Source organism: Blastococcus goldschmidtiae (genome assembly GCF_031845325.1).
In the GTDB taxonomy this organism is placed as follows: domain Bacteria; phylum Actinomycetota; class Actinomycetes; order Mycobacteriales; family Geodermatophilaceae; genus Blastococcus; species Blastococcus goldschmidtiae.
The window spans coordinates 1-112,535 of record NZ_JAVREI010000001.1 but is presented as its reverse complement, the minus strand read 5'-3'; the positions used below and the strand labels follow the sequence as shown (position 1 = coordinate 112,535).

General features: G+C 74.9%; 111 protein-coding genes, 1 tRNA gene, 1 pseudogene and 2 riboswitches (1 of these 115 running past the window's edge). Of the genes and pseudogenes, 61 read left to right on the top strand and 52 right to left on the bottom strand.

Features of this window, described 5'->3' with window-relative positions; all coding sequences use genetic code 11:
• A protein-coding gene (locus tag RM425_RS00565) for a PH domain-containing protein (protein WP_311343236.1) crosses the window boundary here: on the bottom strand, nt 1-258 show its 5' portion. The gene continues 159 nt to the left of window position 1, outside the view; only the first 258 of its 417 coding nucleotides appear in the window; it begins with the start codon at nt 256-258; its stop codon lies off the left edge, out of view.
• Nucleotides 259-350: 92 nt separating this feature from the next.
• On the opposite strand from RM425_RS00565, the gene RM425_RS00560 reads away from it, so the two are divergent.
• Nucleotides 351-1,511 carry a thiolase family protein gene (locus tag RM425_RS00560; protein WP_311343235.1) on the top strand — a complete coding sequence of 387 codons (1,161 nt, stop codon included), beginning with the start codon at nt 351-353 and terminating at the stop codon, nt 1,509-1,511.
• 519 nt (nt 1,512-2,030) lie between these two features.
• Here RM425_RS00560 and crgA read toward each other — a convergent pair.
• Nucleotides 2,031-2,306, bottom strand: coding sequence for a cell division protein CrgA (gene crgA, locus RM425_RS00555; RefSeq protein ID WP_311343234.1), 276 nt, complete (start codon nt 2,304-2,306; stop codon nt 2,031-2,033).
• A gap of 144 nt (nt 2,307-2,450) precedes the next feature.
• Between crgA and RM425_RS00550 the strand changes: the two genes are divergently transcribed.
• Both RM425_RS00550 and RM425_RS00545 read left to right on the top strand, forming a co-directional pair.
• Entirely contained in the window at nt 2,451-3,179 is a 729-nt protein-coding gene (locus RM425_RS00550; RefSeq protein ID WP_311343233.1) for a DUF881 domain-containing protein, read from the top strand.
• Nucleotides 3,180-3,216: 37 nt separating this feature from the next.
• A complete protein-coding gene (locus tag RM425_RS00545) occupies nt 3,217-3,900 on the top strand; it encodes an aminodeoxychorismate/anthranilate synthase component II (RefSeq protein ID WP_311343232.1) in 684 nt (227 codons plus the stop codon).
• 74 nt (nt 3,901-3,974) lie between these two features.
• On the opposite strand, the gene pknB is transcribed toward RM425_RS00545, so the two are convergent.
• From pknB to RM425_RS00510, 7 genes are all read right to left on the bottom strand, one after another.
• Nucleotides 3,975-5,960 (bottom strand): Stk1 family PASTA domain-containing Ser/Thr kinase, encoded by a 1,986-nt coding sequence (gene pknB, locus RM425_RS00540; RefSeq protein ID WP_311343231.1) that lies wholly within the window; start codon nt 5,958-5,960, stop codon nt 3,975-3,977.
• Nucleotides 5,961-6,108: 148 nt separating this feature from the next.
• The gene (locus RM425_RS00535) at nt 6,109-7,839 is read right to left on the bottom strand and encodes a serine/threonine-protein kinase (protein WP_311343230.1); all 1,731 of its coding nucleotides are present in this window, start codon (nt 7,837-7,839) and stop codon (nt 6,109-6,111) included.
• The gene (locus tag RM425_RS00530) at nt 7,839-9,278 is read right to left on the bottom strand and encodes a peptidoglycan D,D-transpeptidase FtsI family protein (RefSeq protein ID WP_311343229.1); all 1,440 of its coding nucleotides are present in this window, start codon (nt 9,276-9,278) and stop codon (nt 7,839-7,841) included. Before RM425_RS00530 ends, RM425_RS00535 begins: the two co-directional genes overlap by 1 nt.
• On the bottom strand, nt 9,275-10,669 hold the full coding sequence (locus tag RM425_RS00525) for an FtsW/RodA/SpoVE family cell cycle protein (protein ID WP_311343228.1): 1,395 nt from the start codon (nt 10,667-10,669) through the stop codon (nt 9,275-9,277). The genes RM425_RS00530 and RM425_RS00525 overlap by 4 nt, the downstream gene beginning before the upstream one ends.
• A complete protein-coding gene (locus tag RM425_RS00520; RefSeq protein WP_311343227.1) occupies nt 10,669-12,012 on the bottom strand; it encodes a PP2C family protein-serine/threonine phosphatase in 1,344 nt (447 codons plus the stop codon). The genes RM425_RS00525 and RM425_RS00520 overlap by 1 nt, the downstream gene beginning before the upstream one ends.
• A complete protein-coding gene (locus RM425_RS00515; RefSeq protein ID WP_311343226.1) occupies nt 12,009-12,470 on the bottom strand; it encodes an FHA domain-containing protein FhaB/FipA in 462 nt (153 codons plus the stop codon). The genes RM425_RS00520 and RM425_RS00515 overlap by 4 nt, the downstream gene beginning before the upstream one ends.
• A 76-nt stretch (nt 12,471-12,546) precedes the next feature.
• Entirely contained in the window at nt 12,547-13,359 is an 813-nt protein-coding gene (locus RM425_RS00510; protein WP_311343225.1) for a DUF3662 and FHA domain-containing protein, read from the bottom strand.
• A gap of 173 nt (nt 13,360-13,532) precedes the next feature.
• Here RM425_RS00510 and RM425_RS00505 point away from each other — a divergent pair.
• Nucleotides 13,533-13,615: transfer RNA gene (locus RM425_RS00505), tRNA-Leu, on the top strand.
• 81 nt (nt 13,616-13,696) lie between these two features.
• On the opposite strand, the gene RM425_RS00500 is transcribed toward RM425_RS00505, so the two are convergent.
• The 3 genes from RM425_RS00500 to RM425_RS00490 form a co-directional block, all read right to left on the bottom strand.
• Nucleotides 13,697-15,691: an acetoacetate--CoA ligase gene (locus RM425_RS00500; protein ID WP_311343224.1), complete on the bottom strand. Its 1,995-nt coding sequence runs from the start codon at nt 15,689-15,691 to the stop codon at nt 13,697-13,699.
• Between the two features lie 97 nt (nt 15,692-15,788).
• Nucleotides 15,789-16,241 carry a DUF1707 SHOCT-like domain-containing protein gene (locus RM425_RS00495; RefSeq protein ID WP_311343223.1) on the bottom strand — a complete coding sequence of 151 codons (453 nt, stop codon included), beginning with the start codon at nt 16,239-16,241 and terminating at the stop codon, nt 15,789-15,791.
• Between the two features lie 93 nt (nt 16,242-16,334).
• The gene (locus RM425_RS00490) at nt 16,335-17,498 is read right to left on the bottom strand and encodes an acyl-CoA dehydrogenase family protein (RefSeq protein ID WP_311343222.1); all 1,164 of its coding nucleotides are present in this window, start codon (nt 17,496-17,498) and stop codon (nt 16,335-16,337) included.
• A 78-nt stretch (nt 17,499-17,576) separates the two neighbouring features.
• Between RM425_RS00490 and RM425_RS00485 the strand changes: the two genes are divergently transcribed.
• Nucleotides 17,577-18,032, top strand: coding sequence for a GNAT family N-acetyltransferase (locus RM425_RS00485; protein ID WP_311344013.1), 456 nt, complete (start codon nt 17,577-17,579; stop codon nt 18,030-18,032).
• Nucleotides 18,033-18,138: 106 nt separating this feature from the next.
• On the opposite strand, the gene RM425_RS00480 is transcribed toward RM425_RS00485, so the two are convergent.
• Nucleotides 18,139-19,341, bottom strand: coding sequence for a cytochrome P450 (locus RM425_RS00480; protein ID WP_311343221.1), 1,203 nt, complete (start codon nt 19,339-19,341; stop codon nt 18,139-18,141).
• Complete coding sequence (locus RM425_RS00475) at nt 19,338-21,164, bottom strand: flavin-containing monooxygenase (RefSeq protein WP_311343220.1); 1,827 nt, start codon at nt 21,162-21,164, stop codon at nt 19,338-19,340. Before RM425_RS00475 ends, RM425_RS00480 begins: the two co-directional genes overlap by 4 nt.
• 294 nt (nt 21,165-21,458) lie before the next feature.
• Here RM425_RS00475 and RM425_RS00470 point away from each other — a divergent pair, with 294 nt between their 5' ends.
• The 8 genes from RM425_RS00470 to RM425_RS00435 all read left to right on the top strand — a co-directional run bounded on the left by RM425_RS00470 (nt 21,459) and on the right by RM425_RS00435 (nt 28,587).
• Entirely contained in the window at nt 21,459-22,109 is a 651-nt protein-coding gene (locus RM425_RS00470) for an RNA polymerase sigma factor (protein ID WP_311343219.1), read from the top strand.
• The gene (locus tag RM425_RS00465) at nt 22,106-23,188 is read left to right on the top strand and encodes a hypothetical protein (RefSeq protein ID WP_311343218.1); all 1,083 of its coding nucleotides are present in this window, start codon (nt 22,106-22,108) and stop codon (nt 23,186-23,188) included. The genes RM425_RS00470 and RM425_RS00465 overlap by 4 nt, the downstream gene beginning before the upstream one ends.
• A gap of 90 nt (nt 23,189-23,278) precedes the next feature.
• Nucleotides 23,279-24,193 (top strand): aldose epimerase family protein, encoded by a 915-nt coding sequence (locus tag RM425_RS00460; protein ID WP_311343217.1) that lies wholly within the window; start codon nt 23,279-23,281, stop codon nt 24,191-24,193.
• A 1-nt stretch (nt 24,194) separates the two neighbouring features.
• Complete coding sequence (locus RM425_RS00455; RefSeq protein ID WP_311343216.1) at nt 24,195-24,920, top strand: MOSC domain-containing protein; 726 nt, start codon at nt 24,195-24,197, stop codon at nt 24,918-24,920.
• Between the two features lie 5 nt (nt 24,921-24,925).
• Nucleotides 24,926-25,141, top strand: a complete 216-nt coding sequence (locus tag RM425_RS00450; protein ID WP_311343215.1) for an RNA-binding S4 domain-containing protein — start codon at nt 24,926-24,928, stop codon at nt 25,139-25,141.
• Nucleotides 25,142-25,193: 52 nt separating this feature from the next.
• The gene (locus tag RM425_RS00445; protein ID WP_311343214.1) at nt 25,194-26,624 is read left to right on the top strand and encodes an RNB domain-containing ribonuclease; all 1,431 of its coding nucleotides are present in this window, start codon (nt 25,194-25,196) and stop codon (nt 26,622-26,624) included.
• Nucleotides 26,621-27,829, top strand: a complete 1,209-nt coding sequence (locus RM425_RS00440) for a pyridoxal phosphate-dependent aminotransferase (RefSeq protein ID WP_311343213.1) — start codon at nt 26,621-26,623, stop codon at nt 27,827-27,829. Before RM425_RS00445 ends, RM425_RS00440 begins: the two co-directional genes overlap by 4 nt.
• Before the next feature lie 11 nt (nt 27,830-27,840).
• Nucleotides 27,841-28,587 (top strand): nitrilase-related carbon-nitrogen hydrolase, encoded by a 747-nt coding sequence (locus RM425_RS00435; RefSeq protein WP_311343212.1) that lies wholly within the window; start codon nt 27,841-27,843, stop codon nt 28,585-28,587.
• Between the two features lie 7 nt (nt 28,588-28,594).
• Here RM425_RS00435 and RM425_RS00430 read toward each other — a convergent pair whose 3' ends face one another.
• Complete coding sequence (locus RM425_RS00430; RefSeq protein ID WP_311343211.1) at nt 28,595-29,404, bottom strand: PRC-barrel domain-containing protein; 810 nt, start codon at nt 29,402-29,404, stop codon at nt 28,595-28,597.
• A gap of 145 nt (nt 29,405-29,549) precedes the next feature.
• On the opposite strand from RM425_RS00430, the gene RM425_RS00425 reads away from it, so the two are divergent.
• Nucleotides 29,550-31,094, top strand: coding sequence for a CYTH and CHAD domain-containing protein (locus RM425_RS00425; RefSeq protein ID WP_311343210.1), 1,545 nt, complete (start codon nt 29,550-29,552; stop codon nt 31,092-31,094).
• A 37-nt stretch (nt 31,095-31,131) separates the two neighbouring features.
• Here RM425_RS00425 and RM425_RS00420 read toward each other — a convergent pair whose 3' ends face one another.
• Nucleotides 31,132-31,695, bottom strand: coding sequence for a TetR/AcrR family transcriptional regulator (locus tag RM425_RS00420; protein WP_311343209.1), 564 nt, complete (start codon nt 31,693-31,695; stop codon nt 31,132-31,134).
• A 79-nt stretch (nt 31,696-31,774) separates the two neighbouring features.
• Here RM425_RS00420 and RM425_RS00415 point away from each other — a divergent pair, with 79 nt between their 5' ends.
• The 3 genes from RM425_RS00415 to RM425_RS00405 all read left to right on the top strand — a co-directional run bounded on the left by RM425_RS00415 (nt 31,775) and on the right by RM425_RS00405 (nt 33,041).
• The gene (locus RM425_RS00415) at nt 31,775-32,224 is read left to right on the top strand and encodes an SRPBCC family protein (RefSeq protein ID WP_311343208.1); all 450 of its coding nucleotides are present in this window, start codon (nt 31,775-31,777) and stop codon (nt 32,222-32,224) included.
• 142 nt (nt 32,225-32,366) lie between these two features.
• Nucleotides 32,367-32,639: a GlsB/YeaQ/YmgE family stress response membrane protein gene (locus RM425_RS00410; RefSeq protein WP_311343207.1), complete on the top strand. Its 273-nt coding sequence runs from the start codon at nt 32,367-32,369 to the stop codon at nt 32,637-32,639.
• A 135-nt stretch (nt 32,640-32,774) separates the two neighbouring features.
• Entirely contained in the window at nt 32,775-33,041 is a 267-nt protein-coding gene (locus tag RM425_RS00405; protein ID WP_311343206.1) for a GlsB/YeaQ/YmgE family stress response membrane protein, read from the top strand.
• A 28-nt stretch (nt 33,042-33,069) separates the two neighbouring features.
• Here RM425_RS00405 and RM425_RS00400 read toward each other — a convergent pair whose 3' ends face one another.
• Entirely contained in the window at nt 33,070-33,708 is a 639-nt protein-coding gene (locus RM425_RS00400) for an MBL fold metallo-hydrolase (protein ID WP_311343205.1), read from the bottom strand.
• Between RM425_RS00400 and RM425_RS00395 the strand changes: the two genes are divergently transcribed.
• A complete protein-coding gene (locus RM425_RS00395) occupies nt 33,707-34,042 on the top strand; it encodes a hypothetical protein (protein WP_311343204.1) in 336 nt (111 codons plus the stop codon). The two genes, RM425_RS00400 and RM425_RS00395, sit on opposite strands and share 2 nt — an antisense overlap.
• Before the next feature lie 9 nt (nt 34,043-34,051).
• Here the strand turns inward: RM425_RS00395 and RM425_RS00390 are convergent, their stop codons facing one another.
• Both RM425_RS00390 and RM425_RS00385 read right to left on the bottom strand, forming a co-directional pair.
• Nucleotides 34,052-34,453, bottom strand: a complete 402-nt coding sequence (locus RM425_RS00390; protein ID WP_311343203.1) for a helix-turn-helix transcriptional regulator — start codon at nt 34,451-34,453, stop codon at nt 34,052-34,054.
• A 245-nt stretch (nt 34,454-34,698) separates the two neighbouring features.
• Complete coding sequence (locus RM425_RS00385; RefSeq protein ID WP_311343202.1) at nt 34,699-35,493, bottom strand: enoyl-CoA hydratase-related protein; 795 nt, start codon at nt 35,491-35,493, stop codon at nt 34,699-34,701.
• 322 nt (nt 35,494-35,815) lie between these two features.
• Between RM425_RS00385 and RM425_RS00380 the strand changes: the two genes are divergently transcribed.
• Nucleotides 35,816-37,669, top strand: a complete 1,854-nt coding sequence (locus RM425_RS00380) for a protein kinase domain-containing protein (RefSeq protein ID WP_311343201.1) — start codon at nt 35,816-35,818, stop codon at nt 37,667-37,669.
• Nucleotides 37,670-37,736: 67 nt separating this feature from the next.
• Nucleotides 37,737-39,308 (top strand): protein kinase domain-containing protein, encoded by a 1,572-nt coding sequence (locus RM425_RS00375; protein ID WP_311343200.1) that lies wholly within the window; start codon nt 37,737-37,739, stop codon nt 39,306-39,308.
• Between the two features lie 31 nt (nt 39,309-39,339).
• Here the strand turns inward: RM425_RS00375 and RM425_RS00370 are convergent, their stop codons facing one another.
• A complete protein-coding gene (locus RM425_RS00370) occupies nt 39,340-39,822 on the bottom strand; it encodes a hypothetical protein (protein WP_311343199.1) in 483 nt (160 codons plus the stop codon).
• 404 nt (nt 39,823-40,226) lie between these two features.
• On the opposite strand from RM425_RS00370, the gene RM425_RS00365 reads away from it, so the two are divergent.
• The 6 genes from RM425_RS00365 to RM425_RS00340 all read left to right on the top strand — a co-directional run bounded on the left by RM425_RS00365 (nt 40,227) and on the right by RM425_RS00340 (nt 47,427).
• Nucleotides 40,227-41,510, top strand: coding sequence for a competence/damage-inducible protein A (locus tag RM425_RS00365; RefSeq protein WP_311343198.1), 1,284 nt, complete (start codon nt 40,227-40,229; stop codon nt 41,508-41,510).
• Between the two features lie 41 nt (nt 41,511-41,551).
• Nucleotides 41,552-41,941, top strand: a complete 390-nt coding sequence (locus tag RM425_RS00360; protein ID WP_311343197.1) for an SRPBCC family protein — start codon at nt 41,552-41,554, stop codon at nt 41,939-41,941.
• Between the two features lie 53 nt (nt 41,942-41,994).
• Nucleotides 41,995-43,626: an acyl-CoA dehydrogenase family protein gene (locus RM425_RS00355; RefSeq protein WP_311343196.1), complete on the top strand. Its 1,632-nt coding sequence runs from the start codon at nt 41,995-41,997 to the stop codon at nt 43,624-43,626.
• A gap of 125 nt (nt 43,627-43,751) precedes the next feature.
• Complete coding sequence (locus tag RM425_RS00350) at nt 43,752-45,860, top strand: putative bifunctional diguanylate cyclase/phosphodiesterase (RefSeq protein WP_311343195.1); 2,109 nt, start codon at nt 43,752-43,754, stop codon at nt 45,858-45,860.
• Between the two features lie 113 nt (nt 45,861-45,973).
• Nucleotides 45,974-46,705 carry an NYN domain-containing protein gene (locus RM425_RS00345; protein WP_311343194.1) on the top strand — a complete coding sequence of 244 codons (732 nt, stop codon included), beginning with the start codon at nt 45,974-45,976 and terminating at the stop codon, nt 46,703-46,705.
• Between the two features lie 83 nt (nt 46,706-46,788).
• Nucleotides 46,789-47,427 carry a PilZ domain-containing protein gene (locus RM425_RS00340; protein WP_311343193.1) on the top strand — a complete coding sequence of 213 codons (639 nt, stop codon included), beginning with the start codon at nt 46,789-46,791 and terminating at the stop codon, nt 47,425-47,427.
• A 194-nt stretch (nt 47,428-47,621) separates the two neighbouring features.
• Here RM425_RS00340 and RM425_RS00335 read toward each other — a convergent pair whose 3' ends face one another.
• Nucleotides 47,622-48,137 (bottom strand): ATP-binding protein, encoded by a 516-nt coding sequence (locus tag RM425_RS00335; protein ID WP_311343192.1) that lies wholly within the window; start codon nt 48,135-48,137, stop codon nt 47,622-47,624.
• A 122-nt stretch (nt 48,138-48,259) separates the two neighbouring features.
• Between RM425_RS00335 and RM425_RS00330 the strand changes: the two genes are divergently transcribed.
• Nucleotides 48,260-48,955 (top strand): GAF and ANTAR domain-containing protein, encoded by a 696-nt coding sequence (locus tag RM425_RS00330; protein WP_396137011.1) that lies wholly within the window; start codon nt 48,260-48,262, stop codon nt 48,953-48,955.
• On the opposite strand, the gene RM425_RS00325 is transcribed toward RM425_RS00330, so the two are convergent.
• Together RM425_RS00325 and RM425_RS00320 are read right to left on the bottom strand one after the other, a co-directional pair.
• On the bottom strand, nt 48,952-49,911 hold the full coding sequence (locus RM425_RS00325) for a nucleoside hydrolase (protein ID WP_311343190.1): 960 nt from the start codon (nt 49,909-49,911) through the stop codon (nt 48,952-48,954). The genes RM425_RS00330 and RM425_RS00325 overlap by 4 nt on opposite strands.
• Before the next feature lie 30 nt (nt 49,912-49,941).
• A complete protein-coding gene (locus RM425_RS00320) occupies nt 49,942-51,333 on the bottom strand; it encodes an APC family permease (protein WP_311343189.1) in 1,392 nt (463 codons plus the stop codon).
• 337 nt (nt 51,334-51,670) lie between these two features.
• Between RM425_RS00320 and RM425_RS00315 the strand changes: the two genes are divergently transcribed.
• On the top strand, nt 51,671-52,666 hold the full coding sequence (locus tag RM425_RS00315; protein ID WP_311343188.1) for a hypothetical protein: 996 nt from the start codon (nt 51,671-51,673) through the stop codon (nt 52,664-52,666).
• Nucleotides 52,667-53,308: 642 nt separating this feature from the next.
• On the top strand, nt 53,309-55,882 hold the full coding sequence (locus RM425_RS00310) for a SpoIIE family protein phosphatase (RefSeq protein WP_311343187.1): 2,574 nt from the start codon (nt 53,309-53,311) through the stop codon (nt 55,880-55,882).
• 4 nt (nt 55,883-55,886) lie between these two features.
• Here RM425_RS00310 and RM425_RS00305 read toward each other — a convergent pair whose 3' ends face one another.
• From RM425_RS00305 to RM425_RS00280, 6 genes are all read right to left on the bottom strand, one after another.
• Nucleotides 55,887-56,315 (bottom strand): ATP-binding protein, encoded by a 429-nt coding sequence (locus tag RM425_RS00305; protein WP_311343186.1) that lies wholly within the window; start codon nt 56,313-56,315, stop codon nt 55,887-55,889.
• A gap of 96 nt (nt 56,316-56,411) precedes the next feature.
• A complete protein-coding gene (locus tag RM425_RS00300) occupies nt 56,412-57,011 on the bottom strand; it encodes a thiamine phosphate synthase (protein ID WP_311343185.1) in 600 nt (199 codons plus the stop codon).
• A complete protein-coding gene (locus RM425_RS00295; RefSeq protein WP_311343184.1) occupies nt 57,008-57,835 on the bottom strand; it encodes a thiazole synthase in 828 nt (275 codons plus the stop codon). The genes RM425_RS00300 and RM425_RS00295 overlap by 4 nt, the downstream gene beginning before the upstream one ends.
• Nucleotides 57,836-58,036, bottom strand: coding sequence for a sulfur carrier protein ThiS (thiS, locus tag RM425_RS00290; RefSeq protein WP_311343183.1), 201 nt, complete (start codon nt 58,034-58,036; stop codon nt 57,836-57,838). It lies immediately after the preceding gene.
• Nucleotides 58,027-59,166, bottom strand: coding sequence for a glycine oxidase ThiO (thiO, locus tag RM425_RS00285; RefSeq protein WP_311343182.1), 1,140 nt, complete (start codon nt 59,164-59,166; stop codon nt 58,027-58,029). The genes thiS and thiO overlap by 10 nt, the downstream gene beginning before the upstream one ends.
• Nucleotides 59,163-60,482 carry a purine-cytosine permease family protein gene (locus RM425_RS00280; protein WP_311343181.1) on the bottom strand — a complete coding sequence of 440 codons (1,320 nt, stop codon included), beginning with the start codon at nt 60,480-60,482 and terminating at the stop codon, nt 59,163-59,165. Before RM425_RS00280 ends, thiO begins: the two co-directional genes overlap by 4 nt.
• Nucleotides 60,472-60,584: riboswitch (TPP riboswitch) on the bottom strand. It overlaps the preceding gene by 11 nt.
• A 32-nt stretch (nt 60,585-60,616) precedes the next feature.
• On the opposite strand from RM425_RS00280, the gene RM425_RS00275 reads away from it, so the two are divergent.
• The 5 genes from RM425_RS00275 (at nt 60,617) to thiD (ending at nt 64,215) form a co-directional block, all read left to right on the top strand.
• Nucleotides 60,617-61,210, top strand: coding sequence for a thiaminase II/PqqC family protein (locus RM425_RS00275; RefSeq protein WP_311343180.1), 594 nt, complete (start codon nt 60,617-60,619; stop codon nt 61,208-61,210).
• Nucleotides 61,207-61,836 (top strand): TenA family protein, encoded by a 630-nt coding sequence (locus RM425_RS00270; RefSeq protein ID WP_311343179.1) that lies wholly within the window; start codon nt 61,207-61,209, stop codon nt 61,834-61,836. The genes RM425_RS00275 and RM425_RS00270 overlap by 4 nt, the downstream gene beginning before the upstream one ends.
• A 20-nt stretch (nt 61,837-61,856) precedes the next feature.
• A riboswitch (TPP riboswitch) is annotated at nt 61,857-61,950 on the top strand.
• Nucleotides 61,944-62,741 carry a hydroxyethylthiazole kinase gene (thiM, locus tag RM425_RS00265; protein ID WP_311343178.1) on the top strand — a complete coding sequence of 266 codons (798 nt, stop codon included), beginning with the start codon at nt 61,944-61,946 and terminating at the stop codon, nt 62,739-62,741. It overlaps the preceding riboswitch by 7 nt.
• A complete protein-coding gene (gene thiE, locus RM425_RS00260; RefSeq protein ID WP_311343177.1) occupies nt 62,738-63,394 on the top strand; it encodes a thiamine phosphate synthase in 657 nt (218 codons plus the stop codon). The genes thiM and thiE overlap by 4 nt, the downstream gene beginning before the upstream one ends.
• The gene (gene thiD / locus RM425_RS00255; protein WP_311343176.1) at nt 63,391-64,215 is read left to right on the top strand and encodes a bifunctional hydroxymethylpyrimidine kinase/phosphomethylpyrimidine kinase; all 825 of its coding nucleotides are present in this window, start codon (nt 63,391-63,393) and stop codon (nt 64,213-64,215) included. Before thiE ends, thiD begins: the two co-directional genes overlap by 4 nt.
• Nucleotides 64,216-64,275: 60 nt before the next feature.
• On the opposite strand, the gene RM425_RS00250 is transcribed toward thiD, so the two are convergent.
• Nucleotides 64,276-65,574, bottom strand: coding sequence for an Nramp family divalent metal transporter (locus tag RM425_RS00250; protein WP_311343175.1), 1,299 nt, complete (start codon nt 65,572-65,574; stop codon nt 64,276-64,278).
• A gap of 318 nt (nt 65,575-65,892) precedes the next feature.
• Here RM425_RS00250 and RM425_RS00245 point away from each other — a divergent pair, with 318 nt between their 5' ends.
• The 3 genes from RM425_RS00245 (at nt 65,893) to RM425_RS00235 (ending at nt 67,901) form a co-directional block, all read left to right on the top strand.
• Nucleotides 65,893-66,405, top strand: a complete 513-nt coding sequence (locus RM425_RS00245; protein ID WP_311343174.1) for a VOC family protein — start codon at nt 65,893-65,895, stop codon at nt 66,403-66,405.
• A gap of 75 nt (nt 66,406-66,480) precedes the next feature.
• Nucleotides 66,481-67,281, top strand: coding sequence for an SDR family NAD(P)-dependent oxidoreductase (locus RM425_RS00240; protein ID WP_311343173.1), 801 nt, complete (start codon nt 66,481-66,483; stop codon nt 67,279-67,281).
• Between the two features lie 32 nt (nt 67,282-67,313).
• Nucleotides 67,314-67,901 (top strand): GNAT family N-acetyltransferase, encoded by a 588-nt coding sequence (locus RM425_RS00235; RefSeq protein ID WP_311343172.1) that lies wholly within the window; start codon nt 67,314-67,316, stop codon nt 67,899-67,901.
• On the opposite strand, the gene RM425_RS00230 is transcribed toward RM425_RS00235, so the two are convergent.
• The 5 genes from RM425_RS00230 to RM425_RS00210 all read right to left on the bottom strand — a co-directional run bounded on the left by RM425_RS00230 (nt 67,865) and on the right by RM425_RS00210 (nt 70,636).
• A complete protein-coding gene (locus RM425_RS00230; protein ID WP_311343171.1) occupies nt 67,865-68,170 on the bottom strand; it encodes a hypothetical protein in 306 nt (101 codons plus the stop codon). The two genes, RM425_RS00235 and RM425_RS00230, sit on opposite strands and share 37 nt — an antisense overlap.
• Entirely contained in the window at nt 68,167-68,559 is a 393-nt protein-coding gene (locus tag RM425_RS00225) for a DUF1622 domain-containing protein (RefSeq protein WP_311343170.1), read from the bottom strand. The genes RM425_RS00230 and RM425_RS00225 overlap by 4 nt, the downstream gene beginning before the upstream one ends.
• 63 nt (nt 68,560-68,622) lie before the next feature.
• Nucleotides 68,623-69,342: an alpha/beta hydrolase gene (locus tag RM425_RS00220; RefSeq protein ID WP_311343169.1), complete on the bottom strand. Its 720-nt coding sequence runs from the start codon at nt 69,340-69,342 to the stop codon at nt 68,623-68,625.
• 25 nt (nt 69,343-69,367) lie between these two features.
• A complete protein-coding gene (locus RM425_RS00215; protein WP_311343168.1) occupies nt 69,368-69,568 on the bottom strand; it encodes a hypothetical protein in 201 nt (66 codons plus the stop codon).
• A gap of 45 nt (nt 69,569-69,613) precedes the next feature.
• Complete coding sequence (locus RM425_RS00210; protein ID WP_311343167.1) at nt 69,614-70,636, bottom strand: NADP-dependent oxidoreductase; 1,023 nt, start codon at nt 70,634-70,636, stop codon at nt 69,614-69,616.
• A 92-nt stretch (nt 70,637-70,728) separates the two neighbouring features.
• Here RM425_RS00210 and msrA point away from each other — a divergent pair, with 92 nt between their 5' ends.
• From msrA to RM425_RS00180, 6 genes are all read left to right on the top strand, one after another.
• Nucleotides 70,729-71,382, top strand: a complete 654-nt coding sequence (msrA, locus tag RM425_RS00205) for a peptide-methionine (S)-S-oxide reductase MsrA (protein WP_311343166.1) — start codon at nt 70,729-70,731, stop codon at nt 71,380-71,382.
• A 216-nt stretch (nt 71,383-71,598) separates the two neighbouring features.
• On the top strand, nt 71,599-72,513 hold the full coding sequence (locus RM425_RS00200) for a haloalkane dehalogenase (RefSeq protein WP_311343165.1): 915 nt from the start codon (nt 71,599-71,601) through the stop codon (nt 72,511-72,513).
• Nucleotides 72,510-73,634, top strand: coding sequence for a class I SAM-dependent methyltransferase (locus tag RM425_RS00195; RefSeq protein ID WP_311343164.1), 1,125 nt, complete (start codon nt 72,510-72,512; stop codon nt 73,632-73,634). The genes RM425_RS00200 and RM425_RS00195 overlap by 4 nt, the downstream gene beginning before the upstream one ends.
• 135 nt (nt 73,635-73,769) lie before the next feature.
• On the top strand, nt 73,770-75,356 hold the full coding sequence (locus RM425_RS00190) for a methyl-accepting chemotaxis protein (protein WP_311343163.1): 1,587 nt from the start codon (nt 73,770-73,772) through the stop codon (nt 75,354-75,356).
• A gap of 169 nt (nt 75,357-75,525) precedes the next feature.
• On the top strand, nt 75,526-76,524 hold the full coding sequence (locus tag RM425_RS00185) for a sensor histidine kinase (protein WP_311343162.1): 999 nt from the start codon (nt 75,526-75,528) through the stop codon (nt 76,522-76,524).
• A 67-nt stretch (nt 76,525-76,591) separates the two neighbouring features.
• Nucleotides 76,592-77,440: an SDR family oxidoreductase gene (locus RM425_RS00180; protein ID WP_311343161.1), complete on the top strand. Its 849-nt coding sequence runs from the start codon at nt 76,592-76,594 to the stop codon at nt 77,438-77,440.
• Between the two features lie 34 nt (nt 77,441-77,474).
• On the opposite strand, the gene RM425_RS00175 is transcribed toward RM425_RS00180, so the two are convergent.
• Together RM425_RS00175 and RM425_RS00170 are read right to left on the bottom strand one after the other, a co-directional pair.
• Entirely contained in the window at nt 77,475-79,319 is a 1,845-nt protein-coding gene (locus RM425_RS00175) for a sensor domain-containing diguanylate cyclase (RefSeq protein WP_311343160.1), read from the bottom strand.
• Nucleotides 79,320-79,402: 83 nt separating this feature from the next.
• A complete protein-coding gene (locus RM425_RS00170) occupies nt 79,403-80,416 on the bottom strand; it encodes an ATP-dependent DNA ligase (RefSeq protein ID WP_311343159.1) in 1,014 nt (337 codons plus the stop codon).
• Between the two features lie 158 nt (nt 80,417-80,574).
• On the opposite strand from RM425_RS00170, the gene RM425_RS00165 reads away from it, so the two are divergent.
• Entirely contained in the window at nt 80,575-81,099 is a 525-nt protein-coding gene (locus RM425_RS00165; RefSeq protein WP_311343158.1) for a DnaJ family domain-containing protein, read from the top strand.
• On the opposite strand, the gene RM425_RS00160 is transcribed toward RM425_RS00165, so the two are convergent.
• Together RM425_RS00160 and RM425_RS00155 are read right to left on the bottom strand one after the other, a co-directional pair.
• Complete coding sequence (locus RM425_RS00160; RefSeq protein ID WP_311343157.1) at nt 81,060-81,728, bottom strand: response regulator transcription factor; 669 nt, start codon at nt 81,726-81,728, stop codon at nt 81,060-81,062. The genes RM425_RS00165 and RM425_RS00160 overlap by 40 nt on opposite strands.
• Nucleotides 81,725-82,918, bottom strand: a complete 1,194-nt coding sequence (locus RM425_RS00155) for a sensor histidine kinase (protein ID WP_311343156.1) — start codon at nt 82,916-82,918, stop codon at nt 81,725-81,727. The genes RM425_RS00160 and RM425_RS00155 overlap by 4 nt, the downstream gene beginning before the upstream one ends.
• A gap of 196 nt (nt 82,919-83,114) precedes the next feature.
• Between RM425_RS00155 and RM425_RS00150 the strand changes: the two genes are divergently transcribed.
• Nucleotides 83,115-83,711: a hypothetical protein gene (locus tag RM425_RS00150; protein WP_311343155.1), complete on the top strand. Its 597-nt coding sequence runs from the start codon at nt 83,115-83,117 to the stop codon at nt 83,709-83,711.
• 113 nt (nt 83,712-83,824) lie between these two features.
• On the opposite strand, the gene RM425_RS00145 is transcribed toward RM425_RS00150, so the two are convergent.
• Nucleotides 83,825-84,049 (bottom strand): hypothetical protein, encoded by a 225-nt coding sequence (locus RM425_RS00145; protein ID WP_311343154.1) that lies wholly within the window; start codon nt 84,047-84,049, stop codon nt 83,825-83,827.
• Between the two features lie 278 nt (nt 84,050-84,327).
• Between RM425_RS00145 and RM425_RS00140 the strand changes: the two genes are divergently transcribed.
• Complete coding sequence (locus RM425_RS00140) at nt 84,328-85,227, top strand: helix-turn-helix domain-containing protein (protein WP_311343153.1); 900 nt, start codon at nt 84,328-84,330, stop codon at nt 85,225-85,227.
• A gap of 181 nt (nt 85,228-85,408) precedes the next feature.
• A pseudogene (locus tag RM425_RS00135) lies at nt 85,409-85,975 on the top strand (peroxiredoxin family protein); the annotation flags it as partial.
• A 94-nt stretch (nt 85,976-86,069) separates the two neighbouring features.
• Here the strand turns inward: RM425_RS00135 and RM425_RS00130 are convergent.
• Nucleotides 86,070-86,486, bottom strand: a complete 417-nt coding sequence (locus RM425_RS00130) for a MarR family winged helix-turn-helix transcriptional regulator (RefSeq protein ID WP_311343152.1) — start codon at nt 86,484-86,486, stop codon at nt 86,070-86,072.
• An 83-nt stretch (nt 86,487-86,569) separates the two neighbouring features.
• On the opposite strand from RM425_RS00130, the gene RM425_RS00125 reads away from it, so the two are divergent.
• From RM425_RS00125 to RM425_RS00105, 5 genes are all read left to right on the top strand, one after another.
• Nucleotides 86,570-88,414, top strand: coding sequence for an ABC transporter ATP-binding protein (locus tag RM425_RS00125; protein ID WP_311343151.1), 1,845 nt, complete (start codon nt 86,570-86,572; stop codon nt 88,412-88,414).
• A gap of 239 nt (nt 88,415-88,653) precedes the next feature.
• Nucleotides 88,654-89,541 (top strand): sensor domain-containing diguanylate cyclase, encoded by an 888-nt coding sequence (locus RM425_RS00120; protein WP_311343150.1) that lies wholly within the window; start codon nt 88,654-88,656, stop codon nt 89,539-89,541.
• An 81-nt stretch (nt 89,542-89,622) separates the two neighbouring features.
• Nucleotides 89,623-90,759 (top strand): serine hydrolase domain-containing protein, encoded by a 1,137-nt coding sequence (locus tag RM425_RS00115; protein ID WP_311343149.1) that lies wholly within the window; start codon nt 89,623-89,625, stop codon nt 90,757-90,759.
• A complete protein-coding gene (locus tag RM425_RS00110) occupies nt 90,759-91,313 on the top strand; it encodes a hypothetical protein (RefSeq protein WP_311343148.1) in 555 nt (184 codons plus the stop codon). Before RM425_RS00115 ends, RM425_RS00110 begins: the two co-directional genes overlap by 1 nt.
• 19 nt (nt 91,314-91,332) lie before the next feature.
• Nucleotides 91,333-92,262, top strand: a complete 930-nt coding sequence (locus RM425_RS00105; protein ID WP_311343147.1) for an oxidoreductase — start codon at nt 91,333-91,335, stop codon at nt 92,260-92,262.
• Between the two features lie 244 nt (nt 92,263-92,506).
• On the opposite strand, the gene RM425_RS00100 is transcribed toward RM425_RS00105, so the two are convergent.
• Nucleotides 92,507-92,962 (bottom strand): winged helix-turn-helix transcriptional regulator, encoded by a 456-nt coding sequence (locus tag RM425_RS00100; protein ID WP_311343146.1) that lies wholly within the window; start codon nt 92,960-92,962, stop codon nt 92,507-92,509.
• A gap of 86 nt (nt 92,963-93,048) precedes the next feature.
• Between RM425_RS00100 and RM425_RS00095 the strand changes: the two genes are divergently transcribed.
• Nucleotides 93,049-94,569 carry a DHA2 family efflux MFS transporter permease subunit gene (locus tag RM425_RS00095; protein ID WP_311343145.1) on the top strand — a complete coding sequence of 507 codons (1,521 nt, stop codon included), beginning with the start codon at nt 93,049-93,051 and terminating at the stop codon, nt 94,567-94,569.
• Nucleotides 94,566-95,336, top strand: coding sequence for a thioesterase family protein (locus RM425_RS00090; RefSeq protein WP_311343144.1), 771 nt, complete (start codon nt 94,566-94,568; stop codon nt 95,334-95,336). Before RM425_RS00095 ends, RM425_RS00090 begins: the two co-directional genes overlap by 4 nt.
• 91 nt (nt 95,337-95,427) lie before the next feature.
• Here RM425_RS00090 and RM425_RS00085 read toward each other — a convergent pair whose 3' ends face one another.
• Nucleotides 95,428-96,636 carry an alpha/beta fold hydrolase gene (locus RM425_RS00085; protein WP_311343143.1) on the bottom strand — a complete coding sequence of 403 codons (1,209 nt, stop codon included), beginning with the start codon at nt 96,634-96,636 and terminating at the stop codon, nt 95,428-95,430.
• Nucleotides 96,637-96,713: 77 nt separating this feature from the next.
• On the opposite strand from RM425_RS00085, the gene RM425_RS00080 reads away from it, so the two are divergent.
• Nucleotides 96,714-97,793, top strand: coding sequence for an alkene reductase (locus RM425_RS00080; RefSeq protein ID WP_311343142.1), 1,080 nt, complete (start codon nt 96,714-96,716; stop codon nt 97,791-97,793).
• Nucleotides 97,794-97,857: 64 nt separating this feature from the next.
• On the opposite strand, the gene RM425_RS00075 is transcribed toward RM425_RS00080, so the two are convergent.
• The 7 genes from RM425_RS00075 to RM425_RS00045 all read right to left on the bottom strand — a co-directional run bounded on the left by RM425_RS00075 (nt 97,858) and on the right by RM425_RS00045 (nt 103,576).
• A complete protein-coding gene (locus tag RM425_RS00075; RefSeq protein WP_311343141.1) occupies nt 97,858-98,706 on the bottom strand; it encodes a hypothetical protein in 849 nt (282 codons plus the stop codon).
• Nucleotides 98,707-98,837: 131 nt separating this feature from the next.
• Nucleotides 98,838-98,957: a LuxR C-terminal-related transcriptional regulator gene (locus RM425_RS00070; RefSeq protein WP_311344012.1), complete on the bottom strand. Its 120-nt coding sequence runs from the start codon at nt 98,955-98,957 to the stop codon at nt 98,838-98,840.
• A gap of 117 nt (nt 98,958-99,074) precedes the next feature.
• Nucleotides 99,075-99,713 (bottom strand): hypothetical protein, encoded by a 639-nt coding sequence (locus tag RM425_RS00065; RefSeq protein ID WP_311343140.1) that lies wholly within the window; start codon nt 99,711-99,713, stop codon nt 99,075-99,077.
• A complete protein-coding gene (locus tag RM425_RS00060) occupies nt 99,710-100,147 on the bottom strand; it encodes a MarR family winged helix-turn-helix transcriptional regulator (protein ID WP_311343139.1) in 438 nt (145 codons plus the stop codon). Before RM425_RS00060 ends, RM425_RS00065 begins: the two co-directional genes overlap by 4 nt.
• Before the next feature lie 217 nt (nt 100,148-100,364).
• The gene (locus tag RM425_RS00055) at nt 100,365-101,870 is read right to left on the bottom strand and encodes a uracil-xanthine permease family protein (protein ID WP_311343138.1); all 1,506 of its coding nucleotides are present in this window, start codon (nt 101,868-101,870) and stop codon (nt 100,365-100,367) included.
• 111 nt (nt 101,871-101,981) lie between these two features.
• Nucleotides 101,982-102,701 (bottom strand): DUF998 domain-containing protein, encoded by a 720-nt coding sequence (locus RM425_RS00050; protein WP_311343137.1) that lies wholly within the window; start codon nt 102,699-102,701, stop codon nt 101,982-101,984.
• Nucleotides 102,702-102,784: 83 nt separating this feature from the next.
• The gene (locus RM425_RS00045; RefSeq protein WP_311343136.1) at nt 102,785-103,576 is read right to left on the bottom strand and encodes a DUF2470 domain-containing protein; all 792 of its coding nucleotides are present in this window, start codon (nt 103,574-103,576) and stop codon (nt 102,785-102,787) included.
• A gap of 63 nt (nt 103,577-103,639) precedes the next feature.
• On the opposite strand from RM425_RS00045, the gene rpsD reads away from it, so the two are divergent.
• Together rpsD and RM425_RS00035 are read left to right on the top strand one after the other, a co-directional pair.
• Nucleotides 103,640-104,242 carry a 30S ribosomal protein S4 gene (rpsD, locus tag RM425_RS00040; protein ID WP_311343135.1) on the top strand — a complete coding sequence of 201 codons (603 nt, stop codon included), beginning with the start codon at nt 103,640-103,642 and terminating at the stop codon, nt 104,240-104,242.
• A 44-nt stretch (nt 104,243-104,286) separates the two neighbouring features.
• Nucleotides 104,287-104,889 carry a hypothetical protein gene (locus RM425_RS00035; RefSeq protein WP_311343134.1) on the top strand — a complete coding sequence of 201 codons (603 nt, stop codon included), beginning with the start codon at nt 104,287-104,289 and terminating at the stop codon, nt 104,887-104,889.
• Nucleotide 104,890: 1 nt separating this feature from the next.
• Here the strand turns inward: RM425_RS00035 and RM425_RS00030 are convergent, their stop codons facing one another.
• Nucleotides 104,891-105,949, bottom strand: coding sequence for a PP2C family protein-serine/threonine phosphatase (locus RM425_RS00030; RefSeq protein ID WP_311343133.1), 1,059 nt, complete (start codon nt 105,947-105,949; stop codon nt 104,891-104,893).
• 363 nt (nt 105,950-106,312) lie between these two features.
• Between RM425_RS00030 and RM425_RS00025 the strand changes: the two genes are divergently transcribed.
• Nucleotides 106,313-106,696, top strand: a complete 384-nt coding sequence (locus tag RM425_RS00025; RefSeq protein WP_311343132.1) for a hypothetical protein — start codon at nt 106,313-106,315, stop codon at nt 106,694-106,696.
• Between the two features lie 66 nt (nt 106,697-106,762).
• On the top strand, nt 106,763-108,364 hold the full coding sequence (locus RM425_RS00020) for a signal peptidase I (RefSeq protein ID WP_311343131.1): 1,602 nt from the start codon (nt 106,763-106,765) through the stop codon (nt 108,362-108,364).
• Nucleotides 108,365-108,379: 15 nt separating this feature from the next.
• Here RM425_RS00020 and RM425_RS00015 read toward each other — a convergent pair whose 3' ends face one another.
• Entirely contained in the window at nt 108,380-109,270 is an 891-nt protein-coding gene (locus tag RM425_RS00015) for a PHP domain-containing protein (RefSeq protein WP_311343130.1), read from the bottom strand.
• Nucleotides 109,271-109,292: 22 nt separating this feature from the next.
• Between RM425_RS00015 and RM425_RS00010 the strand changes: the two genes are divergently transcribed.
• On the top strand, nt 109,293-111,521 hold the full coding sequence (locus tag RM425_RS00010; RefSeq protein WP_311343129.1) for a RecQ family ATP-dependent DNA helicase: 2,229 nt from the start codon (nt 109,293-109,295) through the stop codon (nt 111,519-111,521).
• Nucleotides 111,522-111,633: 112 nt separating this feature from the next.
• Nucleotides 111,634-112,263: an alpha-ketoglutarate-dependent dioxygenase AlkB gene (locus RM425_RS00005; RefSeq protein WP_311343128.1), complete on the top strand. Its 630-nt coding sequence runs from the start codon at nt 111,634-111,636 to the stop codon at nt 112,261-112,263.
• Nucleotides 112,264-112,535 lie beyond the last annotated feature (272 nt).

Genomic DNA, 112,535 nt, shown 5'->3' with positions numbered 1-112,535 from the left:
CTCGCGGACGCCGATGCGCAGCCGGTCCCACGGCAGGTGCACCCCTCCGATGAGCCGGCGTACCCGGATCCCGTCCGGGCCGGCCGCGAGCCGCGGGCGCTGCAGCAGGTCCCGCGCCGCCTGCGCCAGGAACAGCGCCGATCCGAGGGTCAGCAGGATCCGGCCGGGGATGTCGGCCACGACGGGGACTCCCGCGGCGAGCAGCACGCCCATCCCGATCGAGAGCGCCGTCTCGGCCGTCCGGGTGGTCCAGGTCACGGGGGGACCTTGCCAGAAGAGGGCTACGTCATACGATGACAGTCAGGGCGGACCGTTTGGCCTCGCCCGAATCGTCGACGAGGAGTAGGTCCATGCGGGATGCCGTCATCTGTGCCGCCGTTCGCACGCCGGTGGGCAAGCGAGGCGGAGGGCTGTCGGGCGTGCACGCCGTCGACCTCTCCGCGCACGTGCTCGAGTCCCTGGTGGAGCGGGCCGGCATCGACCCGGCCGTCATCGAGGACGTCATCTGGGGCTGCGTCAGCCAGGTCGGTGAGCAGACCTTCAACATCGCCCGCAGCGCTGCCCTGGCCGCCGGCTGGCCGGAGTCCGTCCCCGGCACCACCGTCGACCGGCAGTGCGGCTCGTCGCAGCAGTCCGTCGCCTTCGCCGCGGCCACCGTCATCAGCGGCCAGGCCGACGTCGTCGTCGCCGGCGGTGTGGAGATGATGAGCCGCGTTCCCATGGGCTCGGCCAGCAACCCCGCGTCCGGGGCCGGCCGCCCGATGGGCCCGAAGTTCGCGGAGCGCTACGACGGCGTGACCATCAACCAGGGCGTGGGCGCCGAGATGATCGCCGAGCGCTGGGGCTTCTCCCGCACGCAGCTCGACGAGTTCGCCCTCTCCTCGCACGAGAAGGCGGCCAAGGCGCAGGCCGACGGCGCCTTCGAGGAGGAGATCGCCCCGGTCACCACCCCCGAGGGCCTGGTCAGCGCCGACGAGGGCATCCGCCCCGGCGGCACGCTGGAGAAGCTCGGCTCCCTGAAGACGCCCTTCAAGGAGGGCGGCGTGATCAGCGCCGGCAACGCCAGCCAGATCTCCGACGGCTCCGCCGCCCTGCTGGTCACCACCAGCGAGAAGGCCCGCGAGCTCGGCCTGACCCCGCTCGTGCGCATCCACACCACGGTCATGGCCGGCGACGACCCGGTCATCATGCTGACCGCGCCCATCCCGGCCACGAAGAAGCTGCTGGACCGCTCGGGACTGTCGATCGACGACATCGGCGTCTACGAGGTCAACGAGGCGTTCGCGCCCGTGCCCCTGGCGTGGCTGGCCGAGACCGGCGCCAACCCCGACCGCCTCAACCCGCACGGTGGGGCGATCGCCCTCGGGCACCCGCTGGGCGGCTCCGGCGCCCGCCTGATGACCACGCTCATCCACCAGATGCGCGCCACCGGCAGCCGCTACGGCCTGCAGACGATGTGCGAGGGCGGCGGCATGGCCAACGCCACCATCCTGGAGCTCATCGACGCCTGATCGACGGCGGTCCCGTCGGGACCACCGAGCGCAGCCCCCGACGCCACCGCGCGCGTCGGGGGCTGCGGTCGTCTCCGGGCGCCGAGGTGTCGTCGCAGGTCAGAGCGGGTATGGAGGGGCTGCATCCACCGCTCCGCACCGGCGGACATGTCGACTCGTCCACAGCTGCGTACACAGCTGGGGACAGACTCACACAGGTGTAGTTACGCGCGCGGATGATCCGTCACACGCGTCCCAGCCCGGGGAAACGCCCAGGTCAGAGCGATACGGGCCGGTCCCGTCCCTCCACATCCGGTGGACAACCCTGGGGGCGGGGCGCCATGTCGACCTGTGGACGGACGCGATCGGCTGTGCACATGGAAGGACCCCCGTCCTCCCCACCCCTCGCAGGCTCGGGGCGGGACCCGGGACGGGGGCCACAGAACGACGAAGGCCCCCGTCCCGGCAGGGACGAGGGCCTCGGCCCCGTTCAGGGGCCCGCGCTGAGCGAGCGAAGCGTGGGGGGAACGGGGTGCTTCTTCAGCGCCAGCGCATCGACATGACCAGGCCGGCCACCATGGCGCCGAAGCCGATGGCGAAGTTCCACGCCCCCAGCGAGACCATGAACGGGATGTCGTCGCCGGCGATGTAGAAGACGACGATCCACAGCAGGCCGAGCAGCATCAGCCCGATCATGAGCACGACGTACCAGCGGGGGCTGGGCTGCGCGATGCGGGCCTGCTCCGCCGACCGCGCCTGCAGCACACCCTCGGGGGGCGTGTAGACCGATTTCTTGCGCACCTTCGACTTGGGCACGTACCTGCTCCCTCCGGGTGGCCGGGTGCGTCCTCACCGGCCGCGACGGAGTCCAGCCTAAGCTGTGGCGGGAGCACGGCGACGCCGCCACGGTGGCGGCGTGCCCGATGACCGTCGTCCCGCCCCGATACGCCGGAGGTGCCCGTGGCCCGTCTGTCGGCCTGGGGCGCCCTGGTGCCGGTGGTGGCGATGGCTGCCGGCGTGCTCTTCGCGACCTCCGGACGGACCGCACAGGGCACCGACCTGCGCGCCGGCGAGGTCACCGAGCTCTCCGCCCTGATCCGCGAGCGCGACGACGCGATCGCCGATCAGGAGCGGCGCCTGGCCCAGCTGCAGCGGCGCTCCGAGCTGCTCACCGAGCAGGCCGCGGCCCGCGACGGCGCCGTCGCCGAGGCGCGCACCGCGGGCGAGCAGGGCGTCCCCGCCGCCGGGCTCTCCGCCGTCGGAGGCACCGGCCTGCAGATCACCCTCGACGATGCCCCGCGCCGGCCCGACGGCACCCTCCCGGTGGGTGCCCGGCCCGACGACCTGGTCATCCACCAGTCCGACGTGCAGGCGGTCGTCAACGCCATGTGGGCCGCGGGCGCCACCGGGGTCGCGGTCATGGACCAGCGGCTCATCGCCACCAGCGCGGTCCGCTGCGTCGGGAACACCCTGCTGCTGCAGGGGCGCACCTACTCGCCGCCCTTCGTCGTCACCGCCGTGGTCGACGCCGCCGCGGCGCGGGAGGAGCTGGCCGACTCACCGCAGATCGCCGTCTTCCGGCAGGTGGTGGACGCGTTCGGGCTGACCTACGAGGTCCGCGAGCAGCCGCAGGTGGAGCTGCCCGCCTACGATGGGCCGCTCACCCTGCAGCACGCCGTCGCAGGCTGAGCCGCAGCGCCCGACAGAGCCGACATCCGGGAGAACCGTGCCCGCCGAGAGCCACCCCGCCGGGACCGCCGACGGGCGTCCCGTCCTCGTCGTCGACAACTTCGACAGCTTCGTCTACAACCTCGTGCAGTACCTCGGCCAGCTCGGGGTGCGCTGCATCGTGCGGCGCAACGACGCCGTCACCGGCGAGGAGCTCGCCGACCTCGACGTCGCCGGTGTGCTGCTCTCCCCGGGCCCCGGGACCCCTGCGGGGGCCGGCGTGACCGTGCCCATGGTGCGCGCTGCGGCCGGGCAGGGCGTGCCCGTGCTCGGGGTGTGCCTCGGGCACCAGGCGATCGCCGAGGCGTTCGGTGGCGAGGTGGTGCGCGCTCCCGAGCTGCTGCACGGCAAGACCAGCCAGGTCGTGCACGACGGCACGGGCGTGCTCGCGGGGCTGCCCTCGCCCTTCACCGCCACCAGGTACCACTCGCTCGCCGTCGACGCCGCCACGGTGCCTGACGAGCTCGAGGTCACCGGACACACCCCCTCGGGCATCGTGATGGCCCTGCGCCACCGCGAGCTGCCCATCGAGGGCGTCCAATTCCACCCGGAGTCGGTGCTGACCGAGGGCGGTCACCGCATGCTGGCCACGTGGCTGACCTCCTGCGGGCTGGCACCCGATCCCGCGGCCCTGGAGGCGGCCTCCGCGGCCGCGGAGCGGCTCAACGCGGCCACCGCCTGACCGCCCGGCGCGCGGAACGTCGAAGGGCTCCTCCCGGATCGGGAGGAGCCCTTCGTCGTGGTGCGGAGGTCCGGCTATCCGCCGCCGGTGCCGCCGGTGTCGCCCGCGCCGCCGCCGGGACTGTCGGTGCCCCCGGTGCCGTCACCCTCGTCGTCGTCCCCGGTGTCGGCCGGCTCGTCCGGTCCGGCGACCAGCAGCACGATCGTCTCGGTCGCCGGGACGGTGGTGCCGGGTTCGGGGTCGGTGGTCAGCACCGTGCCCTCGCGGACCGAACCGTCGTTCTCCGTGGGCTGCTGCTGGATGTCGGTGAACCCGGCGGCCCGTAGGTTGGCCTCGGCCGCGCTCGGCGACTGACCGCGCACGTTGAGGACGACGATGTCGCCGGGGCCACCCGAGACCTGCAGCACGATCCGGGTGTCGGCCGAGGCGGCGCTGCCACCACCGGGGGTGGTCGCCACGACGGTGCCGGGCGGTTGGTCCGAGTCGACCTGCTCGGTGTTGATCTGGGCCTCGCTGAAGCCGGCCGCGGTCAGCACGCCGCGGGCGTCGGCCTCGCTCCGGTTGCGTAGATCGGGCACCTCGATCGAGCCGGTGGAGATGCCGAGGACGACGGTGCCCTCCGGAGGCACGGCCTGGCCCTCATCCGGGGTCACCTCGGCGACGGAGCCCGGGCGCTCGAGGGACTCGACCTCCTCCACCTGCACGGTCCCGTCGAAACCGGCTGCCTGCAGGGCCGCACGGGCCCGCTGCTCGTCGAGGCCGATGACGCCGGGCACCAGCACGGTGTCGGGCGCGACGCCGACGACCAGGTCCACCGCCGTCCCCCGGGCGACCTGGGCACCGCCGGCCGGGTCGCTGTCGAGCACCGCGCCGAGCTCGGTGTCGACGGTCGTCACCCGCGTCGTGACCTCATCGGCCTCCAGACCGGCGTCGGTGAGCGCGGTCCGCGCCTCGGCCTCGGGGAGGCCCCGCAGCGGCGGCACCTGGACCTGGGTGGCGACCGGGTCGTCGGCGGGGTCGTCCCCGCCCATCGACATCGCGGCAGCGATCGCCCCGCCCAGGAGCAGGACGGCCAGGACGGAGACGACGGCGATGATGATCCGGCGCTTGCGGCGCTGGGCCTGCTCCTCCTCGCCGTCCCAGTCGTCGTAGCCGGCCGGGACGGCGCCGATGATGGCGGTCTTCTCCGCGTCCCCCATGACGGGGGTGGCCTCGACGCGCTGGCCGGCCAGTGCGCGCAGCAGGTCGTTGCGCATCTCCGCGGCGGACTGGTAGCGGTTGGCCGGGTTCTTGCTCATGGCCTTGAGCAGGATCGCGTCGAGCTCGGCCGGGACGGCGGGGTTGATGGACGACGGCAGCCGCGGGTCCTCGCGCACGTGCTGGTAGGCCACCGAGACGGGGGAGTCGCCGGTGAAGGGCGGCGCGCCCGTGGCCAGCTCGTAGAGCAGGCAGCCCAGGGAGTAGACGTCGGACCGGGCGTCGACGCTCTCGCCGCGCGCCTGCTCCGGCGACAGGTACTGGGCGGTCCCTATGACGGCGGCGGTCGACGTCATCGTCGCGGCGGAGTCGGAGACCGCCCGCGCGATGCCGAAGTCCATCACCTTGACGGTGCCCTGGGGGGTGATCATCACGTTCCCGGGCTTCACGTCGCGGTGCACGATGCCGTTGCGGTGGCTGAAGTCCAGGGCGCCGCTGATGTCGGCGGCCAGGGTCATGGCGCGTTCGGGGGAGAGCGCGCCCTCGCGCCGCAGCACGTCGCGCAGCGTCTCGCCCTCGACGTACTCCATGACGATGTAGGGGGTGGCGCCGAGCGCGGTGCGGTCCTCCCCGGTGTCGTACACCGCGACGATGGCCGGGTGGTTCAGCGAGGCCGAGGCCTGCGCCTCCCGGCGGAAGCGGACCTGGAAGGAGGGGTCGCGGGCCAGGTCGCTGCGGAGTACCTTGACCGCCACCTCGCGTCCGAGCCTGAGGTCGCGGCCGAGGTGCACCTCGGCCATACCACCGCGGCCGAGCACCCCGCCGATCTCGTAGCGCTCGCCGAGCACCTGCGGCGTGGTCATCGGAGGTCCTCTCGAACTGGTGCGTGCGTCGTCCGGGAACCGGGCGCGGCACGCGGGCAGCGGGCGGGGCGCGCTGCGGGCAGGATGCCGTCGGCGAGCCTAGCGGCGGGACGCCGCGCTCCCGGGTAACCGGGAAGGGTCAGCCAGATCACCCGGTCACTTCCGCAGCAGCCGCCTCAGGAGGGTCCGCCCCCACGTCGCTGCTGGTCGGCGTGGCCGTCGGGGTCTCCTCGTCGCCGGGCTGGCCGGGCAGCGTGGTGGCCGTGGTGGACGGCTCGGTGCTCGGGGTGGGGCTCGGGGTCGGGGTAGGCGCGTCGGTGGTCGGCTGAGCGGTCGGGGTCGGCTCGACGGTCGGCTCGGGCTCGGGCTCGGGCTCGGGGGCGGGAGCGGGTGCTGACTGCTCCGGCTCCTCCTGCGGCTGCGGCTCCTCCTCCCCCTCGACCGTCCAGCCGTCCTCGGCGACGGTGAGGACCACGGTGCTCCCGGCCGGCACGGTTCTGCCGGCCGGCGTGATGGCGGCGACGGCGTTCTCGTCGAGGTCCATGCCCAGCTCGGCGAGCGTCGCGTCGTCGGCCGACGCCCGCTGCACGACCAGGTCGAGGCCCTCCAGCTCGGCGGCCACGTCGTCGGCGTCCTCACCGATGTAGGCGCTGGCCGGACCGATGACCACGCCGGCCGCGGGCGCCGTGGTGTCGCTCGTCGTCCCCGTCGGGGTGGCGGTGCGGCCGCCATCGGTGCCGCCGCCCTGGTTGATCAGCAGCGCGGTGCCTCCGCCGACCAGCAGGAGCACGACCAGCGCCACCAGCAGCCACGCCCAGCGGCGCCGCCTGGCGGGTGCGGGGCCGTCGTCGTGGGCCCTCCAGTCGTCGTCGTCCGCCGGCCCGTGCAGTGGGGGCATGGCGGCCGGACCGGTCGTGGGGGAGAGGGCACGGGTACCGGTCAGCGCGCCGGTCTGCGCGGCCAGGACCGTGGTCCGGCCGTCGGCGAAGCCGCCGCCGACGACCTGGGTCGGCGCCGTCGCGGGGCCCACCGGCGCGAGGGTGCCGCCGGCGGCGACCCGCCGGACGGCGTCGGCGAAGGCCCCGCCGTCGGGGAACCGGTCGGCCGGGTCCTTCGCCAGCGCCCGCTCGACCAGCAGCCGGACCGCCGGCGGGACCTCGGCCGGGAGCGGCGGCGGGGGGCGGTTGATGTGCGCGAGCGCGATGGCCACCTGGGAGGTGCCGTCGAACGGCCGGCCGCCGGTCAGGCACTCGTAGGCCACGACGCCGAGGGAGTAGACGTCCGAGGAGGCGTTGACCTCCATGCCCTGGGCCTGCTCGGGGGAGAGGTACTGGGCGGTGCCCACCACCATGCCCGTGCGGGTCAGCGGCGTGGCGTCCCGGGCCTGGGCGATGCCGAAGTCGGTCAGCTTCACCACGCCGTCGGGGCGCACCATGAGGTTGCCCGGCTTGATGTCGCGGTGGACGACGCCGGCGCGGTGCGCCGCGGACAGCCCCTCCGCGGACTGCTCGAGCACGTGCAGCGTCCAGTCGACCGGCAGCCGCCCCTCCTCGTGCAGGATCGTCACCAGGGGCTGCCCCTCGACGAACTCCATGACCAGGAAGGCCAGCTTCTTGGTGCCGGTGTCGTCGACGGTCTCCCCGTAGTCGTAGACCGAGGCGATGTTCGGGTGCGACAGCGCCGCGGTGTGCCGCGCCTCGTTGCGGAAGCGGGCCAGGAAGCTCGGGTCGTCGGTGTACTCGCTCTTCAGCACCTTGGCCGCGACGACGCGGTCGAGCACCTGGTCGCGGGCCTTCCAGACCTCGCCCATGCCGCCCACGGCGATCGGGGCGGTGATCTCGTAGCGGCCCGCGAGCAGGCTGCCGGTGGCCAGCGTCATCAGCCCTCCTGCCCGTCGAGGTAGGCCTCGATGACCCGGCGGGCGATGGGCGCGGACACGTCCCCACCCGTCCCTCCACCGTTGCGGACGAACACCGCGACGGCGATCCGGGGCTCGTCGGCCGGCGCGAAGCCGATGAACCAGTTGTGGTCGGGGCCGGCGTTCTCCGCCGTCCCGGTCTTGCCCGCCACCTGGACGCCGGAGATGCGGGCAGCGCGACCGGAACCGTTCGCCACGACGCTGGCCATCATCTCGGTCAGCTGGTCCGCGATCGCCTCCGACACGGGCTCGGCGAACACCTCGGGGTCGGTCTCGTCGATGACCGTGAGGTCCGGGGCGAGCAGCTGGTCGACCAGGTAGGGCTTCATCAGGACGCCGTCGTTGGCCACCGCCGCGGCGATCATCGCCGCCTGCATCGGGGTGACCTGCACGTCCTGCTGGCCGATGGAGCTGACGCCGAGCTCGGCGTCGTTCTCGATGTCCCCGACGGTGCTGCCCTCGACCTCCAGCGGTATCGAGAAGCCCTCGCCGTCGATCCCGAACGCCTCGGCCATGTCGCGGACGGCGTCCTCGCCGAGGTCGATGCCGAGCTGGGCGAAGGCGGTGTTGCAGGAGATCGTGAGCGCGTCGATCAACGGCTGCTCACCGCTTTCGCTGCAGGCCGACCCGTTGAAGTTCTCCAGGTCGGTGGTGGTGCCGGGGAGCTGCAGGATGCGGGGCGCGGGGACGACGGTCTCCGGCGTGTAGCCCTCCTCCAGCGCCGCGGCCGCGACGATCACCTTGAAGATCGAGCCGGGCGAGTAGCGCTCGTCGATCGCCTGGTTGGTCCGCGGGTCGGGGTCGGCCGCCTCGAGCAGGTCCGCTGCGTCGCGCACGGCATCGAGGTCGTGGCCGGCCAGCAGGTTGGGGTCGTAGGTGGGGGTGCTCGCCAGCCCGAGGACGGCGCCGGTGGTGGGGTCCAGGGCCACGACCGCGCCCACCTGGCCCTCGAGGCCGGCCATCGCGGCCTGCTGCACGGCCGGGTCCAGGGTGAGGACGACGTCGCCGCCGGAGGGGTCGCGGCCGGTGAACAGGTCGGAGATCCGCCGCACGAACAGCCGGTCGTCGGTGCCGGCGAGCAGTTCGTTGGCCTCCTGCTCCATGCGGGTGGCGCCGTAGATCACCGAGTAGTAGCCGGTCACCGGCGCGTACAGAGGCCCCTGCGGGTACTGGCGCAGGTACTTGAGCCGGTCGTCGGTGGGCACCGACAGCGCGATCGGCTGGCCGTCGACGACGATCGAGCCGCGCTCGCGGGAGTACTCGTCGGCCAGGACCCGGGTGTTGCGCCGGTCGTCGCGCAGCTCGTCGGAGCGGACGACCTGGATGTAGTTGATGTTCAGGATCAGCAGCGTGAAGAGCACCAGCACGCTGATCGCCACGCGGCGCAGCGGCGCGTTCACGGGGTCACCACCTCGGTCGGCGCATCGGTCAGCCGCTGCGGGGCCACGTGCGGCGCGGCCGGCCGGCGGGCGGCGTCGCTGATCCGCACCAGCAGGGCGACCAGGCCGAAGTTCGCCACCAGCGAGGAACCGCCGTAGGCGAGGAACGGCGTGGTGAGGCCGGTGAGCGGCAGCAGGCCGGTGACCCCGCCCAGGACGACGAACAGCTGCCAGGCCACGGCGAACGAGAGACCGGCCGCCAGCAGCTTGCCGAAGGGGTCCCGCACGATCAGCGAGGTGCGCAGGCCGCGCTCGACGAGGATCAGGTAGACGAGGATCACCGCGGCGAAGCCGAACAGGCCCAGCTCCTCACCGATGGCCGAGCCGATGAAGTCGCTCTTGGCGATGGGCACCGCGTCGGGCCGTCCGCCGCCGAGCCCGGCACCGAACAGCCCGCCGGTGCCCAGGCCGAACAGCGACTGCGCGACCTGGTAGCCCGCGCCGTCGTAGTAGGCGAAGGGGTCCAGCCAGGTGTCCACGCGGGCCTGCACGTGGCCGAAGGCCCGGTAGGCGATCGTCGCGCCACCGGCGAAGAGCACGAGGCCGATGACCACCCAGCTGGCCCGTTCGGTGGCCACGTAGATCATCGCGACGAAGATGCCGAACAGCAGGAGCGAGCTGCCCAGGTCGCGCTCGAAGACCAGGACCAGGATGGAGACGACCCAGACGACGAGAACCGGCCCGAGGTCGCGGCCACGGGGGAACTCCAGCCCCATCACCTTGCGGCTGGCCAGCGCCAGGACGTCGCGCTTGTCCACCAGGTAGGCGGCGAAGAAGACGATCAGGGCGATCTTGGCGAACTCACCGGGCTGGATGGAGAAGCCGGCGACGCGGATCCAGATCTTGGCGCCGTAGACCTCCGACATCGACGCGGGTAGCACGGCGGGGATGGCGAGCAGCACCAGGCCCACCAGCATGAGGATGTAGGCGTAGCGGGACAGGAGCCGGTGGTCACGGACCACCAGGAGCACGGCGATGAACAGCGCCAGCCCGACGGTGGCCCACAGCAGCTGTACGGGGGCGTCGGCGCCGGCCTCGGGGTCGGCGATGTCCAGCCGGTGGATCATCACCAGTCCGAGCCCGGTGAGCACGGCCACGCAGGGCAGCAGGAGGGGGTCGGCGTAGGGCGCGAACTTCCGGACGACGAGGTGCGCGGCGGTCCACAGCGCGGTGAACCAGATGCCGAAGGTGGCCAGCTCCGCGCGCAGCGAGCCGGTGACGGTGAGGTCGACGATGCACTGCGCCGCCAGCGTGACCGCCACGGCGAATGCCAGCAGCAGCGCCTCGGTGCCACGCCGGGTGGGGACGGTCGTGCCGGGGGCGACGCGCGCTTCGGTCGACGGTCCGGCCATCACTCGGCCTCCCGGCAGTCCACCCCCGGCCGCGACGACGACGTCGTCGCGGTCGACGTGCCGGCTGCGGTGGTGCTCTCCGGCGTGCCGGTCGAGCCGGCCCCGTCGGTCGGTTCGTCCTCGTCGGTGGGGCAGAGCTGCAGGCGCTGGTCGCGGAGCGCGGACACGATGCGCTCGGCGTGGTCGGCGTCGTCGGCGGTGATCCCGCCCTGGACCCGGTTGCGCGCCGCCGGCGTCAGGTCCGTGACGGGGAGGCCGGCGGCCTGGTCCACCCGGAAGAGGTCGAGGCCGAGCAGCGAGACGTCGAGCCCGCGGAAGACCGCCACCTGCTCCTGACCCTGCTCCTCGTCGACGCCGACGAACCAGTGCTGCAGGGCCCACACGTAGGTACCGATCGCGGCGGCCGCGAGCACGGCCAGCAGGATCCCCGCCCCGAGGAGGAGTCGCAGCGGGCGGCGGCGGGCGGAGGGGCCACCGCCCGTCGGCGGTGCGGGCTGCGGCGGCGGGGGCGGCGTGGGATCGGCCAGCGCGGCGCGACCGGCCGCGGAGGTGGCGTCGACCTGGCGCTGGCCGATGTGGTCCCCGGCCGCGCCGTCGACGACGGGCTCCATGGGCACGCCGCGGCCGTCGTCGTCCACGACGTCGGCGACGATGACGGTGATGTTGTCGGGGCCGCCGCTGCGCAGCGCCAGCTCGATGAGGCGGTCCGCGGTTGCCTGCGGGTCCGGGTCGGCCAGCGCATCGGCGAGGGTCTCCTCGCTGACGACACCCGACAGGCCGTCGGAGCACAGCAGGTACCGGTCGCCGGCCCGGGCCTCGCGCATGGAGAGGTCGGGTTCGACCTCCTGCCCGTTGAGGGCGCGCAGCAGCAGCGAGCGCTGCGGGTGGCTGTTGGCCTCCTCGGCGGTGATCCGGCCGTCGTCGATCAGCGTCTGCACGAACGTGTCGTCGTGGGTGATCTGGGTGAACTCGCCGTCGCGGAGCAGGTAGGCCCGCGAGTCGCCCACGTGGCACAGCGCCAGCCGTCCGCCGGCGAAGAGGATCGCCGTGAGCGTCGTCCCCATGCCCTCGAGCTGCGGGGAGTCGCGGATGACCTCTCGCAGGTGCTCGCTGCCGTCGAAGACGCCCTGGCGGAGGGCCTGCAGCATGTCACCGGACGGGGTGTCGTCGTCCAGGTGCTGCAGGGCGGCGATCACCACCTTGCTGGCGACGTCGCCGGCGGCGTGGCCGCCCATCCCGTCGGCCACGGCGAGCAGCCGCGGACCGGCGTAGACGGAGTCCTGGTTGTTGCCGCGGATCAGTCCGCGGTCGGATCGCGCTGCGTAGCGCAGGACGAGGCTCATGAGCGCAGCTCCAGCGCGGTCTGGCCGATGCGGATCGGCTGGCCGGGGCTGATCAGCAGCGGCCCCTGGACGCGCTGCTGGTCGAGATAGGTGCCGTTGGTGGAGCCGAGGTCCTCCACGTACCACTGGCCGCCCCGGTTGGTGAGGCGGGCGTGGCGGGAACTCGCGAAGTCGTCGGTGAGCACCAGGGTCGAGTCGTCCGCCCGGCCGATGAGGATCGGCTGCTCGCCGAGGGTGATCTTGGTACCGCTGAGCGGGCCCGCGGTGACCACGAGGGTGCGCGGGCCCTTGCCGCCGCGCTTCTTGCCCGCGGCGGCCGCCCGCGGCGGGACCGACGCCACGCGTCCGGCGCGACCGCCGAACAGGTCGGCCCGCACGACGCGGAACGCGGCGAAGATGAACAGCCACAGCAGGAGGAGGAACCCGAAACGGAACCCCTGCAGCACGATCTCGGCCATCACCCGGTCACCTCGCTCACCATCAGCGACTTCGTGCCCGGTACCGCTGTGCTCATGCGTGACCTCGACGACCCCGTCACGCGCCGTCCCGCCGGTACACCAGCACCGAGTGGCCGATCCGGATGACGTCGCCGTCGGAGAGGGGCTGCCGGGTGATCCGCCGGCCGTTGACCAGGGTGCCGTTGGTCGACCCGAGGTCCTCCGCGGTGGCGACGCCGCCGTCGAGGACGACGTCGACGTGCTTGCGGCTCACGCCGGTGTCGGGGAGCCGGATGTCGGCCTCGGTGCCGCGGCCGATCACGTTGCGCCCGGCGGACAACTCGTGCCGGGTACCGGGGCCGTCGACGACCAGGGCGTGCGTGACCGTCGACCGGCCGCCGGGGCGCAGCGGTGGGGGCCCGACCTTGCCGGTGTCACCCGCGTGACCGCGCAGGGGCGGCAGCGGGGGCAACGGGGGGTGGCCGTTGACCGGCGCGGCACCGGCGGAGGCGAGGTCCGCCCGGGAGCCCGGCGCAGCCGGGTCGGCGACCTCGGAGGACACCTCGAACACCCCGGTGGGGAGGTCGCTGTCGAGCTCGAGGTGCACGCGGACGGCGTCGAAGACCGAGTAGCCCTCGTCGTCGATGTGCTCGGACACCATGTCGGCGAGCTCACCGGCGAGCTGGTCGGACCACTGGCCCAGGTGCTCGTAGTCGGTGTCGCCGAGGCGGACCACGTAGACGTTGGGGGCGAGGATGCGGCCCTCGCCCACGACGGAGCGCTGCTCGTCGGCCTCGCGGGTCAGGGCCTTGGCGATCTCGGCCGGGTGGACCTTGCCCTTGAAGAGGCGGGCGAACGCCAGGCCGACCATGCCCTCGAGGCGCCGCTCGAAGCGCTGGAGCACACCCACGGTCGCTCCCTCGCGCTCGGCCGGACATTCCTGTGCTTCCCGCGATCGTAGCCGGGCGGCGCAGCGGGGTCCGGCCAACGCGCGCCGCCGGACACGTTTGTGCCGGTGGCAGGAGGGTGACCGCACCCCCGGCCCGGCCCGCGGCCCCGGGCTGCTAGTGTCGTCGCTCGCCAGGGCAAGTGGCGGAATGGCAGACGCGCACGGTTCAGGTCCGTGTGTCCGAAAGGACGTGGGGGTTCAACTCCCCCCTTGCCCACCCAGCACGCGACGGGCTCCCCGATCCGGGGAGCCCGTCGTCGTTCCCGGGCAGCGATGACCGGCGCGGGGACCGGACGGCTCAGCGGTCGGCGCGCTGCCGGCGTGCGGCGAGGTCGGCGAACCAGGTGACCGCGGCCGGGTCGTCGACGGCGCCCAGGTTGCACGCCCGCTCCACCGCGACGCCCTGGAAGATCCGCTTGATCGGGACCTCGAGCTTCTTGCCGGTGGTGGTGTGCGGGATCGCCGGCACCTCGAGCACCTCGTCGGGCACGTGCCGGGGCGAGGCCTGGGTCCGCACGGCGGCGCGGATGCGGTCCACGAGGGGCTCGTCCAGCACGGCGCCGTCAGCGAGGCGCACGAACAGCGGCAGCCAGTAGCCGCCGTCGGGCTGCTCGACGCCGAGCACGAGCGCCTCGGCGACCTCCGGCAGCGCCTCGACCGCCTGGTAGATGTCCGAGCTGCCCATCCGCACGCCGTGTCGGTTGAGCGTGGAGTCCGACCGGCCGTGGATGATGCAGCTGCCGCGGCTGGTGACGGTCAGCCAGTCGCCGTGCCGCCACACGCCGGGGTAGGTGTCGAAGTAGGCGTCGTGGTACCGCCGGCCGTCCTCGTCGCCCCAGATCCGCAGCGGCATGGAGGGCATCGGCGACAGGATGACCAGCTCACCCACCTCGTCGACCAGGGGGCGGCCCTCGGCGTCCCAGGACTCGACGTGGCAGCCGAGCTGCCGGCCGGACATCTCCCCCAGGTACACCGGCAGCCAGGGCGAGCCGCCCACCAGCGTGGCGGCGAAGTCGGTGCCCCCGCTGAACACGCGCAGCACGAAGTCGGGCCCCAGCTCGTCGTAGACCCAGCGGAACGAGCCGGCCGGCAGGGGGGAGCCGGTGACCCCCAGGCTGCGCAGCGCGGACAGGTCGTGGTCGCGCGCCGGGTGCAGGCCGGCCTTCTCGCACGCCTGCAGGTAGCCGGGGCTGACCCCGAGGCCGGTCAGCCGGTGCTCCTCGGCCAGCTGCCACAGCCGGTCCACCGAGGGGTACATCGGGTTGCCGTCGTAGAGCACCGCGGTGCCGCCGCCCAGCAGGCCGCTGACCATCCCGTTCCACATGATCCACGTGGTCGAGGTGTAGGACATGCCGCGGTCACCGGGCTGCGGATCGCTCATCAGCCGCTGCGCCGACGCCATGAGCAGGACCCCGCCGTGCCCGTGCACCAGGCCCTTGGGCAGGCCGGTCGTGCCGGAGGAGTAGACGACCCAGAGCGGGTGGTCGAACGGCAGCTGGACCGGCGCGGCCTCGCCCGGCTCGGCCAGCAGGTCCGCCCAGGCCGTCCCGGTGCCGCTCTGCTCCACGCCGGGCACCGGGACGTGCACGACGTCGCGCAGGGTGGGGAGCGCGGCGGCCAGCTCCCCCACCAGCTCGCGGCGGTCGTGGGTCCGGCCACCGAAGCGGTAGCCGTCGACGGCGATCAGCAGCACCGGCTCGAGCTGGGCGAACCGGTCGACCGCGCTCTGCAGGCCGATCTCCGGCCCGCAGGCCGACCACACCGCGCCGATGCTGGCCGCGGCCAGGAAGGCGACGACGGCCTGCGGCACGTTGGGCAGGTAGCCGACGACCCGCTCGCCCTCGCGGACGCCCATCCGCCGCATCGCGGTCGCCACCGCGCCGACCTGCCGCGTGAGCTCGTCCCAGGTCACCTCGGAGGTGGTGCCGTCCTCGGCCACCGCCACCAGCGCGGTCTCCCCGCCGCGGCCCTCGCCGCGCCGGAGGATGTGCTCGGCGTAGTTCAGCCGGGCACCCGGGAACCAGACCGCGCCGGGCATGCTGCGGTCGGTCAGCACCGCGTCGTAGGACGTCCCGGGCGCGATGCCGAAGAAGTCCCACACCTCGGCCCAGAAGTCCTCGAGGTGGTCGACCGACCAGCGCCACAGCGACTCGTGGTCCGGGACCTGCACGCCGTACCGGGATTCGACGCGGCGCGCGAAGGTCGTGAGCTGCGAGCTCTCCCGCCGCTCCGCCGACGGCGCCCACAGCACCTGGCCGGCTTCCGTTGTCCCGAGGTCGATGTCGCCGGTCACGCGGGCCTCCCGGAGTGGGGGTGGGAACGGTTCGGGCCCGGGTGTCCGGGACCGTCGGCGAAGCATCGCACGGGCGCCGCCGCGGTCCGGCGTCCCGTCAGCGGCCGGGCAGCGACCGCGGCCCCGGTTCCTCCTCGTCGTCCTCGCCGTCGCCCGCGAAGGACTGGATGAACAGCACCACGCCCCACGGGCCGATGACCCAGATGGGCCAGAAATAGAGGAACTGCCAGGTGGCCACGGACGTGATCGCCCAGATGGACACCACGATCGCCGCGGTGCTCGCCCAGGAGCGCCAGGCCCACGCGTCCGCCTCCGACCAGTCCGCCCGCCACCGGGCCGGCCCGGCAACGCTCCCGGCCGAGGTCGCCCGGCCGTCCGGCAGGTCCGTGGTCAGCTCGGCCAGCTCGCCGTAGGTCCTGGCCGCATAGGCGCGGGTGAGCCGTTCCTCGTACTCGGCGACGGTGAGCCGGCCGGCGGACATGTGCTCGCCGAGCACGCCGGCGACGGCGGTCCGGTCGGCGTCGGCCGCGCGCAGGTGCGGTTCGGGCATCGGGCTCTCCTGGGACGGGTGGCTCCCAGTATCGGCTCCCGGACGTCCGCCGTCGTCCACCCATCGGTGGGTTCCACGTGGAACCCCGCCGGATCAGCCCGCCGGCGGGACGCTGGCGGCGGTGAGGGAGCGGCCGATGACCATCCGCTGGATCTGGTTGGTGCCCTCGAAGATCTGCATGACCTTGGCCTCGCGCATGTAGCGCTCCGCCGGGTGGTCGCGGGTGTAGCCGGCGCCGCCCAGCACCTGGACGGCGTCGGTGGTCACCTGCATGGCCGCATCGGTGGACACCAGCTTGGCGATGCTGGCCTGCCGGGAGTACGGCTTGCCGGCGTCCTTGCGCCGGGCGGCGACCAGGTAGGTGGCCCGCGCGGACTCCACGGCGGCCGCCATGTCCGCCAGCAGGAAGGAGACGCCCTGGTGCTGGGCGATCGGGCGGCCGAACGCCTCCCGCTCCATCGCGTAGCCGACGGCCAGGTCGAGCGCGGACTGCGCCAGCCCGACGGCGACGGCGCTGATGCCCAGCCGCCCGGAGTCCAGGGCCGCGAGCGCGATCCCCATGCCGCGGCCGCGCTCGCCGACGAGCCGGTCCGCCGGCACGGGGACGTCGTCCAGCCGGATGGCGGCGGTCGTCGAGCCGGTCAGCCCCATCTTCTGCTCGGGGGGCGCGGCGCTGAGCCCGGCCAGGTCGGGCGTGAGGTGGAAGCAGGAGATGGCCCGCTCGCCGTCGTCCGGGGTGCGCAGGAAGGTCGAGTAGAAGTCGGCGTGGCCGCCGTGGGTGACCCAGGCCTTCTCGCCGGAGGCGCGCCACCCCTCGCCGTCGCTCCGGGCGGTGGCCCGCATGGCGGCCGGGTCGGAGCCGGCGTGCGCCTCGGACAGGCAGTAGGCGCCGAGCAGCTGTCCGCCCACCATGTCGGGCAGCAGGTCCCGCCGCTGCGCCTCGCTGCCGAACCGGTCGATCGGGAAGCAGGACAGGGTGTGCACGCTGACGCCCAGCGCGACGCTGGCCCAGCGGGCAGCGAGCTCCTCGACCACCTGCAGGTAGACCTCGTAGGGCTGCCCTCCGCCGCCGACGTCCTCGCCGAACGGCAGGCTCACCAGCCCGGCGTCGCCCAGCAGCCGGAACACCTCGCGCGGGAACCGCTCCTCGCGCTCGTGCGCCGCCGCTTTCGGGGCCAGCTCCGCGTCGGCGATCTCGCGGGTGAGGGCGAGCAGGTCCTCGGCCTCGGGGGTGGGCAGTTCGCGGTCGACGGGCACGGTTCTCCTCGGGTGCGGCTTCCCGCGGACGGTACCTCCGTACGCCGGCCCGGCGCGGTCGCCGAGGATGGGCGGGTGATGATCGAGGCGGCGGTGTGGGACGACCCGGACGTGCAGCGGCTGACCAACGACCAGCAGACCGAGGTCCGGGCCCGCTACGGCGGGAAGCTCGAGCCCGGGCACGCGCCCACCGCCGCCGACGTGGCCGTCGTCCTCCTCGCCCGGGACGACGACGGGACGCCGCTGGGCTGCGGAGCACTGCGGCCGCTCGGCGACGGCGCCGCCGAGGTGAAACGGATGTACGTCGTTCCGGCCGCGCGGGGACGCGGCGTGGCCCGCGCGGTGCTGGCGGGTCTGGAGCAGGCCGCCCGCGGACACGGGTGGACGACGCTGCGGCTGGAGACCGGCCCGCTGCAGCCCGAGGCGGTGACGCTGTACCGCGGGGCCGGCTACGCGCCGACCGGCCCGTTCGGGGACTACGCCGGCGACCCGGACGCGGAGCACTCCCTGTTCTTCGAGCGGACCCTGAGCTAGCCGGCGGGGGCCGCGCCCGCCGGCGTCGAACCCTGCGAACTCGTGGTCATCAGAGGCTCGGGTTCAACCGGTCCATGATCACGAGTTCGCATGGTTCGCGTCGCCCTCAGGGCAGGAGCACCTCGAGCCGGGCGGGCCCGCGCAGGATGCGGTTGGGCTTGTAGGTGAGCTCGCCGAGCCGCGCGCCGGCCGTCCGCCGGGCGAGCGCCTGCAGCGCGACCCGGCCCTCCAGCCGGGCCAGCGGTGCGCCCAGGCAGTAGTGGTGGCCGATGCTGAAGGCCAGGTGCGGGCTGGTGCGGGCCGGGTCCAGCCGGAGCGGGTCGGGGTGCTGCTCGGGGTCCCGCCCGGCGGCGGCCAGCAGGAGGACGACCCTGCCGCCGGCGCGGACCCGGCCGCCGGGCACCTCCAGGTCCTCGCGGGCGATGCGCCCGGTCATCTGCACCGGCGGGTCCAGGCGCAGCACCTCCTCCACGACGCCGGCGGCGCAGACCGGGTCGGTGGCCACCCGGGCGCGCAGGTCGTCGTCCCGGAGCAGGGCGAGCGTGCCGTTGGCGATGAGGTTGACCGTCGTCTCGTGGCCGGCCACGAGCAGCAGCTGCGCGGTGCTCAGCAGCTCGTCGGTGCTGAGCCGGTCGCCCTCGTGCTCGATCTGCACCAGCGCGCTGAGCAGGTCGTCCCGCGGATCGGCGCGGCGCTGCGCGCACAGCTCGGTGAAGTAGGCGCGGAACTCGTCGGCCGCATGCCGCCGAGCACGGGACTCGTCGGTCTCGTCGACGGCCGGCCCGTCGTCGAGGCTCTTGGCCAGCACGTCCGACCACTCGGAGAACCGCAGGTGGTCCTCCTCCGGGACGCCGAGCATCCGGCTGATGACGGTGACCGGCAGCGGGTAGGCGAGGTCGCCGACCACCTCGAGCCGCCCGCGCGCGACGGCGGCGTCCAGCAGGTCCTCGGTGAGCTGCTCCACGAACGGCGCCAGCTCCGCGATCACGCGCGGCGTGAAGGCCTTGCTCACCAGCCGCCGGAGGCGGGTGTGGTCCGGTGGGTCGAGGAACAGGAAGCTGCGCTGCCGCTCCTGGCGCGCGCGGTCCTCGGGCGACAGCGTGGCGACGAGCTCCTGCCACTGGGTGGAGTTGGTGCGGTCGACGCTGACCAGGGGCGAGCGCAGCACCGCGTCGCAGTGGGCGTGCGAGGTCAGCAGGGCGAAGGACTCGTCGGGCGCGACGATCGGCCCGCCCTCGAGCAGCTGCTGCCACAGCGGGTACGGGTCGACGACGTCGATGTTCCGGACCAGGTCCTCGAGATCGCTCACCGGAACGTCAGCCCCTCGAACTCGCCGGACGAGCGCCAGCCGTCCAGGTAGGTGAAGTACGCCGCCGCTCCGGCCGGGTACCCGACGTTGAGCTTGGCCCGCAGGCCGGCGTCCTGGCCCTCGTTGTTGTAGTAGCCGGGCGTGCAGTCGGGCGAGCCGATCACGCCCCTGCCGGGGTGGGTGAGCAGGAGCTCGACCCACGCCTGCTCGGCCTCGGCGGTCACCTCGACCTCGCACGAGCCCGTGTCCAGGACGTGCCGCACGATCGCGGCGATGGTCCGCCCCGACTCGGTGAGGTTGTGCGGGACGTTGCTGATCAGGTTGGCGCCCTGGGTGGGCTGGACCACGAACAGGTTCGGGAAGCCGTGCACGTGGGTGCCGTGCAGCGTGCGCATGCCGTCGGCCCAGCGCTCGGACAGCGTCACGCCGTCCTTCCCGGTCACGTCGTAACCCGCCCGGCGGGTGTACTCCGTGCCCACCTCGAAGCCCGAGGCGTAGATGATGCAGTCGACCTCGTACTCGCGGCCGTCGGCGACGAGGCCGTTCTCGGTGATCCGCTCGACGCCCTTGCCGTCGGTGTGCACCAGGTGCGTCCCCGGCCGGTTGTAGGCGTCGAGGTACTCGTCGTGGAAGCACGGCCGCTTGCACAGCTGGCGGTACCAGGCCTTGAGCCCCTCCGCGGTGGCCGGATCGGCGACCACGGCGTCCACGCGGGCGCGGATCTCCTCCATCTTCTCGAAATCCGCGTCCTCCATCGCCGCCTGCATGCCGGCGAGGGTCTGCTGCTCCGGCGGCAGCGACAGCACCCGCTCGCGCATCCGGCGGGCCAGGTCGGTCCAGCCGTCCATCACCAGGTCCTCGCCGTCGCCGGCGCCGGTCTGGGTGGCGGTGAAGTTCTCCAGCCAGCGCCGCTGCCAGCCGGGGGTGGCGATCGAGGCGAACCACTCGGGGTCCAGCGGGGCGTTGGCGCGGACGTCGACGGAGGATGGCGTGCGCTGGAAGACGTAGAGCTCGGCGCAGGCGCCGGCCAGGTGCGGTACCGCCTGCACGGAGGTGGCACCGGTGCCGATCAGGGCCACGCGCTTGTCGGCCAGGTTCTCCAGCGGTGCGCCCGAGGGGTCGCCACCGGTGTAGGCGTAGTCCCACCGGCTGGTGTGGAAGCTGTGCCCCCGGAACGAGGGGATGCCGGGGATGCCGGGGAGCTTGGGCACGTGCAGCGGCCCGGTGCCCATGGCCAGGAACGTGGCGGTGAAGACGTCGCCACGGTCGGTGCGCACGACCCAGCGCGACCCCTCGGGGTCCCACTCGACGTCCTCGACCTCGGTGTGGAAGAGCGCGTCGTCGTACAGGCCGAAGTGCTTCCCGATGCGCTGGCAGTGCTCGAGGATCTCCGGCGCGTGCGCGTACTTCTCGGTCGGCATGTGGCCGGTCTCCTCGAGGAGCGGCATGTAGATCAGCGACGCCGTGTCGCACTGGGCGCCGGGGTAGCGGTTCCAGTACCAGGTGCCGCCGAAGTCCCCGCCCTTCTCCACGATCCGCACGTCCGCGATGCCCGCCTCCTTGAGGCGGGCGCCGGTGACCAGCCCGGCGAAACCGCCGCCGATGAACGCGACGGTGACGTGGTCGGTCTTCGGCTCGCGCTCGACGCGCGACGTGTAGGGGTCGGCGAGGTAGCCGGCCAGCTCGCCGGTCAGGCGCAGGTACTGGTCGTTGCCGTCCGCGCGCAGGCGCTTGTCGCGCTCCTCGAGGTACTTGCGGCGGACCGCTTCCTTGTCGATCGGCGTTCCGTCCGGACGCACCGGCCCACGGGTGGACGTCGTCATCGCGCTGCTCCCCTCGTCGCGCGGGCGGCGCCGCCCGGCGCGATGCACCGGAGCGCCGGCACCCGACGCCGGTGATTCCCTGGATTGTGCCTTGGACCACAGTTCGGCAGAGACTTCCACAGCAGGCGGCCTCCCGGCCTGTGGTTGTTCTCACCCCTGAACCATTCGGCGGCTGCACCTTCTCCGGGCGGTCCGGATCCTCCGCTCTCGCGGACCGGTCGTGAACCGGTTCCCGCGCTCCGGACATGAAGGGGTGTGACGACTTCACCCCTCGCCACCGGATCATCACCAGTCGTGACGTTCGCGGCGGTGCACCGGTCGGCCGACCCGCCTCCCGACCCCCTCCGGCTCCGGGCCCTCCCGGACGCCGCCCCCACCGACGCCCAGCTGGTCGCCCGCTCCGTGGACGAGCCCGCCGAGTTCGCCGCGCTGTTCGACCGGCACGCCGGCGCGGTCCACCGCTACCTTGGCCGCCGGGTCGGTGACCTGGCCGACGACCTGCTCAGCGAGACCTTCCTGGTGGCGTTCCGCCGGCGGGCCGCCTACCGGGCCGAGCACCTCGAGGTGCGGCCCTGGCTGCTGGGCATCGCCACCAACGTGCTGCGCGGCCACGAGCGCAGCGAGCGGCGGCGGTACCGGGCACTCGCCCGCGAGGCGGGCCGGCCGGAGGAGCACGCGGACGACCCGGCGGACGCCGGCGACCGGCTCGCCGCCCAGGCGCTGCGCGGACCGCTGGCCGCAGCGCTGGCCGGGCTGAAGCCGCGCGACCGCGACGCGCTGCTGCTCCTGGCCTGGGGGCAGCTCGGCTACGGCGAGATCGCCGCCGTCCTCGACGTGCCCGTCGGCACCGTCCGCTCCCGCCTCCACCGTGCGCGCCGGCAGACCCGCGCCGCGCTCGGCGACGTCTCCCCGTTCGACCCCACCTCCGAGGAGGACGACCGATGAACGACCTCACGCTGCTCCGCCAGGCCGGCCCCGACGCCGCGCCGCTGTCCACCGCTGCCCGCTCGGCCGCTCGTGCCGCGCTGCTCGCCGAGATCGAGGGGGCCTCGATGCGCACCCCCGGGCGTCCGGCGATCCGGATCGGACGCCCCGCCGCCGTGCGCACCGGGCTCGCGGTGCTCACCGCAGCGGCCGCCTGGGCCGGTGCCGTGGCGATCACCGGGCCCGGTGCCGCCGATCCCGCGCCGAACGGGTCGGACGGCCTGACGCTGGTGGCCGTCGAGGAGATCACCTTCCCGCTCTCCCTGGACCCCGTGCCGGCCGGGATGACCCCGAGCTTCACCGGGGCGACCGGCGATCCGGAGGCGGTCGCCGGCTACACCGCCCCGGACGGGACGGGGTTCTCGATCTCCCTCTCGCCCACCGAGCCCGCGTGGGGGGACGATCCCTACCTCACCGAGCACGGCACCACGACGGTCACCGGCGTCCCGGCGCGCTTCGCCACCGGCACCATGCCGGACAACACGTGCACGGTGGCCAACGTCTGCTTCGACGACCACCCCGTCGCGGCGCTCGCCTGGGAGCGGGCGCCCGGGCAGTGGCTGAGCCTCCGTGGCGACGGCGCGTTCGGGAACCGGGACGCGCTGGTCGCGGTGGGCGAGTCGCTCGTCGACCGGCCGCAGCCGATCACCCTGCAGGTGGGGCTGGCCCCGGCCGGCTGGTCGGTCGTCGACTGGCACGAGAGCAGCGGTGCCGTCGGCGTCGCCGACGACGCGGACCCGACCCGGCTCATCGGCGTGCAGTGCATGCCGGAGGCGCCGGCGGGCGCCAACGAGATGGACAACGGCTCGGTGGAGCAGCGCATCGCCTCGGTCACCGCGATCGACCCCGTGGTGGCGACGACGGTGGGCGGCCGGCCGGCCCAGGTCGTGCGCGCCCACGACTACATGGATCCGGAGCAGCGCTTCTGGCTGGTCGCCTGGGAGCTGGCCGACGGCACGCTCTGCACGGTCCACGCGCCCGAGGACTTCACCCAGGACGACGTCGTGGCCATCGCCGAGGGAGTCGTCCACACGCCCTGACCTCCCCGAGGTCTGCACACTCGTGGTCCTGAGCGGCCCGACGGGCCCGAGTGTGCAGATCTCGTGGACGGATGTGGTGAGCTGGCTCCCATGCCCGACATCTGGCCGACCGGACCGCTCGAGGTGCAGCTGACCGCGGGCGACGCCTCGCTCGCCATCGACCTCCGGGGCGGGGCGTTGCGCCGGTTGACCGTCGGCGGCTGGGAGGTGTTCGACGGCTATCCGGCCGGTGGCACGCTGCCCGGCCGGCGCGGCGGGGTGCTGCTGCCCTGGCCGAACCGGCTGCGCGGCGGCCGGTGGACGTGGGAGGGCGAGGAGCTCCAGCTGCAGGTCGCCTCACCCGCGTCGCCGAACGCCACCCACGGGCTGGTGTCCTGGCAGCCGTGGTCGGTGCTGGCGGCCACCGGCGACACCGCCACCGTGGGGACGACCCTGCTGCCGCGCCCCGGTTATCCGTTCCGCCTGGTCGCGGCGGTCGACACCGCGCTGACGGAGGACGGCCTGACCGTGGCGCTGCGGGTGCGCAACGACGGCGACCGCCGCGCACCCCTCGGCGCCGGGTTCCACCCGTACCTCTCGGTCGGCGCCACCGAGGACGGCGGCATCTGCGACGCCGAGGTGCAGCTGCCGGCCCGCACCGAGCTGCTGCTCGACGGCGGCCTGCCCAGCGGGGGCCGGCGCCCCTTCGACGGCGCCGTCGGCCGGATCGGCGACCGCGCCTTCGACACCGCGCTCACCGACCTGGTCCGGGACGACGAGGGGTGGGCGCGGGTCCGCCTCGCCGGCGCCGCGGGAGCGCTGGAGCTCGCCGTCGACGAGGCCTGGCCCTGGCTGCAGGTCTACACCGGCGACACCCTCCCGGAGGGACAGCGCCGGCGCAGCCTCGCGGTGGAGCCGATGAGCTGCCCGGCGAACGCGCTGGCCGACGGCGTGGACCTCGTCGTCCTCGGACAGGGGGAGACGTGGACGGGCACCTGGACGCTGTCCTGGACCGCAGAGGGCTGAGATGCGCGTCCTGGAGTTGTGGCGCTACCCGGTCAAGTCGCTGCAGGGCGAGCGGCTGACCGAGGCCTGGGTCGGGCCGCTCGGCATCCCGCGGGACCGCGGCTGGGCGCTGTTCGACCGGGACACCGGGATGGGGCTCACCGCCCGCCGGGTGCCCGAGCTGCTGTTCGGCGCCGCCCGGGTGCGCGCCGACGGGGGCGTCGAGGTCGTGCTGCCCGACGGCACCGTGACCGCCGAGGACGACGTCCTCTCCGACTGGCTCGGCCGGCGGGTGGAGCTGCGGGCCGCGACGGACAACACCGACACCGCGCCGACCTACGAGGACCCGGGGGACGAGGAGGCGGACGGCCCCACCGAGTGGATGCAGTGGGAGGGCGCGACCGGCCCCTTCCACGACAGCCCCCGCATCCGGCTCTCGCTGGTCTCCACCGGCACGCTGGGCAGCTGGGACCGCCGGCGCGTCCGGGCCAACGTGCTGCTCGACGGCGAGGGCGAGGACGGCCTGCGCGGCCGGGAGGCCTACCTCGGGGCGGTGCGCCTGGCCTTCGGTGCGCCGATCTTCCGCTGCGTCATGACCACGCGCCCGCAGCCGGGTGGCATCGCCCGGGACACGTCGGTGCTCAAGACCATCCATCGCGAGCGGGACGGGTTCCTGGCCGTCCGCGCCGCCGTCCTGGACCCCGGGACGGTCCGGGTCGGCGACGCCCTGGAGCCGGCGGCAGACTGAGCGGCATGCGCACCGTCGACCTGCGGCCCGGGGAGGACACCATCCGGCTGGGCCAGCTGCTGAAGCTCGTCGACGCCGTGCCGACCGGCGCCCAGGTCAAGGACGTCCTGGCGACCACCGACATCCGGGTCAACGGCGAGCCCGAGGACCGGCGCGGTCGCCAGCTGCGCTCGGGTGACGTCGTCTCCGTCGAGGGCTTCGGGGACGTCCGGGTCCGCTGATCCGGTTCCACGTGGAACCGCGGTCCGGCCGCACCTCTGCGAGGCTGGCGGCATGGCCCAGGCCCCGCTCCGCGTCCCCCGCTGGCCGGCCGCGGCGTCGGAGGGCCCGGACTTCGCGGCGATCCGCGCCGAGCTCGAGGTGCCGGAGGAGTTCCCGCCCGCGGTGCTGGCGGAGGCCGGGCGGCGGGCGGCACAGCCGCGGCTGCCGGAGCTGGACGCGACGGACGTCCCGCTGGTCACCCTCGACCCCGTCGGCAGCCAGGACCTCGACCAGGCCGTGCACCTCGCCCGGCGGGGCGACGGCTACCGGGTCAGCTACGCGATCGCCGACGTGGGCGCCGTCGTCGAGCTGGGCGGACCGCTGGACGAGGAGGCCCGTCGCCGCGGGCAGACCCTGTACAACCCCGACCGGCGGACACCGCTGCACCCGCCGGTGCTGAGCGAGGGCGCGGCCAGCCTGCTGCCCGGCGAGCTCCGGGCCGCCGCGCTGTGGACGATCGACCTGGACGCCGACGGCGAGCCGGTGCGCGTGGACCTGCGCCGCGCCCGGGTCCGGAGCCGCGCGCAGCTGGACTACCCCGCCGTCCAGGCGCAGGCCGACGCCGGCACCCTGCCCGATCCGCTGGCCCTGCTGCCCGTCCTCGGTGAGCTGCTGCGGCGCCGGGCCGCCGAGCGGGGCGCGATCGAGCTCGGCACGCCCGACCAGGAGGTGACCGCGTCGCCGGACGGGGGCTGGACCCTCGCCTTCCGCGGCGACCTGCCGGTCGAGGGCTGGAACGCCGAGATCTCGCTGCTCACCGGGCGGTGCGCGGCCACGCTCATGCTGGACGGCGGGGTCGGCCTGCTGCGGACCCTGCCACCCGCGCGGCCGGACGACGTCGCGCGGTTGCGCCTGCTCGCGCCTCCCCTGGGCGTGGACTGGCCGGCCGACGCCGGGCCGGGGGAGGTCATCAGGGGTCTCGATCCCGCGCGTCCCGGGCACGTGGCCTTCCTCGAGGAGGCGGTCACCCTGCTGCGCGGCGCGGCCTACACGGCTTTCGACGGAGCACCGCCCGAGCAGCCGGGCCACGGCGGGGTCGGCGCGCCGTACGCGCACGTCACCGCCCCGCTGCGGCGGCTGGTCGACCGGTTCGGCACCGAGGTCTGCCTGGCGCTCGCCGCCGGGCAGGAGCCGCCGCCCGAGCTGCGGGCCGTGCTGCCCGAGCTCCCGGCCCTCATGGCGGCCTCCGACCGGCGCACCCGGGAGGCCGAGCGCGCGGTGCTGGACGCGATGGAGGCGTGGATGCTGCGGGGCAACGAGGGCCGCACCTTCCGGGCCGTCGTCGTCGATGCCGGGCCCGAGTCGGCGACGGTCGTCCTGGACGTGCTCGCCGTCCGCGCGCGGTGCACCGGCCAGGGGCTCGAGCCCGGTACGCGCACCGAGGTGCGGCTGACCGAGGCCGACGTCGCCGCCCGGCGGGTGCGGTTCGAGGCCCTGCCGTGAGCCGCGGCCCCGTGCTCGCCGCCCGGCTGCAGGGCTTCGGGACGACGGTCTTCGCGGAGATGAGCGCCCTCGCCGTCGCCACCGGCTCGATCAACCTCGGCCAGGGCTTTCCCGACTACCCCGGCCCGCCGGAGGTGCTCGACGTCGCGCGGAACGCCATCGGCACCGCCGCCGACCAGTACCCGCCGGGGCCCGGCATCCCGGAGCTGCGCTCCGCGATCGCGGAGCACCAGCAGCGGTTCTCCGGGCTTGCGTACGACCCCGACACCGAGGTGCTGGTCACCGCCGGGGCCACCGAGGCGCTCGCCGCCGTGATGCTGGCGCTGCTCGAGCCCGGCGACGAGGTCGTGCTGCTCGAACCGGTCTACGACAGCTACTCGGCGTCGGTCGCGATGGCCGGCGGCGTCGTCCGCCCGGTCCCCCTGCATCCCCCCGCCGGCGGCGACGGCCACTGGACGTTCGACCCGGCTGATCTGCGGGCGGCGGTGACCCCCCGCACCCGGCTGCTGCTGCTCAACACCCCGCACAACCCGACCGGCACGGTGCTCACCGCCGACGAGCTCGCCGTCCTGGGCAAGCTGGCGGTGGCGCACGATCTGCTGGTGGTCACCGACGAGGTGTACGAGCACCTGGTGTTCGACGGGGCCCGGCACGTCTCGCCGGCCACGGTGCCGGGCCTGCGCGAGCGCACCCTGGTGGTGAGCAGCGCCGGGAAGACGTTCAACGTGACCGGCTGGAAGGTCGGCTGGATCTGCGGTCCGGCGGCGCTGGTCGCGGCGGTGCGCACGGCGAAGCAGTTCCTGACCTACGTCAACGCCGGGCCGTTCCAGCCCGCGGTGGCCGCTGGTCTGCGGCTGCCCGACGGGTACTTCACCGCGCTGGCCCGCGACCTGCAGGGCCGCCGGGACGTGCTCGTGCGGGGACTGCGGGACGCCGGCCTGCCGGTGGTCAGCCCGGAGGCGACGTACTTCGCCACCGTCGACGTCCGTCCGGTGCAGCCCGACGGCGACGGCCTGGCCTTCTGCCGGTCGCTGCCGGCACGGGCGGGCCTCGTGGCCGTGCCGTCCGGGGTCTTCTACACACCGGAGCACGCGCACCTGGGCCGCCACCTGGTCCGGTTCGCGTTCAGCAAGGGCGACGGCGTGCTCGCCGAGGCCGTCCGCCGACTGGTGGGCATGGGTCGGGCGGGAGCGGGGTCGGCGTGAGGATCGCGGCGGTGCAGCACGACATCGTCTGGGAGGACCGGGCGGCGAACTTCGGGCGGCTGGCGCCGCAGGTCGCCCGCGCCGCGGCCGCAGGGGCGGACCTGGTGCTGCTCAGCGAGACGTTCTCCACCGGCTTCTCGATGACGCCGGGCATCGGGGAGCCCGAGGGCGGGCCGTCGGCGCGATTCCTGGGTGAGCAGGCCGCCGAGCACGGCGTGTGGGTGGCCGGCAGCTGCCCGGAGATCGCCGACGACGGCCCGCTCCCGTACAACTCCTTCGTCCTGGCCGGGCCGGACGGCACGGTGCACCGCTACCGCAAGCTGCACCCCTTCACCCACGGCGGCGAGCACGAGCGCTTCCGGGCCGGCGAGGGGCCGGTCACGGTGACCGCCGGCGGTCTGCGGATCACCCCCTTCGTCTGCTACGACCTCCGCTTCGCCGACGTGTTCTGGCGGGCGGCCCCGGACACCGACGTCTACCTGGTCACCGCCAACTGGCCCGCGGCCCGGCGGCTGCACTGGACAGCGCTGCTGCAGGCCCGGGCCATCGAGAACCAGGCGTACGTCGTCGGGTGCAACCGCGTCGGGGTGGCCGGCGACGGCACCGAGCACGCCGGCGACAGCCGGATCGTGAGCCCGACCGGGGAGCTGCTCGCCACTGCCGCGGGCGCCGAGACGCTGGTCCTGCCCGACGTCGACGCCGCGGAGGTGGCGGCCACCCGCGACCGGTTCAGGTTCCTCGCCGACCGGCGCGGCTGACCCCGCGTCAGCGCTCGGGGTGCGCCGGTACGTGGTCGACGGTGACCTGCTCGCGCTCGACGGTCTCGGTCACCGAGGTCTGCCCGGCCACGACCTCGGTGCGCAGCCGGACCCGCTCGACCGGCACCACCTCGACGGTCACCACCGGCCGCTCCGCGTGCAGCACGATCTCCTCGGGCAGCTGGCCCGGCACGGAGCCAGCCGCGGGCCCGTCGTGCAGCGCGTCGCCCTCGGTCACGAGCCCGCCGTCGTCGGGGCCGCCCCCGGGGACCTCCTCGATGCGGATCTCCTCGCGCCGGACCGGCACGGTCACCTGCACCTCCTCGGTGACCACGTACTTCACGACCCGCATGCGACGGTCGACGACGCGTTCGGTGGCCACGCGCAGCTGCTCCTCACTGCGCACCATGGTGCCGTCGCCGGGTCCCGCTACGTCCTGGGACGGGGCCGGCTCGTCCGCCGCGCCGTCGACGCTGGACAGCCGCTCGGCGTCGTCACCCCTGGAGGTCACGCCGCGCGCGTAGTGCCGCCGCAGCGCCTCCTCGTCCTCGGGCGAGAGGTGCTCACCGCCCATCCGGGGAGCGCTGGACACCGCGTCGGCGGGCACCGACAGCTGGAGCCGGCCGTCGACGAACGTGGCGTCCCAGGCCGGCGCGATCACCTGCTTCCGGCCGAGCAGACCGCTGGAGACCGACACCCACGTCGTGGCACCGGTGCGGTCGTCGGTGTAGAAGGTCTCGACGGTGCCGACGGACTCGCCGTCACTGCCGTAGGCGGTGCTGCCGATCGCCGCTGACACGTCTCGTTCGCTGACCATGGACCGACCTCTCCGAGTGCGCGGCGCCGCCGTCCGGGGCGCCAGCTCCCCGAGGCGTGCCCATCACGGCCCCTTCGTGAACATGGCCATGGGAGTCCGGCACAGCGGTTCGCCCGTCATCGGGACCCCGCCGTACGGTGCTCCGGTGCCCGCCGACCACCTCGAGATCGAGACGAAGTTCGACGTCCCGCCGTCCTACGCCGTGCCGGAACTCGCCGGGGTGGACGGGGTGGCGTCCGTCGACGCCCCGGTCGAGCACCGGCTCGAGGCGCAGTACTTCGACACCCCCGACCTGCGGCTGGCCCGGGCGCGGATCACCCTGCGGCGGCGCACCGGCGGTCCCGACGACGGATGGCACGTCAAGCTGCCGGCCTCGGGCGACGCCCGCCGGGAGCTGCACCAGCCGCTGGGGCGGGCGGTCCGGCGGCCCCCCAAGGCCGTCGTCGCGCCGGTCGCAGGCGTGCTCCGCGGCGCGGTCCCGGTACCGGTGGTCCAGCTGCGGACCCGCCGGGTGGTCACCGTGCTGCGCGGTCCCGACGGCCGCCCGCTCGCCGAGGTCGCGGACGACGCCGTGAGCGCCACCCGGCTCTCCGGCCCGGACGGAGCCGCCGAGGTGCGCACCTGGCGGGAGGTCGAGGTCGAGCTCCTGGAGGGGAACCGGGACCTCCTCGAGGTCGTGGGGGAGCAGCTGGTCGCGGCGGGCGCCGAGCGCACCGCCCGGGCCTCCAAGCTCGCCCGGGCGCTCGGGCTCGAGCCCGGGCAGAGCCGCCCACCGGAGGCGGCCCGCGGGAAGAAGGGCGGCAAGCGGCGCACGGCCGCCGGGCCGTCCGCCGGCGAGGCGGTGCTGGCCGCCCTCCGGCAGGAGGTGGCCGCCCTGGAGCTCGCGGACGTCGGGCTGCGCACCGGCGCGGAGGACGGCCTGCGCCGGATGCGGATCGCCTGCCGCCACCTGCGCGGGCTACTGGCCGCCTTCCGGCCGGTGCTCGACCGGGCCGCGACCGAGCCCCTCCGCGACGAGCTCCGCCGACTGGCCGGCCGGCTGTCCGGGTGCCGGGACGACGAGGTGGCCTACGCCGGGCTGCGCGCGGCCGTGGCCGGGCTGCCGGTGGAGCTCGTCCTCGGACCGGTGGTCGCCCGTCTGCAGTCGGGGGAGGTGGCGGCGCAGGAGCGCGGCCGCACCCAGGCGGCGGCCGTCGTCGCCGAGCGCGCGCACCTGGACCTGCTCGAAGCGCTGCACGCCCTGCTCGCCGACCCTCCGCTGACCGGGCGGGCCGCCCGGCCGGCCGACGCGGTGCTGGCCGAGGTGCTGCGCCGGGAGGCGCGGCGGGTGCGGCGCTCCGCGTCGGCCGCCGAGGGGCTGACCGGCGCGGAGCGGACCGAGGCGCTGCACGCGCTGCGCCGCGCGGCCCGGCGCGCCCGCTACACCGCCGAGGTCGTCACGCCGGTCGTCGGCGAGCCGGCCCGTGACGTCGCCCGCGCGGCCAAGAGGACGCAACGGCTGCTGGGCGCCCTGCAGGACCTGGTGGTGGTGGGGGAGCGCTGCCGGCAGCTCGCCGTCAGCGCGCACGCCGCGGGGGAGCCGGGGTTCACCTACGGGCTGCTGCTCGGCCGCGCCGAGGCGCGCGCGCAGGACGCCGAGCGGGCCTTCGCCGAGCGCTGGCCGGCACTGGCCCGGCGGCTCGGCGGCTGACCGCGGGCTGCGGGCTGCGGGCCCGCTGAGCGGCCCGTCAGGCGGACAGGGCGCGGAACGCCTCGTCGAACAACTCCTCGAGCTTCCGCTGGCCGTTGCCGTCGGCCCAGGCCAGCAGTGCGGCGGTGGTCGCGGCGAGGGCGGCGGTGGCCTGGACGATCTGCACGGTGTCCGACGGGGCCGGCAGGTTCGCGAGGATCATCCCGGCTGTCGCGCGCTCGTACTCGGCCACCCGCGTGCGCAGGGCGGGGGTCGTCGCGATGATCCGCCAGCGGGTGGCGAGCTCGTCGTACTCGTCCGGCGGCATCCGGGCGATCCACATCAGGTTCGCCCGCAGCACCCGCTCGCCGACGGCGAGCCCGGGGGGCTGGGTGGCGAGCAGCGCGCCGACCTCCTCGACGGTCGGCGGCGCCATCACCAGGTGTTCCTTGCTCGGGTAGTGCGCGTAGAAGGTCGGCACGGAGACCCCGGAGCGGGCGGCGATCCGGCCCACGCTCACCTGCTCGAACCCGAAGTCCTCGAACAGCTCCAGCGCGGTCGTGAAGATGCATCGGTGCGTGGCCGCCCAGCGGCGGTTCCGCGAGTCCGACGTCCCGGTCACGCCGAGATGGTCACCCGGGGAAGCCTGTTCGGCCAGTCGCCGCTCCGGAGGGTCCGCGTCACGCGGGTACGTTCGGCCCGTGAGTTCGGCGACCGGCAGCCGCGTGGTGCCCGAGCAGCGCGCCGACGTCTGGCGCGCCCTGGCGGTGCTCGGGCCCTACTGCCCGGTCTGCGACGTCTCCTACGTCGTCACCGGATCGGGCCGGCGCACGACGTTCGTGGCGGTGCCGGGCCGGCTCGACGGCGAGCCACCCGAGGGCGCTCCGCAGGGCCGCATCCTGGAGTGGGCGCCGGGCCGGGTCGTCGTCACGCAGGTCGAGCTGACCCCGGAAACCTGGACGACGCGCATCGAGCTCGAGGACGCCTCGGCCGGCGGCACGAGCGTGACCCTGACCGTGAGCCACGAGGCGCGCGGCCGGGGACGGCTGGCCGGCCGGCTGCTGCGCCGGGCGGCCCGGCCGATGGTCCAGCGGACGGTTGAGTCCGAGCTGGACAAGGTGCCCGCGCACATCGCCCTGCTGCACGGCTGAGCCGGACGGTCGGCCCTCGATCGGGGGAAACAGTGCTTGCGGGGTCGGCCCCGGGGTAGGGACTTCTCTCGTGCCCGGCGGCACACCCGGCGCTGGGCCGGGGGATGGACGCACGCCGGTCGACCTACCTCAGGAGTTGGCCATGGAGATCATCGGCTTGATCGTCGCGGGCATCATCATCGGCCTGCTGGGCAAGTTCGTCGCGCCCGGCGCACGGGACAACACCCCCATCTGGCTGACGATCCTGTGCGGCATCGGCGGTGTGCTCATCGGTTACTACGTGGCCGGTGCGCTGGGCGTGGACAGCACCGACGGCATCGACTGGCTGCGCTGGATCATCTCCATCATCGTCGCCGCGGCGCTGGTGGTGGCGGCCTCCACGATCACCGGGCGCAACAACCGCGCCGTCCGCTGACCTCGCGCCCCGGGCGCGCGGCCGAGCACTCGGCCGCGCCCCCGGGGCCGCGTCGTCGCACATCCCGGACCCGCTCGTCGAGCGGGCCGGAGACGACGCCCTCCGTGGGCGTCATCGAGCAGAAGGAGAACAACAGTGATCGGCTTTCTCGTCGCCGGACTCATCATCGGCGCCCTGGCTCGGCTGATCGTGCCGGGCAAGCAGAACCTCGGGATCCTGGCGACCCTCGCCCTGGGCCTGGTGGGCTCGCTGATCGGTGGGCTGATCGCCCAGTTCTTCGGCACCGGGAGCATCTGGGAGCTCAACGTCATCGGTTTCGTCCTGGCCGTCATCGCGGCCGTGCTGCTGATCGGTGTCGCCGAGGGCATCGCCGGCAAGTCCAAGCGCGGCGCCGTCCGCTGACGCTGCGCCCGGGGGGACGCGATCGGGCTCAGAGCTCGACCGTGTCCCCCGGGGCCAGCCGGCTGAACGGCGTGGGGGTCCCCGGGCCTCGCTCGCCGAGCAGCCCCGAGACGACACCCAGACCGGTGTCGTTCAGCAACCCGTCGTGGACGGCGTACGCCTGGTCGGCGTCCACGGCCCGCACGTAGTCGATCACCTCGGCCGTCCTGGACCACGGGGCGTGCAGGGGCAGCAGCAGCGTCGCCACCGGCTGATCGGGCACGGTGAAGGCGTCGCCCGGGTGGAAGACCACCCCGCCGACCAGGAACCCCACGTTGGCGATGCGCGGGATGTCCGGATGGATCTCCGCGTGCAGCTCGCCGTGCACCTGCACCTCGACGCCGGCCACCGTCACGGCGTCACCGTGACCCACCACGTGCACCCGCCCGGCCGGTGCATCGAGCTTCTCCGCCACCGACCGGTTGGTCCAGATCTCCAGCGCGGGGTCGGCGTCCAGCGCCGCCCGTAGCCGCTGCGGCTCGAAGTGGTCGGGGTGTTCGTGCGTGACGAGCACGGCCGACGCGCCGTCCAGCGCCGCCGGATCGGTGAAGGCCCCCGGATCGATCACCAGCCGGTGCTCGCCCTGGCCGAGGACGACGCACGCGTGGCCGTGCTTGGTCAGCTCCATGACCGCATCCTGCCCCGGCGGCTCCCGCGCCGCTCCCGGTGCCGGCCTCACCCGTCCGGGTGGGATCGGCGCGCGGGCCATCACGCCGGCCGCCCGCGCTGCCGACGTGGTCTCCATGATGCTGCAGACGATCGTGCACGCCGCGGCGCAGAGCCGCGCCCACGGCCCGACCGCCGCGCTGTGGCACGCGGTCGAGCTGCACCGGCCCGCGGCGGAGATCGACGGCGCCTGCGAGCTCACCGTCTGCGGCTCGCTGGCCCGGGTGGTCCCCGATGCCCCGTGGCCGCGCACCGGTGATGACGTCTGCCCGGACTGCGCGGCGCTCACGCGCTGAGCGCCGGCGTCAGTCGCTCTGCGCGATCTCGAACCGGAGCCGGGCCAGCAGGTCGGAACGGTTGCTGGCGCCCAGCCGCTGCCGGATCCGGGAGACGTGGTGCTCGACGGTCTTGGCCGAGATGAACAGCCGGCCCCCGATCTCGCGGTAGGTCTGGCCGGCCACCGAGCCGCGCACGAGCCCCGTGGTCGCCGTCACCCCGTCGGCGATCGTGTCCGCCGCGAGACCCGGGTCCGCCTCGGTGGCCTCCGCGGTGAGCTTCCCCCGGAGCGCGTCCCCGTCGGCGAGCGCGGCCAGCACGCCCACCCCGCCGGCGGCCGCGGCCAGGAACGACGAGGCGGTGGAGACCCGGAGCGGCCAGGGCCGTGGGGGCGGCGCGGACCGTCCGGGAGGGGCCAGCTGGGTGGTCACCCCCGGACGCGGGGGCGGGCCGGCGGTGACCCGCGGCCGGGGCGGCGGGACCGCCGGTCGGAGGCCGGGCTGGTGCCGTGCCGTCGTCGGGGTCGGCTCGTTCTCCGCTGCGCCCACGAGCACACTCCGTCCGACTCGACCAGCCCGCAGCGTCGCACCAGCCTCCGGCCGAGGGCACCCTCCCGGCCCGGCCTGCGGGCCCGCCAGGCACGTGTCGATCGCGGGGAGCCCGTGATCGCCTCCGGTCAGTGACCGGTGAACACCGGCGGCCGCTTGGCCAGGAACGCCTCGACCGCCTCGCGGTGGTCCGCCGCCTGTCCCGCGCGCGTCTGCAGCCGCGCCTCCAGCGCGAGCGTCTCCTCCAGCGAGTCGGTCGCCGCGGTCGCCAGCACGGTCTTGATCGCCCGGTAGGCCACCGTCGGGCCGGCCGCCAGCCGCGCGGCCAGCGCCCATGCCTCGGCCAGCACCCGCTCCGGCGGGACGACGCGGTGCACCAGGCCCCACTGCAGGGCGGTCTCGGAGAGGAACGGCTCCGGCAGCAGGAGCAGTTCGGCGGCCCGGGCGCCGCCGACGCAGTGCACGAGCCGCGACGCCACGCCGGAGTCGCTGGACAGCGCCACCCCGGCGAACGCCGTGGTGATCTTCGCGCCGGCCGCGGCCACCCGGAGGTCGCCGGTCAGCGCCAGGCCCAGGCCGGCGCCCGCGCAGGCGCCGTTCAGGCCCACGACCAGCGGCACCCGCAGCCCGGAGAGCGCCAGGACCAGGGGGTTGTACTCCTCGACGAGCACCGGCAGCGGCTGGTCCGGGTCCTCCGCCGGCTCCGCCGCGGCCTCCCGCCGCACGCGGGATTCGTTGAGGTCCTGCCCGACGCAGAACGCCCGGCCGGTGCCGGTGAGCAGCACCGCCCGCACCGACTCGTCGGCGGCCACGTCCTGCACGAGCCCGAGCAGTTCCCGGCGCGAGGCGGACGACAGCCCGGGCCGCAGCATGGTGAGCGTGGCGACCCCGGCGGAGTCCTCCCTGGTCACGGTCTCGGGCATCGGCGTCCGCCTCTCTGGTGGTCGGGGCCGGCCGCCCCTCGGCGCCACCCTGCCACGGCCCGCCGGTCCCGCCACGGGCGCCGGGTTCCCGGGAGCCGTAGGCCGTGGTCGCACAGCGGACACGGAGCGCAGTCGCCGCGCCGGACGCGCGGGGGAGTACGGGGCGTCACGTCCGTCGGCCGGCAGCGGGGGCCGGGCGCGGGACGACCATGGACCCCGCCCCCCATGTGTAGATCCGGCCGGGACTGGACACCGTGGGGGCGGGGAACGCCCAGACCTCCCCTGTGCACAGCCGACGTGACGTTGACGAGGAGTGCCCCCCGTGGTCGAACCAGGACGACGGTGCCTGGGCGACCGCTACGAACTGCACCGGATGATCGCTGCCGGGGGGATGGGCCAGGTCTGGCGCGGCCTGGACCTCGCCCTGCACCGGCCGGTCGCGGTGAAGGTACTGCGCAGCGAGTACACCGGCGACCCCAGCTTCCTCGCCCGCTTCCGGGCCGAGGCCCAGCACGCGGCCTCCCTCAGCCACCCGCACGTGGCGGCGGTCTTCGACTACGGCGAGGACTCCGCCCAGGACGGGACCGGCGAGACGCTGGCCTATCTCGTGATGGAGCTGGTCGAGGGGGAGCCGCTCTCGGCCCTGCTGGCCCGCGAAGGCGCCTTGGGTACCGAGACCACGCTGCACCTGCTGCAGCAGACCGCCTTCGCCCTCGCCGAGGCGCACCGCTCCGGCCTCGTCCACCGGGACGTCAAGCCCGGCAACATCCTGGTGCGGGACGACGGCAGCGTGAAGATCACCGACTTCGGCATCGCCTGGTCGGCCCGCAGCGTCGCCCTCACCCGCACCGGCCAGGTGATCGGCACCCCGCAGTACCTCTCGCCCGAGCAGGCCGAGGGGAAGCTGGCGACCCCGGCCAGCGACGTCTACGCGCTGGGCCTGATCGGCTACGAGTGCCTCACCGGCCACCCCGCCTTCGACGGCGACAACGCCGTGACCATCGCGCTGAAGCAGGTCCAGCAGGAGCCCGAGCCGCTGCCGGGCCGGCTGCCTCCCGGCGTCCGGACGCTCATCACCAGGGCGCTGGTCAAGAACCCGGCCGCACGCATCCCGGACGGCGCGGCCTTCGGTGCCGCCGTCGACGACATCCTCGCCGGACGCGAGCCGGCCCAGCTGCCGGCGCCGCCCACCCAGGACGTCGCCGCCCTGCCCCTCCCGCCCCGCGACACCGCGGCGCCGGCACCCGGGGCCACGGTGCTCGGCCCGCCGGCGCCGCGCCGCGGGCGCCAGGTGGCGCTGGTCCTGCTGCCCCTGCTCGCCCTGCTCGCCGGGGCGGGCATCGCGGCCGGTGTCCTGCAGGCGTTCTCCGACGGGCCACCGGCGTCCACGGCCGTGGCTGCCGAGGAGCGGGACAGCCGGAGCCTGGTGCTCTCCGCGGCTGACCACGTCGGCCGCCCGGTGGACGAGGTCGCCGACGAGCTCACCGCGCTCGGGCTGGTCGTCGAGCTCAAGGCGGAGACCACCGTCGCCGTCCCGCGCGACCGCGTCACCGGCCTGTCCCCCACCGGTCGGCAGCTGCGCGCCGGCGCCGTCGTCGTCGTCCGCTACGCGGTGCCGCCGCCGCGCGCGCGGCAGACCGATGCCGGCGGATCCGGTTCGACGGGCGCTCCCGTGACGGACGCCGTCCCCCGGCCGGCTGCCCCGGTCGAGGAGAGCCCGGTCGTCGAGACCATCGCACCCGAGCCGACGATCCAGTCGGGCACGCCCACCCGCCCGGCGCCGGCGCCGGCGCCGGAACCCGTGACCCCGGAGGAGCCTGCGCCGACGGAGCCGACCGAGCCGGAGCCGACCGAGCCGGAGCCCGAGCCCGAGCCCGAGCCGACCGAGCCCGAGCCGACCGAGCCCGAGCCGACCGAGCCCGAGCCGACCGAGCCGGAGCCGACCGAGCCGGAGCCGACCGAGCCGGAGCCCGAGCCCGAACCCGAACCGGAGCCGACGGCCCCCGCGACGACGCCGTCCACGGCCACGTCGTCGACCACCGCCCCGAGGACGACCGCCCCGAGGACGACCGCCTCGAAGACGACCGCCTCGAAGACGACCGCCTCGAAGACGACCGCCTCGAAGACCACCGCCTCGAGCACGCCCCCGGCCTCGTCCACCGTCCCTCGTCAGTAGGACCGCGGTCGCGGTTCCGGCGCCGGCGGGGTACGACGGAGGGACGACGGAACGGATGGTGAGGTCGGTGGCAGAGCCCGGACGGCGGCTTCTCGGCGGCCGTTACGAGCTGGGCAAGCTCCTCGCCACCGGCGGCCAGGGCCAGGTGTGGTGCGGCCGCGACACGGTGCTGTCGCGGCCGGTCGCCGTGAAGGTGCTGCGCAGCGAGTTCACCGGCGACCCGACCTTCCTGGCCCGCTTCCGGGCCGAGGCCCAGCACGCCGCCCTGGTCGCGCACCGGCACATCGCCGCCCTCTACGACTACGGGGAGCTCCAGGACCCGGTCACCGGCGAGCGGCTGGCCTTCCTCGTCATGGAGCTGGTCGACGGCGAGTCGCTGGCCGATCTGCTCGCGCGCGAGCAGCGGCTGGACGCGCCGCGCACCCTCGGCATCCTCCGGCAGGCCGCCGACGCGCTGGCCGCGGCGCACGCGGCCGGTCTGGTGCACCGCGACGTCAAGCCGGGCAACGTCCTCGTGGCCGCGGACGGCTCGGTGAAGCTCACCGACTTCGGCATCGCCGTGTCGGCCACGAGCGCGCCGCTGACCCAGACGGGACAGGTCGTGGGCACTGCGCACTACCTGTCCCCCGAGCAGGCCGCCGGGGGCCGTGCCGGTCCGGCCAGCGACGTCTACGCCCTCGGCCTGGTGGGCTACGAGTGCCTGACCGGACGACGGGCCTTCGAGGGCGAGAACTCCGTGCAGATCGCCCTGCGCCATCTGCGGGAGACCCCCGAGCCGCTTCCCGACGACGTCCCGGAACAGGTGCGGGTGCTGGTGGGGCACGCCATCGCCCAGGACCCCGCTCGCCGGCTGCCGGACGGCGCGGCGTTCCGGGACGCCGTCGACGACGTGCTCGCGGGCCGCCGGCTGGCGCCGCTGCCGGCCGACACCAGCCCGCTGCCGACCGGCCCGCTGCTCCGTCGGGTCCGCCGGCGGGCGCGTGTGCTGGCGCCCCTGGCCGCGCTCCTCGTCGGCGCGGGCATCGGCGTCGGGGCACTCGGCCTGGCCCTCGACCCCTCTCCACCCCCGGCCGCGGGCGCGGGAGCGACCGAAGCCGCCGACACCGTACTGCTGGTCGCGGCCGAGTACCTGGGCCGGCCGGTCGCCGAGGTGGAGGCCGAGCTCGGCCGGCTGGGCCTGCGCGTCGAGCAGGTCCCCGACCCGACCGCCGAGGACGTCGCCGGCGCCGTCACCGCCATCGGCCCCACCGGTGCGGTCGACCGCGGGACCCTCGTCACGCTCGCCGTCGCCGTCGGCCGGCCGGACATCCCCGCCGACGACGACCCCGTCGTCACGGACGTGACCGCGCCCGACCTCGCGACCGTCGGCGACGCACCGGCACCTGCCCCCGTGACCGCCTCGTCCCCCGAGCCGGTCGTGGTGCCGCCCCCGGCCGCCGTGGGCGAGGCGCCTGGCGCGGGGAAGCCCGCCGAGGCGCCGACGAGCAACGGCAACGGAGGCGGTAACGGCAACGGTCAGGGACCCGGCGGGCCCCCGACGGGGGCGGGCAACAACAACGGCAACGGAGGCGGCAACGGAGGCGGCAACGGAGGCGGCAACGGGGCCGCCCGCGGGAACGCGGGCCGCGGCAACGGCTGACCGCTGCCCCGGATCCGCCGGGCCGGCCGGGTCAGCCCTTCCGGGCCGGGCCCGTCCAGAGGGCAGCGCCCAGGCAGGCCAGCGCCGCGGTGAGCAGGAAGCCGCGGTCGCTGGCGACGACGGGCAGCACGACCAGCACCCAGAACGCGGCGAGCCCGACGAGCCCACCCGCGGCGATCCGCCAGGCGGTCCCCGCCCCCGGACGCCGGCCGGAGGGGAGCAACGAGGCCGACGCCGCCAGACCCAGCGCCGTGCAGGCGGTGGCGAAGGCCGACCACAGCGGGATGTCCGACCAGAATGGCTCGCCACCGAACCGCAGACCCAGACCGAGCTCGAGCAGGACCAGCGACACCACGACCAGTCCCAGCGCCAGCACGGAGGAGCGGTCGGCCGGCACCCGTTCGCGCGGCGAGTCGTCCACGTCTCCCGGCACGGGGACCGGCCCGGTCGCCAGCGAGTCGGGCCAGGCCGCCGAGGCGCCGGAGGCGGACGGCGTCGGTTCCGCCGCGGACATCCCTGGCTGTTCCGCTGTCGGGGCCGGGGCCGGGGCCGGGGCCGGGGCCGGGGCCGGGGTCGGGGCCGGCGGGGGTGGTCCCGGCGGGGGTGGTCCCGGCGGGCCCGGGACGAAGGTCACCGGACCGGTCGGCTGGACGGTCGCCTGGACCGGCGCGGGGGTGGTCGCCCCGGGATGCGGCGGCAGCTGCGGCGCGGGGGCAGCCGGTGCCACGACCGGGATCTCCTGCGTGCCCGGCGCCGCCTGGCCCGAGGGCTCGGCGGGCCGAGGGTCGCTCGGTGACGTCACGGGACCCTCCTCCGGGCGGATCGGTCGGCCGCTCGGGCCTCGTCCGAGCACCGTATCCAGGTCGGAGCGGCCGGGAGTCCGGGCACGCCGGGAGCCGCGGTCCTAGGGTCGGTCGGGTGAGCATCCGCGCCGGCATCGTCGTCACCGGGACCGAAGTCCTGACCGGCCGGGTCGCCGACGCCAACGGGCCGTGGCTGGCGGAGCGGCTGCGCGAGCTGGGCGTCGACGTCGGCCACGTGGTGGTCGTCGGCGACCGGCCCGCCGACCTGCGCGCCGCGCTGGGCTTCCTGGCCGGCACCGGCGTCCCGCTGGTCGTCACCACCGGCGGCCTCGGCCCCACGGCCGACGACCTGACCGCCGACGTCGTGGCGGAGTACCAGGGGCGCCCGCCGTCGGTCGACCCGGCGCTCGAGCAGCGGATCGCGGCCGTCGTGGAGCGGCTCATGGCGATGCGCGGCTGGCAGGCCGACCCGGCGTCCACCGCCGTCGGCGTCCGCAAGCAGGCGCGGGTCCCCGAGGGCGCGACCGTCCTGGAGCCGGTCGGCACCGCCCCGGGGCTCGTCGTCCCGCCGGGGCAGGAGGGGGCCGGGCCGGTCGTGCTCGTCCTGCCCGGCCCGCCGGGGGAGCTGCGCGGCATGTGGCCGGCCGCGGTGGCCAGCGCACCCGTGGCGGCGCTGCTGACCGGCGCGCCGGAGCTGCGCCAGGAGACCGTCCGCATGTGGGGCACGCTCGAGGCGCAGCTGGCCGCCACGCTGCGCGACGCCGAGCCCGAGCTGGACGGCCTGGAGATCACCACCTGCCTGCGCGAGGGCGAGCTGGAGATCGTCACCCGGTTCGCGCCGGACGCACAGCCGGCCTACGACCGGCTGGTGGAGGTGCTCACCGAGCGGCACGGGAGCACCGTGTTCTCCACCGGGCCCGACCTGGACGCCGTCGTGGCCGACGCCCTGTCCGGCCGGGGTCTCACCGTCGCGACGGCCGAGTCCTGCACCGGCGGGCTGCTCGCCGGCCGGCTGAGCGCCCGTCCCGGGTCGTCGGCCTACCTGCTCGGCGGGGTGACCGCCTACGCGAACGGCGCCAAGGAGGCGCTGCTCGACGTTCCCGCCGACCTGCTCGCGCAGCAGGGGGCGGTCAGCGCCGAGGTCGCCGCGGCCATGGCCGAGGGCGCGCGCGCTCGCTTCGGCGCCGACGTCGGGGTGGGCATCACCGGCGTCGCGGGTCCCGGCGGGGGCACGGCCGACAAGCCGGTCGGGACGGTGCACGTGTGCGTCGTCGAGCCCGACACCCGGGTGACGCGGGCTCTGCGGCTGCGGGGGTCGCGGACGGCCGTGCGGGAACGCTCCGTCACGATGGCCATGCACCTGCTGCGCGAGCTGCTGCTCGGGGGGCCGCCGGCCTGAGGGCAGGTGTCCGGCGCGCACGGGCGGGGCACCTCCCGGCGGTGACGACGCTGACCCTGCACGCGACCGGCACCGCCCCGCCCGCCGAGGTCTGGGAGCGGTATGCCGTTCCCGCGCGCTGGCCGGGGTGGTCGCCGCAGATCACCGGTGTGGAGTTCCCGGCCGACCGGCTGACTGCCGGTGTCCCCGGCCGCGTCCTCGGCCCCCTCGGGGTGGCGGCGCCCTTCACCGTGGAGGACGTCGACGAGGCCACCCGGCGGTGGTCGTGGCGGGTGGCGGTCGGGCCGCTGCGCGTGCGACTGCTGCACTGGGTGGCCGAGGGGCCCGACGGCGGGACGACGACCGGGCTGCGGCTGTCCGGGCCGGCTCCGCTCGTCCTTGCCTACGCCCCCGCCGCCCGCCTGGCCCTGGCCCGCCTCGTGCGCGCCTGATCGGCGGGCGGGACGGGAGCCGCGACCGGGCGCGGCTGGATTACCGTGCCGTCATGCCGGCCACCCACGAGGTCACCAACCAGGTCCCGCCGCTGACCGGGCACGATCCGATCGCGGGGGACGCGGCCCTCGCCGAGGCCTGCCTCCGCCACGCCGACCGGGCGACGCTGGAGTCCCTCGCCGGGCTGGGTCGTCTCCCCGGCAGCGAGCAGGCGCAGGAGTGGGGCCGCCTGGCCAACGAGAACCCACCACGGCTGCGCACGCACGACCGCTACGGCCACCGGATCGACGAGGTCGAGTTTCACCCGGCCTGGCACGAGCTCATGCGGACCGCGGTCGCGAACGGTCTGGCGGGGACGCCCTGGCGCGCGGCTGCCGAGGGCGACGGGCACGCCCACGTGCGGCGGGCCGTCGGCTACCTGGGGTGGACGCAGGTGGAGATGGGCCACGGCTGCCCCACGACCATGACCTACGCCGTCGTCCCCGCCCTGCGCCGCACGCCCGCGCTGGCCACCCGCTTCGAGCCGGGGTTGACGGCCACCGCCTACGAGTTCGGGCTCACCGAGCCTGCGGGCAAGCGCGGGCTGATCGCCGGCATGGGCATGACCGAGAAGCAGGGCGGATCGGACGTCCGGGCGAACACCACGCGTGCCGTCCCGCAGCCCGACGGCACCTACCTGCTGACCGGGCACAAGTGGTTCACCTCCGCGCCGATGAGCGACCTGTTCCTCGTGCTCGCCCAGCTCGAGGAGGGGGTGTCCTGCTTCCTCGTGCCGCGGGTGCTGCCCGACGGCACGCGCAACGTGTTCCACGTGCAACGTCTCAAGGACAAGCTCGGCGACCGGTCCAACGCCTCCAGCGAGGTCGAGTTCGACGGCACCACCTGCTGGCTGGTGGGCGAGCCCGGGCGCGGGGTGCCGGCCATCATCGAGATGGTCAACATGACCCGGCTGGACTGCGTCCTGGGCTCCGCGGCGACGGTGCGCGCCGCCCTCACCCAGGCGAGCCACCACGCGCGGCACCGCTCGGCCTTCGGGGCGCTCCTGGCCGACCAGCCGCTCATGCAGAACGTGCTCGCCGACCTGGCCGTCGAGAGCGAGGCGGCCACGGCGCTGGCCGTCCGCCTGGCCGCGGCCGTGGACGACGGCGAGGGGGCGTTCCTGCGGCTCGCGGGGGCGGCGGCGAAGTTCTGGGTGTGCAAGCGGACGCCGGGGGTCGTGGCCGAGGCGATGGAGGTGCTCGGCGGCAACGGCTACGTCGAGGACTCCGGCCTGCCACGGCTCTACCGGCAGTCGCCGCTGAACTCCATCTGGGAAGGCTCGGGCAACGTCATCGCGCTGGACGTCCTGCGCGCCATGGGGCGCTCCTCCGAGTCGCTGGCCGCCGTCACCGCCGAGATCGAGCTCGCCCGGGGCGTCGACCCGCGGTTCGACGACGCCGTCAAGCGTCTCGCCGACGAGCTCGGGAACACCGACCAGCTGCCCCTGCGGGCCCGCCGGATCGCCGGTCTGCTCGCCCTGTGCCTGCAGGGCTCGCTGCTCCTCCGGCACGCGCCGGCGCCGGTCGCCGACGCCTTCTGCGCCTCCCGGCTGGGAGGGGACTGGGGAGCCGTGCTGGGCACCCTCCCGGCGTCGGTCGACGTGGCTTCGCTGGTCAGACGCTCGGCGGTCGGACCGCCCGGCTGACCGTCCCGGGGCAGTAGTCTCGGGGGGCCGGTGGACGTGCTTTCCTCAGCAAGGCGGAGACGATCCGGTGGAACGATCTCCGCGCACGCGGACGACCGAGGGCCAGCGGACGGAGAGCGGGGAGCGTGGCTGCAGACGACGGGGCGCGACCGGTCCGGCCGGACATGGCCGCGGTCCCCGACGCCGTCTTCCGGCTGGACGCCGAGGGCCGTTTCACGTCCGTGAACGCCGCCGCCGAACGGCTCCTGGAGCATCGCGCCGACGAGTTGCTCGGTCGCCGGGCGCGGGACGTCTTCCCGGCCGCCGTGGACACCCTGGCCGCGGAGCGCTACCAGCAGGTGTTCGCGGACGGCCGGGCGCGCGAGTTCGACTACTTCTACGAGCCGCGGTCGCGCTGGTTCGAGATCCGGATGGTCCCCGACCCGCTCGGGATCGGCGTGTACTTCCGGGACGTCGACTCCAGCCAGCAGGCGGACGCCGAGCGGGACGCGGAGCTGCGGCGGCTCACCTCCGTGCTGGAGGCCCTGCCCTCGGCGACGGTGCTGCTCGACCAGGACCGGCGCATCCTCACGGCGAACCGGGCGTGGACCGAGGTGCGGTCCCAGTCCGGGCTGTCCGGTGGCGTCGTCGGGAGCGACTACCTCGCGGCGATCCGGCCGGGGCTCGCTCCCGCCGACGCCGAGACGATCGCGGCCGGGATCCGCGGGGTGCTCGAGGCGCCGTCCGGGACCGCGCCGGCCCCGTTCGAGCACGAGTACTCCCGGTCGACGCCGACCACGACCGGCTGGTTCCGGGTGCAGGCGGCCCGGGTGGAGCGGTCCCCCCGGATCGTGGTCACCCACACCGACATCACCGAGCGGGTGCGCGGCGAGCAGGCCCTGGCCTGGCGGGCCCGGCACGATGACCTCACCGGACTGCCCAACCGCGGCACGCTGCTCGACCTGACGGCCGAGGCGCTCGCCGCCGGATCGGGGGCCGACGGCGCCGGTGCGGCGCTGATCGTGCTCGACCTGGACGGTTTCAAGACCATCAACGACTCGCTGGGCCACGGGATCGGCGACCAGCTCCTGCGCCAGGTGGGGCACCGGCTGGCCGGCGCCCTGCGCCCCGGGGACGCGGTCGGCCGGCTGGGCAGCGACCAGTTCGTCGCCCTGGCCCACGGGTGCCATGCCTCGGACGCCGCCGACCTCGCCTTCCGGCTGCAGGGCACCTTCACCCGGCCCTTCCCCGCCTCCGGCATCTCCGTGCCCCTCTCGGCGAGCGTCGGGGTGGCGGTCGCCCAGCCCGGGGCGCGGGATCCCCACGAGCTGCTCAGCGACGCCGATGCGGCGATGTTCGCGGCCAAGAGCATGGGGCGGGACCGCGTACGGCTGTTCTCCCCCGGACTGCGGGAGGCGGCGCGCTGGCGGCTGGAGGTCGCGACCAGGCTCCGGGACGAGGCGATCGACCAACTGGTCGTGTACTACCAACCCGTCGTGCGGCTCGACACGGGAGCGGTGGAGGGGGTGGAGGCCCTCGTCCGGTGGCAGCACCCCGAGCGCGGGCTCCTGGGGCCGGACACCTTCCTCGCCGTCGCCGAGGAAACCGGCCAGATCATCCCGATCACCCGGTGGCTGCTGCGCGAGACGACCCGGCGCGCCGCCGCGTGGGCGGCCGAGGGGCTACCACTGCGCATGTCGGTGAACATCAGTGCCCGGCACTTCTCGGCCGAGACCCTGGTCCGCGACGTCCGGCTGGCGCTGCGCGAGTCCGGGCTGGCACCCGACCAGCTCGTCCTCGAGCTGACCGAGACGAGCATCGCCGAGGACCCGACCCGCGCCGAGGACCAGCTCACCGTGCTGCGCCGGGCCGGCGTCCGCGTCGCCATCGACGACTTCGGCACCGGCTGGTCCTCGCTGGCACAGCTGTTCTCGCTGCCCATCGGCACGCTGAAGATCGACCGGTCGCTGCTTATCGCCGCCGAGCAGGTCACCGGTGGAGAGGGCGGCGCCGTCCTCGCCGCGATCGTCGCGCTCACGCGGACGCTCGGCATCCGCTCCGTGGCCGAGGGGGTCGAGACCGTCGACCACCTGCGGATGGTGCGCGAGGCGGGCTGCGACATGGTGCAGGGGTGGCTGCTCGCGCATCCCATGCCGGGCGACGACCTGCCGGACTGGGTCCGCCGGGTGCACGAGGCCGGGGGCGACGCCTGCGCGATCGCTGCCGCGCGCACGCCCGTGCCCAGCGCTCCGTGAGCGTCCGCCGGATCACCCGCCGGGCGACGGCGCCCGCGGGACCACCGGCCGTCCGGACGTCCTCACCCCCACCGCCGACGACGGACCGGCTCCCGTCGGGGCAGACTGCTCCCGTGCTGGACAGCCCTGCCGCCCCCTTCCCCTCCGACGCCGTCCGGGAGTCATCGCCCGCCGGCGGCGCCGGTTCCGACGGTGGTCGCCCGCGGCCACCCCTGGACCTGCTCATCTGGGACGCCCCGAACATCGACATGACCCTGTCCACGGTCATCGGTGCCCGGCCCACGGCGGCGTCCCGCCCCCGCTTCGACGCCATCGCCGCCTGGTTCGTGGCCGCCGCCGGTGAGCCGGGCGGTGCGGGACGGCCGGGCGACGACGCGCCGGAGGTGGAGGCGTGCGTCTTCGCGAACATCCCCCCGGTGCCGGGGACCCTGCAGCGCTGGGTGGAGGCGCTGCGCGGCTTCGGGTACGCCGTCTTCGCCCGGCCCAAGGCTTCTCCCGACGACGACATCGACCAGGACATGCTCGACCACATCGCGGTGCGCGCGCACAGCCACACGCTGCGCCGGCTCGTGGTCTTCTCCGGCGACGGCCGGAACTTCGCCGAGCCGCTGGAGGACCTGGTCCGCGCCGGCACCCAGGTGGTCGTCGTCGCCTTCAGCGAGGTGGCCGGCTACGCGATCAGCTCCGACCTGCTGGAGTTCATCGACATCGAGGACGTCCCCGGGGCTTTCGTCGAACCGCTGGACCGGGTGCGGCTGGATGCCCTGCCCGCCGACGGTGCGTGGCTGCGCCCGACGCGCAGCCTGCGGGACTTCGTCAGCTCCTACACGGCACGCCGCACCTGAGACCTCGCAGCTGCGGATCGGCGGTTACCGTTCCCCAGCGCGGGACCGGTCCCTGCGGTTCGCGGCGATGAACGGAGATTCCGATGACCAGCGTTCCCGGCGTCGACCACCCCGAGGAGCAGAGCGACGCCGACGTCACGCTGGCGGAGCGAGGGATCTCGATCAACAGCCGGGTGGAGTTCGTCGGTGACGGCGTCATCGTCGTCCGGCCCTCGGCAGGCGAGTTCGTGGACCAGTCCGTCGTCGTGCCCGGCGACTCGGTCGAGGTCTACTGGAAGGGCACCGACACCCGGCGGGCGTTGCCGGCCGACGTCGTCGAGGTCGAGTCCGGCGCCGTCGTCCGCTGGCGGCTGCGGATCGCCGGTCCGTCGGAGGAGAGCCAGCGCCGCACGGCCGTCCGCGGCCGTGTCGTCCTGCCGGTGACCGCCGGTCACGGCGCCGTGGAGCTCACCGGGGAGAGCGTCGACCTGAGCGAGAACGGCGTCAGGGCGCAGTTCGAGGGCTTCGGCGTGCTGCCGGAGTCCGGCGCGTTCCTGGACCTGACCGTCGGGCTCGAGGACGGCGAGCTGCGCGCCAAGGCCGAGGTCGTGCGTGCTCAGGCCCGGGGGGCCCGGTGGCTGATGTCCATCCGCTTCGTCGGCATCCAGGAGAAGGACCAGGACCGGGTGCGCCGGCGGGTGTTCCAGGCTCTGCGCGAGGAGCGCGCCAAGAGCATGGAGTGAGGAGGTGGCCCCGGAGGGGTCGCCGAGGAGCGACGGACGGGCTCAGCGCAGCTGGGGGACGGCTCCTGGCCGCGGTGCGGTCCGGAGGACCGCCATGTAATGGCCCCGGAGGGGTCGCCGAGGAGCGACGGACGGGCTCAGCGCAGCTGGGGGACGGCTCCTGGCCGCGGTGCGGTCCGGAGGACCCCGATGTCTCAGTCCCTCCGGAGCTCACCGGAGCGGGGCTCGGGCAGGCGGTCGCGCTGCTGCTGGTCGGGCGAGTCGGCGCGGCCGGAGGGCAGCCGGGCCCACACGTGCTTGCGGCCCGGTCGCCGCTCCCACCCGTAGCTGGTGGACAGCTGGGTGACCAGGTGCAGCCCCATGCCGCCGAGCGCCGGGTCGCGGTCGATGGCCGGCACGGGTGGCCGATCGGGGGCCTCGTCGCTGAGGTCGAGCAGCCAGCCCTCCGGACCGGCCACGACGAGGGCGCGGACGTCGCCGCCGCCGTGCCGCAGCGCGTTGGAGGCCAGCTCCTCGAAGACCAGGAGCAGCCCGTCCCGGGCATCCTCGGTCGAGGCCGACGCCACCGAGGGGTGGGCGATCCGGGCACGGAGGTCCGACCGCACACGGGAGACGACGTGCATCGCCTCCAGCTGCCAGTGCCAGACGTCGCCGGGGACGGAGGGGACGTGGGCACAGGGCCACGCGTCCCGGGCCGGCTCGTCGGCCATCGATTCTCCCTCGCGGTCTGCTTCGCAGGGTGGGCCGGGGTGGTCCACGGCCGCGCCCCATCCTGACCGATCCGTCCCCAGTACGCGAAGGGGGGCATCGGTGCGGGTGGCTGCCGGGCACAATGCCCTACGTGGACGACCTCCTGCGGGACCTCAGCCGGGTGGTGCTGGCCGACCGCGCGCTCGAGGAGGTCCTCACCGACCTCACCCTGATCGCGGCGCGGGGTATCCCTGGCGCGGAGTCGGCGTCCACGACGCTGCTGCGCGGTGAGAAACCGTTCACCGCCGCCTACTCCGGCGAGATGGCGCTGCTGGCCGACGAGCTGCAGTACGCCGAGGGATACGGACCATGCATGGACGCCGGTCGCGGTGGCGTCGTCCTGCGGATCGACGACACGGTCACCGAGGAGCGCTGGCCCGCCTACGTCAGCCGGGTGCGCGAGCAGGGCGTGCGCAGCTCGCTGTCGGTGCCCCTGCCCTACCAGGGCAACGTCGTGGGCGCGCTGAACGTGTACTCGTCGAAGCCGGAGGCGTTCGTCTCCCCCGAGTCGCTGAGCGCGGGCCGCGACGTCGCGGAGGCGATCGCCGTCGCCGTGGTCAACGCCGTGGCGCACCACCGGCTGAGCGAGCAGGCCCGCAACATGCAGCTCGCCATGGAGTCCCGGGCGGTGATCGAGCAGGCCAAGGGGGTCCTGATGGCGCAGCGGCGGGTGAACGCGGAGGAGGCGTTCGAGATCCTCCGCGACGCCTCGCAGCGCTACAACCGCAAGCTGCGCGACATCGCGGTCGGCATCGTGGGGTCCACGCAGGAGGACTAGTCCAGCGGCTCCGTGCCGTCCAGGCGGGCCAGCCGCGACACCAGGAACTCCAGCGCCGCATCGCTGTCGACGCCTTCGGCGACCTCCACCGCCGTCTGCGCGGACGAGGCGGCCCTGCGGTCGACCAGCGTCTGGCCGCGGCCGGCGCCGAGGGTCGTGTCGACGACGACGTCGCGGCGCACCGTGTCGAGCGAGCCCGGAGCGATCGCCTCGGTGAGCGCCAGCGCGTCGTGCACGACGACCCCGGGGACGCCGTAGGCGTCGCGGGCGTGGTCCAGGTACTGCTGCAGGATCGCCGCGGCGGTGGCCCCGATCGGTCCCGCGGCGGCGAACCGCGCGATGCCCTCGACGGTGAGCACCGTGGGCAGCGTGACGTCGAGCCCGACCATGACCGTGGGGATGGTCGAGCCGAACACCGCCGCGGCGGCCTCCGGGTCGGACCAGATGTTGAACTCCGCCGCGGCGGTGACGTTGCCGCCGCGCGTCGCGGAGCCCCCCATGACGACCAGCCGGCCGATGCGGGTGGCCGCCTCGGGGTAGACGGCGAGCAGCAGCGCGATGTTGGTCAGCGGTCCGATCGGTGCGACGGTGACCGGGTCAGGGGAACTCATCAGCAGCTCGGCCAGGGCGACGACCGCCGGTCGCGGGTCCAGCCGGGCGGGCGACGGCGGGAGCTGCACGCCGCCCAGCCCCGCGGCGCCGTGCACGTGGCCGGCCCGCTGGGGCTGCGGGTGGATCAGCGAGGCACGTGCGCCGGCGGCGACCGGTACGTCGGACCGGCCCGCCAGGTGCAGCACCCGCAGCGCGTTCTCCGTGGTGAGGTCGAGGTTGACGTTCCCGTGCACGGTCGTGACCAGCCGCAGGTCCACCTCCGGGCTGGCCAGTGCCAGCAGGATCGCCAGTGCGTCGTCGATGCCGGGGTCGGTGTCGATCACCAGGGGGATGCGCGGAGCCACCGCTGCATCCTCGCAGCGGCCCCGCGCCCGTCAGGACGCGGTCGGGGTCCGGTCGCCGTCGGCGGCGGCCGGGACGGCCGTGCTGCGCCACCAGGGCGCCTGGGCCAGCAGGTACAGCACTGCCCCGACGGCGAGCAGGATGCCGGCGCGCAGCCAGATGCCCGCCTCCTGCTGCCAGAGCAGCAGCAGGCAGGACCCGATGGCCAGGACCGGGACCACGGCCCACACGCGGAAGTGGTCGGCCTCGATGCGGTCGTTCCGCAGCACCAGGACGGCGATGTTGGTGCTCAGGAAGACGACGAGCAGGAGCAGGACGACGGTGTTGGCGAGGTCGCCGAGGTCGCCGGTGAGCGTGAGGGCGATCGCCACGAGGGTGGTGACGACGATCGCCACCCACGGCGTGCGGCGCTCGGGCAGCACCCTGGCCAACGGGCGGGGGAGCAGGCCCTGCTCGGCCATGCCGAACACCAGCCGGCTGGCCATGATCATGGTCAGCAGCGCCCCGTTGGCCACCGCGATGAGGGCGACGGCGCTGAAGAGCCGGTCCGGGACGCCGACGTCGGCGGCCCGGACGACCTCCAGCAGCGGGCCGGACGAGCCGGCGAGCTCGTCGGGCGCCAGGACGGTCGTGGCGGCCAGCCCCACCAGCAGGTAGACCACGCCGGCGACCAGCAGCGCCCCGAACAGCGCGCGGGGATAGACCCGGCGCACGTCGCGGACCTCCTCGGCCACGTTCGCGGAGACCTCGAAGCCGACGAAGGAGTAGTAGGCGAACAGCGCGGCGGCCAGCACGCCGGAGGTGACCGACACGCCCTCGGGGAACTCGGTGACCCGGCCGATCTCGCCGTCCCCACGGCCGAGCACCAGCGCCCCCAGGACGACCACGAGGACGAGCCCGGACACCTCGATGACGGTCATCACGACGTTGGCCTGCACCGACTCCTTGATGCCGCGGGCGTTCAGCAGCGCCACGAGCACCAGGAAGACGATCGCGGCGGGCGCGGCGGGCACGTCGAGGAAGACGCCGAGGTAGTCACCACCGAAGGCCAGCGAGAGGCCGGCGGCGCTGGTGACGCCGGCGGCGAGCATGCAGTAGCCGACCAGGAACGAGATCAGCGGGCTGCGGAACGCGCGCTGCGCGAACACGGCGGAGCCGCCGGCCCGGGGGTACTTGGTCACCAGCTCCGCGTAGGACGCCGCGGTGAGCATGGCGAGCACGAGGGCGACCAGCATCGGCAGCCACACCGCACCTCCGACCTCGCCGGCGATCTCGCCCACCAGCGCGTACACCCCGGCGCCCAGGACGTCACCGAGGATGAAGAGGAAGAGCAGTCGGCCGGTCACCGACCGCTTCAGGCGCGTGTCCCCGCCGCCGTCGTCCCGGTGGTCGGTTCCCGTCGCGTCCTGCTCCTGATCACGCACCCGCAGAGTCTCGGAGCGGGTCGCTCCCCTGGCAATTCGGCGGATCCCCGGAACGGGCGACGGGCGCGCTCCCGGGCGGCGACACGCGGGCGCGTCCGCGGTCGGCCGGGGGTGACCGACCGGGGAATGCCGCATTTCCACGCTCGTTCGTCGCCTCTTGTCGACAAGGAAATGGTGTGGAGAACGGGTCACCGGCCGCTCCGGAATGGTCGGGCAACGGTTCGGTCACGCGCGTCGGAGGACGTGTCCGGAATGGCCGGTGGAACTGCCCGGACTGCCTACTTTTCTCCTTGTCCGCGACACCTTCCCCGGTCGCGGACGACGACCTGGAGGCGAGATGAGCAGCAGCGAGGCGACCGTGATCCCGCCCGCACGCAGGAGCGCCTCCGCCGCCACGCCCGGCGCGTCCCTCGCCGGCCTGATCGGCGTGCTGGACCGGGCCGACGGCGTAGCGGTCCCGCAGCGCAGCCGTCCGGTCCACACCAGCGCGCTGCGCTCCTCGGTGCGGGCCGTTCCGCTCCGGTCGGTGCCGATGGCGCCGCCGGCCCGCCCGGCCCGCACCGCGGCCGTCGCCGGGACGCGGGGACCGACCGTGACCGTCGTGCCGGACCGCGAGCGCCGCCCCCTCACCGGCCTGCGCGACCTCACGCGCCGCGTCGCCCTGTGGGGTGCCGGTGCGCAGGGCGAGTACCTCGCCTGGCGCACGCCGGAGCCCGCACCGGGGCTGCCGCTGCGCCCGCGCCTGCGGGCGCTCACCCGGCGCATCGCCCTGTGGGGAGCCGGTCCCCGCGGCGAGTACCTCGCCTGGGGTGGCCCCACCCCGTCCCCGTCCCCGACCCCGGTCCCGGTCCCGCGGCAGGTCCCGCGGCGGGTCGACCCGCCCGTCGTCCTGCGTGAGCTGCCCAGCACCCCCACGATCCGGCCCGCGGCGTCTTCCCCCGCCGTGGCGCTGATTCCCGCACCGACGGTGCCGGCCCCCCGCCCGGGGCCGACCGTCCTGCGGGCAGCCACGACCGTCCCGGTCGCGGCAGCACGGCTCCCGATGCCGGCGCGGCCGGTGCCGGCGGCCGGGCCCGAGCCGGCGGGGCCCGTCCGTGCCGGCTGGGCGCCGCCGCCTCCCGGCTGGCCGCAGCCCCCGGCGTGGCACACCCGGCGGCGGGTCACCGCCCCGGTGGCCCGGACGACGGTGATCCCGCCGCTGCCGGCAGGTCCCCGCCGGACCGCGCCCCCGGTCCGGGCGCCCTCCGCCGGAGCGCGCGCCGGCCCGGCCCGGGCGCGCGGGGACCCGACGACCTCGGCCTCCCCGCGCGCGGCGTTCGCCGCGTCCGGCTGATCCTCCCGCGACCACGGCGATCCAGCCGTGAGCGCCGTCCTCCGCTCCACCCGAGCACGCCGCGACCGTCCCCCTCATGGCGGGGACCGGGACCGCGCCTCGGTCGTCCGAGTGCGACCCTCCCGGGCCGACCTCGGCACCCACCTGGCCCACCCCGACGGTGCCCCTCCGGGCGCCGGCAGGCAGCTCCGCTCGACGACACCCGCCTCGCCCTCCCGCCGACTGCAGCACGCAGCGAGCGGCCCCTCCCGGGAGGCGTGGTGCGCGAGCGGCGCCGGCTGCCGGGAACCCGGATCCGCCGGAGTGAGAACAACAGGCCTGCCGGTACCCGGTGCGACACGACGCCCCTCGTGACCACCACCGGGTCTCTGACCGACAGCACCTGGCCGGCTGGACGCCGATGCAGCCCGCGACGGCGGACGCACCACGACCGGCGCGATCCCGCGAGCGGCCCATCCGGGCGCTGGAGCTGGACGGTGGTCCACGGCCCTCGGGCCCGTGGCCGCGCGATGGGCGAGCACCCCTCGCCCGCACCACCCCGCCGTTCCCGGTGCCCGTTCCCCGGCCCGAGCGGCTACCAGGGAGAATGAGCGGGCGGACCGCTTCCGGTTCCGCGGGACACCGGCCGGGAGGGGGAGACGCGTGACCTCCGACGACCTCTCCTCCGTCGATCCCGCCGCCGGCGAGCGGGTGGCGGCCGTGGCCCGCCTCCAGGCGACGGCCGTGGGATCACCGGCCCTGCAGCGGCTCACCGCGGTGGCCGTGCAGCTGCTGGGCGCCGAGGCGGCCCAGGTCTCCCTCTTCGGCGTCGACGAGCTGGTACTCGGCGGCACGGGGCTCCCGCAGGGCACCGTCGGCATCCGGGTGCCCCTCGAGGAGTCCCTGTGCGCCGTCACCGCCGCGGCCGCACCGCACCCGGTCGTGGCCCCCGACGCACGGCTGGACCCCCGCCTGGCCGGCCTGCCACCGGTGGTCGGCGGCGACGTCGCCAGCTACCTGGGCCTTCCGCTCGCCGTGTTCGACGGGCAGGTGGTCGGGGCGCTGTCGGCCTTCTGCCGCGATCCGCGGACCTGGTCCGACGCCGACGTCGCCCTGCTCCGCCAGCTCGGGGACTCCGTCGAGATCGAGCTGGAGCTGGCCGCCCAGGTGCGCGAGCTGGAGTCCAGCCGGCTGGCCTTCGAGCTGGCCATCGACGCGGCGGGGATCGGGAGCTTCGACTGGGACCTCGTCACCGGCCGCCTGGTGTGGGACGACCGCCTCACGGAGCTGATGGGCTTCGAGCGCGGCGGCTTCGACGAGACGATCGAGGCCTTCGCCGGCCGCTGCCACCCCGATGACCGGGCGCGGACGATCGAGGCGCTGCAGCACGCCATCGACACGGTCGGTGAGTACGACGCCGAGTTCCGCGTGGTCCTGCCGTCGGGCGACACCCGCTGGATCCAGGGGCGAGGCCGGGTCCTGGCGGACGACACCGGTGTCGCCGTCCGCCTGGTCGGCGCCGGGTACGACACGACCGCCCAGCGGCAGGCCGACGCGCGCGTCGCCCGCGTCATGGAGTCGGTCAAGTCCGCCTTCTTCACCCTGGACCGGGACTGGCGGTTCACCTACCTGAACGCCGAGGGCGAGCGGGTGCTGCAGACGTCCCGGGACGATGTCCTCGGCCGCGTGGTCTGGGACGCCTTCCCGGACGCCGCAGAGGCCGGGTTCGGGATCCGCTACCGGGAGGCGATGGCGACCGGGCGCGAGCAGATATTCGAGGCCTACTACCCGGCGCCCCTGGAGGCCTGGTTCGAGGTCCGCGCGTGGCCCGGACCCGACGGGCTCTCGGTGTCCTTCATCGACGTGACCGAGCGCCGTGCAGCGGAGGAACGGGCGCAGCGCAGCGCGGCACGGATGCGGCTGGTCGCGGACACCACGGCTGCGATGGCCGAGCGGTTGGCCGGCGGAGCCGGCGAGGAGGAGGCGCTGCAGCGGGTCGCCGAGGCGCTCGTCCCGGAGAGCGGCGACTGGGTGATCGCCAGTCTGGTGGACGAGGACGGGCGGATGCGCGACGTCGCCGCCTCGCACCGGGACCCCGGGTCGGTCGCCCTGGTGGAGCAGTACGCGGCGCTGCGCCTGGCCGCCCTCCCCCCGACGGCCCCGATCCTGCGGGCACTCGCGTCCGGGGTGCTGCGGGAGGTGCCGGACGTCATGGCCGCCGTCGGCCGCCTGCTCCCGCCCGGAGACGCCCGGGAGACCCTGCGGGCGCTGGCCCCGCAGTCGGCCGTCACGCTGCCGATGGTGGCCCGGGGGCGCACCCTCGGCGCGCTCAGCGTCTACCGGTCGGCCGACCGCGACCGGGCCGACGCGCAGGACGTCGCCACGCTCCTCGACGTCGCCGACCGCGTCGCCCTGGCGCTGGACAACTCACGCCTCTACGAGCAGCAGCGCCGGCTGGCCGAGGGCCTGCAGCGCAGCATGCTCACCGAACCGCCGGAGCCCGACCACGCCGAGATCGTGGTGCGCTACCTCCCGGCCGTCGAGGCCGCCGAGGTGGGCGGCGACTGGTACGACGCCTTCCTGCAGCCCAGCGGGGCCACGATGCTGGTCATCGGCGACGTCGTCGGCCACGACACCGCGGCCGCGGCGGCCATGGGTCAGCTGCGCGGGATGCTGCGCGGCATCGGCTACCGCGACGGCATCGGCCCGGCCGCCGTCCTCGCCGACCTCGACGCCGCCATCGAGGGCCTCGACATGGGGACGATGGCCACCGCCGCGATCGCCCGGGTGGAGCAGAGCCCCGAGGAGCGGGCGCGTGGGCTCAGCCGGTTGCGCTGGTCCAACGCGGGTCACCCGCCGCCGCTGCTCCTGCACGTGGACGGCCGGATCGAGGAGCTCGCCACCGAGCGGGCCGAGCTGATGCTGGGGGTCGACCCGACTGCCCGGCGCACGGAATCGGTGGTCACCGTCAAGCGTGGGGCAACGCTGCTGCTCTACACCGACGGCCTGGTCGAGGGGCGGGACCTGCCGCTGGACGAGGGCATCGCGCGGCTGCGTGCGGCGCTCGCCGAGCTGGCCGCCCGCCCGCTGGGCGAGCTGTGCGACGAGGTGATCGAGCGCCTGCGGCCCGAGGGGCTGCAGGACGACGTCGCACTCGTCGCGATCCGGTTGCACCCGGAGGACCGGCCACGCCCCCGCGAGGCGGGCCCGGAGAAGCTGCCGCCGCGTCGCGCCTGATCCCTCAGGACCGGGGGAGCAGCGCCCAGACGTGCTTGGCCCGCGCGCTGGCGTACCAGCCATGGCGCAGCGCCATCCGCGCGATGAGGTACAGGCCGAGGCCGCCCTCGCTCGGGTCCCGATCGACCGCCGGCATCGGTGGCCGCGCCGCCGCGGCGTCGGACACCTCGATGAGGTAGCCGGTGTCGGTGGAGCGGACGGACGCCTCCACGCGGCCGCCACCGCCGTGCCGCAGCGCGTTCGACGCCATCTCGTCCAGCGCGAGGATCAGCTGGTCCAAGGCGTCGGGGTCGATCGACGGGCCCATCGCCCTGCGCACCTGGGCGCGCATCGCCGGCAGCTCGGCGACCCCGCTGAGCTGCCAGTGGAGGAGACGCTCCGCGGCCGGGGGGGACGCGGACGGCCACGCGCCGTTCGCCGCCTGCCCTGTCACGTGCCGAACCCCGCATCCCCGGACTGCCGCCCGATGGCGGCCCAAACACTGTCTATCGGTTCGGCAGGCAGTCGCCAAACCTGGATGCGATGCAGATCACGTTCGTGGCGCTCCGGCCGGAACTCCCAGCGCGGCGAGGTGGGCCCCCACGACGGTGGGATCCCGCATGACCGCCCCCATGACGGCGACCCCGTGGGCCCCCGCAGCCAGGCAGCCGGGCACGTCCTCCGGTCGCACGCCGCCCAGCGCGAGCACCGGCGGCGCACCCGGCACGAGTGCCGCCAGCCCGTCGAGCCCGAGCGCCGGGCCGTAACCGGGCTTCGACGACGTGGGGAAGACCGGCGACAGGAAGACCCAGTCGCAGCCCTCGGCCGCTGCCCGGGCCAGCTCCGCGGCCGAGTGGCAGGAACGGCCCACCAGTGGAGGGCGCTCTGCTGGGAACGCGTCGGTGGCCGAGAGGTGCACCGCGGTGCCTTCCGGTGCTCCGGTCGCGCCGCCCCAGATCAGCAGGCCGCCCACCGGGTCGAGCCGCGTGCGGAGCTCCCCGGCGAGCGCACGCCGCTCGGGCAGGGGCAGGTCCTTGTCCCGCAGCAGCACCGCCCGGGCGCCCGCCGTCACGGCCGCCGCCACCACGTCCGGCAGCGGCCGGGACGTCTGGGTGTGATCGGTGACGACGACCAGCCGCGGAACGGTCACAGCTCCGGCATGCCGTCGAACGACGTCGACGCCTCGGCGTGCCAGCGGCGCGGGATCCGGCCGGCGAGCAGCGCCTGCCGGCCGCCCTCGACCGCCTGGCGCATCGCCAGCGCCATGCGCTCGGGGTCGCGGGCGCGGGTGACGGCCGAGGCCAGCAGCACCGCGTCGCAGCCGAGCTCCATGGCCAGCGCCGCGTCGGAGGCGGTGCCGATGCCGGCGTCGAGGACGACGGGGACCGCGACCGCCTCGCGCAGCAGCGCGATGTTGTGCGGGTTCCGGATCCCCAGGCCGCTGCCGATGGGGGAGCCCAGGGGCATGACCGCGGCGCAGCCGACGTCGGCCAGCCGGCGCCCGAGTACCGGGTCGTCGGTTGTGTAGGCGAGCACGGTGAACCCGTCGGCGACCAGGTGCTCGGCGGCGTCGAGCAGCTCGACGGCATCGGGCAGCAGCGTGCGGTCGTCGCCGATGACCTCGAGCTTGACCCACGGGGTGCCGAACGCCTCGCGGGCCAGCTGGGCGGTGCGCACCGCCTCCCGGGCGGTTCGGCAGCCGGCGGTGTTCGGGAGCAGCCGGACCCCGGCGCGCTCCAGGACCTGCATCATCGAACCGCTCGCCGAGGCCTCCACCCGCCGCAGCGCCACGGTGACCAGCTGGGTGCCCGACGCCCGCACCGCGGCCTCGAGCGTCTCGAGGCTCGGGACGCCGCCGGTGCCCAGCAGCAGCCGCGAGCGGAACGTTTCGCCGCCCAGAACGAACGGGTCGGTCGCCTCCTCCCGCTCCAGCGCGGGCGCGAGGTCGTCGGTGCGCAGGTCCTCGGTCGTCATCTAGCCTCCTGCGGTCGGGGCCAGCACCTCGACGGCGTCGCCGGGTGCCAGCGGGGTCTGCGCCCAGCTGCTGCGCGGGACGACGTCGCCGTTGCGGGCCACGGCGACGCGGTCGTGCCCGACGGCCCGGGCCGCGACCAGGTCGGCCACGGTCGCGCCGTCGCCCAGCTCGACCATCGCCCCGTTGACGGTCACCTGCATCTCGGATCTCCCTCCGACGTGCCGACGGCGAACCGGTCGGCGGTGAACGGCGCGGCCACCTCGGGCAGGGAGCCGCTGACCAGCAGCTCGGCCGTCGCCTCGGCCGTGACCGGGGTGAGCAGCACACCGTTGCGGTGGTGCCCGGTGGCCAGCACCAGGCCGGGCAGGGACGACGGACCGAGCAGCGGGGCGTTGTCCGGGGTGCCCGGGCGCCAGCGGGCCAGGGTCTCGGCCAGCTCGAGTTCCTCCACCTCGGGCACGACCTCGATCGCGTCGTGCAGCAGGTCGTGCACCCCGCCGGCGGTCACCCGTGCGTCGAAGCCGCGGTCCTCCACCGTCGCGCCCACGATCACGCCGCCGTCGCCGTAGGGCACGAGGTAGACGTGCCGGCCGCGCACCAGGGCACGGACGGTGCCCTGCAGCAGCCCGTCGGCGCCGGCCAGCCGCAGGATCTGCCCCTTCACCGGCCGGACAGGCAGGGCGGGGAGGCCGGGCAGACCACCGCTGTGCGCGCCCAGCGCCAGCACGGTGGTGCCGGCCCGGACGACGCTCCCGGAGGTCAGCCGCAGGCCGACGGCGCGGTCCCGCTCGACCACCACCTCGGCCACCCGCTCGCGCACCAGCTGCACGCCCGCCGCCGCGGCCGCGGCCAGCAGCGCGGCGTGCACCGCGCGCCCGTCCACCGAGTGGTCGCCTTCCACCAGCAGCCCGCCGCGGACGCGCGGGGTGAGCGCGGGTTCCCGGCGGCGCGCCTCCCGGGGTGTCAGCCGCTCGGCGGTCAGCCCCAGCTCGCGCTGGAAGCGCAGCAGGGCGTCGAGCTCGCGGACGTCGTCCTCGTCGAAGCCGAGCACCAGGGTTCCGGTGGTGCGCAGCCCCACGGGCATGCCGGATGCCGCCTCCAGCTCCGCGGCGAACGCCGGCCAGCTCGCCAGCGAGGCCAGGCCCAGGCGGAGCAGGTCCTCCTCGCGGTAGCCGGCCTCGGCCACCGGCGCCAGCATCCCGGCCGCGGCCAGCGACGCGCCCGCCCCCGGGGCGTCGTCGACGACGGTCACCGACAGCCCCCGGCGGGCGGCGCGCCAGGCGACCGACAGCCCGACCAGGCCGCCGCCCGCGACGACGGCGTCGGTCATCCCCGTCGGCGGGTGGCCAGCACGACGGGCACGGTCAGGGCGACGGCCACCGCCAGGCCGACCAGGGACGCCGACCAGCCGTTGGCCGGATCGATGCCGAGATCGGCCTGCCGCGCGCTCCACCACGCCGTCCAGCCGGCGCCCGGGCCGGGGAAGAACGTGGGCAGGGTCAGCTGGTAGGCGACGAACCCGGTAACCCACGGCAGGAGGTACAGCGGTCGGGCCGGGGCGGTGTCCGAGGTGTCCCAGCGCCCGCGCGGGGTGAGCCAGTACGCCACCAGCAGCACGCCGGCCAGCGGCACGAACACCGCGCCGATGAGGAAGAGGAACGGCTCGTAGGCGACCACGTCGAGGCTGAAGGCCAGCAGCGTCGCGACGCCGCCGACGGCCACCGCCAGCACCCGCCGGTCCAGCCGGCCGACGACGTTCTGCGCGGACACCGCGGTCGAGTACACGTTGGCGAAGGCCTCGTCGAGCTCCACGGTGACCAGCACGAGCACCGCCAGCGCGCCGAGCGGCACGGCCAGCAGCGCGTCGATCACGTCGAGCCCGCCGCTGCCGTAGGCGGCCAGCGCCAGCACGCCGAGGGTGAACATGGCGACGGTGGCCAGCCCGTAGCCCACGCCCGCGCCCACACCGGCAGCCCGCGCGCTGCGCGCGTGGCGGGTGTAGTCGGCGGCCAGCGGCAGCCACGAGACCGGCAGCGCGATGACGATGTCGGCCGCCGTCCAGAACGACGTCGCCCCGCCGCCCTCGAGCGGGGGCAGCGGCTCGGACAGCACCTGCACGAACAGGTAGACGACGGCGGCCAGCGCGGCCCAGATCGCGTAGCGGGCGAGCACGCGCACGACGCCGAGCGGACGCAGCGCCATCGCCGTCGCCAGCACTCCCGCGGCGAGGACGAACGGCCAGCGCGGTGCATCGAGCACCCGCGACGCCGCCTCGGCGATGATGACGATCTCGAACGTCGCCCAGCCGACGCACTGGACCAGGTTGAACGCGGTCGGCAGCCAGGAGGTGCGCCGGCCGAGCAGACCGCGCAACAGCACCATCCCCGGCACGCGCTCCCGTGCGCCCGCTGCCGCGACCAGCCCCAGCAGGATCGAGCCGATGACCGCGCCCACGACGATGGCGGTGAGGGTCACCGACAGCGGCCTGCCCGGCAGCACGACGAACACCGCCGCGACCGGGAGCAGCAGGCTGACGCCGAGGTTGGCCCAGAGGCCGAACGTGTCCCGGAGGCCGAGGGTGGGCGGTGGTGCCTCACCGAGGGTGAGGGGTGCTTCAGTGGTCCGGACGTCGTCCGACGTACTCATGATCGCTCCCTACGCCGGCATTACCCGGTCAGGTTCCAGCGGTCGGCGACGCGTCCAGTCGCCCTCTCAGCCCGGTGTGCCCGAGCTCCCGCACATGTGCGAGGGAACTGTAGCCCCGCCGCTACTGTCGCGCCGTGCCGACGTCCGACCTGCTCCGCGACCACTCCACCGCCTGGGAACGGGCCACCCGCCATCCCTTCCTGCTCGGCGTCCGCGACGGCACCCTGCCGGCCGGGGCTTTCGACACCTGGCTCGTGCAGGACCACCACTACGTCGGTGACCTGCTGCGCTTCCAGGCCCGGCTGCTGGCGCGCGTCCCCCGCCCGGCGCAGGCGGTCCTCGCCGGCGGGGCGGTCGCCCTCGTGGAGGAGCTGGCCTGGTTCGAGGAGCTGGCCGGCCGCCGTGGCCTCGACCTCGAGGCGCCGCGACTGCCGGCCACCGCGGCCTACGCCGCGCTGCTGGAGCGCCTGGACGCCGCCGCCGTCCCCGCGGCCGTGACCGCGCTGTGGGCGATCGAGCGGGTCTACCTCGACGCGTGGACCGTGGCCGCCCCGGGGGCGCAGGAGTACGCCTCGTACGTCGCGCACTGGACCGCGCCGGGCTTCGCCGGGTACGTGGACGGGCTGGCGGCCGCGGCCGACGCCCTCGGTGGCCGGCACGACGACGTGGTGCGCGAGGTGCTCGACGCCGAGGTCGCCTTCTGGGACACCGCGTGGGACGCCGCATGAGCCTGGCCCGCCGCCTCTGGGCGGACTCGGCCGACCTCGCGGCGGCCACGCTGGACCACCCGTTCGTGCAGGGCCTGGCCGACGGTTCGCTGCCGCGGGAGCGGTTCGCCGGCTACGTCGCCCAGGACGCGTTCTTCCTGCAGGCCTTCGCCCGCGCCTACGCCATGGCGGTCGTCCGCAGCCCCGACCGGGCCGGCCTGGAGGCGTTCGCCGATCTGCTGGCCGGCGTCCGGGAGGAGCTCCGGCTGCACGACGGATACGCCGCCCGCTGGGGGATCGACCTGGCCGGCGTCGAGCCGGCTCCGGCGACCTCGGCCTACACCGACTTCCTGCTGGCCACCGCCGCGACGGGCGGGCTGGGGGAGATCTGCGCGGCGATGACGCCGTGCATGCGGCTGTACGCCCACCTCGGGCAGTCGCTGGCCGCCCGTCCCGCGGGCACCTACGCCGAGTGGGTCACCACCTACGCCGACCCCGGGTTCGAGGAGCTGGCGGCCACGCTGGAACAGCTGCTCGACCGGTACGCCGACGACACCGCCGACGTGGCACGGGCCTACCGGCGGGCCATGGAGCTGGAGCTGGGGTTCTTCGCGGCGGCCTGGTCCCCGGGGGACGGGGAGTCCTGAGGCGCGGGCGAGCTAGGCTCGTCCGTGACACGGGGTGCCCGCTCGCCGGGCTGAGAAGACACCCGTCGAACCTGCCCAGGTCATGCTGGCGAAGGGATGTCACCGGCGTGGACGTCGACGCACTCGCGGCCGCTCGTGCCGCACTGACCACGGGCAGCCCGCTCGTGCACTGCCTGACCAACACCGTCGTGCAGACCCTCACCGCGAACGTGCTGCTCGCGGTGGGTGCCGCGCCGGCCATGGTCGAGGCGCCCGAGGAGGCCGGCGACTTCGCCGCGATCGCCTCGGCCCTGCTGGTCAACGTGGGCACGGTGCACGGCCGCTCGGCCGAGGCCATGCGCGTCGCCGTCCGCTCCGCCGCCGCGGCCGGCACGCCGTGGGTGCTCGACCCGGTGGCCGTGGGCGGGCTGCGGTTCCGCACCGACCTCGCCGTCGAGCTGGCGGGCAGCGGGCCGGCCGTGGTGCGGGGCAACGCCTCGGAGGTCATGGCGCTGGCCGGCGCCGGCTCGGGCGGGCGCGGAGTGGACTCCACGGCCACCGCCGACGACGCCCTGGAGGCCGCGGTCGCGCTCAGCGGGCGCACCGGCGGCGTCGTGGCGGTCAGCGGCCCGGTCGACGTCGTCACCGACGGCGCGCGGGTGGTGCGGGTCGGGGGCGGGCACCCGCTGCTCACCCGCACGACGGGAGCCGGCTGCGCGCTCGGTGCGCTGGTCGCCGCCTACGTGTCCGTGGCCGGCGACCGGCTGACCGGCACGGTCGCCGCGCACGCCCACGTGGCGCTGGCGGCCGAGGCCGCCGCCGCGGTCTGCTCGGGCCCGGGCACCTTCGCGGCCGCCTGGGTGGACGCCCTCGACGCGGTGACCCCCGGCGACCTCCTCCGCGCCGACGTCCGGGACGAGTCGTGAGGCCGGCCCTCGACCCGACGCTCTACCTGGTCACCGACACGGCGCTGGCCGGGGCCCGGGGCGTCCCCGACATCGTCCGGGCCGCGGTGGCGGGCGGCGTCACGGCGGTGCAGGTCCGGGACAAGACGGCGTCGCGGCGGGAGCTGTACGCGCTCACGCTCGCCGTCCGCGAGGTGCTGGCCGGCACGTCCGGCGTGGCGCTGTTCGTCAACGACGCCGTGGACGTCGCCCTGCTCGCCGGCGCCGACGGCGTGCACATCGGCCAGGACGACCTGCCGCCGGCCGAGGTCCGCGCGCTCCTGGGCCCGGACCGGCTGCTGGGACTCTCCGCGGGCAGCGACGCCGAGATGGCCGCCACGTTGGCGCTGCCGCCGGGGACCGTCGACGTCGTCGGCGTCGGGCCGGTCTGGTCGACCCCCACCAAGCCCGACGCCGGCACCGGCCTGGGCCCCGAGGGCGTCGCGGCGCTGGCGGCGCAGGCCCGGGCCGCTGGGCTGTCGACGGTGGCGATCGGCGGCATCGACGCGGCGCGGGCGGCCGCGGTGACCGGCGTGGACGGCGTCTGCGTGGTCTCGGCGATCTGCGCGGCCCCCGATCCCGGGGCGGCGGCGCGTGCGCTGCGGTCGGCGCTGGGCACGGCGGCCGTCCGGTGAGCGGGGTCGCGCCGACCGCCGTCGCGCTCACCGTCGCCGGCAGCGATCCCAGCGGCGGGGCCGGGATCCAGGCCGACCTGAAGACCTTCAGCGCGCTCGGCGTCTACGGCACCGCGGTGCTCACGGCCCTGACCGCGCAGAACACCCGCGGCGTCACCGGGGTGCACGCCGTCCCCGCCGCCTTCGTGGGCGACCAGCTGCGCACCCTCCTGGACGACGTGCCCGTGGGCGCCACCAAGCTCGGCATGCTCGGCACCGCCGACGTCGTCCGGGAGGTGGCCACGGTCCTCGCCGAGCGCCGGTCCGGGCCCGTGGTCTGCGACCCGGTCATGGTGGCGACCAGCGGCGACCGGCTGGTCGGGCAGGACGCCGTCGACGCGATCCGCGCCGACCTGCTGCCGCTGACCGCGCTGGTCACGCCCAACGTGCCGGAGGCGGCGGCGCTGCTCGACCGGCCGCCGGCGGAGTCGGTGGACGGGATGGTCGAGCAGGCGCACGCCCTCCTCCGGCTCGGCCCGGCCGCCGTGCTGCTCAAGGGCGGGCACCTGGGCGGGGAGGAGAGCGTCGACGTCCTGGTCGACGCCGACGGGATCGTGGTCACCCGGCGGCCACGGGTCGCGACGTCGGCCACGCACGGCACCGGGTGCACGCTCTCCTCGGCGATCGCCGCTCTCGTCGCGCGCGGGGTGGGCGGACCGGGTGAGTGGGAGCCCGTCGTCGAGCAGGCCCGCGACTACCTGCACGAGGCGCTGGCCGCGGGGGAGTCCCTCGGCATCGGCTCCGGGCACGGACCGGTGCACCACTTCGTCCGCTGGTGGTGAAAGGACCCCGCTGCCCCCCATCGCTCGCAGGCTCGCGACGGGCCCCTGCAGCGGGGCCGCTCAGCTGACGAACCCCAGGAGCAGGTGGCCGTTGAGGCCGATGACCAGTGCGGCGACGACGACCCCGACGGCGGTGGTGATCCGCCGGTTCACCCAGCCGCCCATGAGGTCCCGGCGGCTGGTCAGCCACAGCAGCGGCACGAGGGCGAACGGGATGCCGAAGGAGAGCACCACCTGCGACCACACCAGCGCGGTGGTCGGGTCCCCGCCGAAGACCAGCACCGCGAGCGCCGGGGCCAGCGTGATCAGCCGGCGGGCCAGCACGGGGATGTGCCGGCGCAGGAAGCCGGCCATCACCACCTGCCCGGCGTGCGTGCCCACCGAGGACGACGCGAAGCCCGAGGCCAGCAGGGCCAGGGCGAAGGCCAGCGCCGCGCCGGTGCCGAGCTGGTCGCCGAGGCCGGCGTGGATGCCCTCGAGGGTGTCGGCGTCGTCCCCGCCGGTGAACAGCTGGGCGGCGATGATCAGCATCGCGGCGTTCACCAGCCCGGCCAGCCCCATGGCCACGGCGATGTCGATGCGCTGGGCACGGAGCAGCCGGCGTCGTCCGCCGGCGGTGCGGCCGGCGGTGACGACGTCGCCGTAGCGGCCGGGCGTGAGCGCGGAGTGCACGTAGATGACGTGCGGCATGACCGTCGCGCCCAGGATGCCGGTGGCCAGCACGATGCTCTCCGATCCGGAGAACGACGGCACCATGCCCCCGGCCACACCGCCGGGGTCCACACCCGAACCGAGCAGCGTGTAGCCGAAGCCCAGCCCGATGACCAGCAGCAGCCCGGTGATGACCCGCTCGAAGGGACGGTGCCCGCGGGACTGCGCCGCCAGCAGGATGAAGGCGACGACGGCGGTGATCAGCCCGCCGATGGGCAGCGGCACCCCGAACAGCAGGTTGAGCGCCACGGCGCCGCCGACGATCTCGGCGAGGTCGGTCGCGATCGCCACCGCCTCGGCCTGCAGCCACAGCCCCCGGGTGACGGGCTTGGGGAGCCGTTCCCGGCACAGCGTGGCCAGGTCGCGGCCGGTGGCCATGCCGAGCTTGGCGGTCAGCGACTGGATGAGCATCGCCATGAGGTTGGCCGCGACGATCACCCACAGCAGCGTGTAGCCGAAGGCCGCGCCACCGGAGAAGTTGGTCGCGAAGTTGCCCGGGTCGACGTAGGCCACCGCCGCCACGAACGCGGGCCCCAGCAGCGGCCAGATGCGGCGGCGTCCCGTCGGGGCGGGCGCCACCGGGGCCGGCCGCGGGCCGGCGACCAGCGTGGTGGGGAGGACGGCGGCCTCGGTCTTCGACAGGTACACGGCGGCCTCCAGGGGCGGGTCGGGCGGGTCGGTCGGGTCGGGCGGGGGGATCCGGCAGTCGGGCGGGGGGATCCGGCAGTCGGGCGGGGGAGTTCAGGCGGTCGGGCGGGCGGTCGCTCCTGTGCTGCCCGGCGGAGGTGACACGTCGGGGCCGACCCGTGGCCCGGAAGGGCCAAGCAAGGCTTGCCGAAGATCAGCCCTGGTCCGCGGGGCTCTCCTGGCCGCGGAGGCCCAGTGCTCGTCCCGCCCGGCATCTACTTGAACCTTCATACAGATGGAGCAACACTGGGAGGTCGCCCGCCAGTGCAAGGAGCTCCCGTGCCCGTCCAGCGCCTCAACCACGCCGTCCTCTACGTCCGCGACGTCGAGCGCAGCCTCGCCTTCTACCGCGACGTCCTCGGTTTCCGGGTCCGGGTCGAGATCCCCGGGCGCGCGGTGTTCCTGCAGGCCGAGGGGTCGACCAACGACCACGACCTCGGGTTGTTCGCCGTCGGCGCCGGCGCCGGCCCGTCGCAGGCCGGGCGCGCCACCGTCGGGCTCTACCACCTGGCGTGGGAGGTGGACACGCTCGCGGAGCTGTCCCGCATCCGGGGCGGCCTCCTGCTCGCCGGCGCCCTGGTCGGCGAGTCCGACCACGCCACCACCAAGGCGCTCTACGCCCAGGACCCCGACGGCCTGGAGTTCGAGGTCTCCTGGCTGCTGCCGGCCGACCTGATCACCGACGAGGTCCGGGCCCAGGGTGCGACGACCCGCCCGCTCGACCTGGCCCGCGAGATCGAGCGGTACGGAGCGAGCACCCCCGGGGGCGTCGGCGTCTCCGTGCCCGTCTGAACGGTCGCCGGCGCGAATGAGGAGGCCGTCACCTGGGCAGGGACGGACCGTTCCCCACCGTTCCCGGAGGTCACCGTGCCCGAGTCCGCCCGCCCCCTCGCCCTCGTCACCGGTGCCTCCAGCGGCATCGGCCTGGAGCTGGCCAGGCAGTTCGCCCAGAACGGGTTCGACCTGATCGTCGTCGCCGAGGACGACGAGCTCGCACCCGCGTCCGCCGAGCTGCGCGGCCTGGGGGTCGACGTCTCCGACGTCCGCGCCGACCTGACCCGGAGGGCCGAGGTGGAGAAGGTGATCGCCGCCTATCGCGGCGGATCCGGCCGCCCGCTGGCCGCCGCAGCGCTCAACGCCGGCGTCGGCGTCGCCGGCCGTTTCGCCGAGACCGACCTCGACGCCGAGCTGGGCATGGTGGAGCTGAACTGCGCGTCCACCGTCCAGCTGGCCAAGGCCGTCGTCCAGGACATGGTCGCCCGCGGCGAAGGCCGGATCCTGTTCACCTCGTCGGTCGCCTCCCAGGCGCCGGAGCCCTTCCAGGCCGTGTACTCCGCGACCAAGGCGTTCGTGCAGTTCCTCGCCCTCGGCATCCGGGAGGAGCTCACGGACACCGGCGTCACGGTGACCGCGCTGCTGCCCGGGCCGACGGACACCGAGTTCTTCGACCGGGCCGACGCCACGGACACCAAGCTCGGTGCCTCCGACGCCAAGGACGACCCCGCCCAGGTCGCCCGCCAGGGCTTCGAGGGGCTGATGAAGGGCGAGGCGTCGGTCTTCGCGGGCTCGGTGACCAGCAAGCTGATGGGCAAGCTGTCCGCGGTCCTGCCCGACGCGGTCGCCGGCAAGTCGCACAAGCCGATGACCCGTCCCGGCTCCGCCGAGTAGCTGTCCTGCGGGGGCGCGGCGACGATCGGACCGTGCCCGCGCTCCCGCCGCCCTCGCCGCTCGTGCCCTGCACCGTGCAGGCCGGGCCGTGGTGCCTGCGCCCGTGGCGCGAGGCCGACGTCGACCAGCTGTGGGCGGCGTTCCAGGACCCCGGCATCCGGCTCTGGAACGGCGGCGGCGTCGGCTCGCGCACGGACGCGCTGGTGCTGCTGGGCCGCCGGCTGGACTGGAGCACCGGGGACCACGCGTCCTGGGCGGTGGTGGGCCGCGACGACGACGGCGCCGTCCTCGCCTCGGTGTCGCTGCACTCCATCGACCGGCTGCAGGGCGACGCCGAAGTGGGCTACTGGACCGTGCCGTCCGCCCGCGGGCGGGGACTGGCGGGGGTCGTCGTCGACACGGTGTGCCGGTGGGCGTTCGCCACCCTGCCGGTCGACCGGATCGAGCTCTGCCACGCGGTCGAGAACGTCGCGTCGGGCGTGGTGGCCCGGAAGGCCGGCTTCACGCACGAGGGGCGGCTGCGGCGTTCCTACCGGTACGCCGACGGCGAGAAGCACGACGAGCACCTCTGGTCGCGCCTCGCTCAGGACCCGGGGCCGGCGCTCCCCCGGCCCGCCTGAGCGGTGCGCGGAAACAGGCTCCGGTCGCCGGCGCGCAGCCCCGCACCGATCAGCCGCCGCAGCAGCACGAGCGCGGCGACGGTGGCGATCGTGCCCCAGGACGGGTCCCCGGCGAGACGGAGCAGACCCGCGGCCAGCAGCAGCTCCAGCAGGACCGGGAGCGCCACGGAGGGCCGGCGCGTCCGGACGAGGACCAGTGCGCCGGCGACCAGGGCGCCCACGCCGACAGCCAGGGCGGCGAGCCGGGTCAGCTCCTCGAGCGCGCTCACCCCGGGTGCCCCGGGCGGTCGGTCGAGGAGGCCGATCGCCGTTCCTGCTCGGCCTCGATCTCGCGGCGCTCCGAGTCGATCTCCTTCTCGAGGAAGTAGTTCAGCGCCGTCCGGATGGCGGCCACGGCGGCGAGCTTGCCGAGTTCCTCCCAGCTGGGCGCGACCGCCGTCCGCAGGACGTCGCTGGCCAGCTGGAACTCCAGCCCGAGCGCGAGGAAGCGGCCCAGGGTCAGCCGGACCGGGACGAAGGCCGCGGTGGTGCGCTGGGTGAAACCGACCCAGACGAAGCGGGCGAAGGCCCAGACCGCCCCGATGATGATCACGGCGGCGCCACAGGCCTCGACGATGACGACCAGGACGTTGACGACCCCGGCGAGGAGCTCTTCCATGCCGCCGCCCCTACCCAGGGGCTGCACGGGCAGTCCGCCGCCGCCCTTCCCGGTGCGACCGGGTCAGAGCGGGACGGCGAGGCCCTCGGGGCTCGTTCGGCCGAGGGCGGAGGCGATCTCCTCGCGCATCGGCTCGAGCCCGGCCCCGGCCAGGACCACGTCCCTGGCGAAGCGGTGCCAGCGAGCGGACCGCCGCACCATGCCGTGCCCGCCGGCGATGGTGAAGCGGGCCACCCGGGCGTGCGCCCGGCGGGCACGGACGGCGAAATCGGCCGACAGCCGGGCCGGCACCCAGCGATCGCCCAGTCCGTGCAGGATCACCACGGTCTGCCCGCCCAGGTGCATGACCGGCTCGCCGGGCGGGGTCCACGGTGCGAGGGCGCAGACAGCGGTGACCGACGGCTCCCCGCCGGCACGGAGCACGGCCCGGCCACCCATGGAGTGGCCGACCAGCACGATCGGGACGTCGGTGCCGTACCGGGTGCGCAGCCGGTCGACGGCCCAGCGCACGTCGTGGAAGGCGTCGGCGGCCTCGCCGTTCCAGCCGGCGACCCGGTAGCGGAGCAGGGCGGTGGCGATTCCCCGGTCGGCCGTGCTGCGGTGCACGAACTGCTCGACGGCCCGCATCCGGAGCACGGAGAGGGCTCGCTCCCGGGGCGGCTCGACGCCGGCGACGGTGCCGCCGTGGCAGAACAGCGCGATGCCCCGGGTCTCCCCGACCGCCGGCCGCTGCTCCAGCTGAGGGGAGCGGCGGCCGGCGTCCGGGTCGAGCGGGGTGGTCACGGGGTCCTCGTGAGCTCGGGAACGGTCAACGACGGGGCTTGCCGCCCAGCTTCACCCGCGCGCGTTCGCCCAGTTCCCCGACCCTGAGCAGTGCGTTGCTGACCGCGGAGGGGCCGGTCCGCCGCTCCAGCGCCCGGCCGAGCCCGCTCAGCACCTTGGTGGCGAGCGGGGCGAGGACGGTGAGGACGACCCACATGCGGAGCCGGCGGGTGAGGAAGAGCCACATGGACGCCCACTCTGCCCTGATCCGGCGGAGGTCGCTCCGGCGAGGTCAGGCCGGGTCGTCCGCCAGCTTGACGATCATCTTGCCGGTGTTGCCGCCGCGCAGGAGGTCGAGGAAGGCGGGCACGGCCTCGTCGAGCCCCTCGCGCACCGTCTCCCGGACGACCAGCTCCCCGGACGTCACCATCGGCGTGACCTTCTGGATGAATTCCTCACGCAGGTCGGCGTGGTCGCTGACGATGAAGCCCCGCAGGCTCAGCTTCCGGCCGACCATCAGCCCCATGTTGCGCGGGCCGGGCTGCGGCTCCGTGGCGTTGTAGCTGGAGATGGCGCCGCACAGGGCGCCGCGGCCGAACTCGTTGAAGGCGCCGATCGCGGCCTCCAGGTGCTCGCCGCCGACGTTGTCGAAGTAGACGTCGATGCCGTCGGGGGCGGCCTGGGCGAGCAGCTTGGCGACCGGACCGTCGTGGTAGTCGAAGGCGGTGGTGAAGCCGAGCTCCTCGGTGAGCCAGCGGACCTTCTCGGAGCTGCCGGCACTGCCGATGACGGCGGCCGCGCCGTTGATCCGGGCGAGCTGCCCGACGATGCTGCCCACGGCACCCGCGGCACCGGAGACGAAGACGACGTCGCCGGGGCGGAACTCCGCCAGGCGGAACAGCCCGGCCCACGCCGTCAGCCCGGGCATCCCGAGGACGCCGAGGTGGTAGCTGGGCGGGACGCCGGGGAGCTCGGGCAGGACCTGCACCGCGCGGGCGTCCAGGACGGCGATGTCCCGCCAGCCGGCGTTGGTCGACACCAGGGCGCCCTCGGCGACGTCGGGGGAGCGGGAGTCGACGACACGGCCGACCGCGCCGCCCTGCATCGTCTCGTCCACCTCCCACGCGGCCGCGTAGGACTTCCCGGCGTTCATCCGGCCGCGCATGTACGGGTCGACGGACATCGCCAGCATGCGGACGACGACCTGGCCGTCGGCCGGGTCGGGGTGCTCGACCTCGACCAGGCGGAAGTCCTCGGGCTTCGGCTCGCCGTGCGGACGAGCCGCCAGCTGCCACTCACGTGTGGTTAGGGACACATGGCCGATCATGCCCGCGTCGCGTTACGGGCCCGGGGCGGGGTCGTCGGTCGTGCACGACGCAGGTGCGGCAACCGGCCTACGCTCGGAGCATGATCTTCTCCCGGACCAAGACGCAGCCCGTCTCGGCCGAGGACGCGCTGCCCGGCCGTCCCGGCCCGCTCCCCGGCGTGCCGCAGGTGCACGCGGTGAACGGCAACCGCATCCAGCCGCCGTTCCCGAACGGCATGCAGACCGCCGTGTTCGGTGCGGGCTGCTTCTGGGGCGTCGAGAAGGTCTTCTGGCAGGTGCCGGGCGTCTACGCCACCGCCGCGGGCTACGCGGGCGGCTCCACGCCCAACCCGACCTACGAGGAGACCTGCTCGGGTCGCACCGGGCACACCGAGGTCGTCCTCGTGGTCTTCGACCCCGCGGTGACCTCCTACGAGCAGCTGCTCAAGGTGTTCTGGGAGGACCACGACCCCACGCAGGGCATGCGCCAGGGCAACGACGTCGGCACCCAGTACCGCTCGGCGATCTACTACGCCTCGCCCGAGCAGGAGGCCGCCGCCCGCGCGACCCGCGACGCCTACCAGGAGCGGCTGAAGGCGGCCGGCTACGGCGAGATCACCACGGAGATCGGGCCGCTGGGCGAGTTCTTCTACGCCGAGGACTACCACCAGCAGTACCTGTACAAGGTGCCGAACGGCTACTGCCCGGTGCACTCCACCGGCGTCTCCTGCCCGGTGGGGCTCCCCGGCGTCTGACGGTGCCGGGAGCATCGACCGAGCTCCGGCGAGGGAGGAGCGGACCGGGGCCGGAAGGCGCCGCATGGCGGGGCGTCTGACGGTGCCGGGAGCATCGACCGAGCTCCGGCGAGGGAGGAGCGGACCGGGGCCGGAAGGCGCCGCATGGCGGGGCGTCTGACGGTGCCGGGGGCCGCCGCATGGCCGGGTGTCCCAGCCGGCTGGTTTGCTGGGGGTATGGAGACCCTGCGCACGCCTGACGAGCGGTTCGCCGATCTGCCCGACTTCCCCTACGAGCCCCGCTACGTCGAGGTCGACGACGGCGAGGGCGGGCGGCTCCGCGTCGCCTACGTGGAGGATGGCCCCGCCGACGGCGAGACGGTGCTGCTCCTGCACGGCGAGCCGTCCTGGTCGTTCCTGTACCGGAGGATGATCCCGGTGCTGGCCGGCGCGGGCCTGCGGGTGGTGGCGCCCGACCTGGTCGGGTTCGGCCGGTCGGACAAGCCGGTGAGCCGGGAGGACTACAGCTACGCACGGCACGTGGCGTGGATGCGCCAGGCCCTTCTGGAGGAGCTGGACCTCTCCGGCGTCACGCTGGTCTGCCAGGACTGGGGCGGCCTGATCGGGCTGCGCCTGGTCGCGGAGAACCCCGACCGGTTCGCACGCGTCGTCGTCGCCAACACCGGGCTGCCCACCGGCGACCAGCCGATGAGCGATGCGTTCCTCGCCTGGCAGCGGTTCTCGCAGGAGAGCCCCGACTTCCAGATCGGCCGGATCGTCGGCAACGGCACCGCCCAGGGCGCCGCTCCCGAGGTGGTCGCCGCCTACGACGCGCCGTTCCCGGACGACCGCTACACCGCCGGGGCACGCATCTTCCCGACGCTGGTCCCCACGTCGCCGGACGACCCGGCCGCCGCGGACAACCGCGCCGCCTGGGAGGTCCTGTCCCGCTGGGAGAAGCCCTTCCTGACCGCGTTCTCCGACAGCGACGCCATCACTCGGGGCGGCGAGCGGGTGTTCCAGAAGCGCGTCCCCGGCGCACAGGGGATGGCGCACACCACCCTGGCCGGCGGCGGGCACTTCCTGCAGGAGGACGTCGGGCCGGAGCTCGCCCGCGTCGTCGTCGACCTGATCGCAGCCACCCCTCGGTGACCGCTGCCGCGGACTTCTTCGCCCAGTTGCGCCGGGCGCCGGACATCGAGGCGCCCGAGCTGGTCGCCGTCGATGCGACCGACCGGCTGCTGCTGGACGAGGCCGCGGCTGCTCTCGCGCTGTGCGGCCCCGGGGAGGTCGCCGTCGTCGACGACTCGCACGGGGCGCTGACCCTGGGCGCGGTCGCCCTGCACGGTGCCCGCGACGTCCGGGTGGCGCAGGACCTGCTGGTGGGGGAGCGGGCGCTGACCCGCAACGCCGAGCGCACCGGCCTGGCCGGCACCTACCGCTCCGTGCCACTGGCCGAGGTCGCCGCCGGCGCCCGTGTCGTCCTCGTGCAGGCACCCCGGGCGCTGGACGCCCTGCGGGAGATCGCCGAGCTGGTGGCGGCCGTGGCCCCGCCGGACGTCACCGTGCTCGTCGGCGGCCGGGTCAAGCACATGACCCGCGCGATGAACGACGTCCTGGGCGACTCGTTCACCGACGTGTCGGCCACGCTGGCCCGGCAGAAGTCCCGGGTGCTGGTGGCCCGCGGTCCGCGCCCGGGGCCGTCGTCCTTCCCGCGCTGCCAGCCGCACCCGGAGCTGGGGCTGACCGTCTGCGCGCACGGTGCCGCGTTCGCCGGGACCAAGATCGACATCGGGACGCGGGCGCTGCTCGGCCGGCTCGGGGCCATGGCCCCGGAGGCCGGGACCGCCCTCGACCTGGGCTGCGGTACGGGGGTCCTCGCGGCCGCCCTGGCCGCGGCGCGGCCCGGGCTCGGCGTGCTCGCCGTGGACCAGTCGGTGGCGGCGGTGGCCTCCACCCGCGCGACGGCCGCCGGGAGCGGGCTCGAGGGCCGGCTCCAGGTGATCCGGGACGACGCCGCGGAGTCGGTGCCCGCCGGGAGCGTCGACCTCGTGGTGTGCAACCCGCCCTTCCACGTGGGCGCGGCGGTCGTCACCACGGCGGCCGACCGGCTGTTCGGCGCCGCCGCGCGGGTGCTGCGCCCGGGCGGCGAGCTGTGGACGGTCTACAACAGCGCGCTGCGCTACAAGCCGGCGCTGACCCGCCTCGTCGGTCCGACCCGGGTGGCCGAGCAGTCGCCCAAGTTCACCGTCACGGTCTCCACCCGGCGCTGACCCGCGGGGGGCCGCCCGACCGCGGGACGGGAAAGTACCGCAGCCGGTCTGCATTCCGCTGTAGTCGCTCCAGCCCGAGCCGATGTAGAGCGCACGGTGGAGAACCATCGGTCAGCTCGGCGATGGAGATGCACGATGCCGCGTTCCCTCTGGTCCGACCGCCCGCTCGGCGTGAAGCTCGCGGCGCTGGTCGCCGCAGGCGCGGCCGCGCTCGGCGTCTTCGCCGTCGTCACCGTCGGCGCGCTGCAGGACACCGGCGAGCGCACCGAGGAGGTGCTGGCCAGCGCCGAGGTGACCGGGGACGTCCTGCTCGCCGACATGATGCACGACGCCGTGCGGGCCGACGTGCTCCAGGCGCTGCTCAGCGACGGCACCGGCGAGCTCTACGCCGGTGCGGTCAGCGACCTGGCCGACCACGCCGACACCTTCCGCGCGATCATGGCCGAGGCGCTGTCCGACGACCTCAGCCCGGCCGTGACCGCGGCCGTCGAGACCGTGACGCCTGCCGTCGAGGCCTACCTGACCTCGGCGGACGCGATCGTCACCACCGCCGGCAGGGACCCGGTGGCCGCCGCGGCCGCCTACCCGGAGTTCTCCCTGGCCTTCGCCGCGCTCGAGGAGGAGCTGCCCGCGATGGGCGACGCCGTGACCGCCTTCGCCGAGTCCGCCGCCGCCAGGAGCAGCGACGAGCGCGGGACGGCGATCACGCAGTCGATCGCCGTCGCCGCCGTCGGCGTGCTGGTGCTCGGCCTGCTCGGGTGGGTGGTGACCCGGTCGGTGGTCCGTCCGCTGAACAAGGTGCGCGCCATCCTGGTGGGGCTCGCGGACGGCGACCTGCGGGGCTCCACCGACGTCACCAGCCGGGACGAGGTCGGGCAGATGGCCGCCTCGCTGGAGAGGTCCATGGCGAACGTGCGCGAGGTGATGACGGCGATCGGTGACAGCTCCACGACGCTGGCGTCGGCCACCGAGCAGCTCACCGCCAGCGCCCGCGACATGGCCCGGCTCGCCGAGGAGTCCTCGCAGCAGAGCAGCGTCGTGGCCGGTGCCGCCGGTCAGGTGTCGACCAACGTGCAGACGGTGTCGGCCGGCTCCGAGCAGATGGGCGCCTCGATCCGCGAGATCGCCCAGAACGCCAGCGAGGTGTCCCGGGTCGCCGGGCGGGCGGTGGCCGCGGCCGACGACACGACGGCGACCGTCGCGAAGCTGGGGGAGTCCTCCCTCGAGATCGCCGGCGTCGTGAAGGTGATCACCAGCATCGCCGAGCAGACCAACCTGCTGGCGCTCAACGCCACGATCGAGGCCGCGCGCGCGGGCGAGGCGGGCAAGGGCTTCGCCGTCGTCGCCAACGAGGTGAAGGAGCTGGCACAGGAGACGGCGAAGGCGACGCAGGACATCACCGCACGGGTCGAGGCGATCCAGGCGGACACGGAAGGCGCGGTCCGCGCCATCGGGGAGATCTCCTCGATCATCGCGCTGATCAACGACTCGCAGGGCACCATCGCCGCCGCCGTCGAGGAGCAGACCGCCACGACGACGGAGATGAACCGCAACGTGGCCGAGGCCGCGCTCTCGGCCGACCGGATCGCGGCCAACATCGACGCCGTCGCCACGGCCACGACGTCCACGACCCGCGCGATGACCGACGCGCAGGCGGCCATCGACGAGGTCGCCCGCATGGCGACCTCCCTGCACGGCTCGGTGGCCCGCTTCCGCTACTGAGGCGCCGCCGGGGGGCGGGGCTACACTCGCCCGCGGCCACCGGCGCGTCCGGTGACCCATCGCCGCTCCACCCGTTCGGGTACCCCTGTGTCCGCGGAAGTGATCGGTATGTCCGAGACTGGATGGGTGCGGCCGGGAACCTCCGGCCGACGTACAGGACGAGGGGCCGGTGGATAGAGCGGCGGGCGAGTACGCGGAGCAGTCCTCGCTGCCCGCGCAGCGCGGCCCGTCCGGCCCGCCGCCGCATGCCGCGGGAGTGGTCGCGTCCGACGCCGAGGTGCTCGCCGTCGCCGTCCCGTACCTCGAGGAAGGCCTGCGCGAGGGCGACCTGATCGCCCTGACCTGTCGGCCGGAGATCGCCCACCTGCTGAGCGACGCCCTGGACGGGCTCCTGCACCCCGTCCCCAACGATCCACGGCTGTCCCTGCTCGGCAGCCGCGCGCCCGACGTCCTGGTCTCCTGCAACGCCTACCTCGAGCGAGCGGGCGAGACCCGCAATGGCCGGTTGCGTGTGCTCTCGGCGGTGGACTTCGGGGACGATCCGGCCGACTGGCGCGAGGGCCAGCGATTCGAGTCCGTCGTCAACCGGCTGCTGGACGGCGACCTGGTGTCGACGCTCTGCCTGTACGACCGCCGGTACCTGCCCGAACCCGTGATCGCCAGCGCCGCCGCGACGCATCCCCTGCTGGTCGACGGCGGTACCTGGGCGGCCAGCCGGCACTTCCAGGAGCCCGGCGACTACGTGCGCTCGCTGCCGGTCCCGCGAGAGTCGGCCGAGGACGTGCCGCCCGCCCTCGTCGTCGAGGGCGCCACCAGCCTGGCCGGGCTGCGGCACACCATGGGAGCGGTCTTCGAGCGGGTGGTGCCCGATCGCGACCAGCGGCAGGACACGCTCCTCGCCGGGGCCGAGATCGCGGCCAACGCCTTCCGGCACGGGCGTCCTCCGGTGTCCGCGCGGGTGTGGGCTGACGCCCGCACGCTGGTCGTGACCATCAGCGACCGCGGCTCCGGCTTCGCCGACCCGCTCGCCGGGTTCCAGCCCGCGCACGGGCCGGATCTCGGCCGCGGGGGCATGGGCCTGTGGCTCGCCCGCAAGCTCTTCGACCACGTCGATCTGCTGCCGGGACCGGACGGGCTCACCGTCCGCCTCGCCACCCGCCTGCGCTGAACCATCGGCGCGCGCGACGGACCTGGGGGTCCTTGCTTCCCCTCCGCCGCACTGCTGAGCTGTCGTCGTGATCGTGGTGACGGCAGCGGGCGGGCAGACCGGCATCGCCGTCGTCCGGGCGCTGCGTGCCCGCGGTGAGCAGGTGCACGCCGTGGTCGCCCGGCGCGGTCCCCGCCCCCAGCTGGCCGCACTCGGCGCCGAGGTCGTCGTCGCCGAGCTCACCCAGCCCCTGCCCTGGGCCGACGTGCTCGACGGCGCCGACGCTTTCCACCTGATCTGGCCGCAGTTCGATCCCGACGAGGCCGAGGGCGCGGCCGCGCTGTTCGCCGAGGCGCGCCGAGCAGGGGTGGGCCGGATCGTCTACCACTCGGTGCTGCGCCCGCAGACCCGCGTCCTGCCGCACCACGCGGCCAAGGACCGGGCGGAGGAGGCGCTGGAGAGCTCCGGCGTGGCCTGGCGGGTGCTGCAGCCGTGCAGCTACGCGCAGAACCTCGACGCCGTGCTGCCGGAGGTGGCACGCACCGGGGTGCTGCGGTCCTACTGGGGCCTGCGGACGGCGCAGTCGCTGGTCGACGTTGAGGACGTCGCCGAGGCCGCGGCGGTGCTGCTGACCGAGGACGGGCTGGACGGCGGCACGTTCGAGGCGGCCGGCCCGGAGCCGCTGGCGGCGCCGCGGATGGCCGAGCTCATCGGCGAACGGCTGGGGCGGGACGTGGTCGCCGACGACGTCATCCCGGCCGGTGAGCAGCCGAGTGCGTACGCCGCACGCTGCCGCCGGGCGATGCTGGACCACCAGCGCGCCCACGGGTTCGTCGGCAGCCCGCGGGTGCTCACCGCGCTGCTGGGACGGCCGCCCCGGAGTTTCGCCGAGCACCTGGCCGGGCTCGACCTCGAGGAGCTGCTCGGCCGGGCCTGAGCGGACCCGGGCCGGGAGCCGGCGTGCGGGCCGGTCAGACGGGCTGGACCGCGCCGCTGCCGATCAGCGACGAGGAGTCCTTGCCGGACCGCTTCGCCTCGTACATCGCCGTGTCGGCGCGGTGCAGCAGCCGGTCCGCGGTGTCCCCGGGGGCGCCCAGCGCACCGCCGAGGCTCGCGGTCACCGACAGCGACGTCCCGTCGAGCACCATCGGGGCCCGCAACGCGCCCAGCAGCCGGTCCGCGACGTCCCGGAGCCGGTCGTCGTCCGCGTCGGCGAGCAGAACGGCGAACTCGTCGCCGCCCAGCCGGGCGACCACGTCGTCGGCGCGGACGTCGGCGGTGAGCCGGGCGGCGACGGTGACGAGCAGGCCGTCGCCGGCCGCGTGGCCCAGCGAGTCGTTCACGTCCTTGAAGTCGTCGATGTCGACGAAGATGACAGCGGGCGGCGAGCCGGGGTCGATCGAGGCGGTGGCGGCGACCAGGCGCTCGGAGAACGCGGCGCGGTTGAGCAGGCCGGTCAGCGGGTCGGTCAGGGCCTGGCGGCGGAGCTCGTCCTCGAGGCCCTTGCGGTCGGTGACCTCGCGGAAGTTGACCACCCAGCCCTTGATGCCGGCGGCGTTCACCCGGCCGCTGATCCGCATCTCCACCCACCGGGTGCCCCCGGAGCTGTGCTCGACCCGGATGTCGGTGTCGACCGCGCCGGCATGGACGTCGGCGGCGTCGTCCGCGGCGGCCACCGCCGCGCGCAGGCGCGGCTGGTCCCGCGGGTCGGCCAGCTCGATGGCCTCCCGTCCCACGTAGTAGGCGGGCGGGCGGCCGAGCAGCGACTGGACGGCGGGGCTGATGTACGTGATGGTGCCGGACCGCGCCTCGACGATCGCGATGACGTCGGCGGCGTTCTCCAGCAGCAGCTGGAGACGGGCCTCGCTGGCGGTCAGCGCGGCGCGGGTCCGCTCCCGGTCGGCGTCGAGGCCGGCCAGCCGCCACAGCGCCAGGCCGGTGAGGACCGCGGTACCGAGGCCGAGGACGTAGCCGATGCCGCCGCGGCCGATGGTCCACAGGACCAGCAGGGCCGGGCTGATGAGGAGGGTGGTGCCGACGCCCAGGACCCGGGAGACGTCGGCCTCCTCGTCCGCGTCCGGCTCCCGCCCCATGTCGGCGACGGACGGATGCCGCGCGGCGACGGTCAGCGCGGCGACGGCCAGGAGCGGCAGCGGGTCGAGCAGTGCGATCTCGCGCAGCGGCGCCCCGACGATCAGGCGGCCGCCGTAGCCGATGACGGTGAGGGCGGCCGCGGCCAGCAGCCCGGTCGTGGCGACCGACCGCTGGCGCCGGGACATGGCCAGCGGCACGCAGACCATGAGCAGCACGACGGAGAGCACCGGCGTGCCGATGCTCAGTTCCAGCACCTCGCCGGCCGTCGTCCGCCCGTCGCTGGTGACGGCGACCAGCGCCAGCCCGGCGGCCAGCACCACGGTCGCGGTGTCCAGCCACGATCCCCGCTCCCGGCGCCGGCGAGGACCGCGGACCATGCTCAGCGCGCCGATGCCCATGGCGACGTAGGCGGCGACGTCGAGTACGGATTCCGCGGCGCCGGTGGCACCCGGGTGGATGCCGGCCAGCGCGAGGACCTCGGCGAGGCAGCTCAGGCCGAAGAGGACCAGGCCGGCGCCCAGTGCCCACCAGGCGACCGCCGAGGGCGTCCGGTGGCGGACCAGCGCGATGCGGACGGCGGCGATGCCGAGGGCGAAGAGCGCGACCTCCGCCGCCGGCCGCCATGGGCCCATGGGCACGGAGACGACCCCGGGCACCATCAGCACGACCAGTGCCCCGTGCAGCCAGGCGGCACGGGCGGTGGGGACGACGGAGGCGCTCACGCTTCTCCCATCGACATGGGTGGTGCCGACCTTGCGGGTGTTCACCCGTGTGGGGGAGGGGCCGCCGGACGCGTCTGCGCAGCTCAGGGCAGGGGTGGGAGGTCCTCGACGCGCAGATCGGCGCGGATCCGCAGGAAGCGCAGCGGATGCCGGAAGACCCCCGCCTGCAGGGCGGCGTCGGCGCTCACCTCGACGACCACCTCGGGACGCACGCGGGTGAGCGGCACCGAGAGCCGTCCGCCGCCGAACCGGCCGGTGCCGATGCGATCGGGCCACGGGTGGTCGTCGCCGCCCGGGCGGAGGACGGCGGCCAGTTCCCCGGCCTGAGGGGGCGACAGGGGGCTGGTGCGGCCCACGACCACCAGCTCGCCCGCGCGGTAGCGGCCGGCCACCAGCTGGCTGGGCCGGTCGAGGGAGCCGATCACCCCGCCGGCCACCACCTCGGTGCTCTCCCAGCTCTTCACCTTGAGCCACTCCCGGCGGCCCGGCGCGTACCGCGTGCCGGCTCCCTTCGCGACCAGCCCTTCGACGCCCGCGACCCGGAAGTCCTCGAACCACTGCTGGGCCAGGGCGGGGTCGGCGGTGCTCGGGGACAGCTGCAGCGGCGGCGCCCAGCGGGCCGACAGGGTCTCGAGCTCGGCGCGGCGGCGGCCCAGGGTCTTGTCCCGCAGGTCGGTCCCGCCGAGGGCCAGCAGGTCGAAGGCGACGAAGGACGCCGGGTGGGCCGCGACCTGGGCGCCGATCCGGCCGGGAGAGGCAACCATGCGCTTCTGGAGCAGCCCGAAGTCCAGCCGGTCGTCGTGCCAGATCACGACCTCGCCGTCGACCACCGTGCCGGCCGGCACCTGTGCCAGCGCGGCCGCGGCGATGTCGGGGAACCGGTCGGTGAGGTCACGCCCCTGCTTGCTCCACAGCCGCGTCGAGCCGGCGTCCCGGACGATCACCAGGCGGTAGCCGTCCCACTTCGGCTCGTACCGGCAGCCACCCGGCAGGGCGTTGACCTGCGGGATCTCGCGGACGGGCTTGGCCAGCTGCACGCCCACGGGGCCGGTCAGCCCGGGTGGGAGCTCCGGGAGGCCCGGAGCGGTCAGCGGCACCGCACCAGCCTGGCCCGGGGGGGATCCCCGCGCACCCCGGGAGGGCCGGGGTCACACCCGATCGGGCGGCCCGTCGGGCCGAGGTGGCCGTGCGGGTCCGCGGCGAACCCTCGGCGACGGCCGGTGCTGCAGCCTCCGTTCCTCGTACCCTGGCGGACGTGACCGAGCGGAAGCCGCCGGGCGTCTCCTACGAGACGTGGGTCGACCGGCAGATCACCCAGGCGCAGGAGCGCGGCGAGTTCGCCGCGCTGCCGGGCGCGGGCCGGCCGCTGCGGAACCTCGACCGCGAGGAGACCGCCTACGACTGGGCGCTGGCCAAGGCCAGGCGGGAGGGCGTGGACACCGCGGCGATGCTGCCGCCGGGGCTGCGGCTGCGTCGCGAGCGCGACGAGCTCCCGGACCGGGCCGCGCGCCTCGCCACCGAGGCCGAGGTGCGTGCGCTCGCCGAGGACTACAACGCCCGGGTGGAGGAGTTCTGGCGCCGGCCGGCCGAGAGCCGCTGGGCCGCGGTCCCGGGGCTGGCCGACGTCGAGGCGCTCGTCGAGGGGTGGCTGCGCGGCCGGCCTCCTCCGCCGCCGTCGCTCCCCGCGCCTCCGCCCGCACCGCCGCGCCGTCGATTCCGGTTCCGGTGGCCCGTCCGGCGTCAGCCCGGCGTCCCCGGCCGGACGAGACCGCACTCGTAGCCGAGGACGACGGCCTGCACCCGGTCGCGCAGGTCCAACTTCGCCAGGACATGGGCGACGTGGCTCTTCACCGTCGTCTCCGACAGCACCAGGTCGGCGGCGATCTCGGCGTTCGACCGGCCGCGTGCCAGGGCGGTGAACACCTCCAGCTCGCGGGGAGTCAGCGCCCGCAGGACCTCGGGCACGCCCGTGCCCGGCGGTGGCCGGCGTACCCAGTCCTCGATCAGGCGGCGGGTGAGTGCGGAGTCCAGCAGCGCTGAACCGTCGGCCACGGTGCGTACCGCGTGCAGCAGCGCCGACCGGGGCGAGTCCTTCAGCAGGAAGCCGCTGGCGCCGGCCAGCATCGCGGCGTACAGGTGCTCGTCGTCGCCGAAGGTGGTGAGGATCAGGACGCGCGGCCCGGGCCGGCCGCCCCGGAGGAGTCGCTCGGTGGCCTGCAGACCGTCCATGCCCGGCATCCGGATGTCCATGAGGACGACGTCGGGCCGGTGCTCGGCCGCCGCACGCAGTGCCATCTGGCCGTCACCGGCTTCCGCCACGACCTCGATGTCGTCCTGCAGGTCGAGGATCATGCGGAGGCCCTCGCGCACCATCGCCTGGTCGTCGGCGAGCAGCACCCGGATCGTCACCGGGCCGCCGTCGGGAAGGGCAGGACGGCAGCGACGCAGAACCCGCCACCGGGTGCCGGACCGGCGTGCAGCGTGCCGCCGTAGAGCAGGGCACGCTCGCGCATGCCGATCAGCCCGTGCCCGGCCCGGATTCCCGGCTCCTGACGGCCGTCATCGGTGACCTCGACGCACAGGGCGCCGACGTCGTAGGTCAGGCGGACGCGCGCCCGGGTCGCCCCCGCGTGCCGGCGCGTGTTGGTCAGCGCCTCCTGCACGATGCGGTAGGCCGCCAGCTCCAGGCCCAGCGGCAGCTCGGCCGGCTCCCCCCTGATCTCGACGTCCGTCGGGAGTCCGGCCTCGGCGGCCTCCTGCACCAGTTCCGGCATGCGCCGGAGGGACGGCTGGGGCGCCGTCGACGGCGGTCCGGCGTCGGCCACGCGCAGCACGCCCAGCAGGCGCCGCATCTCGCCCAACGCCTGGCGACCGGTCTCCTGGACCCGCTGCATCGGCACGGCGGCGGCCTCGGGTGAGCGGGAGAGCATCTCCTCGGCGGCCTCCGCCTGCACCACCATGAGGCTCACTCCGTGGGCGACGATGTCGTGCAGCTCCCGCGCGATCCGGGCCCGCTCCTCCGCCGCGGCGAGCTCGGCCTCCCGTTCGAGCTCGTGCTCCAGCGCCGTGGCGCGGTCCTCGACGGCGGTCAGCCGCAGCGACCGCTGACGGACGAAGGCCCCGAGCCCTCCGGCCAGGCCGAAGTAGACGAGCGGATACACCACTTCGAACGGCTCCATGGGCACGATGCGCGACTGGAGGACGGCGGTGACCGTGACCGCGACGGCCACGACGAGCAGGCCGCTGGCGATCACGGCCGGGCTGCCGAGCCGGGTGAGCGTGTAGACGCAGATCATCGTGGCGACGAAGGAGGCGAAGGTCGCGGGGGCGAAGTCGGTCGTCGCCACGGTCTGTCCCACGACGCCGGCCGCGACGACGACGGTGACCGCCAGCGGGGCGCGCCGCAGGGCCACCAGCGGGAGGACGGCGGCCAGCGCGCACACGGTCACGGCCGCGACGCTGCCGCTCGGTTCGTCCGAGAGCAGCTGGGCGAGGGTGAGGACGCCGAGCAGCGCGGGGACACCGACGTCGATCAGCGGCCGGGCCGAGGTCGAACGCAGGGTGAGCACCGCCACGCCACCTCCCGCCGTCCCGGCCACGGACCCTCCGCGCGGAAAGTCCGGTACGGCGTCAGCTTCCCGTCCCGCGGGCGGTCGGCACCACCTCCACGGGCACCGGGTCCCTCCTCCGCGCGGAGGAGACGGTCGCCTCCGGCGGCCGACGACGCCGACACGGGAGCCGCGGGAGCGTTCGCCGTGTCGGTCCGCGTGGGCCGCAGGACATCGAGGAGAAGTCATGGACCTGGCATTCCTGGTGCGGCCGCTGGCCGGTGCCGCGGGGCCGGCCGCCGCCCTGGCGCTCGGATCGTTCGTCGCGGCGATGGTCACCGCGGGGGAGGACGACCTCGACACCTCACCGTTGGCGACCGCGTCGTCGGCGCTGCTGCTGGTCGCGTTGTTCGGCATCGCTGGTACGGCGATGGCGGCGCTGGCGCGGATGCGGGAGGGCGGCCGGGGGATCGGAGGTGTGGCGGTCGCCGTGGTGGGGACGGTGCTCGTCGCCGGTGGGACGTGGACCGCGCTGTTCGTCATGCCGGCCCTCGCCGCCGAGGCTCCGGAGGTGCTCGACGGCGAGTTGGCCGGGATCGTCGTCGGCTACGTCGCCTCGTACCTGGTCTTCACCGTGGGCTGGGTCTGGACGGGTGTGGCGCTGACGCGGGCGGGCATCGTCCCGCGGTGGCTGGGCGTGCTCGTCGCCGTCGGCGGGGTGCTGGCCTTCGTGCCCTCGCCGGAGCCGGTACGACTCCTGGTCATCGGTGTCGCGGCGAGCCTGCTGGCCCGGCACCTGACCGCGCCCGCCACCACGCGCACGCCGGAGCCGGCTGTCGTCTGACCCGAAGACCGGCCGGTCCGCGTCGGTCTCTGCCCCGCCTGGCGGGGCAGAGACCGATCCGTGCGCGAGGAGGGCCGGGCCGGGCGGCGGCCGGCAGGGGCCCGTCGTGGGGTTCAGCGCCGGCGGAGGCCCACGAGCTGGACGGCGGCGAAGGCGGCGACGACGGCTGCCTGCAGGACCAGCCATCCGGCGCCGAGCCCGGTGAGCGAGCCGATCCCGACGACGGCGGCGGCGACGCTGCCGGCGGCCCAGAGCACGTTGGCGCCGACGACCGCCTCGACCGCGGCGCCGGAGATCCGACGACGGGTCGCGACGAGCCAGACGGCCCCGGCGTACACCAGCAGGAAGGCTGTCCGACGCCGCGGAGCAGGGCGGGGGACAGGCCGAGCGGTCCGTCGAGCAACGTGGCGCCCAGCAGGTAGGCGGCCCCGTTCGCGCCGGTGACGACGGCGTCGAGCCCGAGGGCCAGGCGGAGCAGTCCGCCGGCGCGGGAGAGCGGGGAGGCAGCGGGTGCGGTGTGCGTGGTCATGCCGGCAACCGTGGCTCCCGGAGGTAGCCGCGTCGATTACCTCCGAGGTAGGCGACAGGCCCCCCGGTCGCCGCTAGCGTCGGTCCCGTGACCAGCGCGGTAGCAGCGCCAGCCGTCGGTGAGCTGCTGCGCCAGTGGCGGCAGCGCCGCCGGCTGAGCCAGCTGGACCTCGCCGGCGAGGCGGGCGTCTCCGCGCGGCACCTCAGCTTCGTGGAGACCGGCCGCGCCCGGCCGAGCCGCGAGATGGTGCTGCGCCTCGCCGATCAGCTGGAGGTGCCGCTGGGCGCGCGCAACGAGCTCCTGGCGGCGGCCGGGTTCGCTCCCGCCTACCGCCGGCGCGATCTGGGCGATCCCGACATGGCCGCGGTCCGCACGGCGCTCGACCTCGTCCTCGCCGCCTACGAGCCCTTCCCGGCGCTGGCCGTCGACCGGTCGTGGAGCCTGATCGCGGCGAACAGGGCGGTGGCGCTGCTCCTCGAAGGGACGGCGCCCGCCCTGCTCGAGCCGCCGGTCAACGTGCTGCGGCTGAGCCTGCGCCCCGACGGGCTGGCGCCCCGAATTCTCAACCTCGCCCAGTGGCGGCGGCATGTCCTGCACCGGCTCGGTCGCGAGGCGCACCTGAGCGGCGACCTCGGGCTGGCGGCGCTGCACCGGGAGCTGCTCGCCCTGCCCGGCGGGCTCGACCGGAGCCCGCCGAACGGCATCGCTGTGCCGCTGCTCCTCCGCTCCGGCGACGAGGTGCTGAGCTTCCTGAGCACGGTGACCACGTTCGGCACGGCCGTCGACCTCACCGCGGCCGAGCTCAGCGTCGAGGCGTTCCTGCCCGCCGACGCCGCGACCGCCGCCGCGCTCCGCCGGGCGGGGGAGACCCCGCTGGTTCCCGAGGACGTCGAGGACGCCGGTGAGGAGGCCCGCACCCGGGGGGACGATGGCGTGACCGGCGACGACGTCGAGCCGACGCCGGGCGGTACCGGGCTCGGCGCCTGACCAGCCGACGGTCGGTCCGCGCTCCGGCGGTCGGGCACCCCCGGCGCCGTCGGGAGCGGGGCTTCGCGGACCCCCCTAAGGTGGCTGCATGAACACTGGCGACCTGCTCCAGCTGCGGTCCGACGACCGCGCGGCCCTGCTCTTCGTGGGCCTGCGCGGCGACTGGTAGCCCTACTGCTGCGCCCAGGCGGTCCGTCTGGCCCAGTCACTGCCCCGGCTCGCCGCCGCCGGTACCGAGGTCGTGCTCGCCTCGGTCGACCGACCGGAGGTGCAGTTGGCCTTCGACCGCACCTGGCACGTCCCGTTCCCGTGGGTGAGCGATCCCGACGGCTCCGGGCTGGCCAAGCCCCTGGATGCCTGGGACGAGGACGCGTCGATCTTCCGGCCGGTCGTCGTCGCGGTGGCCCCCGACGGCAGTGAGGTGTTCCGGGAGCTCTCCCGCGACTTCACCGACCGGCCGGACGACGAGCCGATCCTGGCGGCCGTCGAGGCGCTCGGCCTCCCCGCTCTCCCCGAGCCGGCGCCGTGGGCGCCGGACGGGGTCGAGCCGCACCCGTCCCGGCGAGCCTTCACGCCGGCCTCGTTCATCCCCTACTTCCGCGCGATCAAGTTCAACACCGCGGCGCTGAGCGAGCGGATGGTCGACGAGAGGGACCGCGCCGAGGTGCTGACCGAGAACGCGATGGCGATCTCGTTCCTCGATGCGTTCGACGCGTGGCGCGCCGAGCACCCGCCGGGCCAGCAGTAGTCAGGTCGGCGGGCGGGCGGGGGGCCGGGCTCGTCCCGGACGGCGACGGTCGGGTCGGCCATTGCCGGGGTCGGCGCAGCTCCCGGCGGTGTGCTCAGTCGGTGAGCGTGCGCAGGATGCGGCCGAGCGCCGTCCGGTCGCCGGGGTCCAGCCGGGCGAACAGCTCCGCGGAGTCCGCAGCCCGCGCCAGGCCGACCTCCGCCCGGACGCGACGGCCCTCCGCGGTCGGACGCAGGATGACCGCGCGGCGGTCACCCGGATCGGGAGTGCGCTCGACGAGGCCCCGGCCCTGCAGTCCGTCGGCGACCTCGGTGGCCGACCGGGGGGCGATGTGCAGCGCCTCGGCGAGGTCCGAGAGCCGCACGCCGTCCCGCTCGACGACCACCCGCAGCGCGCGAGCCTGGTGGGGGGAGAGATCCCAGGGGGCCAGCGCGTCCCGCCAGCGGCGGCGCTGGGTGCGCGCCACCCGCAGGAGCAGCTCCCCCAGCTCGGCGGTCGGTTCGTCGGCCACGGGGGAACAGTAGCGAAGACGCAGAGGTTACCGGATCATGAGGTAACCTCAGCACCGGAGCCCGGAGGTGGCGTATCAGCGAGATGATGTCGGGTGGCCGTGGTGGCGGCCCCGGCGGTGGCGGCGGATCGGGCCGCCGACCTGATCCCGCCGACCGCGCGCAGCTCGAACGGTCCCCGGTCCGCTGGAGCCGGGTCGCCGCGCTGTTCCGGCCCTACCGCGGCCGGCTGGCCGTCGTCATGGCCCTGATCGTGGCCTCCTCCGCCGTCGCCCTGGCGACCCCGTTCCTGATCCGGCTCGTCATCGACGAGGCGATCCCTCAGCAGGACGTCCCCCTGCTGCTCTGGGCGGTCGGCGGCATGCTCGCCGTCACCGTGGTGACGGCGGTCTTCGGCGTCGCCCAGACCTGGCTGTCCACCACCGTCGGGCAGCGCGTCATGCACGGTCTGCGGACGGCGGTCTTCGCCCACCTGCAGCGCCAGTCGCTGGGCTTCTTCACCCGCACCAAGGGCGGTGAGGTGCAGTCGCGGCTGATGAACGACATCGGCAGCATGCAGTCGGTCGTCACCTCCACCGCCACCTCGTTCGCCTCGAGCGCCACCACGGTCATCGGCACCGTCGTCGCCATGGCGGTGCTGAGCTGGCGGCTGTCCCTGCTGTCCCTCGTGGTGCTGCCGCCGGCCATCTGGCTGACCCGCCGGGTGGCCCGCATGCGCCGGGCGATCACCGCGCAGCGCCAGCGGCACCTCGCCGACCTGCACTCGCAGGTGGAGGAGGGCCTGTCGGTCAGCGGCGTCCTGCTGGGCAAGACGCTGGGTGCGGGCCCGGCGCAGTCGGAGCGGTTCGCCGGCACCTCGGAGTACCTCGTCGACCTCGAGGTGCGCTCGCAGCTCGCCGGCCGCTGGCGCATGGCCTCGATGAGCATCGTCTTCGCCGGCATCCCGGCGCTGATCTACCTGGCCGCAGGGCTGCCGGCGACCTCGGGCGGCATGACCATCGGCACGCTGGTCGCGTTCACGACGCTGCAGGGGGCGCTGTTCCGCCCCTTGGTGCAGCTGCTCGACATCGGCGTCTCGCTCACCGCGTCGATGGCGCTGTTCAGCCGCGTCTTCGAGTACCTCGACCTGCCGGTCGACATCGACGACCCGGAGCACCCGGTCGCCGTCGACCCGGCCGCGGTGCGCGGCGAGGTGCGCTTCGAGCGGGTGGGCTTCCGCTATCCCGACGGCGCCCGTCCGGCGCTGAGCGACGTCGACATCAGCGTGCCCGCGGGCTCCGCGCTGGCGCTGGTCGGCGAGACCGGCTCGGGCAAGAGCACGCTGGCCTCGCTCGTCGCGCGGCTCAACGACCCCACCACCGGCCGCGTGCTCGTCGACGCCATCGACGTCCGCGACCTGGCGCTCGCCGACCTGGCACGGATCGTCGGCGTCGTCTCGCAGGAGACCTACCTGCTGCACGGCACGGTGCGGCAGAACCTCCGGCACGCCAAGCCGCAGGCGACCGACGAGGAGATGGTCGCCGCGGCCCGCCGGGCGCAGGTGCACGAGGTCATCACCGCGCTGCCGGACGGCTACGACACCGTCGTCGGCGCCCGGGGGTACCGGTTCTCGGGCGGGGAGAAGCAGCGCCTGGCGATCGCCCGCACGCTGCTGCGCGACCCGGCGGTGCTGGTGCTCGACGAGGCCACCAGCGCGCTGGACAACGGGACGGAGCGGGCGGTCCAGGCCGCCCTGGACGAGGCGAGCCGGGGCCGCACCACGATCACCATCGCCCACCGGCTCTCGACCGTGCGCGACGCCGACCGCATCGTCGTCCTGGATGCCGGGCACGTGGCGGAGCAGGGCACCCACGAGGAGCTCATGGCGCTGGGTGGTCGCTACGCCCGCCTGGTCGGGCTCGCCCAGCGGGACTCCGTCCTCGCCGGCTGAGCACACCTCACCGCTGTCCCATCGCCACCTGCGGGGGAGAAGGCCCCTGGCGGCGTCGTCGGAGACCTTCTTCTCCGCAGCCGGGCGATCCCGTCCTGCTTCCCACGCCAGGGACGATCGGCGGAGCCACCAGGACGAGGAGCGCGGCGCGCCCCCGTCCTCCACGGCCGGCCGCCGCGGGCGACGGCGTGTCGCGGACCCGGCGTGTCGAGCAGGGCTGCCGTGGGAAGGGGAGACAGGTGACCGGGCGGGACGTCGAGACGGCCGGCGCCCTGGCGTTGGTGGCCGCCTTCATCGACGCCACCGAGGCGCTGGTCTGCATCGTGGACGCCGACAGCCGGATCCTGTTCGCCAATCCCGCCCTGCAGCGATTCACCGCACGCAGCGCGGACCGCCTGCTCGGCGAGCGGTTCTGGGAGGTCTACGTCGTCCCTGAGCACGTCGAGCCGGCGCAGGACGCCGTCGCGCAGGCGATGGCCACCGGCCAGGCGCATCCGCAGGAGGGCGACTGGCTCACCGGAGACGGCGTCCGTCGACGGGTGGCGATGCGCAACACCGTGCTGGAGGACGGCGCCGGCCGGCCGTTCGCGATCGCCTGCGTGGGCATCGACGTGACCGCCGACCGGGAGCGCGAGGCGGGGCTGCACCAGCAGGCGCAGACCGACCTGCTCACCGGCATCGCCAACCGCGCCGCGCTGTTCGACGCGCTGCACCGGCACCTCGACGTCGTCGTCGGCCCCGACGTGGGCGTGCTGTTCTGCGACCTCGACCGGTTCAAGCAGATCAACGACGAGTACGGGCACCAGGTGGGCGACCGGGTGCTCGTCGAGGTCGCCCGGCGGTTGTCGGCGCTCGCCTCGTCCGGCGACCTGGTGGCCCGGCTCGGCGGCGACGAGTTCGTCCTGCTGCGGCCGGGTGGGGACGAGTCGAGCCTCGCCGTGCTGGCCCGGCGCGTGGCGACGACGGTGCTGGCCCCGTTCGGCGGGCTGCCGGACCAGCCGGTGGGCATCAGCGTGGGCGTCGCCGTGGGCCGGCCGGGTGAGGCGCCCGACGAGGTGATCGCCCGTGCCGACCTCGCCATGTACGGCGCGAAGAGCCACCACCGGCGTCGCACGCCCCGCGACTGACGCGTCTCGCGGTACCGCGGGCAGCGTGGTCGGATGGGTCAGCGGACGGCACGGGCGCCGTTCCCTAGACCGGGGGGTGGAATGGCCGAGGTCCACGGCCGGTGCGACGAGAGGTTCGCCGGTGTCCGCGAGGCGCTGAGCGAGCAGCTGGACGGCGGCGAGGAGCTCGGCGCCTCGGTGGCCGTCGATCTGGACGGCGAGACCGTCGTCGACCTCTGGGGCGGGTACCGCGACGAGTCCCGCACCCAGGCCTGGTCCGAGCACACGATCGTCAACGTCTGGTCGACGACGAAGTGCGTCCTGGCGCTGGCCGCGCTGATGCTGGCCGACCGCGGCGAGCTGGACCTCGATGCGCCGGTGGCCGTCTACTGGCCGGAGTTCGCGGCCAAGGGCAAGAAGGACGTGCGGGTCCGGCACCTGCTGTCGCACACCTCCGGCGTCTCGGGCTGGGAGCAGCCGTTCACCATCCGCGACATGTACGACTGGACCTCGGCCACCGAGCGGCTGGCGCAGCAGCGGCCGTGGTGGGACCCGGGCACGGCCTCGGGCTACCACGCCAACAACCAGGGGCACCTGGTCGGCGAGCTCGTCCGGCGGATCACGAACACCACGTTCAAGAAGTTCGTCGCCGACCGGATCGCCGACCCGCTGGGCGCGGACTTCCAGATCGGGGCGCGGGAATCCGAGGTCTCCCGCATCGCGCCCGTCGTGGTTCCGCCCCGGCCCGAGGTGGGCGGCCCCGCGCCGGACCCGGAGTCGGTCGCCGCCAAGACGTTCACCGGGCCCCAGGCCTCGGCCACGGCGGCGAACACGCCGGAGTGGCGGGCCGCCGACCTGGGCGCGCTCAACGGGCACTCCAACGCTCGCGGGGTGATGCGCGTGCTGCGCACCCTGAGCCTGGGCGGCGAGGCCGGCGGCGTCCGGTTGCTCTCGCCGGAGACGGTGGAGCGGGTCTTCGACCAGCAGTCCGACGGGGTGGACCTGGTCCTCGGCGTGCCGATCCGGTGGGGCACCGGCTTTTGCCTGGGCACTCCTGCGGTGCCCTACGTACCCGAGGGCCGGACGTTCTTCTGGGGCGGCTGGGGTGGCTCGCTGGCGATCATGGACCTCGACCGGCGGCTGACGATCACCTACATGATGAACCGGATGGCCGGCGGGGTGCTCGGCTCGCCGCGCAGCGAGGCCTACGTGCGGGCCGTCTACGCCGCGATGGGCTGATGGAGCTCGACGAGGTCGTCCCGCGGGCGGACCACGTCACCCGGCAGTCGCGGTGGATCGCGGCGGAGCCGGCTGCCGCGTGGGACGCGCTGCACGGCGTGCGGCTGTCGGGGTTGCCCGTGACGCTCGCGCTGTCGGCCGCACGCTTCCTGCCGGTGGTGCTGTCCGGCCGGGGGCTCGGGCAGCTGCACGACCGGCCGTTCCTCGACGCCCTGCCGGTGCCGCTGCTGGCCTCCGACCCGCCGTCGTCAGTGGTGTTCGGCGGGCTGCTGCAGCCCTGGCGGCTGACCGGCGGGGAGCCGGCTCCGGAGCTCGACGCCGCGGCCCTGCGCGCTTGGGACGCCCCGGGCTGGGTGGCGGTCGCGATGGACTTCCGGCTCACGCCCGGCGGCGGCGGGACCCGGCTGAGCTCGCAGACCCGGGTGGCGGCGACCGACGACGCCAGCAGGAGGCGGTTCGCCCGCTACTGGCGGGTGGTCCGTCCCGGCAGCAGCGCCGTCCGCTGGGAGGTGCTGACGGCGGCCGAGCTGCGCGCGACGGGCCGCCTGCGCTGACCTGCGGGAGGATCGGGCCGTGGCCTGGACCGAGAAGGACATCCCCGACCTCACCGGCCGCACCGCGGTGATCACCGGCGCCAACGGCGGACTGGGCTTCCAGACGGCGCTGGCGCTGGCGGCAGCGGGCGCGCACGTCGTCCTCGCCGCCCGTGATCCGCAGAAGACGACGGCGGCGGTGGCGCGGATCGCCGAGCGGTACCCCGGGGCGTCGCTGGAGGTCGTGCCGCTGGACCTGGGCGAGCTGGCGGTCGTGGCGACGGCGGCGGAGACCGTGCTGGACCGGCACGAACGGGTCGACCTGCTGGTCAACAACGCCGGCGTGATGGCGATGCCGCAGCGGACCACCGTCGACGGGTTCGAGATGCAGCTCGGCGTCGACCACCTCGGCCACTGGGCGTTGACCGCGCACCTGCTCCCCGCCCTGCTGCGGGCCCCGGCCGCCCGGGTGGTGACCGTGACGAGCACCGCCCGCTTCATGGGCGGACCGCTGGACCCGGCCGATCCGCACATGACGCGGAGGTACCGGGCGTGGGGCTCCTACGCGCGGGCGAAGATGGCCAACTACCACTTCGGCCTGGGCCTGCAGCTGCAGTTCGAGCGGGCCGGGGTCACTGCGGCGTCGCTGATCGCGCACCCGGGGCTGTCGAACACCGACCTGCAGGCGCGCACGGTGCGCGAGGGCGGTGGCGGCTGGGTCGGGGCGGCGGCGCATGCGCTCACCGCCCGGTCGGGCATGACGCCGCTCGAGGGGGCGCGGCCGCAGCTGCGCGCGGCCGCCGATCCGGCCGCGTCCGGCGGTGAGCTGTACGCGCCCCGGTTCGGCTCGCACGGCCCGCCGGTGCGGCGGCCGATCCTGCGCCGGTACGACCTCCAGAAGCAGATCGACGTCCTGTGGAGGGTCTCCGAGCAGGAGACCGGGGTGCCCCTGGTGGTGCCGTCGGCCTGAGCCGGCGCGTACCTGCGGGTACATGGCCCCGAGCGGCGTGATCGGGAGCCCGGTTCGCCCGCGGGTGGGGAGGGCGCCGGTCCACCGGTCGGTGGACGGCGGACCAGCGCTTCGAGGGTTCCGGTGCGGCGCGGCACCGGACAGGCTGGCGCCCATGACGACGACCCGGCCGGGCCCCTCGTGCGGGGAACGCGGCCTCCGGGCGCGCCGATGGGGCCCTCCTTCCCCGCAGGAGGGCGCGGGTTCAGCGCGGCGCCGGGTCGTGCCGCTCGCGCACGTGCCGCTCCAGGCCACGGCCGACCGGCTCGCCGCAGACGTCGCACACCCACGACGCCGAGATCCGGTGCCCGGCGTGGTGGAACTCGACCGGCGGCTCGTCGGCGACGTAACGGTCGCCCCACTGCATGAGCGCCTGGAGCACCGGCAGCAGATCTCGGCCGGCCCGGGTCAGGTGGTAGTCCGAGCGCGGCGGGCTGTCGCTGTACGGCCGCCGCTCGAGCACGCCGGCGTCGACCAGGGCGCCCAGGCGCGCGGTCAGCTGCTCCCGCGGCGCGCCGGTGCCGCGCCGGATCTCGCTGAACCGGTGCGCGCCCAGGGACACCTCGCGGACGACGAGCAGCGCCCAGCGGTCACCGACCACGTCCAGCGCGCCCGCGATGGAGCAGCGCCGCCCCGGGAGCTCGTCCAATCGATCCGCCATGCTTTCAAGGTTCGCATACCGAACCAAGTCGTGTACGGTCCGGCAGAGTCGGTTCGGCAGGCGAACCGAGGACGAGGCGGGATGCCATGAGCGCCAGCACCGAGCAGCCGTCCACGCCGTCGCCGGCATCCCCGCCGTCCACACCGCCGCCGGCCGACCGGCCGGGCCTGGTGCTCCTGGTGGTCTCGGCGGCGGTCTTCCTCTCCGCGCTGGACCTGCTCATCGTCAACATCGCGTTCCCGACGCTCAGTGCCGAGTTCGACGCGTCGACCGTCGCCCTCTCCTGGGTGCTGAACGGCTACACGATCGTCTTCGCCGCACTGCTGGCGCCGGCCGGCCGGATGGCCGACCGGATCGGGCGGCGGCGGGTCTTCCTCACCGGCCTGGCCACGTTCCTCGCCGGATCGCTGGGCTGCGCGCTCGCCTGGGACGTGCACAGCCTGGTCGCCTTCCGCGTGGTGCAGGCGACCGGTGGCGCCATGGTGACGGCGACGTCCCTGGCCCTGCTGCTGGCCGCGTTCCCCCCGGCGCGCCGGGCGCAGGCGATCGGCGTGTGGTCCGCCGTCGGTGGCGTGGCCGCCGCCCTCGGCCCGCCCATCGGGGGGCTGCTGGTCGAGGTGTCGTGGCGCTGGATCTTCCTGGTCAACATCCCGGTCGGCATCGCGGCCCTGGTCGTCGGCCTGCGCGTGCTGCCCGAGTCGCGCGACGAGTCCGAGACCCGCCGTCCCGACGTCGTGGGCACCGTGCTGCTCGTCCTCGCCGTCGGCCTGCTGGCCTACGGGCTGGTCGCCGCGCCGGACCGCGGCTGGGACAGCGCCGTGGTCCTGGGCGCGTTCACCGGCGCCGTCGTCGCGGGTGCGCTGGTGGGCCTGCGGGCGGCCCGTGCCCCGCGGGGCACCGTGCCCGTCCTGCCGCTGGCGCTGTTCCGGGTGCGCTCCTTCACGCTCGCCAGCCTGTCGATGGCGATCTTCATGGCCGGCTTCGCCGGCATGCTGCTGGGCAACGTCCTGTGGCTCACCGGCGGCTGGGGCTTCACGCCGACGCAGGCCGGCTTCGCCCTGATCCCCGGCCCCGCGCTGGCCGCCCTGACCGCCGTGCCCGCCGGGCGGCTCGGCGCCCGGGTGGGATGCGGGCTGGTCGGCGCGACGGGGATGACGCTGTTCGCGCTCGGCACGCTGTTCTGGTTCTTCCAGGTCGGTTCCGACCCCGCGTTCGTCACCGATTTCCTGCCCGGCCAGATCCTCACCGGGATCGGCGTGGGGCTCACCCTCACGAACCTGTCGGCTGCGGCCTCGTCGTCGCTCCCCCCGCCGGCGCTCGCCACCGGGACGGCCACGTTCGGCGCGGCCCGGCAGATCGGCGCGACGCTCGGTGTCGCCCTGCTGCTGGCCTCGGTCGCCGGCGCCGGGGGAGAGCTCGTCGGCGCCGAGCGCGGGTGGCTGCTGATCGTCTGCCTCGCCGGCGCGGCCGCCGTGGTCGCCCTCGCCGTCGGCCGCGGGCAGCACGCCGACCTGCGGGTGGTGCCCGCCCCCGTCCCGGTGCCCGCCCCCGTGTCCGTCCCCGCCCCCCTGCCCGCACCCGTCGACCGAGCGGAGCACATCCGATGACCCTCACCACCGACCCCGCGGCACCGGTCGCCGAGCCCCGCCGGCTGGTCTTCGACCCCACCTGGCGGACGTTCACCGGCACGCAGGGCGGGCTGCTCGTCGGCCACCTGCTGTCCGCCGCGGCCGAGCTGACCGGAACCGCTCCGCGGGCGGTCACCGCGCACCTGCTGGGCGGGGTCGCACCCGAGGTGGATGCCGTGGTCACCGCCGCCGCCGACCGCGCCGGCCGGACCGGCAGCGTGCGGGGCGAGCTGCGGCAGGGCGGCGTGCTGCGCGCGGTCGCCCAGGTGCTCACCTCCGCCGGGTCCGCGGCGCCGGTGGCCGAGCAGTACCCGAGGGCCGGCGGGCCGGGGCTCGAGGACGGCGAGCCGTTCGAGCTGCCCCGCGACTACGTCCCGATCGCCGAGCACCTGGAGATCCGGGCCCTGGGCGCCTCGCGGCCGATGGGCGGTGGCGACGAGCCGCGGCTGCACGCCTGGGTGCGCGTCCGCGGCGGCGAGCTGTCCCCGCTGGTGCAGCTCGGCGTGCTGCTCGATGCCCTACCGCCGTCGCTGTTCGCCGTGCGCACCGTGCCGGCGCCGATGCCGACGGTCGAGCTGACCGCCCACCTGGCCGGTCCGCCGCCGCCGACCGGCGCGTGGGTGCGGGTGGACCAGCGCACCGTGTGGGCCGACGCCGACATCGCGGTCGACGACGTCGAGCTGCGCGGTCTCGACGGGTCCCTGGTGGCGCGCGGCCGACAGACGCGGCGGCTGCTCGCGGGCTGAGCCGGGATCAGGTGACCTGATCATGGCGCGTCCTCCCTCACGGCCCACGGTGAGGGAGGACGCGCTCCGGTGAGGGAGGACGCCCGCGAGGTCAGGCCCCGTCGACCGCCCGGTCGGCGAACACGAGGCTCACGGTGTGCCCGCTCGAGGGCCAGTTGGGCACGTTGAGGGTCTGCGGCCGGCCGGCGTCGCCACGGGGCAGGTTCCGGGCGGTGACGGTGCCGTCGGCGTCCGGCGAGGCAGGGAGGAACACGTCGATGCCGCTCTGGAAGGGCTGCTCGCCGAAGTAGGGCAGCTTCGCCAGCGTCGTCTCGCCGGGGGTGGCGACGTCGTCGTGCACGTGCAGCCCGATCGTGCCGTCGGGCGCCGAGGACAGCAGCCGGACGAAGTCGCTGCTGCGGACGTAGGGCTGCAGGTAGAGGTGGTGGACCACCGGCGAGGCGTCGGAGCTGAGGGCGTACTCGTAGTGGGCGCCGTTCTCGAGCTCCACGGGGCCGAACTCGCCGTCCGGGCCCAGCTCGACGGTGGCGTGCGGCTCGTCGCCGGTGCGGGCGCCGGTACCGGAGTCGATGGCCCAGATGTCCAGCGTCGCCTCGCGGCCTGTGTTGGCCGGGAAGTTGACCGCGCGGCCGGAGATCTCGACGGGCGCGCGCTGCGGCACGATGTCGACCACCTCGGGCTCCTCCCCGACGAGGAACTCGTACTGCGCGGCGAAGGACTCCTTCGACGTGGCCACCTCGACGTGCGTCTGGCCGGGGAACTGCGCCTGGACCGGCGCGGTGCAGGGGACGACCTGCGGCTCGGGGCACGGGCGCCCGTCGATGGCGACGTACTTGGCCACCTTCGCCGCCTGCGCGGGGTCCTCGAGGTAGAGGTTGGCGACGCCGGTGCCCCGGGAGTGCCCGATCAGGTAGACCTGCTCGGCGTCGAACTCGGCCAGGGTCTCGTCGACGACCTCGGTCAGGCCGGCGGCGTAGGCCTCGATGTCCAGGCCGGCGCCGTCGTGGTCGTAGGCGACGATGCGGTCCTCGGGGTAGCCGTTGGCCACGAACCGCATCGCGTTGGACTCGATCTGCTGGGCCGACCCGGCGAAGCCGTGCACGAAGACGATCGGCAGGGCGACGTCGTCGGGCAGGGGCGGGAGCGGATCGGTGCCCTCGACCGCGGCCTCCGTCGGCTCCGCCGCCGAGCCGCCGCTGCTGCCGCCGTCGTCGTCCGCATCGGAGGAGCAGGCGGTCAGTGCCAGGGCGGCCGCGAGGGCGACGGCGTACAGCGGACGGCGGATCCCGGTGTCGGTCACGGCGACACCTTAGGGGCTCGAAGTGACCTGGGTCGCACCTCGGAATGCGCCTCGTGCCGCCCCGGCTTCGTCCATCCGTGGACCTGTTCTCCCCGATCGCCCTGGGCGACCTGCAGTTGGCCAACCGCGTCGTCATGGCACCGCTCACCCGGCTGCGCTCCGGCGCCACCGGGGTGCCCGGTGACCTCGTCGTCGAGCACTACCGGCAGCGCGCGGGCCTCGGGCTGATCATCACCGAGGGCACCTGGCCCAACCCGCAGTCGAAGGCCTATCCCGGGCAGCCCGGCATCGTCACCGACGAGCAGGTCGCCGGCTGGGGACGGGTCGCCGACGCCGTCTACGAGCGCGGCGGCCGCATCGTCCTGCAGCTGATGCACGGTGGCCGCGTGACGCACCCGGAGATCAACGGCGGGCTGGAGGCCGAGGCGCCGTCGGCCATCGCGATCCAGGGCGTGGCCCGCACGCCGGCCGGCAAGCTGTCCTACCCGGTGCCGCACGCGCTGACGACCGACGAGCTCGCCCGCGTCCGGGACGACTTCGTGCAGGCCGCGCGCAACGCGATCGCCGCCGGGCTGGACGGCGTGGAGCTGCACGGCGCCAACGGCTACCTGCTGCACGAGTTCCTGTCCCCGGCGTCCAACGAGCGCACCGACTCCTACGGCGGCACGCCCGCGAACCGCGCCCGCTTCGTCGTCGAGGTGGCGACGGCGGTGGCCGAGGCGATCGGCGCGGGCAGGGTCGGCCTGCGCATCTCGCCGGAGCACAACATCCAGGACGCGTTCGAGACCGACGCCGCCGACGTGCTGCTCACCTACGGCTCGCTGCTCGACCAGCTCCGCCCGCTCGGCCTGGCCTACCTGTCGGTGCTGCACAACGAGCCCGCCGGCGAGCTGGTGCAGGAGCTGCGCCGGCGCTTCGGTGGCCCGCTCGTGGCCAACAGCGGCTTCGGCACGGTCACCACCCGCGAGGAGGCGGTGAGCCTGATCGAGAACGCGCACGCCGAGGCCGTCGCCGTCGGGCGCGCCGTCATCGCCAACCCGGACCTGGTCGAGCGCTGGGCCGGCGAGCACCCGGAGAACGACCCGCAGCCGCACCTCTTCTACGCCGCCGGCGCCGAGGGCTACACCGACTACCCCACGCTGGAGCACGCCGGCTGAGCCCGGCTCGACGCGCATGATCACCGCACGCTGAGGGTCGCCCCGATCGAGATGCGGACGACCCTCAGCGCGTGCTGATCGAGGTCGCGCCCGGCTCCTTGCGCAGCCCCTGGTCCCACAGCTCCCAGGTCTGGAAGCCCCAGAAGACGGCGAAGCAGCCGATCAGGCTTGCCTCGATGAGCAGCAGCCAGTGCTGGACGCCGGCCGCCCCGAGCAGCACGCTGCCGACGACGGAGGCGACCATCGCCAGCGCGATCCAGGTGTAGCGGTTGAGCCGCCGGACGGGTGCGTCGGTGCCCCTGCGCTCGTAGTAGATGTTCACCGCGTTGACGACGACGTTGGCGAAGACGAAGACGAACATCGCGATGGCCGCCACCGGGTGGCCGTACCGGTCGAACCACTCCGGCTGCAGCCGGAAGACGGCGACCGCCGCGCCGAACAGCAGGACCGACTCCGCGTAGCCCAGGATCTCGATCCGGGTGGGGGCGGGTTCACCGTTCGGCGTCCGGCGGTTGTGCCACCAGAGCACCGCGAGCGCGGCCAGGGCGGCGCCGATGACGGCGAGCAGCGCGACCACGTTGTTGGCGATGTTGAGGTCCCGGTTGAGGTCGTCGGTCACGACCCCGCACGCGCTCGGGTCGTGGATGGGCACCAGGGCCACGAACGGTGCGCACATGCCGGCGAAGTTCAGCAGCACGTCCTCGGAGTCGGTGTTCCCCTTGAGCGACACCAGGCAGACGCCGATGGCGATCAGCGCGCCGACGAAGAGGTTCTGGACCGGGGTGTAGTAGTAGCCGCTCAGCGAGGTCTGCCAGCAGTTGCCGTCGACCCGGAGCACCTCGTGGACCACGGCGACAGCCAGGCCGAGCACCATGGCGACCATCGCCAGGCGCAGGTACCGGTACGTCTTCACGGCGGCGACCGCCGGATCCGGCCCAGGCGTCTGCCCGGTCGCGACCTGCTCCAACCACCTCATGACCGCCCCCGTCCCCGTGCCCGAATCGTCGGGTCGGCGCGCGCCGGTCGCAAGGCCGGCGCGCCCGTTCAGCCCTCCAGCAGCCCCGCCTCGTGGGCGAGGATCGCGGCCTGGGTGCGTTTGGTGAGGTGCAGCTTGGTGAGCAGCCGGGAGACGTAGGTCTTGACGGTCGCCTCGCTGACGAACAGCCGGCGCTGGGACCGGCCTGCTGTCCTCGGACCTGCTGGGGGTTCGCCCTCGACCTGCTGTTGGACGGCTTCGAGCGCCTCCGCGAGCAGGGGTGGGCGTCCCGCCGCCGCTGACGCTCAGGCGGCCGGCACCTGCGCGCGCACCGCGGCCAGGAACGCCGTCGGGTCGTCGGCGAAGAGGCTGATCCGCCGCACCGTCGCCGAACCCTCGGGCAGCCGGACGTGCACGGGCACGTCCAGGTCGATGTCGACGTTCGTCCGGTCCTGCATCCAGAGGTTCAGGACGTCGTCACCGGGTGCGAGCCGCGGCGCCTTGTCCTCCCGGATCCGGGTTCGCCGCACCACGGCGTCCACGGCGTCCCACGGCAGCGCGAGGTCCACGTCGGTCGCGTAGCGGGCGCGGATGCCGTCCGGCCCCACCGCGTGCGGTCGGGTGACCATCGCGGCGAGCATCCCGAGCATCCAGGCGACGCCCCAGACGCCGACCACCAGTAGAGGGGCGCGGACGTAGGGCCAGCGCTGGACGAGCACGTCCACGACCACCAGCTCGAGCACCGAGACGGCGGTGATGGTGATGTGTACGGCCAGCACTGCGCGGTGGTAGCTGAACCCCGCAGCGCCCGCCGGCACGCGCGGGCGCCGGAGGACGAAGCGGGAGAGGCTCTGCCAGACCCCGATCTCCATCTGGACGGCGCGCCGGGCCAGGTAGGCCGCCCACTCGCCGGTCGTCCGGGAAACGGGCACCGGTGCCGTCACGACGGGTCCATGAGCTCGTGCAGGCGCGCCGTCACGGCGTCCAGGTCGGCACGGAAGTGTTGGAGCCGGTCGACGTCGAAGTCCGAGACCACGTGCGCCGCGATGCGGCGGCGGCCCTCCTCCATCTCCGTCACGGCCTGCGTGCCCTGCTCGGTGAGCGACACCAGGGTGGCGCGCCGATCGGTGGGGTGCGGTGAGCGGCGGACGAAGCCGCGGGCCTCCAGCGCGTCGACCAGCCCGGTCACGTTGCGGGGGCTGACCTGGAGGGCGTGGGCCAGCGCCTGCTGCGTCGACGGCCCGGAGGAGTGGGCGACCCAGAGCAGATGGGTCCGGGCAGCGGTGAGCCCGGCCGGTTCGAGCTCGCGCGCCATGTCGGCCTGGATCAGCAGCGCGATCTCCAGCAGCCGGTCGAAGACGTCGATGTCGTCGGGCATATCGTGAACGTACTACACGATGTATGTCATACCCGACCTTGAGAGCCAACGGACACCGGGCCCGCCCGCGGGTGCAGGCGGGCCCGGTGCGGTCGTACCGGGCGTCAGCCGGCCGTCTCGATGAGCTGCGCCATGCGCTCCTGCTATATCCGCAGGCCGCGTTCCGAGACGCACCCCGGCTGCGTCTCGATTCGATAGCGGACAACCCGATGGCGCCTCAGGCCGTCGTGCGGTCGGCGTCCCCGGTGCCCTGACCTGCGCCGAGCTCCTCACCGTGCACGTGCCCGAAGGTCGATCCGGCCGCGGGATGGGGCCCCTCGCGCAGCAGCGACGCTTTCATCTCCGCCGGCGCCAGCGCCCGCGCGACGTGCCACCCGACCACCGCGACGATCGTCCCGAGCGCGATCCCGCCCAGGGAGAAGTCGTCGGTGATCTGCAGCAGCGGCGCGTCGTTGCCCGAGTTGCCGACGGCGATGACGATCCCGGCGGCCAGCGGCACCAGGTTGATCGGGTTGGCGAAGTCGACGCGGTTCTCCTTCCAGATCTTCGCGCCGAGCAGCCCGATCATCCCGTAGAGCACGACGGTGATCCCGCCGAGCACGCCACCGGGGATCGCGTTGATCAGCGCCCCGAACTTGGGCACCAGGCCCAGCACGATCGCCACGACGGCCGCCACGTAGTACGCGGCCGTCGAGTACACGCGGGTCGCGGCCATCACGCCGATGTTCTCCGCGTACGTGGTCGTCGGGGCGCCGCCGACCGAGGTGGCGACCACGGTGGCCACGCCGTCGGCGAAGATCGTCCGGCCGATCATCGGGTCGAGGTCGCGGCGGGTCATCTCGGCCACCGCCTTGACGTGCCCGGCGTTCTCCGCGACCAGCGCGATGACCGCGGGCAGTACCAGCAGTGCGAAGTTGGCCGAGAACGACGGCGCCGTGAACTCCGGCAGTCCGAACCAGGGGGCGTCGCCGACGGCGCCGAAGCTGACCCGGTCGTGGGCGAACGGTGTCGCCAGGCAGTAGGGGCCCTCGCTGTCGCACGCCTCCCCGGCGGCGCCGCGCAGGTTCTGCCCGGGGAGCGCCGAGGTGAGCGGCCCCGCGGTGACGTCGAGCAGGATCGAGAGCAGGTAGCCGAAGACCAGCCCCAGCAGGATCGAGATGCGGGCCAGGAACCCGCGCAGCAGCAGCGAGGCCACGATGACGAACGTCATGGTCGCCAGCGCCACCCACTGGTCCTGCAGCCAGTAGGTCGCCGTCGCCACCGGCGCGAGGTTGAACCCGATGAGCATGACCACGGCGCCGGTCACCGCCGGGGGCAGCACGCGGTTGACCACGCGCACGCCTACCAGGTGGATGACCAGGCCGGCCAGCGCGAGGACGACGCCGGAGACCAGCAGTGCACCGAGGACGTCGGCGTCCGAGCCACCCGCGGCCCGCACGGCGACGACGCCGCCGACGAACGAGGCGGAGCTGCCCAGGTAGCTGGGCACCTTTCCCTGCACGACGAGCAGGAACAGGATCGTGGCGATCCCGCTCATCATGATCGCCAGGTTGGCGTCCAGGCCCATGAGCAGCGGGAAGACGAACGTCGCCCCGAACATGGCGACGACGTGCTGCGCGCCGATCCCGGCGGTGCGCGGCCAGGAGAGCCGCTCGTCCGGGGCCACCGCCTCGCCCAGCGGCGGGGTCTTCCCGTCGCCGTAGAGCTTCCAGCCGAACGCCATCGGTGCCTCCTCGACCCGCACGCACGCCCGCGCAACCGGCGGCGGGCGACGCGCATCGTCCCACCGCCCGGCGGCGCACCCGGTCAGGGGCGCCGCCGACTCGGTGGACGATCAGTCGCGGGGGCGCGCCGGGTGCGGGGTGCGCCGGTACAGGTGCACCGACACCGCCGCGAGCCACGCCCAGCCGACGACGACGCCGGCCCACAGCCCCAGCACGGCGACCGGCGACGTCGACCCGCTGGCCACCCCGGCGAAGCCGGCCAGCACGACCGCGCCGGTGAGCACCGAGGCCCCCGCCCAGGTGTGCCGCGACTCCGCAGCGAACCGGCGGGCCAGCACGACGGTGGCCGCGATCAGGCACGCGAAGCCCACCCCGCCCGACACCAGGTGCAGGATTCCGCCCAGCGTCGCCTCCGCGGGCGGGCCGTCGGGCGTGCCGAGGGGGAAGCCGTCCATGGGGTCGGCCACGAAGATCCCGCTCAGGACCAGCGCTGCGCCGTAGCCGCCGAGCAGCGCGCCTGCGGCGGTCGCACCGGGTCCGCCGCGGAGCGCCCGGTGCACCCCGAGGGCCGCGGCTCCCGTCATCAGCCCCGTCACGACCAACGTCGTCACGTGGATCCAGCCCCACGGCCCGTTGCTGAGCAGGCTGAGGCTGTGCCGGGTGAACCCGAAACCGTCCCGGGCGTGGCCCTGGACCGCGCCGGCCAGCAGGTACACCGCGCCCGCCAGTGGCCCGTAGCCCAGCAGTGAGCGGGTGATGACCGCCGGTCGGTCCCAGCACTCCGCCTCGAGCGTCCGCGTGCCCGCCACCGGACCTGCTTCCACGGTCATGACCCCACCTCTCGCTCGGCTGTACTCGTCGGTTCCTGGACCGACGGGTCCCCGAGAAGTCATCGGTCGTCCGGAGCGAAGTCTCAGTCGAGGGCGCAGCTGAGCAGGCCGCTGACGGCGCCGGCGAACTCCTCGCTCCGGGTCAGCGGCTCCGGGAACGCCACCCGCACGTCGTAGCCACCCCTCGGTGACTCGACCCGGTACCGCACGCCGAACCGGTCCAGCCCGAGCAGGCGGACGTCGTCCCGCCGCCCGGCCCAGGCCTGCACCCGCACGCGCAGCCGGGCCAGCGCGTCGGCGTCCGCGGTCAGCAGGTCGGCCTCGGCCAGGGTGACCGGGTCGGGCGCCGCGGCGACGAAGTCCTCCGGCTCGACGTGCTCGACCGCCTGCGCCTCGTGGAGGACGACGTCGGCGATGTCGAGCTCCAGCAGCGTGGCGGTGAGCCCGACGTCGAACAGGGCGTCGCACGGGCACGCGTCGGCGAACGCCAGCACGGCGGCCGGCACCTCGGCGGGGGGCAGCGGCGTCAGCCAGCCGGCGAGCTCCACGAGGGCCCGGACCGGCTGGCGCGGCAGTGCGGGCGCCCGGTCGGTCACGGTCAGCCGGGCCGGGAGATCACCGACCGGGGAGCCGGCCAGCGCGGGCAGCAGCGGTCCGGAGTTCGGGACGACGACGAGCGTGCGGCCGTCGGCCGTCGTCGCCGCTGCCAGCGCGGGGGTCGTCCCCGTGCCGAGGACGTGCAGCGCCGCCGAGGGACGCGCAGCCACCGTGCGGGCCCGCTCGGCCGGCGACGGCTGGCCGCCCGCTGCCGCGGGAGCGGTGACCGGAGCCGGGGTGCCGGCACCGAGCCGGCTCGGCCTGCGACCACTCGTCATGGGACCACCTCGAAGCTCTCCGTCGGACTAGTAAGGTGAGCCTAACCAAAGATGGAGGTTCCCGTGAACACACCTCGCCCCAAGATCCGGATCAGCCGTGCGCTCGGCATCGCGCTCACCCCCAAGGCGGTCGCCTACTTCGAGCGCCGGCCGTACCCGCCCGGTGAGCACGGCCGGAAGCGCCGCAAGGACAGCGACTACTCGACCCGGCTCAAGGAGAAGCAGCGGCTGCGGGCGCAGTACGACGTCAGCGAGAGCCAGCTGCGGGCGGCGTTCGACCGCGCCAGGCGCTCGGGAGGCAAGACCGGCGAGGCGCTGATCCAGGACCTCGAGTCACGCCTGGACGCCACCGTCCTGCGCGCCGGCTTCGCCCGCACGATCTACCAGGCGCGCCAGTTCGTCACCCACCAGCACGTGCTGGTCAACGGCACGCGCGTCGACCGCCCCTCCTACCGCCTGAAGCCCGGCGATTTCGTGCAGGTCGCCGAGAAGTCCCGGTCCAAGGAGCCGTTCGTCGTCGCCGCGTCCGGCGCGCACGCCGAGCCGCCGACGTACCTCGCGGTGAGCCTGGCCGACCTGGTCGCGCGGTACGAGCGGACGCCGGCCCGCGACGAGGTCCCGGTGATCTGCGAGGAGCAGCTGGTCGTGGAGTACTACTCCCGCTGATCCCCCCTTGCCGCGCGGTCGTGCAGCCGACAGGCTCTGCGCCCATGTGGACCCACGCCTTCGGGGACGGGGACCCCGACGTCGAGCGACGGATGAACAGACCGGAGAACGAGCTGCCGACGGCGCTGCCGGTCAACCGGCTGCTCGCCCGGACGCCGGAGGTGGCCGTCGCGCTCGTGGGGCTGCAGGCCTACACGACCGGGGTCGCCTTCCTGCTGGCCGCGCGCGCTCGGGGAGTCGCGGGCCCGGAGGGCGAGAGCCGGCTGAACGACCTCTTCTGGGGGCACCGGTCCGGGCCGCGCTTCCTCCTCGGCGTGGAGTTCGCCGACGGCCGGCGGGCCAGCAGCCTGGGACTGCACGGGAGCGCGGGCGACCTCGTGTTCCACCCGGGCGCCGGCAGCGGCGGGGAGGCTTCGGTGGACCAGGAATGGTGGCTGAGCCCGCTGCCGCCCGACGGGCCGTTGCGCGTCATCGCCCGCTGCCCGGAGCTCGGCCTGGCGGAGACAGCGGTCGAGCTCGACGGCGCGGCCATCCGCCGGGCCGGGGAGGCGGCGACCGAGCTGTGGCCCTACGAGCCGCGGCAGGACCCGCCGCTCGAGCCGCCCCTCCCGCCCGACGTGCCGTCGGACAGCTGGTTCGCGCGCTAGGTCAGCGACGGAGGTCGACCGGAACCCGGACGGCCAGGACGGCGACGTCGTCGTCCGTGCGCCCGCCCAGCTCGGTGAGCAGCCCGTCGCAGAGCTCGTCGAGCGGCTGGCGCCCTCGCCGCTCGAGCTCTGCGATCAGCCAGTCGGTGCCCTCGTCGAGCGTGGAGCCGCGCCGCTCGACCAGTCCGTCGGTGTAGAAGAACACGGTGTCGCCGGGGCGCAGGCTCAACTGGTGATCGAGCCGTGGGGCCGCCGGATCGATGCCGAGCAGCAGCTCCGGTGCCCGGGCCAGCAGCTCGGTGCTGCCGTCGCGGCGGACCAGGATCGGTGCAGGGTGGCCGGCGTTCGACCACCGCAGCGTCGCCGTCCCGTCCCCGCCGTCCACGGCCGCGACGACCACGGTGATCAGCGTCGGGCGGCGCCGGGTGGTGAGCACCCGGTCCAGCCCGGTGAGCACGGCCGCGGGCGACCCGGAGCTGGTCTGGGCGATGGCGCGGAGCATGCCCCGCACCTCCGCCATGGTCGCCGCGGCCTTCCCGTCGTGGCCGGCGACGTCCCCGATGACCAGCACCGTCCCGCCGTCCGGGACGCCGAAGCCGTCGTACCAGTCGCCGCCCACCTGTGCGTGCCGGCCGGCCGGGACGTAGCGGACCGCGGACTGCAGCCCGGGGAGGGACGGCGGGTCGCCGAGCAGGTGCCGCTGCAGCGTCTCGGCGGTCTCGAGCACCGCACGCGCGGCCGCGGCCTCCTGGCCGAGGCGGGCCATCTCCGCCTCCCGGCGCAGTCGCAGGGTGCTCGCGACGACGGCGGCGGCCGTGCCCGCCGCGATGCCGGCCAGCCGGATCAGCTGCGCCGCGAACTGGTTGCCGGTGTACAGCTGGTCGTAGATGCCGAGAAGTGCGGCGACGACGACGGCCAGCGCCCCGTACGCCAGGGTCGCCCGCCGGCCCAGGGCGGTGGCGGCGACGAGCGGCGCGATGACGACCAGGGTGAGGATGGCGCGGTCGCGGCCCATGAGGATGTCGATGAGCGCGACGATCGTCAGGACGGCGAACGGCAACGCTCGTTGGATGCGGGCCAGCCTGCCCAATGATCGCTCCCGTCCGACGCGGCCCCGGGCCGCTGCTGGGCCCTGCGCGCGAACCGTAGAGGACGAGTCCGGTGCGGGAGGAGAGGAGCGGTGCGGCCGGGCCCCGTGGCGGCCGTGCGGTGCGGCAGCGGGAGCCGGAACACCGGTGCGACGGCGGGCGGTCGTCGCCTTCGCCGTATCGACGTGGAGCAACTCCAGATTCTTCTGTGACAGGAGTCAACAACGCCCCGCTGCTGCCGAAAGCTGCTCCGTCAAGGATGACGGCGCAGCCATCGCGGACGGGCTTCGAGCCTCCGGCGGGTCTGGGCCACCGAGAGAACGGAAACTCCTCCCATGCGCATGTCGCGCGTTCTGCTCGCCGGCGCCGCGGTCGCCGCAGCCGGTATCGCCACCTCCGCCTTCACCGCGAGCAACTCGGTCAACAACAGCGTGGCCGGCTACGACGAGGCCACCGTGACCGGGGCGACCGTCACGGACATCGACTACAACGTGAACGCGACGGACTCGTCCGTCCTCGACTCCATCGACTTCCTCGCGACCGAGAACGTGTCGGGCATGCAGGCCATCCTGCAGCTGCAGCTCGCCGACGGCACCGCCGTGGGCAGCCCGATCACGTGCACGGTCGGCGCCTTCACGACCGCCACGCCGATCAACTGCCCCACGCCGGGGCGGGAAATCACCGCCTTCCAGGGCATCGGTCTCACGGTGGCCCAGTAACCCCACTCGCCCCGAGCGTCGCGGGCGGCCGAGCGGCCGTCCTGCGCGCCCGAGCCGGAAGCGACCATGAACGCCGCCACCAGAGCCGCCAGCATCAGCGTGATCGCCGCGCTGGTGCTGGCGGCTGCCTGGTTGTTCTGGCCGACGCAGCTCGGCGGCGCCACGACCTACGTCACGACGCACGGCGTGAGCATGGAGCCGGGCTTCTCCACCGGCGACCTCGCGGTGCTCCGGCCCGCCGGCTCCTACGAGGTCGGCGACGTGGTGGCCTATCACTCGGAGTCGCTGAACACCGTCGTCATGCACCGGATCGTCGCCGTCGAGGGTGACCGGTTCGTGCTGCAGGGAGACAACAACGACTGGCTCGACGAGGACCGCCCGACCACCGACGAGCTGCTCGGCAAGCTGTTCCGCCAGGTGCCGCAGGGCGGCAGGGCGCTGGCCGCGGTCGCCTCGCCCTGGTCGCTCGCGCTCATCTTCGCCGTCGTGTTCGGGCTGTTCGGCACCAGCCGGCGCGGCCGGCCGACGGGCCGGCACGCCGCCGGTCCGCGTGCCTCGGCCGCCGCACCGCTGCCCACGACCTTCTCCATGCCCACGCGTGCCCAGGCCCGGCAGATCGCGATCGCCTCGGGCGCCGTCGCGATCCTCGCCGCCGTCGGCGGCGCCGTGCTGCTCGCGATGCCCGAGACCGAGACCGAGACCCGCACGCAGCCGGTCACGCAGGAGGGCCGGTACGGCTACGCCGGCGTCGCCGAAGCCGGGACGACGTACCCGACCGGTGCCATCTCGACCGGCGACCCGATCTACACCAGGCTCGCCGACGCGCTCACCGTCTCCCTCCAGCACACCGTGGACGCTCCCGGGCTCGACGAGGTCACCGGCACGCTGCGGCTGGACCTGGCGGTGGCGACCGCCGACGGCTGGAGCGCTCCCGTCGGCAGCAGCGCCGCCGTTCCGGTGGAGGACGGGACGGCCACCGCCACGGCCGACCTGGACCCGGACCTCGCCGCCGCGCTGGTCGGCCGGCACAACGCGGAGATCGGCGGGAGCGCGGGGTCGGCCACCATCGTGGTCACCCCCGTCGTCGACGTGACCGGCACCCTCGGGGGCCGGCCCTTCACCGCGGCCGGGCTGGAGCCGCTCACCTTCACCATGGACGCCGTCGCGCTGCGCCCGCCGGTCGCCGAGGCCGTCTTCGCGCCCACCACCTCCGTCCCCGTGTCCGTCGACGAGCAGGTGACCCGGTCGTTCACCGTGCTCGGCGTGGACCTGCCCATCGACGTCGCCCGGGTGGCCGCGGTCGTCGTCCTCGTCGCCGCCGTGCTGGTAGGGGCCGTCGCAGGTGGGATCGGCCGCCCGCGGTCGGGGGACGCGGCCGACGAGTTCGCCGTCCGCAACGCCGCGCGCATCCTCCCGGTCGCCGGGCTCACCCCCGGGCGCAGCGTCGTCGACGTCTCCGACGCCCAGGCGCTGCGGCGCGTCGCGGAGCGGATGGACGGACTGCTGCTGCACCACGCCGGTCCCGACGGGCAGACCTTCGCCGTCCAGGACAACGAGACCACCTACCGCTTCGTCTTCCCCGACACCGCGGTCACCCGGACGCCGCCGCCCCCGCCGCCGCGGGTCACTCTGGCCCCGGTCACCGCGCCGCTGCCGCGCGTCGCCTGAGCGCGACGGCCGCGGTCAGCGGCGCCAGAAGTCGAAGCGGTCCCGGCCGGGACGGAATCCCGCCGCCTTCACGACGTCGACGGCGAGGTCGAACTTCTGCCCGACCGCGGACGGCGTGTGCGCATCGCTGCCGAAGCTGACCGCCTCACCGCCCTCCTCGTGGAACCAGCGCATCTGGTCGGCCGAGGCCAGCGGGCTGGTCGTGTTGATCTCCAGTGCCCGGCCGGAGCGGGCCAGTGCGCGGAACACGGCCCGGTACTCCTCCTCGTAGTCCTTCTCGACGTACCGGTGCGTGCCGCCGGGCCAGTAGCGACGCGGGAAGTCCGCGTGCGCCAGCACCTGGAAGACCGCGCTGCTCTCGATCATGTCCACCAGCTCGCCGAGGTAGCGGCGCATGGTGCCGTCCGCGTCGTCCCACAGCAGATGACCGACGCCGTACAGCCGGCCGCCCTTGGCCAGCGAGTGCAGCGAGCCGAGGATGCGGTCGACCGGGGCGTCCCGCAGGTAGGCGGCCACGCTGCTGCCGAACAGGTGCGGCTCGCCGGTCTCGACTCCGGACAGGATGCGCAGCTCCGGGAACCGGCCCCGCACGTCCTCCAGCTCGGCGAAGTAGCCCTCGACGTCGATCTCCGCGTGCCGGGACGCGTGCCGTTCGACCAGGCCCTCGTCGGTCGCCCGGTCGTCGGGATCCCAGACGGTGAAATCCAGGTGCTCGGTGAAGGCGATCGCCGGGAGCCCGAGCTGGACGGCCTTCTCGCAGGCCCGGCGCATCGTCGAGGAGTCGGCGGTGTCCCAGGACCAGTGCGTGTGGACGTGGTTGTCCGGCGGTCGCTGCCCCTCGTGTGCCATCGCCTGTGGATTCTCCACCGTCGTCCACCGGTCCTGCGCGCTGGCCGGTGCTGTCACCGGCGGTGCCTACTGTCGGGGCATGACCACCGCCGCGCCGTCGTCCGAGGTCGCCAGCTCCGTGCACGCCGAGGCGCTGGCCGTGCTCCGCGAGCTCACCGGCCGGCCGGACGCCGTCTTCCGCGAGGGGCAGGACGCCGCGGTCTCGGCGCTGGTCGAGCGCTCCCAGCGGGCGCTGGTCGTGCAGCGCACCGGCTGGGGCAAGTCCGCCGTCTACTTCGTCTCCACCGCGCTGCTGCGCCGCCGAGGCAAGGGCCCCACCTTGCTGGTGAGCCCCCTGCTGGCGCTGATGCGCGACCAGGTGGCGGCCGCGGCCCGCGCCGGCATCCGCGCGGTCGAGATCTCCAGCGCCAACATGACCGAGTGGGACGACATCGCCGCCCGCCTCGCGGCCGACGACGTCGACGTCCTGCTCGTCTCGCCCGAGCGGCTGACCAACCCGCGGTTCCGCGAGGAGCAGCTGCCCGGCCTGGTCGCCCGGTGCGGCCTGGTGGTCGTCGACGAGGCGCACTGCGTCTCCGACTGGGGCCACGACTTCCGGCCCGACTACCGCCGCATCCGCGACCTGCTGGGCACGCTGCCGGCCGGGACGCCGGTGCTCGCGACGACCGCCACCGCCAACGAGCGCGTGGTGGAGGACGTCGCGGAGCAGCTGGGCGCCGGCGGCGTCGAGGTGACGACCGTCCGGGGCCCGCTGTCCCGCGACTCCCTCCGGCTGGGCGTGCTGCGGCTGCCGTCGGACCGCGCCCGGCTGGCCTGGCTGGCCGCGCGCATCGGGGACCTCCCGGGCAGCGGCATCGTCTACGCGCTCACCGTCGCCGCGGCGGAGGAGACCGCCGCCCTGCTCCGGGACGCCGGGCACGAGGTGCGCGCCTACACCGGCCGGCTGGACGACGCCGACCGCAAGGACGCCGAGGAAGCGCTGCGGGAGAACCGCGTCAAGGCCCTCGTGGCCACCTCCGCGCTCGGAATGGGCTTCGACAAGCCCGACCTCGGCTTCGTGGTCCACCTCGGGGCCCCGTCGTCGCCGGTGAGCTACTACCAGCAGGTGGGCCGTGCCGGCCGTGCCGTCGAGCACGCCGACGTGCTGCTCCTCCCCGGCCCCGAGGACATCGCGATCTGGCAGTGGTTCGCCACCTCCTCCATGCCGCGCGAGGACCATGCGGCCGCGGTGCTCACCGCCATGGCCGACGGCAAGGCCTGGTCGGTGGCCCGGCTGGAGACGGTCGCCGACGTGCGCCGCTCGCGGCTGGAACTGCTGCTCAAGGTCCTGGCGGTCGACGGCGCGGTCGAGCGGGTGCAGGGCGGCTGGCGCTCCACGGGACGCCCCTGGGTCTACGACGCCGAGCGGTACGGGCGGGTGACCCGCACCCGGGAGGCCGAGCAGCGAGCGATGATCGCCTACGCCAAGCCGGTCGACGAGGCCGAGTGCCGGATGGCCTTCCTGCAGTCCGCGCTCGACGACCCGACGGCTGCGCCCTGCGGGCGGTGCGACGTCTGCGCCGGGCCCTGGTACTCCACCGACGTCCCCGAGGCCGCCGCGCAGGCAGCCTCGGCGGCGCTGGACCGTCCCGGCGTGGAGCTCGCTCCGCGCGCGCAGTGGCCGACGGGTGCCGATCGGCTCGGCGTCGACGTGAAGGGCAAGATCGCCGCCGGCGACCAGCTCGAGCCCGGTCGCGCCGTCGCCCGGCTCACCGACCTCGGCTGGGGTCAGCGGCTGCGCTCCCTGCTCGGTGACGACGGGGTGGGCGGTGTCGTGGACCTCGAGGCGCCCGGCATCGAGGAGGACCCCGACGCCGCGTTCGACGTGCCGGTGCAGCGCTCGATCTCCGACCTCCCACCGGACGACGAGCTCCTCCGCGCGTGCGCGCGGGTGCTGGCCGCCTGGGACTGGTCGCAGCGGCCGGTCGCCGTCGTGGCTGTCCCCTCGCGCCGCCGTCCCCGTCTGGTGACCGGCGTGGCCCAGGGGCTGGCCCGCATGGGGCGGCTGGACTACCTGGGAGAGATGTCGCTGGCACACGGCGGACCGACCGGCCAGCCCGGTGGGAACAGCGCCTTCCGGCTGGCGGGGGTGTGGGACCGCATCGTCGTGGGCCCGGAGCTCCGCGAGCGGCTGGCGTCGCTGGCCGGACCGGTCCTGCTGGTCGACGACCTCGCCGACTCACGCTGGACGATGACGGTGGCCGGTCGCGAGCTGCGGCGGGCAGGTGCCCCGGCCGTGCTTCCCTTCGCCCTCGCGCTCACCGCCTGAAGAAGGACCCCGCTGCCCCCCACGCCTCGCACGCTCGGCGCGGACCCTGCACAGGGGCCGTGTCCACAGCTTTTCGCACACATGTGCGAAAAGTCGGAGTAGCGTCCGGGTCATGACGCTCGCCCATCAGCCCTCGATGTGGGACGTGGCCGAGGAGGCCACCCTGACCCCGCTGGCCGGCCGCGTGCAGCGGCACGTGCTGAGCGCCGGCGCCTGGGTGGACCACCTGCCCGGCTGGGTGTCCGGATCCGACGAGGTGCTCGAGGTGCTGCTCGGGGACATCGGCTGGCGGGAGGACCGGCGCCAGATGTACGACCGTGAGGTGGCGGTCCCGCGGCTGCTGCGCTGGTACGGCGGGAACGAGACGCTGCCGCACCCGCTGCTGACCGAGGCGCGTGCGGCCCTGAACACCCGCTACGGGCCCGAGCTGGGCGGGCCGTTCGTGAGCGCGGGCATGTGCCTGTACCGCGACGGCCGGGACAGCGTGGCCTGGCACGGCGACCGCCTGGGCCGCGGACGGTCCGGCGACACGATGGTCGCCATCGTCTCGTTCGGCTCCCCGCGCCCGCTCCTGCTGCGCCCGGTCGCCGGCGGGCCGAGCCTGCGCTTCCCTGTGGGCCACGGCGACCTCGTGGTCATGGGTGGCTCGTGCCAGCGCACCTGGGAGCACTGCATCCCCAAGACCAGCAAGCCGGTCGGGCCGAGGGTGAGCGTGCAGTTCCGCCCCCGCGGTGTGGCCTGAACCCACCGTCGAACCGCGGGGTGACACTCCTCCGCACCGCGTGAAACCCAGGCGATCCGCGGGTTCTGTCCCCTGGATCGACGGCTGCGGACCCCCTCACGGGACCCCCCTGCAGAGGCCCCTGGATGTCGTGTAACGTTCTCCATGCGCCGCGCGGCCCTGAGGGGCCGCCGGACCGGGACCCGCCGCTGGCGGGGGCAACGGAAACCGGCGTAGTGTTGGACATCCAGCCAGGTGCGGAGCCCGTGAGGGTCGAGTGTCTGCGCGTCCGC

Bases quoted from the DNA above. Each gene is read 5' to 3' on its own strand.
- RM425_RS00560 (WP_311343235.1), top strand. From the start codon at position 351: ATGCGGGATGCCGTCATCTGTGCCGCCGTTCGCACGCCGGTGGGCAAG.
- pknB (WP_311343231.1), bottom strand. From the start codon at position 5,960: ATGACCACGCCGCAGGTGCTCGGCGAGCGCTACGAGATCGGCGGGGTG.
- RM425_RS00535 (WP_311343230.1), bottom strand. From the start codon at position 7,839: ATGACGCTGGCCACCGGCAGCCTGCTCGCGGGCCGCTACGAGATCACC.
- RM425_RS00525 (WP_311343228.1), bottom strand. From the start codon at position 10,669: ATGGCCGGACCGTCGACCGAAGCGCGCGTCGCCCCCGGCACGACCGTC.
- RM425_RS00520 (WP_311343227.1), bottom strand. From the start codon at position 12,012: ATGAGCCTCGTCCTGCGCTACGCAGCGCGATCCGACCGCGGACTGATC.
- RM425_RS00515 (WP_311343226.1), bottom strand. From the start codon at position 12,470: ATGGCCGAGATCGTGCTGCAGGGGTTCCGTTTCGGGTTCCTCCTCCTG.
- RM425_RS00495 (WP_311343223.1), bottom strand. From the start codon at position 16,241: ATGCCCGAACCGCACCTGCGCGCGGCCGACGCCGACCGGACCGCCGTC.
- RM425_RS00485 (WP_311344013.1), top strand. From the start codon at position 17,577: ATGATCGAGGCGGCGGTGTGGGACGACCCGGACGTGCAGCGGCTGACC.
- RM425_RS00475 (WP_311343220.1), bottom strand. From the start codon at position 21,164: ATGACGACGTCCACCCGTGGGCCGGTGCGTCCGGACGGAACGCCGATC.
- RM425_RS00465 (WP_311343218.1), top strand. From the start codon at position 22,106: ATGAACGACCTCACGCTGCTCCGCCAGGCCGGCCCCGACGCCGCGCCG.
- RM425_RS00460 (WP_311343217.1), top strand. From the start codon at position 23,279: ATGCCCGACATCTGGCCGACCGGACCGCTCGAGGTGCAGCTGACCGCG.
- RM425_RS00455 (WP_311343216.1), top strand. From the start codon at position 24,195: ATGCGCGTCCTGGAGTTGTGGCGCTACCCGGTCAAGTCGCTGCAGGGC.
- RM425_RS00450 (WP_311343215.1), top strand. From the start codon at position 24,926: ATGCGCACCGTCGACCTGCGGCCCGGGGAGGACACCATCCGGCTGGGC.
- RM425_RS00445 (WP_311343214.1), top strand. From the start codon at position 25,194: ATGGCCCAGGCCCCGCTCCGCGTCCCCCGCTGGCCGGCCGCGGCGTCG.
- RM425_RS00430 (WP_311343211.1), bottom strand. From the start codon at position 29,404: ATGGTCAGCGAACGAGACGTGTCAGCGGCGATCGGCAGCACCGCCTAC.
- RM425_RS00410 (WP_311343207.1), top strand. From the start codon at position 32,367: ATGGAGATCATCGGCTTGATCGTCGCGGGCATCATCATCGGCCTGCTG.
- RM425_RS00395 (WP_311343204.1), top strand. From the start codon at position 33,707: ATGACCGCATCCTGCCCCGGCGGCTCCCGCGCCGCTCCCGGTGCCGGC.
- RM425_RS00400 (WP_311343205.1), bottom strand. From the start codon at position 33,708: ATGGAGCTGACCAAGCACGGCCACGCGTGCGTCGTCCTCGGCCAGGGC.
- RM425_RS00385 (WP_311343202.1), bottom strand. From the start codon at position 35,493: ATGCCCGAGACCGTGACCAGGGAGGACTCCGCCGGGGTCGCCACGCTC.
- RM425_RS00370 (WP_311343199.1), bottom strand. From the start codon at position 39,822: ATGTCCGCGGCGGAACCGACGCCGTCCGCCTCCGGCGCCTCGGCGGCC.
- RM425_RS00355 (WP_311343196.1), top strand. From the start codon at position 41,995: ATGCCGGCCACCCACGAGGTCACCAACCAGGTCCCGCCGCTGACCGGG.
- RM425_RS00340 (WP_311343193.1), top strand. From the start codon at position 46,789: ATGACCAGCGTTCCCGGCGTCGACCACCCCGAGGAGCAGAGCGACGCC.
- RM425_RS00335 (WP_311343192.1), bottom strand. From the start codon at position 48,137: ATGGCCGACGAGCCGGCCCGGGACGCGTGGCCCTGTGCCCACGTCCCC.
- RM425_RS00330 (WP_396137011.1), top strand. From the start codon at position 48,260: ATGCCCTACGTGGACGACCTCCTGCGGGACCTCAGCCGGGTGGTGCTG.
- RM425_RS00315 (WP_311343188.1), top strand. From the start codon at position 51,671: ATGAGCAGCAGCGAGGCGACCGTGATCCCGCCCGCACGCAGGAGCGCC.
- RM425_RS00295 (WP_311343184.1), bottom strand. From the start codon at position 57,835: ATGACGACCGAGGACCTGCGCACCGACGACCTCGCGCCCGCGCTGGAG.
- thiS (WP_311343183.1), bottom strand. From the start codon at position 58,036: ATGCAGGTGACCGTCAACGGGGCGATGGTCGAGCTGGGCGACGGCGCG.
- thiO (WP_311343182.1), bottom strand. From the start codon at position 59,166: ATGACCGACGCCGTCGTCGCGGGCGGCGGCCTGGTCGGGCTGTCGGTC.
- RM425_RS00280 (WP_311343181.1), bottom strand. From the start codon at position 60,482: ATGAGTACGTCGGACGACGTCCGGACCACTGAAGCACCCCTCACCCTC.
- RM425_RS00270 (WP_311343179.1), top strand. From the start codon at position 61,207: ATGAGCCTGGCCCGCCGCCTCTGGGCGGACTCGGCCGACCTCGCGGCG.
- RM425_RS00225 (WP_311343170.1), bottom strand. From the start codon at position 68,559: ATGGAAGAGCTCCTCGCCGGGGTCGTCAACGTCCTGGTCGTCATCGTC.
- RM425_RS00215 (WP_311343168.1), bottom strand. From the start codon at position 69,568: ATGTGGCTCTTCCTCACCCGCCGGCTCCGCATGTGGGTCGTCCTCACC.
- msrA (WP_311343166.1), top strand. From the start codon at position 70,729: ATGATCTTCTCCCGGACCAAGACGCAGCCCGTCTCGGCCGAGGACGCG.
- RM425_RS00200 (WP_311343165.1), top strand. From the start codon at position 71,599: ATGGAGACCCTGCGCACGCCTGACGAGCGGTTCGCCGATCTGCCCGAC.
- RM425_RS00190 (WP_311343163.1), top strand. From the start codon at position 73,770: ATGCCGCGTTCCCTCTGGTCCGACCGCCCGCTCGGCGTGAAGCTCGCG.
- RM425_RS00150 (WP_311343155.1), top strand. From the start codon at position 83,115: ATGGACCTGGCATTCCTGGTGCGGCCGCTGGCCGGTGCCGCGGGGCCG.
- RM425_RS00125 (WP_311343151.1), top strand. From the start codon at position 86,570: ATGATGTCGGGTGGCCGTGGTGGCGGCCCCGGCGGTGGCGGCGGATCG.
- RM425_RS00115 (WP_311343149.1), top strand. From the start codon at position 89,623: ATGGCCGAGGTCCACGGCCGGTGCGACGAGAGGTTCGCCGGTGTCCGC.
- RM425_RS00110 (WP_311343148.1), top strand. From the start codon at position 90,759: ATGGAGCTCGACGAGGTCGTCCCGCGGGCGGACCACGTCACCCGGCAG.
- RM425_RS00100 (WP_311343146.1), bottom strand. From the start codon at position 92,962: ATGGCGGATCGATTGGACGAGCTCCCGGGGCGGCGCTGCTCCATCGCG.
- RM425_RS00095 (WP_311343145.1), top strand. From the start codon at position 93,049: ATGAGCGCCAGCACCGAGCAGCCGTCCACGCCGTCGCCGGCATCCCCG.
- RM425_RS00090 (WP_311343144.1), top strand. From the start codon at position 94,566: ATGACCCTCACCACCGACCCCGCGGCACCGGTCGCCGAGCCCCGCCGG.
- RM425_RS00060 (WP_311343139.1), bottom strand. From the start codon at position 100,147: ATGCCCGACGACATCGACGTCTTCGACCGGCTGCTGGAGATCGCGCTG.
- RM425_RS00055 (WP_311343138.1), bottom strand. From the start codon at position 101,870: ATGGCGTTCGGCTGGAAGCTCTACGGCGACGGGAAGACCCCGCCGCTG.
- RM425_RS00050 (WP_311343137.1), bottom strand. From the start codon at position 102,701: ATGACCGTGGAAGCAGGTCCGGTGGCGGGCACGCGGACGCTCGAGGCG.
- RM425_RS00045 (WP_311343136.1), bottom strand. From the start codon at position 103,576: ATGACGAGTGGTCGCAGGCCGAGCCGGCTCGGTGCCGGCACCCCGGCT.
- RM425_RS00035 (WP_311343134.1), top strand. From the start codon at position 104,287: ATGTGGACCCACGCCTTCGGGGACGGGGACCCCGACGTCGAGCGACGG.
- RM425_RS00025 (WP_311343132.1), top strand. From the start codon at position 106,313: ATGCGCATGTCGCGCGTTCTGCTCGCCGGCGCCGCGGTCGCCGCAGCC.
- RM425_RS00020 (WP_311343131.1), top strand. From the start codon at position 106,763: ATGAACGCCGCCACCAGAGCCGCCAGCATCAGCGTGATCGCCGCGCTG.
- RM425_RS00010 (WP_311343129.1), top strand. From the start codon at position 109,293: ATGACCACCGCCGCGCCGTCGTCCGAGGTCGCCAGCTCCGTGCACGCC.
- RM425_RS00005 (WP_311343128.1), top strand. From the start codon at position 111,634: ATGACGCTCGCCCATCAGCCCTCGATGTGGGACGTGGCCGAGGAGGCC.